The organism is Pseudomonas frederiksbergensis (assembly GCF_000802155.2).
GTDB classification, from domain to species: Bacteria; Pseudomonadota; Gammaproteobacteria; order Pseudomonadales; family Pseudomonadaceae; genus Aquipseudomonas; species Aquipseudomonas frederiksbergensis_A.
The window spans coordinates 170,927-284,342 of sequence record NZ_JQGJ02000007.1; the positions used below are offsets into that span (position 1 = coordinate 170,927).

Below are 113,416 nucleotides of genomic sequence, written 5' to 3' on the forward strand. Positions count from 1 at the left end.
CACCATCCCCTTTGCGCGCAAATACGGCGTGCTGCAGTCGCCGTTGGAGCTGTGGATCGAAGACTCCACGATCCAGAAGATCGCCACCGATGTCCCGGGTCTTGAACACGATTTCAACCGGTACCTGGATGCCAATCCATCAAACCGACGCATCGAGGAACTGGGGATCGGCACCAACGAAGGGGTCAAGAGCCTGTACGCGCGCAATGCCGGTTTTGAAGAACGCCATTGCGGCCTGCACCTGGGGCTCGGTGGCGGGGCCAAGGGCAGCCATCACCTGGATCTGATTTTCGAAAGCGGTGTGCTGGCGCTGGACAAAGAGCCGATGTTCGATGGGCGGTTTGTGCTTTAGGCTGGGATTGGTTGTAGGACGGCTGCGTCATCGCGAGCAAGCTCGCGAAGGCAGACTCAAAGGCACAGCATCGCTAAAGCCAGACAAAAAAAACGCCAACCCCAACGGTTGGCGTTTTTTCTTGCAGCTAAACGCTGGAAGCTCGCAGCTGTTTACTCCGGCTTACGACGCCCAAACCCCGGACGCTGACCCGAACCTGCCGGTGCGCCACGGCGTTTACCCGATGGCGCGTCGCGGTCGGCCAGGATGATACCCGGGCGCTTTTTCGGCGCAGGTTTGGCCGGACGCTTGGTGTCAGCCGGGCGATCGGCCACTGGCGTACCGCGACCGGCCGGGGCGCGGCCTTCGCCCCGCTCGGTACGACCATTGGCCGGACGTGGCGCACGCGGGCCGCGTTCGCCGTCCTGACGCGGTGCAGGCTTGCGGGCCGGGCGCTCGCCTTCGATCTGCGGCTCACGGGAAGGACGTGGGCCAGTCGCTACGCCCTCGGCCGCCGGGCGCAGTGTACGCACGCGCTCGGTCTTGCCCATCGGACGCGAGGACTTGCGCTGCATCCGCTCCAGCTTGTCCTTGCTCTTGGCGGTCATCTGCGGCATTGCCACAGGCTTGAGGCCCACTTCAGCCGCGAGGATGTCGACTTCCTGCTGGGTCATTTCGCGCCAGCGGCCCATCGGCAGGTCGGAGTTGAGGAACACCGGGCCGAAACGCACGCGCTTCAGGCGACTGACCACCAGCCCCTGGGATTCCCACAGGCGCCGCACTTCACGGTTGCGACCTTCCATCACCACGCAGTGGTACCAGTGGTTGAAACCTTCGCCGCCGGGTGCCTGCTTGATGTCGGTGAAGCGCGCCGGGCCGTCTTCCAGCACGACGCCGGCCTTGAGGCGCTCGATCATCTCGTCATCGACTTCGCCACGCACACGTACCGCGTATTCGCGGTCCATCTCGTAGGACGGATGCATCAGGCGGTTGGCCAGCTCACCATCGGTGGTGAACATCAGCAAACCGGTGGTGTTGATGTCCAGGCGACCGATGTTGATCCAGCGGCCTTCTTTCGGGCGCGGCATCTTGTCGAACACGGTCGGGCGGCCTTCCGGATCGTCACGGGTGCAGATCTCGCCGTCGGGCTTGTTGTACATGATCACGCGGCGCACCGTTTCGGCGGCCTCTTCACGCTTGATCACCTTGCCATCGATAGTGATGGCGTCATGCATGTCGACACGCAGGCCCAAGGTGGCGTCTTTGCCGTTGACCTTGATCCGGCCCTGGGTGATCCAGGCTTCCACGTCACGGCGCGAGCCGACGCCGATGCGGGCAAGGACCTTTTGCAGTTTTTCGCCTGCGGGGCCGATTTCCTGGTTGTCGTTCTGGTCTTGGTCGTTCATTTCTGGGCACCTCCCGGTGTGGTCGAGCCAGGCTTGGCCTGACACTTTGAAAACAGGTCTTTCGGCGAAGGGATCGCCAAAGGGTCGCGAATCATACGCTCGTTGATGTGATTGCGCATCAGAGACTAGCTGATAGGAACGCGCTTAGCGTTTTTTCCGCCGACCGGTGGCGCCAAGCTTGATCAGGCGCAGCGCCGCCTCGGCCAGCACGACGCGCTTGTCGTCTTTATCGAGTTTTTTCCAGGTTTTGATCTCACGCTTGCTGCGCCCGCAGCCAATGCAAATATCTGCGTCGAACTTGCAGAGACTGATGCAAGGGTCGTTTGTGGAGTTCATGGTTCACTCGCCCTCGCAGAGGCGGAGGTTAGGCAGTATCAGTCCTCGAACTGGCGCCGTTCGTTTTCGATCGCTTCAGCCAAGGCGCGGGCCTCGGCCTCTTCGTCGCTCAGTTCGGGTTCCGGCGGCTCAAGGGCGGCAACCGCGGCGAGCAATTTTTCCCGGGCCTCGGCGACACCGAGAATGTCCTCTTCCGGCTCAGGCTCCGGTGCGTGCTCGATTTCATTCAGAGGCGGCGTTGGTTCATCCGCCTCGCCTTCCAGGCCAGGCTCCTTACGCAGCAAGTCATCGAAATCGGTCTTCAAGCCCTCCTCCATGCTGTCCAGTTCCAGCAACAACGAATGGAAACTGGTCTCCTCCTTCGGCTCCTCGGGCTCGGCACTGGCGTCGGCCAATTCTTGCAGGCCCTGGGGCACCGGAGCGTCCTCGAACTCCAGCGTCGGCGCAGGCTCCAGCTCGCGCAGTTCGGCCAGCGGCGGCAAGTCGTCGAGGTTCTTCAGGTTGAAGTGATCGAGAAAACCCTTGGTGGTGGCGAACATGGCCGGTTTGCCCGGCACATCGCGATAGCCGACGACGCGGATCCACTCGCGCTCCAGCAAGGTCTTGACGATGTTGCTGTTGACCGCCACGCCCCGCACGTCCTCGATCTCGCCGCGAGTGATCGGCTGGCGATAGGCGATCAGCGCCATGGTTTCGAGCAATGCGCGGGAATAACGCTGCGGCCGTTCTTCCCACAGGCGCCCTACCCAAGGCGCGAATTTTTCGCGAATCTGCAGGCGATAGCCGGACGCAACTTCCTTGAGCTCGAAAGCCCGACCCTCGCAGGATTTGCCCAGCAGCGTCAGCGCTTTCTTGAACACGGCTGGCTCGGGTCGCTCGCCTTCTTCGAAGAGTTCGAACAGGCGCTCCATCGATTGCGGCTTTCCCGAGGCCAACAGGAAAGCTTCAAGCAAGGGGGCCAGCTCGCGGGGTTCAGTCAGGTTCATTGATTTGCTCGTTATTCGGCTCGGGCTCGCACGTGGATCGCTGCGAACGGCTCATTTTGCACCAGCTCGACCAAGGATTCCTTGACCAATTCCAGGATCGCCATAAACGTCACCACTACGCCCAGACGCCCTTCCTCGGCGGTGAACAGCTCGACGAAAGGCACGAAGCCGCCGCCCTTGAGCCGTTCCAGCACATCGCTCATGCGCTCTCGGGTGGACAGCGCCTCGCGGCTGACCTGGTGACTTTCAAACATATCGCCACGGCGCAGCACCTCGGCCATGGACATCAGCAACTCCTCCAGGCTGACGTCGGGCAACAACTTGCGCGCCCGCGCCTCGGGAGCGTCGAGCTTGGGCACCACGACATCACGTCCGACCCGACTCAGGCCATCGATGCCTTCGGCGGCGGCCTTGAAGCGCTCGTACTCCTGCAGGCGGCGGATCAGCTCCGCACGTGGGTCATCCTCTTCAGTCTCGACCTCGGCCGAGCGCGGCAGCAGCATTCGCGACTTGATCTCGGCCAGCATGGCCGCCATCACCAGGTATTCCGCCGCGAGTTCCAGGCGCACCGACTGCATCAACTCGACGTAGCCCATGTACTGGCGGGTGATTTCCGCCACGGGAATGTCGAGGATGTTGATGTTCTGCTTGCGAATCAGGTACAGCAAGAGGTCGAGCGGGCCTTCGAAGGCTTCGAGGAAAACCTCCAGCGCGTCCGGTGGAATGTACAGGTCCAGGGGCATTTCCATGACCGCCTGGCCATAGACCATGGCGAATGGCAGCTCCTGTTGCGCGCCGGCCTGGCTGTCTACGCTGTCGACGGCAGTTTCCACAACGGACATTCAGGCCTCGACCATGAACGGGGTCGGGTCGCCGCAGCCAACGCGCACCACCTGCGGCTCGCCGTCGGCCAGGTTGATCACCGTGGACGCCTTCATGCCACCGGAACCGCCGTCGATGATCAGGTCGACCTGGTGTTCCAGTAGTTGGCGAATTTCATAGGGGTCGGTCAGCGGATCGGTCTCGCCGGGCATGATCAGCGTCACGCTCATCAGCGGTTCACCCAGTTCCGCCAGCAGCGCCAGGGCAATGGGATGGCTCGGAACCCGCAAGCCGATGGTCCGTTTCTTTGGATGCAGCAGCAGCCGCGGGACTTCCCGGGTCGCATTGAGAATGAACGTGTACGGCCCTGGCAAGTGAGCCTTGAGCAGACGGAAAGTACCGGTGTCGATCTTGGCGAACAGCCCCAACTGCGAAAGGTCGCTGCAGATGAGCGCAAAGTTGTGCTTGTCATCCAACTGACGCAGGCGTCGCACCCGCTCGACGGCATTCTTGTCGCCGATCTGGCAACCAATGGCGTAGGACGAGTCCGTGGGGTAAACCACTACGCCACCGCTACGGATGATTTCCACTGCCTGTTTGATCAGGCGCGCTTGCGGGTTTTCCGGATGAATCTGGAAAAATTGACTCACGTGTTCTACCTGTTCAGACGTCGGCGATAACGGGATCATGTTTGAATCTACACCATAGTGGTGGCAGATCTTCCGGCAACGGGCGGTATTCGCCAATTTCGGACCAGCCTCCCGGGCCATGGAAATCGCTGCCGGCGCTCACCAGCAATCCAAACTCCCGGGCGAGGATCGCCAGGCTGCCGACCTGCTCGGCCGGCTGATGGCCATTGACCACTTCGATGGCATGGCCCCCTGCTTGAATATAGTCGGCTATCAGGCGGCGGCGTTTGCTGCGGGTGAAATCGTAGTGCCAGGGATGTGCCAGGCTGATCCAGGCGCCGGCGGCCCGCAGCGTCCCGACCGTCTCCTCGAGCGTCGGCCAGTGCTGCTTGACGTCCCCCAGCTTGCCGGCACCCAGCCATTTGCGGAAGGCTTCGGCGCGGTCCTTGACGAAACCTTCGCGCACCATCCAGTCGGCAAAATGCGGACGGGCCGGCGCGTTGCCGCTGTCGCCCAGCTCCTGCTGGATCTGCCGGGCCCCTTCCAGCGCACCGGGCATGCCCTTGAGGGCGAGCTTGCGGCTGATCTCCTCGGAGCGCAGCCAACGGCCATCGCGCAACTCGGCGATGGCCTGGACCAGGGACGGTGCCGTCACATCAAAACCGTAGCCCAGCACATGGATGGTCGCCCCGCCCCAGGTACAGGACAACTCGACCCCGTTGACCAGTTGCATGCCCAGCGCGGTCGCGGCAGTGCGCGCCTCATCGAGGCCTTCAAGCGTGTCGTGATCGGTCAGGGCCAGGACTCGCACGCCGTGCTCGAACGCCCGCGCCACCAGAACCGCAGGCGCAAGGGCGCCATCGGAGGCCGTGCTGTGGCAGTGCAAATCAACATTCACGAGACTTTGTTACCTCAAATCAGCTGGCCCTATCGCGGCCAAGGATGTTTGTTATTATGCCGCCACATCCTGCTCCTGGCTGCCACTGTGAAACAATTCATCGATTTCATCCCGCTCCTGCTGTTTTTCATCGTCTACAAGCTTGATCCCCGAACCGTCGACTTCGCCGGTCATTCCCTGACTGTAGGGGGTATCTACAGCGCCACCGCGGTATTGATCATCAGCTCCCTGGTGGTCTACGGCGCGCTGTTCATTTCCCAGCGCAAGCTGGAGAAAAGCCAGTGGCTGACCCTGATCGCCTGCCTTGTATTCGGCAGCCTGACCCTGGCCTTCCACAGCGAAACCTTCCTCAAATGGAAAGCCCCGGTGGTCAACTGGCTGTTCGCCCTGGCCTTCATCGGCAGCCACTTCATCGGTGATCGCCTGTTGATCAAGCGCATCATGGGCCACGCCATCAACCTGCCCGAGGTGATCTGGACCCGCTTGAACATCGCCTGGATCGCGTTTTTCCTGTTCTGCGGCGCCGCCAACCTGTTCGTTGCGTTCACGTTCCAGGAGTACTGGGTCGACTTCAAGGTCTTCGGCAGCCTGGGCATGACGTTGCTGTTCCTGATAGGCCAGGGTATCTACCTGTCCCGACACCTGCACGATGCCGACCCCACCACGCCAAAAACCGAGGACTGACATGCTCTACGCGATCATTGCCACCGATGTTGCCAACTCCCTGGAAAAACGCCTGGCCGCCCGCCCCGAACATCTGGAGCGCCTGCAACAGCTCAAGGCCGAAGGCCGCATCGTGCTGGCCGGCCCCCATCCGGCGGTGGACAACAACGACCCGGGCGCTGCCGGCTTCACTGGCAGCCTGATCGTGGCCGAGTTCGACTCCCTGGCCGCCGCGCAAGCCTGGGCCAAGGCCGACCCATTCGTGGCAGCCGGCGTCTATGCCGATGTCGTGGTCAAGCCGTTCAAGCAAGTCCTGCCGTAACGCCCCCCGATGCGATGGGCCTTCCTGGCTCATCGCGTTCAATTGCTCATTGTTCTCGCCGGCCTGCCGACAACCTGTCTAATCTGCTTAATCTCGATTGGAATTCAGGAGTTGCAATGCGCAAAGGTCCGTTGTGCCTGTTGTTGGTCACGTTGGCGATCGGGGCGCCCGCCCATGGCGAGGAAAGCACCGAGGCCGCTCATTCAGCGCCGTTGTCCCTGAGCGCAGGCGGCCAGATCGCCGAATTGCAGCAACGCTTGAAAGACAGCGAGCGCATGCGCGAAGAACTGACCCAACAATTACAGAACGCCAATGGCGAACGCGAGACTGCGCTGGTGGGGCGGTTGCGCCAGGAAAACCAGCGCCTGAAGCTGCAACTCAAGGAAGCCCAGTCCAGCCCCCTGCCCCGCCTGCTGACCGAACAGCAACAGTGGTTCGTCGTCGGCGCAGGGGTAGCGCTATTGGCCCTGCTCTGCGGTATCTTTGCCAGCGGTGGACGTAGACAACGTCGGCAATGGCTAAATTGAGTGAGTCATGAGCGAGCTGTTACTGATAGATGATGACCAGGAGCTGTGTGAGCTCCTCGGCAGTTGGCTGGGCCAGGAAGGTTTCCAGGTCCGCGCTTGCCACGATGGCCTGAGCGCCCGCAAGGCCCTGGCCGAAACCGCCCCGGCGGCAGTGGTGCTGGATGTGATGCTGCCCGACGGCAGCGGCCTGGAACTGCTCAAGCAATTGCGCAACGAACATCCGGAGCTGCCGGTGCTGATGCTCTCGGCACGTGGCGAACCGCTGGACCGCATCCTCGGCCTCGAACTGGGCGCCGACGATTACCTGGCCAAGCCCTGCGACCCCCGAGAACTGACCGCCCGCCTGCGCGCCGTGCTGCGGCGCAGCCATCCTGCGGCCGTGTCCAGCCAGATCGAACTGGGAGACCTGACCTTCAGCCCGGTCCGGGGCGTGGTCAGTATCGATGAACAGGAACAAACCCTCACCGTGTCCGAAAGCCGCCTGCTCGAAGCGCTGCTCAAGCAGCCGGGCGAGCCGCTGGACAAACAGGAGCTGGCGCAGCTCGCCCTGGGCCGCAAGCTGACCCTGTACGACCGCAGCCTGGATATGCACGTGAGCAACCTGCGCAAGAAAATCGGCCCCCACCCCGACGGCCGTCCACGGATCGTGGCGCTGCGTAGCCGGGGTTATTACTACAGCCTTTAAGGCACTGCGCCGATCTTTTGTGGCGCGGGGATTCATCCCCTCGCCACAGTAATCCTATCGCCACAACTTTTGTGTTTGGCTCATGCTGTTTTGTCAGGCCTGCACCAAACCGTCTTTACCCAAGCTTTACCCACCGCTGACCGCCGCTGACCTTGATCTCAGTAATCTGCACACATCCGGAACTGACCGGGAATGAGACAAGGAGAGACACCATGCGCAAGACCCTTACCGCCCTGCTGTTCGCCGCCGCCCTGCCGACCGTCGCCATGGCCATGCCCGAAGGTCCAGGTCCGATGGGGCCGATGGACGGCCCGCGTCACGGCGGCCAGATGCACGATAAAGGCCCGTACAGCCAACTGGACCTGAGCCGCGAACAACGCCAGCAGATTCGCCAGATCATGGGCGAGCAGCGCCACGAACAACGGGAACTGGTGGACAAATACCTGGCCAAGCTGTCGCCAGCCGACCAGAAAGCCATGAAGGACGAAATGGAGGCTCGGCATCAGAAAGTCGATGCACAGATCCGCGGCCTGTTGAAACCTGAGCAGCAGAAGGAATTCGACGCGATTCAGAAAAAACAGGCCGAGCGTCGGGCCGAGTGGGCCGAATTCAAGGCCTGGAAAGCGCAACAACCGCAAAAAGCGCAATAATGCAGTGAAATGCCCCAGCCCAACGGCACACCGCCGTTGGGCTTTCTTTGTTTTTTGAGGATAACTCCGTGCGCTCATTGTTCTGGCGCGTCCTGGCCAGCTTCTGGCTGGCCATCGCTCTGGTGGCGGGACTTTCGATTCTCCTGGGCCACATGTTGAACCAGGACGCCTGGATCCTCAGCCGCCATCCAGGTCTCAACACCCTGGCCGAGGAGTGGACGCAGACTTACGAAAGCCAGGGCGAAGATGCCGCCCAGGACATCCTCAAACAGCGCAAGCGCCAGTACCACATTGACGTCCAGGTACTCAATGAAAGCGGCGATCCGGTGGTGCGTGGCACGTTCCCGCATCGTGCCGCCGCCTTCGAAGCGCGACAGAACAACGATGATCGACGCCTGCCCTGGCGGCGCCTGACCGACGAATTCACCAGTGCCAAGACCGGCGACACGTACCTGTTCATCTACCGCATACCCCACCCCGAATTGGACGCCTGGCACCGCGGCAGCTTGCTTTGGCCCCTCAGCGCCCTGGCGATTGCCCTGGTGGTACTGACCTTGTTCAGCCTGTTGGTGACCCTCTCCATCACCCGGCCGCTGAGCCGCCTGCGCGGCGCGGTGCATGATCTGGGACAGGCAACCTATCAGCAGAACAGCCTCGCCAAACTGGCCAACCGCCGGGACGAGTTCGGCGTGCTGGCCACTGATTTCAACCGCATGGGCGCGCGCCTGCAAAGCCTGATTGCCAGCCAGCGCCAATTGCTGCGCGACGTCTCCCACGAATTGCGCTCGCCCCTGGCCCGACTGCGCATCGCCCTGGCGCTGGCAGAGCGGGCCAGCCCCGAAGAGCGCGAGAAACTCTGGCCGCGCCTGACCCGCGAGTGCGATCGCCTGGAGGCGCTGATCAGTGAAATCCTGGTCCTGGCACGGGTCGATGCCGACAACGCCAGCGCCGAGGAGGTCGATCTCAATGGCCTGCTGGTCACCCTGCAAAAAGACGCCCAGATGGCTTCGCCAGATCAGATCGTGCAACTGGAAGCGGAGCCGAACCTGATCCTCAAGGGCTGGCCGACCATGATCGAGCGGGCCGTGGATAACCTGTTGCGCAATGCCCAGCGCTTCAGTCCGGACGGGCAGCCCATCGAAATGCGCGCGGTGCGCCAGGGGGAGCGAATCCTGCTCAGCGTGCGCGATCACGGGCCAGGCGTTGAGGCCGAGCATCTGGGCCAATTGGGTGAACCTTTCTACCGCGCCCCCGGCCAGACCGCCGCCGGCCACGGCCTGGGCCTGGCCATCGCGCGCCGCGCCGCCGAACGCCATGGCGGTGCATTGGGACTGGCCAATCATCCTGAGGGCGGGTTCATTGCGACGCTGGAGCTGCCCTTGGTGCCGGGGGCTGTCGTCCAGCCGTAACTCAAGACGAACTATTCAACCTGTGGCGAGGGTCAGTCCATCCTTGAGTGAGCCCTCCCATCAAAGCGGCTCTCACCAACCAAACGATAATTCCTCTTATTCAAACTGCCCCGCCCTGTTAGACTTTGCGCCCTCGTTTTCACTCATCCCCCGGGACGCCCGATGCCGCCGTTGCCTCTTCGTTTATGTGCACTGTTCATGGCCCTGGGCCTGAGTGCCTGCGACGATGCCCCGCGTTTTACCCAGGCCGAACCGGGTGAAGCCCGTTCCGGTGGCGCCGCGACGGTCCGCAAGAGTGATCAGAACGCCTTTTCCCTGCCCTCGGCCAACCTGCCGCCCTCGCGGCGCGTGGACTTCAGCGTTGGCAACAGTTTCTTCCGCAGCCCATGGGTGATTGCGCCGTCGACCACCACCGCCCGCGATGGCCTCGGACCGCTGTTCAATACCAACGCCTGCCAGAATTGCCATATCAAGGACGGACGCGGCCACCCGCCAGCGCCAGGTGCGAGTAGCGCGGTATCGATGCTGGTGCGCCTGTCGATCCCCGATGCAGCGCCGTACGCCAAGGTCATCGAACGACTCGGCGTCGTGCCGGAGCCGGTCTATGGCGGGCAGCTGCAAGACATGTCGGTACCGGGCGTCACGCCGGAAGGCAAGGTGCGCGTCGATTACACCCCGGTGCCGGTACGTTTTGCGGACGGCACCGTGGTGGAATTGCGCAAGCCGACCTTGAAGATTACTCAACTGGGTTATGGCCCGATGCACCCCGACACACGCTTTTCGGCCCGCGTCGCACCGCCGATGATCGGCCTGGGTCTGCTCGAGGCCATCCCCGATGACGCCATCCTGGCGAATGCGCAGGCGCAAGTGCGGGAAAAAAACGGCATCGCCGGCCGTCCGAACATGGTCTGGGACGATGTCCAACAAAAGACCGTGCCGGGGCGTTTCGGCTGGAAGGCCGGCCAGCCGAACCTCAATCAACAGAATGTCCACGCTTTTTCCGGCGACATGGGCCTGACCACCAGCCTGCGGCCGTTCGACGACTGCACCGAGGCCCAGGTCGACTGCAAACGCGCACCCAACGGCAACGGCCCGGAGGGCGAACCGGAAGTCAGCGATAACATTCTGCGCCTGGTGTTGTTCTACAGCCGCAACCTCGCGGTGCCGGCCCGCCGCGACGTGGATTCGCCCCAGGTGCTGGCGGGCAAGAATCTGTTTTTCCAGGCGGGCTGCCAGTCCTGCCACACCCCTGAATACACCACGTCCGCCAAGGCTGCCGAACCGGAGCTGGCAAACCAGGTCATCCGTCCCTACACCGACCTGCTGTTGCATGACATGGGCGAAGGCCTGGCTGATAACCGCAGCGAGTTCAAGGCCAGCGGTCGTGACTGGCGGACCCCGCCGCTGTGGGGCATCGGCCTGACCGAAACCGTTAACGGCCATACCCAGTTCCTGCATGACGGTCGCGCCCGAAACCTCCTCGAAGCCGTGCTCTGGCATGGTGGCGAAGCCCAGGCGGCGCAGCGACAGGTCCTAGCATTCAACGCCGAACAGCGCGCTGCGCTATTGGCTTTCCTGAATTCCCTTTAAACGTAATTTCCGAAACGGGAGCCCGACATGTTCCGTCCCAAGCTGTTGTTCACCAGCCTCGCCGCCATCGTCCTCGGTGCCTGCTCGCCCCAGGATCCGCAAGCGGTTACGTCGGCCGCCATTGCCAAGCAAGTGATCCTGCCGACCTACAGCCGCTGGGTCGAGGCCGACCGGCAACTGGCGACCAGCGCCCTGGCGTTCTGCCAAGGCCAGGAAAACCTGGAAACCGCGCGCGCCGATTTCCTCAAGGCGCAAAAAGCCTGGGCCGAGCTGCAACCACTGCTGATCGGGCCGCTGGCCGAGGGCAACCGCGCCTGGCAGGTGCAGTTCTGGCCCGACAAGAAAAACCTCGTCGGCCGCCAGGTCGAGCAATTGGTCAACAGCCAGCCGCAGATCGACGCCGCCGGCCTGGCCAAGTCCAGCGTGGTCGTGCAAGGGCTTTCGGCCTACGAATATCTGTTGTTCGACGCGAAAATCGACATGGCTGACAGCGCCCAGAAAGCCAAGTATTGCCCGCTGCTCATCGCCATCGGCGAACGCCAGAAGCAACTGGCCGAGGAGATTCTGTCGGGCTGGAACAGCAACGACGGCATGCTCGCCCAGATGAGCAAGTTTCCTAACCAGCGCTACGCCGATTCCCACGAAGCGATCGCCGATCTGCTGCGGGTCCAGGTCACCGCCCTGGACACCCTGAAGAAAAAGCTCGGCACGCCGATGGGCCGCCAGAGCAAGGGCGTGCCGCAACCGTTCCAGGCCGATGCCTGGCGCAGCCAGTCGTCACTGCAAGGGCTGGAAGCGAGCCTGAGCGCCGCCAGGACCGTGTGGGTCGGCGTCGACAACAAGGGCCTGCGAGGCTTGCTGCCCAGCGACCAGAAACCGTTGGCCGACAAGATCGACGCTGCCTACGACGCCTCGCTCAAACTGTTCGCCAGCAGCCAGCGCTCGCTGACCGAAATGCTCGGTGACGACGCTGGGCGCCAACAACTCAACGATTTGTACGACAGCCTCAACGTCGTCCATCGCCTGCATGAAGGCGAACTGGCCAAGGCGCTGGGCATTCAACTGGGCTTCAACGCCAACGACGGTGACTGATCATGTTTCGACGTCAGGTCCTGGCACTCGGCAGCTTGCTGCTGGGCGCCGTCACCCTGGGCGGCTGGACGCTGTTCAAGCAAAAGGACAAGAGTCCGCTACTGCTTTCGGCACGGGACGATAGCGACGGCAATCACTTTGCCGTCGGCTATCGACTGGACGGCACCCGGGCGTTCGCTACCTGGGTCAGTCAGCGCTGCCATGACATCATCAATCACCCGACGCTGCCGATCGCACTGTTCGTCGCCCGCCGTCCGGGCACCGAAAGCTATTTGATCGACCTGCGCGACGGGACGCTGCTGCAGACCCTCGCTTCGCTGCCGAACCGGCATTTCTACGGCCATGCGGTGATCCATAAGAGTGGCGAGTGGCTGTATGCCACGGAGAATGACACTCGCGATCCGGGCCGTGGCCTGCTGGGCGTGTACCGTTTCGAAGGCGAGCGGCTGGTGCACAACGGCGAGATTTCAACCCACGGTATTGGTCCCCATCAAGTGTCGTGGATGCCCGACGGTGAAACGCTCGTGGTGGCCAACGGCGGGATCCGCACCGAGGCCGAGAGCCGGGTCGAGATGAATCTCGACGCCATGGAACCGAGCCTGGTACTGATGCAGCGCGATGGCACTTTGCTGAGCAAGGAAACCCTCGCCCAGCAAATGAACAGCGTGCGCCATTTGGGTATTGCCAGCGACGGGACCATCGTTTCCGGCCAGCAATTCATGGGCGCGGCGCACGAGCCGTCGCAACTGCTGGCGATCAAGCGTCCGGGCCAACCGTTCCAGGCGTTCCCCGTGCCCGAACATCAGTTACAAGCCATGGGGCACTACACCGCCAGCGTCGCCGTGCACAGCGAACTGCGCCTGGTGGCCCTGACGGCACCACGGGGCAACCGCTTTTTCATCTGGGACCTGGACAGCGGCGAGGTTCGCCTGGATGCGCCTTTGCCGGACTGCGCAGGGGTCGGCGCGGTGGCCGACGGTTTTGTCGTGACGTCGGGCCAAGGGCGTTGCCGCTATTACGATTGCCGGCAATCACAATTGGTTGCCAAACCGCTGGACCTGCCGGCGGGGCTCTGGGACAACCATTTGCATCTGATCTGAGCAGGAAAGCGAAACCCAACGGTGCAGGGGGGCTTTGAAATTTCGGAAAAATCCCACGCACCACGGACCCGACAGCATCTGGAATACCCTGCGTACTCAGGGTAATGTGCCCGCCTATCTTTAGTTTCTCTCAGCTCTTTTCCAAAGGAAGTGGAACATGCTGCGACGCCGCATGCTGATCATGTTGGGTGTTGTCCTGCTGGTGGTGCTGTTGCTGGCAGGCTACAAGGCCTTCTCCATCTACCAGCAGATCCAGATGTTTTCTGCCCCGAAACCGCCGGTCAGTGTTGCCGTGGCCAAGGCCACCGAGCAGCCCTGGCAGTCTCGCCTGCCCACCGTTGGCAGCCTCAAGGCCTCGCAAGGCGTTGACCTGAGCCTGGAAATAGCCGGGACGGTACAAAAGCTGCAGTTCGAATCGGGACAAAAGGTCAAGGCCGGCCAACCGCTCCTGCAACTGGACAGCGAAGTCGAAAGCGCCCTGCTGGAAACCGCCCAGGCCGACCTCGGCCTGTCACAGCTGGATTTCGGCCGAGGCCGACAACTGGTGGGCAGCCAGGCGATCTCCAAAGGTGAATTCGATCGGCTTGCAGCCCAACTGAAGAAAAACCAGGCCACCGTCAACCAGCTCAAGGCATCGCTGGCGAAGAAACACATCGTCGCGCCTTTCAGCGGCACCATAGGCATTCGCCAGGTGGACGTTGGCGACTACCTGGCCAGCGGCACGGTAATCGCCATCCTGCAAGACCTCAGCAGCCTGTACGTGGATTTCTATGTCCCGGAACAGACGGTGCCTCGGCTCGCCGTTGCCCAGCCAGTCAATGTCAGTGTCTCGGCCTACCCAGGCCAGACATTCGTCGGCACCATCAGCGCCATCAACCCCAAGGTCGAGGACACCACCCGCAACGTGCTGGTGCGCGCCACCCTCGCCAACCCCGACGGCAAGCTGTTGCCGGGCATGTTCGCCAACCTGCAGGTGATCCTGCCAGATATGGCTGCCGGCATCGTCGTCCCGGAAAGCGCCGTGACCTACACGCTTTATGGCAATTCCATGTATGTGGTCACCCAGAAGAAAACCGCCGACGGTAACGTCGAGAAAGATGACAAGGGCCAGCCGATCCTGATCGCCGAGCGGCGCTTCGTTGAAACCGGCGAGCGTCGCGACGGGCAGGTCCTGGTCACCAAGGGCGTGCACAGCGGTGAAGAAGTGGTGATTGCCGGCCAGCTCAAACTCGACAACGGAATGCCCATCGCCATCAGCGACGACAAGACGCTGACCGAACAGAACAGCACGCCACGCGCGGACTGATCAAGGAATCCCCATGGCTTTTACCGATCCGTTCATCCGCCGCCCGGTGCTCGCCACCGTGGTCAGCCTGTTGATCGTGCTGCTGGGCTTCCAGGCCTGGAGCAAGCTTCCCCTGCGTCAGTATCCGCAAATGGAAAACGCCCTGATCACGGTGACCACGGCCTACCCTGGGGCCAACGCCGAGACCATCCAGGGCTATATCACCCAGCCGATGCAACAGAGCCTGGCCAGTGCCGAGGGCATCGACTACATGACCTCGGTCAGCCGGCAGAATTTCTCGGTGATCTCGGTCTATGCCCGCATCGGCTCCAACAGTGACCGGCTCTTCACCGAACTGCTGGCCAAGGCCAACGAAGTCAAGAACCAGCTGCCACAGGACGCCGAAGACCCGGTACTCAGTCGTGAGGCAGCCGATGCCTCGGCGCTGATGTACATCAGCTTCTTCAGCAAGGAACTGAACAATCCGCAGATCACCGACTACCTGTCGCGGGTGATCCAACCCAAGCTGGCGACCCTGCCCGGCATGGCTGAAGCGGAGATCCTGGGCAACCAGGTCTTTGCCATGCGCCTGTGGCTGGACCCGGTCAAGCTTGCGGGCTTCGGGCTGACGGCTGCCGACGTGACCAATGCCGTGCGCCAGCAGAACTTCCTTTCCGCTGCCGGCGAAGTGAAAGGCGAGTACGTCGTTACCAGTATCAACGCCAACACCGAACTCAAGTCCGCCGAAGCGTTCGCCGCGATCCCCCTCAAGACCGACGGTGACAGCCGCGTGTTGCTGCGGGACGTGGCGCGAGTGGAAATGGGCGCCGAAAACTACGACACCATCAGCTCCTTTGGTGGCACGCCCTCGGTGTACATCGGCATCAAGGCCACGCCCGGCGCCAACCCGCTGGACGTGATCAAGGAAGTGCGCAAGATCATGCCGGAAATGGAAGCCCAGCTCCCGACCAACCTCAAGGCCGAGATCGCCTACGACGCCACCCTTTTCATCCAGGCCTCCATCGATGAGGTCGTGAAGACCCTGTTCGAGGCGGTGCTGATTGTCATCGTCGTGGTGTTCCTCTTCCTCGGCGCCTTGCGCTCGGTGCTCATCCCGGTGGTGACCATTCCACTGTCGATGATCGGCGTCATGTTCTTCATGCAGTTGATGGGCTATTCCATGAACCTGCTTACCTTGCTGGCCATGGTGTTGGCGATCGGCTTGGTGGTGGACGATGCGATCGTGGTGGTGGAAAACATCCATCGGCATATCGAGGAAGGCAAGACCCCGTTCGACGCCGCGATAGAAGGCGCCCGGGAAATCGCCATGCCGGTGGTCTCGATGACCATCACACTGGCGGCGGTGTATGCGCCTATCGGTCTGCTCGAAGGCCTGACGGGGGCATTGTTCAAGGAATTCGCCCTGACCCTGGCCGGGGCGGTGGTGATATCCGGCATCGTCGCCCTGACCCTGTCGCCGATGATGTGCGCAATGCTGCTGCGCCATGACCAGAATCCCTCGGGGCTGGCCCATCGGCTGGACGTGATCTTCGAACGCCTGAAGAGCCGTTACCAGCGCATGCTCCATGGCACGCTCGAAACCCGGCCAGTGGTGCTGGTGTTCGCCGTCATCGTCCTGCTGCTGATTCCTGTGCTGGTCATGTTCACCAAATCCGAACTGGCGCCAGACGAGGACCAGGGCATCATCTTCATGATGGCCAACGCGCCGAAGACAACCAACCTCGATTACCTGAACGCCTACACGGATCACTTCATCACGATCTTCAAGGAGTTCCCCGAGTATTACTCGTCCTTCCAGATCAATGGCTACAACGGCGTGCAATCGGGCATCGGCGGCTTCCTGCTCAAGCCGTGGAACGAACGAAGCCGCACCCAGATGGAAATCCTGCCCGAAGTCCAGGCCAAGCTGGAAAGCATCCCTGGGCTGCAGATTTTCGGCTTCAACCTGCCCTCGCTGCCTGGCACCGGCGAAGGCTTGCCCTTTGAGTTCGTCATCAACTCGCCGAAGGACTACACGACGCTGCTGCAAATTGCCGAACGGGTCAAGAAACGCGCGCTGGAGTCGGGCAAGTTTGCCTTCATGGACATTGACCTCGCCTTCGACAAACCCGAGGTGGTCGTGGACATCGATCGCGCCAAGGCTGCCCAGATGGGTGTCTCCATGCAGGACCTGGGCGGAACCCTGGCGACGTTGCTGGGCGAATCGGAGATCAACCGCTTCACCCTTGAAGGGCGCAGCTACAAGGTCATCGCCCAGGTGGAGCGACCGTTCCGGGACAATCCGGACTGGCTGAATAATTACTACGTCAAGAATGCCCAGGGCGAGTCGCTCCCGCTTTCGACGTTGATCAAGGTCAGCGACCAGGCACGACCGCGGCAACTGAACCAGTTCCAGCAGCTCAACGCCGTGACCATTTCGGGGTTTCCCACCGTGAGCATGGGCGAAGCCATCGAGACCGTTCGACAGATTGCCCGCGAGGAAGCACCGGTGGGGTTCGCCTTCGATTACGCAGGGGCTTCGCGCCAGTTCGTACAGGAAGGCAGCGCCTTGTGGGCGACCTTTGCCTTGGCCCTGGCGATTATCTTCCTAGTGCTGGCGGCGCAGTTCGAGAGTTTCCGGGATCCGCTGGTGATCCTGGTAACGGTGCCTTTATCGATTTGTGGCGCATTGATTCCGCTGTTCCTTGGTTGGTCGAGCATGAACATCTATACCCAGGTGGGGCTGGTGACGTTGATCGGCCTGATCAGCAAACACGGCATCTTGATCGTTGAGTTCGCCAACCAATTGCGCAAGGAACAAGGCCTGAGCCCACGCGAAGCCGTGGAGCAAGCCGCGTCGATTCGCCTTCGGCCCGTACTGATGACTACAGCGGCAATGGTGTTTGGCATGGTGCCGTTGATCCTGGCCACCGGTGCCGGGGCCGTGAGCCGCTTCGACATCGGGACGGTGATCGCAACGGGTATGTCGATTGGCACCTTGTTCACCTTGTTCGTATTGCCTTGCGTCTACACATTGCTGGCAAAACCGGACAAGCGTTAAGACACGTTGCCGGTGCGATGCTGGCTGGCGTGCAAAAACAAAGGCCTCGCAATTGCGAGGCCTTTGTTTCAATCGAAGCTCAACTCTGAGGTTTCATGCCCTGGGATAGGCCAAACATGAACAACAACAGATCGCTGTCCGGTCGGATCGCCTCGCTGGCCTTGGCAATCCGAGGCACAGGACAATGAACGCCAACCGTGGAGGCGCTGAGAATCTGCGAGCGCGGCTGTTCCCATACCGCTACCGCCATTGATGCAACTGCCAGGGCTCCGACCAAAAACAAACCTCTAGCAATTTCTACTTTCATCGCTACAAACCTTTGATAGCGCTGCCAAACGCCGCTGTATAAAAATAGACGAGCTTTTCCCAATCACCATCATGGAACGACGAATGGCGCCGTAGCTGCTTCATGTCATGGGAGGCGGCGCTTCGGGCAGTCAAGCGTTGACGGCTTTTTTCCAGGTCCAGCAATGCCACCTCGGCCTTGGTCGACTCGCCATCCCCTGTCACTCGAACGAATACATGCTTGATATAGAGACAACCATGCTGCCAACGCGCCTTGTGCATGCGGGCCAGGTCTTCTGCCAACGCCTGGAGCACACAGTCATGCACGGCCTCGCCATGACGTTCGCGGCCGCCTGCGGCGTACCAATGCTCGATTTGCTCGAAGCCATCCAGTGCATGGGTAATTAGCAGTGCGCGCCACTTATGTACCGGATCCCTCTGCGCTCCGCAGAAAACGATTCGCGGTACGGTGATGTTGAGCTCCGTCAGCGCCGCCAGCGCTTGTTCTTCACGCAACACAGTGGGACGGCCGAAGGGGTATAGCAGGCTACGGTAGATGTGGCCGGTCTGGCGTTTGGAATAGAGCAGTCCGCCGTCACTATGGATCCGCTGCACACCGCTTTCACCGCCTCGCCGCGTATTGGCTGGCTCCACCCATTCACCGCTCAGACCCCAGAAATGCTCAAAGCAACCACGGGAAACCGTCGGGGCTTCCGTTGCCAGTACAACCATACCCGTTACCCCTTGCGTAAGACATAAACTCGCCACATGGCATACAACGGTAGGAAATCCAGGCGTTCCTGGATGCGAAAGCCAGCCTGTCGGAATTCACCCTCGACTGTAGCGACAGGTAACACAAATCGGTTCTGGTAGTCTTTCTGCCCACGAGTGCGCTCGAGACGCTTGCGTTTCCAAGCCTTGAAATTCCCATCAACCCACAATGAAACGATCACACTGTCGCGGCTGACACGCCCGAATTCACGCAGCATGGCCAGTCGGTGCGCGGGCTCACCAATGTGGTGCAACAAGCGCATGCAAAAAATACTGTCGACGGCGTTATCAGGCAAGGCAATGTCGAACGCAGACGTGTGCAAAAGCTGTACCCGATTTACAAAATCGGCGGGTTGGAGGTTCCTCGCCGTTTGCAACATGGCTTCGGAATTATCCGCGCCGATGATGACCCGATTCGTTTTTTCGGCCAGCAACGACCAGAACCGCCCGGCGCCGCAGGGAAGGTCCAACACCAAGCCAGGATCACCGGCCAACGCCAGGGCGCGGCGGGCCAGTTGGTGGTCGCGACGGTTTGAGAGGCGGCGGCTCAAGCCGCTGCGGTGTTTATGGCAATACTGCCTGGCGTGCTGTTCGTCATACTTTACGGAAAAATCCAGCTCGATGGTCTTGGGCATGGGGGGCTCTGCGTTATAGAAAGGAGCCCACCCTATGAACAGCTGCGTCATCGCTTCGTGAAAAAACCGTTACGGAACTGAACAAGTCGTTTCAAGATTTTCCGAAGCACCTCTCACCTCTTTGGATCCAGCTCCACCTCGAAACGGCAACCGTTCGGCTCCATTGTGCTGAGGCTCACTGTCCAACCCTGGTCCTCACAGATTCGTTGCACCAGCGAAAGACCCAGCCCCAAGCCCTCGCCTCGCTTTTCATTGCCGCGCACGAACGGCTCGAACATCGCCTCGCGCTTCTCTTCGGGAATGCCCACGCCGCTGTCCTCGACCACAAATCCAGTGGCCGTCAGGGAGACGCGAATAAACCCCTGGTCGGTGTAATGCAAGGCATTGCGCAACAGGTTGCCCATGACGGCCGTCAGGAAGGTGGCGTTGTATTGCGTATCAGCGGTTTGCCCCGGTTCGAAGACCAAACTCAGGCCTTTGGACTCGATCGGCGCGCGCCAGACACCCAGCAGGTTTTCCGCAACCTGTCCAAGGGTCGACCGAGGGGAGATTGCATTGTCTTCGCGCTGGGCCCGGGCAAGCATGAGGAACGTCTGCACCAATTCGCGCATTTCTTCACTGGCGCGGTTGATGCGCTCGACCTGGGTACGACCCCGCGGGTCGAGCGCCGGGTTCTCCAGCAGCAATTCACAGGAAGTGGCCAGCACCATCAACGGAGTACGCAGCTCATGGCTGACGTCACTGGTGAACAATCGTTCACGGGTCAAGGCCTGGCGCAGTCGCCCCAACGTCGCATCGAACGCCACGGCGAGCTCGCCCACTTCGTCGGCGGCATAGTCCGGAGCGAGCGGCGGAGCAAGTCCGAGGAGCTGGTCGCGATGCCGAACCTGGCGAGCCAGGCGCACGACCGGCGCCATCACCCGGCGTGCCAGCACCCAACCGAGGAATACCGCCAGCGCCAGACTGAGCACGAAGCCCACCAGCACCACGGCGAACAGTACCCGCTCGCGCTCTTCGAAATCGCTCTGGTCCTGGAGCAACACGTAATGCCGACCGTCGACGATTTCCACCATGGCGTGATAGGACAGTTGTTCGCGAAACACTTCGTGAAAACCACGATCCAGATGGCGCAGGTCCTTGGGCAATTCGAAATCACCTGGGCCGCCGCTGAAATAGAACAACTGGTCGGGTTCGGGCCGATGGCTCCAGTCGGAAACGTTGTCCATCAGCAACAGGCGTTGCAGGTCTCCGCCAAGCCCGGCGGAAATCAGTTTTTCTTCAACCAGGTGAACGGTTGCCACGATGCCCATGGCAAACGCGCCTGCCACCAACGCGCTCATTAACGCGAACGCAATGATGATCCGCTGGGCAAGGCTCTGCTTAAACTCCATCCCGGCCCTCGGCCAAGCGGTAACCGACGCCGTGCACCGTGTGCAGCAACGGTTTCTCGAACGGTTTGTCGATCACTTGGCGCAGTTGGTGGACGTGGCTGCGCAAGCTGTCGCTGTCCGGGCAGTCATCGCCCCACAAGGCCTCTTCGAGAATTTCGCGTCGCAATACATGGGGGCTTTTCTGCATCAGTACCGCCAGTAACTTGAGGCCTACGGGGTTGAGCTTGAGTAGCCGACCTTCGCGGGTCACTTCCAGCGTGTCGAGGTCGTAGCTCAGGTCGCCGACCTGCAACGCCCGCCGCCCTCCGCCCTGGGCGCGACGCATGACCGCTTCGATCCGCGCCGCCAGCTCGGACAACGCAAAAGGCTTGACCAGGTAATCGTCGGCCCCGGACTTGAAGCCCTGCAGGCGATCGTCCAGTTGGTCACGCGCGGTGAGCATGATCACCGGCGTATCGCGCCGCGCGTCTTCACGCAAGCGCTTGCACAAGGTGTAGCCATCGATGCCCGGCAACATGATATCGAGCACGATCAGGTCGTAGTGCTCGGTGGCGGCCAGGTGCAATCCCGACAAACCGTCCTGGGCACAATCGACGGTATAGCCCTTTAGCCCCAGGTAATCGGCCAGGTTGGCCAGAATGTCGCGGTTGTCTTCGACCAATAGAATTCGCATGGACATCTCTCCTGCACACGTAGGCAATCGTCGTGGCCCGCGCAGCTTAAGGCCAAGCGTGTTTCACGGCTAGGGTTGTCTCGACCCGGGAAGGGGCATTGACGAGTTTTTCACCCGGCATTCACGCCTGCCCAACGCGACGCGGACCAGACTGCGCGCAACCTGCTGCTCAAGAACATTTCATCGAAGGTATCGACCATGGTTTGCGCCACCAATCGCCCTGCTTCCAGCCCCTTGAATTTCAGGATCGCCCTGGGGCTTCCCGCTGTTGTCGCGCTAGCGCTGGTGCTGCTGGAGCTGACGACGCTGGACATGGACCTGGCCCGGCTTTTCTACAGTGCTGACGGTGGATTCATCGGTCGGCACAGCTTTTTTCTCGAAGACCTCCTGCATGACCGGGCCAAGCAGATGGTCATCGGGTTCTCCGTCCTGGCAGTCGCAGGGTTTATCGCTTCGTTTTTTATCGATCGGCTCAAACCGATCAAGCGTGAACTGGGCTGCCTGGTCTTGTCGCTGGCGCTGGCAACGGCCTTTGTCACGCCGCTGAAAGCGGTGACGGCGGTGCAATGCCCTTGGAGCCTGAAGGAGTTTGGCGGCAAGGAAACCTACAGCGAATTGCTGAGCCCGCGCCCGGCCACCGACAAACCTGGCCGTTGCTGGCCCGGCGGTCACGCCGCCACCGGTTTCACACTGTTCGCGTTGTTCTTCGTGCTGCGGGATCGCCGCCCGCGCCTGGCCCGTCGTTCCCTGGTCTTCGCCTTCACCCTGGGCACGGTGTTCTCCATCGGTCGGATGATGCAAGGGGCGCACTTCTTTTCCCACAACGTCTGGACAGCGGTGTTCTGTTGGCTGATTTGCCTGGGGTGCTATTACTTCGTGCTGTACCGACCGGCTCCTACGCCAGAGCGCATGGCCCTCAACCATCCCGCGAATGCCTGAGCATAAATCCCAATGCGGGATTGGTGCGGCTTCAAGACCGGGACAAATCCAAAATCAATAAAAAACCCCGCTGGCTTTCGCCGGCGGGGTTTTTCGCTACAGGGGTAAGGCTGGCTGTCGGGTAAGAGACGGCCATTGCTGACCGTCCCTCCCCTAAGAACTGTACGTGCGAGTTTCCCCGCATACAGCTCAAGCCTTTGTAAGCCCACAGACGTGAGCCGACAGCCTGAGCGACCTATCGGAACTCACTTGACCCGAGACAGCTTGGGTCTACGTTGTTCCTTGAGGTGTTCGCTCATAGTCTGCTCGATCACTTTTTGAGCGAATTTAGCCATGTGCGCATCGTACCCACCGTCGCGACTCGTCGCATGGAGGATCGCCGCAGTACCTGACAAAACCCGTCCATCTTTTACCACTTTCAGACTGCACTTGTTCTGGCTCATCGAAGGCCCTCCCCAGTCATTGACTGGGTAGAGGATGGCTGTAAATCCATACGATGGCAAGAGGCCGTACTGTCACGAGAGTGTAGCTGTCGATGGCAGTTGGGATGCAACAACACAAGATTGTCCAGCTCGTCGCCTCCGCCCATGTGCCGCTCGATAACATGGTGGATGTTCCACCCGCTTTCGAACGTAATTAACTGCTTGCACATCGGGCAGCGCTTGCTCTGGCCAAGCCACAACGTCAGCGTCTTCCGCTTCCCTTCATCCGAACTCCGCCACGCATATTCCAGCCGTTGCTCGAAGTACATCTCGTCCTCTGGGGCGTACGGGTTAGCCTCCGCCTTGATCTTGGTGTGCCGCTTGATCGGCGTATCGCTGGCGTACAACAGGTGGAGCAGTTTGCCGCTGGGGTGTAGCCCGGTGAATACCCAACTGCGTGTTCCCACACGCTTGAAGTATTTTGCCTTGATCCAACGTTTGCAGCGATTCAGATGTCGCCGTCTGCACCATCGCCATAGCAATTTCCAGATCCTGTAATCCACGTAGTTGAAGGTCTGCTTGGCGACAATCGGCCGATGATAATTGGCCCAACCCCGAATGACTGGATTGAGTTGCTTGATCAACAGACTGGCCGGTGCCGCTTTGTTTGCTTCAACCAACGCCTTAACCTTGGCCAGAAATGCTTTCACGTTCTTGTGGGCTGGCTTTATCAGCAGCTTGTCACCGTACTTGCGAATATTCTGACCGAGGAAATCGAACCCATCCGCTACGTGCGTGAACAGCGTTTTCTCCACCGCAAGGCTCAACCCCCGCTCGTCCATGAAGGCTTCGACGAGTGGCTTCACCTCGTTTTCCAGCAGCTCTTTCGAGATGCCGGTGATGACGAAATCGTCTGCGTACCGCACATAGTTGACCTTGGTCTTGTAGCTGGCTTTGGTATTACGCTGCCCGAACCGAGATTCGAGCTCCTTTTCCAGTCCATCAAGGGCCAAGTTGGCCAATACTGGCGAGATGATGCCTCCTTGCGGAGTTCCCGCCCCGATTGGGTTCAATTGACCGGATTCCATATATCCCGCCTTCAGCCACCTCCTTAGAACCACCTTGTCCATCGGGACGTTGGTGATCAGCCAGTCGTGACTGATATTGTCGAAGCACCCCTTTATATCCCCCTCCATGACCCACTGCGCAGAGTGCTTGCGACCGAGATTGACGAACAATTGCTCGATTGCATCTGCCGTGGAGCGATGAGGACGAAAGCCATAGGAGTTTCGGTCGGCTGTGGTCTCGGACACCGGTTCGAGGGCAAGCAGGTATAACGCCTGCATTGCTCGATCCAACATCGTAGGAATCCCCAGCGGTCTGCGCTGGCCATTTGCCTTGGGAATGTAAACCCGCCGCAGTGGTCGGGGCTTGTAGCCCCTGCGCTCTAACCGAAAAACTGCCTTCCATTTGCTTTCAGGCGTACTCCAGGTTTCCCCATCGACGCCGGGAGTCCTGCGACCCCGGTTTTCAGTGACCCGTTTGACTGCCAATGTCTTGGCTGCAAACGAGCGAACCAGCATCCGCTGCAAGGTTTTCACCTGCCGCCATTGCCGATTCTTGGCTGCCTTCGCGATCCGTACCTGTAGCCCTCGCACCTGTCGATGACCTGTTTCCCAGTCTATCGAATGCCAACTGGTGGCCAGATGGGAGGACGCAGGTACTTCTATTTCAGACGCACTCATCTTGCTGTTCCTCCAGAGAAGATTTCCCCAGTGGGCAGCAGACGCACGTCTCCCCTGTGGGGGAGTGAGTGCACTGCCCCGCAAGGGATTTCTATGAATTGGACGCAGCCGGTCAGACCGACCAACGTCTGTTCTTGATGGCTTTACAAGCCTTTTCGCGATCAAAGACCAGTCGGAAGTCAGCACCGTTTCCGGTTGGGGCAACAGCCCCTATCCAACCCCATTACAGGGTGGCATTCGCTTTTTCCGACATCCTCTACCCGCACTTTCAACAGTCTTCCTCACGGTCGACCTGCCTTGCCATACAGGCCAATGGCAAAAATACGGGCTTACCGAGTTCCATAACCGTCACAAGGATGGGTTAGGCCCTGCCTATTCACCGATGACTCAATGTCAGCGTGCCCCCAGATGTAAAAGGGACAACCAGTCATGCACCATTTTGGTCAAAGCCTATCAGCAACTTTGGCTCCATGCGGTTGACGGTGTTTATCAGCAGTTCACTTACGTTGGCCATACCAACCAGCCTAGCGTCTCGCCCGCGTGTTGCTCGCAGGGTCTGCATGGTGCCTCGCGGCGATCACACACCACAAACATCATGGGACTACATTGTCAGGAAGCTTCGCACCCCGCCGTTACCAGCGACGCACTATCCCTAGGCTACTTTTGGCTGAACAAAAGGTCTCGTGCCTTTCTACCTTGCGGTTTCCAGGTGAGACAATGACAGCTATGGCTTGCGCCCTATAGATAGGAGCAGGCCAGCTCTTTGGACACGATTTCCCATACCTCCCTCGCAGTATTTCAAAATCTGCAAGATCAGTACGCATATCGTTCTGATGATTTCCTGAGAGAAAATCACGATATATAGGCGACATTGCGCCGAATTCTAAGCACCTTGGGGGTGCCGGAAATCCGGGCTTTACCGCCCGGATTTCGGGTTTTTTAAGCTGTTTCTGCGGGAAAGTGGCCACCGGTTCAACCGGTGACCACCTAGGATGTAGCCCGCTAGGTGCTTCTACCTATAGCGACTCTCGTCGCACTACATCATGCCGCCCATGCCACCCATGCCGCCCATGTCTGGCATGCCGCCGCCAGCTGGAGCGTCTTCCTTGATTTCAGCGATCATCGCCTCGGTGGTGATCATCAGGCTGGCAATCGACGAAGCCGCTTGCAGAGCCGAACGAGTCACTTTGGCTGGGTCCAGGATACCCATTTCGATCATGTCGCCGTATTCGCCGGTAGCAGCGTTGTAACCGTAGTTACCCGAACCCTGCTTGACCTTGTCGACCACTACGCTTGGCTCGTCGCCGGAGTTGGCAACGATCTGGCGCAGTGGAGCTTCAACAGCGCGACGCAGCAACTGGATACCAACGTTCTGGTCGTCGTTGTCGCCTTTCAGCTCGCTGATGGCTTGCAAGGCACGAACCAGTGCCACGCCGCCGCCAGGTACCACGCCTTCTTCGACGGCTGCGCGGGTGGCGTGCAGGGCGTCTTCAACGCGGGCTTTCTTCTCTTTCATTTCAACTTCGGAGCCGGCGCCAACCTTGATCACAGCAACGCCGCCGGACAGCTTGGCCAGGCGCTCTTGCAGTTTTTCACGGTCGTAGTCGGACGAAGTCTCGGCCACTTGTGCGCGGATCTGGGTCACACGAGCCTGGATATCGGCGTCGTTGCCAGCACCGTCGATCACGGTGGTGTTTTCCTTGGACAGGATCACGCGCTTGGCGTTACCCAGGTGCTCCAGGGTGGTGCTTTCCAGGCTCAGGCCGATCTCTTCGGAGATAACGGTACCGCCGGTCAGTACGGCGATGTCCTGCAGCATGGCCTTGCGACGGTCGCCGAAGCCTGGCGCCTTGACGGCTGCGACTTTGACGATGCCACGCATGTTGTTCACGACCAGGGTCGCCAGGGCTTCGCCTTCGACGTCTTCAGCCACGATCAGCAATGGGCGACCGGCCTTGGCAACGGCTTCCAGCACTGGCAGCATTTCGCGGATGTTCGAGATCTTCTTGTCGACCAGCAGGATCAGCGGGCTGTCCAGCTCGGCAACCATGGTGTCTGGCTTGTTGACGAAGTATGGCGACAGGTAGCCACGGTCGAACTGCATGCCTTCTACGACCGACAGTTCGTTTTCCAGGCCCGAGCCTTCTTCAACAGTGATCACGCCTTCCTTGCCGACTTTTTCCATGGCTTCGGCAATGATGTCGCCGATGGAATTGTCGGAGTTGGCCGAGATGGTACCCACCTGGGCGATCGCCTTGGAGTCAGCGCATGGCTTGGCCAGGCCCTTGAGTTCCTTGACGATGGCGATGGTCGCCTTGTCGATGCCGCGCTTGAGGTCCATCGGGTTCATGCCGGCAGCGACGGCTTTCAGGCCTTCGTTGACGATCGACTGAGCCAGTACGGTCGCGGTGGTGGTACCGTCGCCGGCGTCATCGTTGGCACGGGAGGCAACGTCCTTGACCAGCTGCGCGCCCATGTTTTCGAAGCGATCTTTCAGCTCGATTTCCTTGGCTACGGAAACGCCGTCCTTGGTGATGGTCGGAGCGCCGAAGCTTTTCTCGATGATCACGTTACGGCCTTTCGGGCCCAGGGTCGCTTTTACTGCGTCAGCCAGGACGTTGACACCGGCGAGCATTTTCTTGCGGGCGGAATCGCCGAATTTAACTTCTTTAGCAGCCATGATCGATATTCCTTAAATACTTTGTAGTAGCGGGAAAATGAGCGGAAAAATCAGCCTTCGAGAACGGCGAGGATTTCGTTCTCGCTCATTACCAACAGGTCTTCGCCGTCGACTTTCACGGTGTTGCTGCCGGAGTAAGGGCCGAACACAACCTTGTCACCCACTTTCACGGCCGGCGCACGTACTTCACCGTTTTCCAGGGCCTTGCCTGGACCTACAGCGAGAACTTCACCGTGGTTGGCTTTTTCGGCAGCCGAACCTGGCAGGACGATACCGCCAGCGGTTTTCTTCTCTTCTTCGCTGCGACGGATGACGACGCGGTCATGCAGAGGACGAAGCTTCATTGTCGATCTCTCCTAATTTTGGTTTTCATCGGCCGGTGTAGTCCCGGCGGGTTTAACAAAAGCCGGCTGAGCCGGGGTGCGGTTCGTCAAGCGAACCGCGGAAGTCTGTCCAGTGTCGCCACCGGAAACCTTGCGGTGACCCATACATATGGGCGTGCAAGGGGATTACAAGGGCCAGGGGTAGAAATTTTTTGCTTGTGGTCGCGAAAACGAACACGGCGCCCGAAGGCGCCGTGGCGGGGTTTACTTGGAATCCCGGTGTTCGAACTCGCCTTCGATCACGTTAGGCTCGCGGCCCACAGGCTCACGCGGAGCCGGTCCGCCACGGGGTTGAAGATCATCGGCGAACGCTCGCTGGCGCATCGCCTGCTCTTCGGCGCGCTGGCGCATCTTATTGGCGAGCAACCGACGGGTAAACGGCAACAGCATGACCAAGCCCAGCACGTCGCTGATGAAACCTGGCAGGATCAACAGGCCACCACCCAAGGCCAGCATCAGGCCTTCGAGCATGGTCTGGGCAGGCAACTCGCCACGGCTCAGGCTTTCACGGGCACGCAGCGCCGTGGCGAGACCGGCGATACGCAGCACGAAGACACCGAGCATCGAGCCGAGAATGACCAGCAATAGCGCCGGGAAGAACCCGATCGCACCGCTGACCTTGACGAATACGAACAGCTCCAACACCGGGAACAGCAGAAAGAGCAACAAAAAAGGGCGCATCAAAGGGTTCCTCTACGCAAGAATGCCTTGCTATGAAACCTTAAATGACGTCGCCCTTTCGTGAATTCAAGCATCGACCTCGGCATTTTTTGGCCATTGCTGGGCGTGAGCCAGATAAACCAAGGCTTCGCGCACTTGTGTCGGCGTGTTGCAAGGGTTTGGAAACGCCAACCAATGCAGGCCGTGCCCGATGCGCAAGTGCATGCCTTCGCTGTCGATGCCGACCAGTTGCGCCGGTTCATTGTCCGGCAGGCCGCTCAATTCCACGTAATGGGCGATGGCATTGGCGTGATCGGCATTCATGTGTTCGATCATGCTGGCTTCGGCCCTGCCGGCGAAAGGGTTGGCCAGGGTGAGCTGGTCAATCCAGTGAATCGCGCCAAACCCACCAATGTAGCGATGGCGCACCGGGTCGAGTGCCCAGAAATCGAAGTCATGGGCCTTATGGTAGTTCTGCGACTCAGGAAAATAGCGGTAATAACGCTCGGCGGCGGCGTCGATGGCGACGCTGTCCTCGAGTTTGCGCGCCTCTGCCAGATAGGTCAGGCGCCCCACCGCCTGCACATCCTCGGCGCCGCGTTCGCCGACCAGCATCGAGCATTTGGGATCTTTTTGCAGATTATGAGTGTGCTGGGCGATACGGCTGATCAGGATCAGCGGCCGGCCTTGTTCGTCCAGGCAATAGGGCACCACGGAGCCGAACGGAAAGCCGGGCATGGATTTGGAATGGGTCGAGAGCATTCCGCGGTATTCCTTGAGCAGCAGTTCACGGGCATGCTTGGCAGCTTCAACGCTCAATTTATGACTCCTTTAATAAAATCCGTCTAGAAAACGGTCAAGCGAGTGGAGTAATGTTCCGCCACACCTGCGGGACTGTTTTCGCGTGCAGCCGGGCTACATCGCCGCGAATCGAGAGTCTCTCTGGAACAGTCCCCCTCCACCGCTGCGCCCTCTGGACATGAGAATGCAACTCACTGACAAAGTAATCATTATCACCGGCGGTTGCCAGGGCCTGGGTCGCTCCATGGCCGAGTATTTCGCCGACAAGGGCGCCAAGCTAGCGCTGGTCGACCTCAATCAGGAAAAACTCGACCAGGCGGTTGCCGCCTGCGCAGCCAAGGGCGTCGAGGCCCGCGCCTATTTGTGCAACGTTGCCAATGAAGACCAGGTGGTCGACATGGTCGCCCGGGTCGCTGAGGACTTCGGCGCGATCCACGGGCTGATCAACAACGCCGGCATCCTGCGTGACGGTCTGTTGCTCAAGGTCAAGGACGGCGAGATGACCAAAATGAGCCTCGCCCAGTGGCAGGCCGTGATCGACGTCAATCTAACCGGTGTGTTCCTGTGCACCCGCGAAGTGGCGGCGAAAATGGTCGAGCTGAAGAACAGCGGTGCGATCATCAATATCTCGTCGATCTCGCGCGCCGGCAACATCGGCCAGACCAACTACTCGGCCGCCAAGGCCGGCGTGGCCGCTGCGACCGTGACCTGGGCCAAGGAACTGGCGCGCTACGGTATCCGCGTGGCGGGCATCGCACCAGGCTTCATCGAAACCGAAATGACCCTGGGCATGAAACCGGAAGCCTTGGAAAGAATGACCTCCGTGATCCCGCTCAAGCGCATGGGCAAGCCCGAGGAGATCGCGCATTCGGCCGCCTATATCTTCGAGAACGACTACTACACCGGACGGATCCTGGAGATGGATGGAGGGATGCGGATCTAAACGCGCCACATATCCTCGGTGGGGCGAGCTTGCTGGCTCCACCGAGGATTGTGTTTCAAGGCATCAATCGTCGCTGACAGTGATGTTCGGCATCACCGGCGATGCGGCTTCCTGCAGCACGATCCGCGCGCCAACGTGGCGCGCGAGCTCTTGGTAGACCATGGCGATCTGGCTGTCCGGTTCGGCGATGACGGTTGGCTTGCCGCCGTCGGCCTGCTCGCGGATCACCATCGACAGCGGTAGCGAAGCCAGCAACTCGACCCCGTACTGGGTAGCCAGTTTCTCCCCTCCGCCTTCACCGAACAGATGCTCGGCATGCCCGCAGTTGGAGCAGATGTGCACGGCCATGTTCTCCACTACGCCCAGCACCGGGATGTTGACCTTGCGGAACATCTCCACGCCCTTGCGCGCATCCAGCAAGGCCAGGTCCTGAGGCGTGGTGACGATCACCGCGCCGGCCACCGGGACTTTCTGCGCCAGGGTCAGCTGGATGTCGCCGGTGCCCGGCGGCATGTCGATCACCAGGTAATCCAGGTCACCCCAGGCGGTTTGCGTGACCAGTTGCAGCAACGCCCCGGACACCATCGGCCCACGCCAGACCATGGGTGTGTTGTCGTCGGTCAGGAACGCCATGGACATCACCTCCACGCCGTGCGACTGGATCGGCACGAACCACTTCTGGTCCTTGATCTGCGGTCGGGTGCCCTCGGCGATGCCAAACATGATGCCCTGGCTCGGACCGTAGATGTCCGCGTCGAGAATGCCTACCTTGGCCCCTTCCCGAGCCAGGGCCAGGGCCAGGTTGGCGGCGGTGGTGGACTTGCCCACGCCGCCCTTGCCCGAGGCCACCGCGATCACGTTCTTGACGTTCGCCAACCCGGGAACCTGGGCCTGGGCCTTGTGGCTGGCAATCACGCGGGTGACGTCGACCTTTGCAGTTGTCACGCCATCCAGGCCCTCGATGGCCATCTGCAGCATCTGCGCCCAACCGTTCTTGAACAGGTCGGCGGCGTAGCCGATTTCCAGCTGGACGTTGACACGATCTCCGTGGATGTCGATGGCGCGCACGCATCCGGCGCTGACCGGGTCTTGGTTCAGGTAGGGGTCGGTGTACTGGCGAAGGATGGCTTCCACCGCTGCGCGATTGACGGCGCTCATGGGCAACTCCGATAGCAAGACTTGAAAAACAGGCGGCTATCCTACGCCGCGCGTGCTTTTGTGGCGACCCGATTACTGTCGCGCGGATATCTTTGTGGCGAGGGAATTTATCCCCTCGCCACAGTTGTGCTCTGCTGCTCCCGGCAATGCATCGCGAAACAGCCCTGAAGGGTGAAAAAAAGCCGCCAGCGCTTTATAGTGGCCGACCTCCGTTTCATCAAGTAGCCGAGCCCCATGTCCGAGCCACGCAAGATCCTCGTCACCAGCGCCCTGCCCTATGCCAATGGTTCGATTCACCTCGGCCATATGCTGGAATACATCCAGACCGATATGTGGACGCGCTTCCAGAAGCATCGCGGCAACCAATGTATTTATGTCTGCGCCGACGACGCCCACGGTTCGGCCATCATGCTGCGCGCGGAAAAAGAAGGCATCACCCCGGAACAACTGATCGCCAATGTCCAGGCTGAACACAGCGCCGACTTTGCCGAGTTCCTGGTGGACTTCGACAACTTCCACTCCACTCACGCCGAAGAAAACCGTGAGCTGTCGAGCCAGATCTACCTGAAGCTGCGTCATGCCGGGCATATTTCCACCCGTTCGGTTACCCAGTATTTCGACCCGGAAAAGAAAATGTTCCTGGCCGACCGCTTCATCAAGGGCACCTGTCCGAAGTGTGGTACCGAGGACCAGTACGGCGACAACTGCGAGAAATGCGGCGCAACCTACGCACCGACCGACCTGAAAGACCCGAAGTCGGCGATTTCCGGCGCAACCCCGGTGCTCAGGGACTCCCAGCACTTCTTCTTCAAGCTGCCGGACTTCCAGCAGATGCTGCAGGCCTGGACCCGCAGTGGCACGCTGCAGGACGCGGTCGCCAACAAGCTCGCCGAGTGGCTCGATTCGGGCTTGCAGGAATGGGACATTTCCCGCGATGCGCCATACTTCGGCTTCGAGATTCCCGGCGAACCCGGCAAGTATTTCTACGTGTGGCTGGACGCGCCGATCGGCTACATGGCGAGTTTCAAGAACCTTTGCGACCGCACGCCGGACCTGGACTTCGATGCGTTCTGGGGCAAGGATTCCACCGCCGAGGTGTACCACTTCATCGGCAAGGACATCGTCAACTTCCACGCACTGTTCTGGCCGGCCATGCTCGAAGGTGCCGGCTTCCGTAAACCGACCGGCATCAACGTCCACGGCTACCTGACCGTCAACGGCCAGAAAATGTCCAAGTCCCGCGGCACCTTCATCAAGGCGCGGACCTACCTGGACCACCTGTCGCCGGAATACCTGCGCTACTACTACGCGGCCAAGCTCGGCCGTGGCGTCGACGACCTGGACCTGAACCTCGAAGACTTCGTGCAGAAGGTCAACTCCGACCTGGTGGGCAAGGTCGTCAACATTGCCAGCCGTTGCGCCGGGTTCATCCACAAGGGCAACGCGGGTGTGCTGGTGGCCGGTAACGCCGCGCCGGAACTGACCGACGCCTTCCTCGCCGCCGCGCCAAGCATCGCCGATGCCTACGAGAACCGCGACTTCGCCCGTGCCATGCGCGAAATCATGGCCCTGGCCGACCGCGCCAATGCCTGGATTGCCGACAAGGCGCCGTGGTCGCTGGCCAAACAGGAAGGCAAGCAGGACGAAGTCCAGGCCATCTGCGCCCTGGGTATCAACCTGTTCCGCCAGCTGGTGATCTTTCTCAAGCCGGTGCTGCCGCTGCTGGCGGCCGATGCCGAAGCGTTCCTGAACGTTGCACCGCTGACCTGGAACGACCACCAGACCCTGCTGAGCAACCATCAGCTGAACGAGTTCAAGCCGCTGATGACCCGCATCGATTCCGCAAAGGTCCAAGCCATGATCGACGCATCCAAGGAAGACCTGGCCGCCAGCCAGACCGACACCGGCGCCCCTGCCGGCAACGGCGAACTGGCCAAGGACCCGCTGTCGCCGGAAATCGACTTCGACGCCTTCGCCGCCGTTGACCTGCGCGTGGCGCTGATCGTCAAGGCAGAGGCCGTGGAAGGCGCCGACAAGCTGTTGCGCCTGACCTTGGACATCGGCGATGAACAACGCAACGTGTTCTCCGGCATCAAGAGCGCCTATCCGGACCCGGCCAAGCTTGAAGGCAGGCTGACGATGATGATCGCCAACCTCAAGCCACGCAAAATGCGTTTCGGTATTTCCGAGGGCATGGTGATGGCGGCGGGCCCTGGTGGTGAAGAAATCTACCTGTTGAGCCCTGACAGCGGCGCCAAGCCGGGCCAGCGGATCAAGTAACGCGACTGCACGCGACACCGATCCCACAGTCGCTATCGAGCGACTGTGGGATTTTTCATATCTGGCCCACCCTCACGGTGTGCCGGATAATGCCTAATTTTGTCACAGGCCCTGTCGCCCCATACCCATGACCGAAATCCTCTTATCCCTGTTGAGCGCGGCCCTGATCAACAATCTGATGTTGCATTGGCCGCTGGGCGTCGATCCGCTGCTGGCAGCCAAGGGTAGAAGCCAGGTACACGCCCTGGGCCTGGCGACGGCAGGCCTGATGCTCTGTGTCGGTACCCTGGGCTATCTGGTCGATCAATGGTTGCTGGTCCCGGCTGACCTGGCATCACTGCAATTATTGGTTTGGCTGCCCCTGAGCGTCTTGCTGATCGGGCCAGTGCTACGGCTGCTGGGGCGCTGGCTGCCCATGCTGCCGTTCGCCGGCTTGTGGCCGTTGCTCCTCGGCAATGCCGCCATACTGGGCGTCACGCTACTCGTCAGCCGGGAGGCCACGAGCCTTGGCCAGGCCATGGCGACCAGCCTGGGTGCCGGCCTGGGTTTCTGGCTGGTGCTGAGTCTGTTTGACGACTTGCAACAGCGCATCCTCGACAACGATATTCCGTTGCCTTTCCGGGGGCTGCCGATCCAGCTGATCTGTGCCGGCCTGATGGCAGTGGCTTTTCTCGGGTTGCACGGGCTGGTCAAAACATGAACCTGATCCAACACATCGACGCCTTGCTTCCGCAGACTCAATGCGGCAAATGCGGCCACCCCGGCTGCAAGCCATACGCCGAAGGCATCGCCCAAGGCGAACCGATCAACAAATGCCCACCCGGCGGACGGGAAACCATCGCAGCCCTGGCCGAGCTGATGCAGGTACCGGTGCTGGAGCTGGACACCAGTCGCGGCTCGGCGCCGGCACAGATCGCGTTTATCCGCGAAGCCGAATGCATCGGCTGCACCAAGTGCATCCAGGCCTGCCCGGTGGACGCGATCGTCGGCGCGGCGAAACTGATGCACACGGTTCTCATCGACGAATGCACCGGCTGTGACTTGTGCGTGGCGCCTTGCCCGGTGGATTGCATCGAGATGCGGCCACTGCCGATGACAACCGTAACGCCGGTCGTTGGCGGGTTGGCCGCCAGCGACGAAGAACGGCAAGCACGAACCATCAAGCGCAACCATGCTCGCCGACGTTTCGAACAACGCACCGCCCGTCTGCGTCGTGAGGAAGAGCAGCGTCAAGCCGAGCGCCTGGCCAGAATCCAGCGAAACGCCCAACAAGCCCAGGTACAGCCACTCGATCCGGTCCAGGCCGCATTGGAGCGAGTACGCGCGCAAAAAGCCGCCACTGCGGATGCCGCACTGAAGAAAGCCAAGGTCGATCTCGCCATGAGCCGGGCGCAGCTGCATAAATCCTTGAGGGCGTTCGGCCACCCGCCAACCTTCGAGCAACAGTCACAGTTGATCATGCTGCAACGCCAGTTCGAAGCGGCCGAACAGGCGTTGGCCCGACTGGTTAGCACTGCGTCGCCTGCCACGCCCGCACCGGCACCGCCCCCGCCACCGGCAAATGACGTCGAACTGAAGCGGGCCAAGATCCAATTGGCGATGCGGCGCGCCGAACTCAGCAAAGCCCGGGCTGCCGCGGCCTCCCAAGACCAACTGCAAGCCTTGGAGCAAGCCGTCAGAGACGCCGAACAGCAGGTGGATGCCCATGCCACTCGCTGATCCGCTGGACGAGCGTCTACGCCATGCAATGCGTCGAGTCCTTCTCGCCACGCTGCCCGGCGCGCTGGCCTCGATGTGGGTCTTTGGTTGGGGTGTGTTGCTGAACCTGATGTTGTCCGGTCTCACAGCGCTGGCGATCGAGGCGCTGGTATTGCGTTTGCGGCGAAGGTCTCTCGAACCTGACCTGCGCGACGGCAGCGCATTGGTCAGCGCCACGTTGCTCGCCCTGGCCTTGCCGGCGTACTGCCCTTGGTGGCTGACCGTCACCGCGGTCGCCTGCGCCTTGTTGTTGGGCAAGCACGTTTGGGGTGGGGTCGGCAGCAATCCGTTCAATCCGGCAATGCTCGGGTATGCCTTGGTGCTGGTGGCATTCCCCCAGCACATGAGCCAATGGCCAGCGGCCCATGGCCTGGGCCTTGCCGACGGTCTGCGTCTGGTCGCCGACATTGGCCAGGCCCCCGATGGATGGGCCGGCGCCACCGCGCTGGATAGCCTGCGGATCAACACGAGCCTGACGATCGACGAGCTGTTTGCCAGCGACCCGGCGTTCGGCCGCTGGGGTGGGCACGGTGTCGAGTGGGTCAGCCTGGCGTTCCTTTTGGGCGGCCTGTTCCTGCTGCAACAACGGGTATTTACGTGGCACGCCCCGGTGGGCATGCTGGCCAGCCTGTTCACGATCAGCCTGTTGTTCTGGAACGGTTCGGGCTCGGACTCCCACGGTTCGCCACTGTTTCATCTGCTGACCGGCGCAACCATGCTCGGCGCGTTTTTTATCGTGACCGAACCCGTGTCGGGTGCCAGGGCTCCGCTGGCGCGTTTGTTGTTTGGCGCAGGCGTGGGATTGCTGGTCTACCTGATTCGCACCTGGGGTGGCTTTCCGGATGGAGTGGCGTTTGCGGTGCTGCTGATGAACCTCGCCGTGCCGGCCCTGGAGCGTTTCGTCGACGCACGACAAAGGCGCCCGCTGACATGAAGAATACCGCAGGCGTTGTGATCCTGGTGTTGCTGGGCGGCCTCGCCGTAGGCGCCACGTACCTGACGCAAATCAGCACCGCCGGGCGCATCGAGGCGCAGCGCCGAGCTATCGCCACCCGGACCTTGCTCGACGTACTGCCGAGCGACCGCTATGACAATCAGCCTTTGGCGCAACCTGTCATTGCAACCCCGGTAACGCTGCCCCGCAGCACATTGCTGGGCGCTTACCGGGCAACTCGCGAAGGGGCGCCCAGCGCCGTGTTGCTACGCAGCCAGGTACTGGGCTACGAGGGCACCATCGAATTATTGATCGCTGTGGATCCGGCAGGACGAGTGTTGGGCGTAAAGACCCTGCGCCAGTCGGAAACTCCCGGCCTGGGCGCGGGGATAGCGGGCTGGCCGAATGCCTGGCTGCAAACGTTCCATGGCAAGTCGCTCCAGGCGCCTGCCGACGAGGGGTGGGCATTGAAAAAGGACCTCGGCCAGTTCGATCAGTTGGCTGGTGCGACGGTGACATCCAGGGCGGTGCTCCAGGCCGTGCACGATACGTTGCGTTACTTCGACGAGCACAAGGCTCAGTTGACCGGAGCGACCAGCCATGAATGACTCCCCCTCCTGGCCGCGCGCCCTGGTCCTCGTGCCCGTGGTCGGCGCCAGTGACTCGCTGGTCAATGCGCTGATCCTTTGGCTCGCCTGGGTTGTGATCAGTTTCGCCCACGGCTCGACAATGGCGCTGCTGAGACCACGCCTTACAGCCTGCCAGCAACTCATTGCATCCATCGCCGTGGCCGCCGCCATGACCGCCTGCGCGGACCTCCTCGCACAAGCCTGGATATTGGAGCGGCATGGCGCGTTGGCCGTGTATATCGGATGGATCGCATTGAGCTGCGTGGCGCTGGAACATACCGCTACCGAGCGACGCATGACGGTTCATCTCAGGTTGGCGGGACAATTCGGCCTGCTGGTTATCATCCTGGGCGCTTTGCGCGAGCTGATCGGCAGAGGCGTGCCATTGGCCTTGCTCGTCCCCGGCGGATTCATTTTGCTCGGCCTGTTGCTCGCTGCCTATCAAGCCTGGATCGGCACCAAAACCCGTTCAACCCTAGAGGAAACGCCGCCCCCATGAACGCCGCAAAACGTCTGGAAATCTTTCGTCGCTTTCATGAAGACAACCCGGAGCCAAAGACCGAACTGGCCTACTCCTCCCCTTTCGAACTGCTGATCGCGGTAATTCTCTCGGCCCAATCCACCGACGTCGGGGTCAACAAGGCAACGGCCAGACTCTTCCCGGTGGCCAATACGCCGCAGGCGATCCTTGCCCTGGGCGTCGAAGGGCTGTCCGAGTACATCAAGACCATCGGACTGTTTAACAGCAAGGCGAAAAACGTGATCGAAACCTGTCGCCTGCTGATCGAGCGACACGGCGGTGAGATCCCCCAGACCCGCGAAGAGCTGGAAGCCCTGCCGGGCGTCGGCCGCAAGACTGCCAACGTGGTCCTCAACACCGCGTTCCGGCAGTTGACGATGGCGGTCGACACCCACATTTTCCGCGTCAGTAACCGGACTGGGCTCGCCCCGGGCAAGAACGTAGTGGAAGTGGAAAACAAGTTGATGAAATTCGTTCCCAAGGAATACCTCCTGGATTCCCATCACTGGCTGATCCTTCACGGACGTTACGTCTGCCTGGCCCGCAAGCCCCGCTGCGGGAGCTGCCGGATCGAAGATCTATGCGAGTACAAGCACAAGACATCTGACGATTGATGCGCTATTGCTTTTGTTTATCCTTCGATTGAAAAAATCTTTTTTACCCGCCGATGGTTTATCGATATAAGGGGCGCCAATGGCAGTCTTAGCCTGGAGTCGAACCCATGAGCACTGGCAAAGAACAACTGGATGTAGAAGACGATTTCGTCGCCGTCGAGGCTGACGAAGTGGAACCTGTGGTGGAGGTTGCAAAAACCAACCTGAGCAAACGCCGCACCATCGACAACCTGCTGGAAGAGCGCCGCTTGCAAAAGCAACTCGCCGACTACGACTTCGATCTCTGACACGTAAAGCCTCCCGCATGGAGGCTTTTTATCGTGTGAGAGGCCTGGCGTTCACACCAATCCATTTCGCTGTGCCAGTTCGATCAGGTCGACCAGCGAACGGGCGTTCAGTTTCAACAACAGGCGAGTTTTGTAGGTACTGACGGTCTTGTTGCTCAGGAACATCGCGTCTGCTATTTCCTTATTGGTCTTTCCACGAGCCAGTTGCTGCAAGACCATCATTTCCCGCCCAGACAGACGATTCACCATCTCGGACTCGCTGGCATTTCCGAGTGTTGAACGTACCGTATGCAGTGCCTGGTTGGGAAAGTAACTATAGCCTGACAACACGGCCTTAATCGCACTTAACAATTCCGTCAGATCCTGCTGTTTGCAAACATAGCCCGCCGCCCCTGTCTGCATGCAGCGCATCGAAAAATGCCCGGGTGCCTGGGAGGTCAATACCAGCACTTTCACGGGCGAAGGATTGACGGTCAAGCGTGCGATGACTTCCAGCCCATCCAACTTCGGAATTCCAATATCCAAGATAACGATATCGGGCATTTGTTCTCGGGCGATCTGTAAGGCATCAACGCCATTATCCGTTTCGGCGATAACTTCATATCCATGTCGCTCCATTAGCAAACGTACAGCAAGACGAATGACGGGGTGATCGTCCACGATCAGCACTTTATTCATGGGCACATCCAATTTCGCTGTTCGAATTTTTAGAGCACGCACAATAGCCTAGTCATTTCTTCCTTGGCATGCCGTTGCTCGTGAGCGCTCGCAGCGGAAGACGCAACCTACAAGCAATACAGATTTTTCCTACAAATTATCTGCAAAATAATGTGCCGTGAAATTTTCCACGAGGCTAACGCCATAAATCCGACATGCCGACCTCGCATGAATGAGGGGATCCTTCTCGGAAAAACAGAAGGTGTTTCAACGCATGCCGCCCTTGTATTTTTATAAATAGTAACGGATTTAATTTCATACAAACGGTAAAAATTTCACTCAATGGAATGAGTTTCTGTATAAAAAAGACAGCGCCCGGAGGAATTGGACAAGACCGACCTGATTGTCTTTTTTGACTGATCACCCTTTCGGGCGGCCGCTAATAAAACCAAAACTTTAATCAATGAGCATGTAATTACCCATGAGCATCCATCATGAACAAATTAAAAAAGACCGTCATCAACCCAATGACGCTTATTGCCATACTTGCAAGTTTGTCGGAAACATCCGCAGCGATATCCTTGCCGTTCCTGGACAGCGACGATCGTGACTGTTACGTCTGGTTCCTGATCGGTTTTCCCTTTTTCCTATCGTTGTTGTTTTTTCTGACGCTCAATTTCAACCACCGCGCTCTGTATTCACCTTCAGAATTCCCCAAAAGCAAACAGGTCAAGAAAGGCAGGCATGGCTCCGCCGGCAGGCGCCGCTATGCGTTACGAAGGGGAAGGGAAAAACGCAGTCACTTGGTCCGTCTGCGTCGAAGGAGGAAGCCGTGAGCATTGCTCTGGAAGGGGAGATAAAAAACGGCCTGCTCATGCAGGCCGTTTCCATTGGAGCGGATCAGAACAGCTTGCGACCCTTGTTCGCCGCGATGCGCATGCGCAGGGCGTTGAGCTTGATGAAGCCGGCCGCGTCTGCCTGGTTGTAGGCACCGCCGTCTTCTTCGAAAGTCGCGATATTGGCATCGAACAGCGAGTCGTCGGACTTGCGGCCGGTCACGATCACGTTGCCCTTGTACAGCTTCAGGCGCACGACACCGTTCACGTTGACCTGGGAGGCATCGATCATCTGTTGCAGCATCAGGCGCTCCGGACTCCACCAGTAGCCGGTGTAGATCAGGCTGGCGTACTTGGGCATCAACTCATCCTTCAAGTGAGCCACTTCGCGGTCCAGGGTGATCGATTCGATCGCCCGGTGGGCACGCAGCATGATGGTGCCACCCGGAGTTTCGTAGCAGCCACGGGACTTCATGCCGACATAGCGGTTCTCGACGATGTCCAAGCGACCGATGCCGTGTTCGCCACCGATGCGGTTCAAGGTCGCGAGCACGGTGGCCGGGCTCATCTCCACACCGTCCAGCGCGACGATATCGCCGTTGCGATAGGTCAGTTCGAGGTATTGCGGAGTGTCGGGAGCCTTCTCCGGGGAGACGGTCCAGCGCCACATGTCTTCTTCGTGCTCGGTCCAGGTGTCTTCCAGCACGCCGCCTTCATAGGAAATGTGCAGCAGGTTGGCATCCATCGAATACGGGGATTTCTTCTTACCGTGGCGCTCGATCGGGATCGCGTGCTTCTCGGCGTAATCCATCAGTTTTTCACGGGACAGCAAGTCCCATTCACGCCACGGTGCGATGACTTTCACGCCCGGTTTGAGGGCATAGGCGCCCAGCTCGAAACGCACCTGGTCGTTGCCTTTGCCGGTGGCGCCATGGGAAATGGCGTCGGCGCCGGTTTCGTTGGCGATTTCGATCAGGCGCTTGGCGATCAACGGACGGGCGATGGACGTACCCAGCAGGTACTCGCCTTCGTAAACGGTGTTGGCGCGGAACATCGGGAACACGAAGTCGCGGACGAACTCTTCGCGCAGGTCATCGATGTAGATCTCTTTGACGCCCATGGCCTGGGCCTTGGCGCGTGCAGGCTCGACTTCCTCGCCCTGTCCCAGGTCAGCGGTGAAGGTCACCACTTCGCAGTTATAAGTGTCCTGCAGCCACTTGAGGATCACCGAAGTGTCCAGGCCGCCGGAATACGCCAGAACGACCTTGTTTACGTCCGCCATGCCATCACTCCACGGGTTGTACGGAAAGCCGGGAAGTCTAACGTCCAGCGCGGATAATTTACAGAGGCGCGACAGCTTATGACGACGAAGCGACAGATTATGTCGAGTGCGCGACGATCAGGCCGGCTCAGGAAGTACGTGCAGTCGCTCCGGCAGGCGCAGCCGCCTTGGTCGGGGCAACCGGCGTCGGCGTCTTGCCCGGCGCAGCAGCGGGCGCCACGGCAGGTGCCGCCGGCGTTGCCGCAGGAGCTGGCGCCTGTGGGGCCGGCGCCTGGGTGGGGGCTACCCGCTCCAGTTTTACCAGCACGCGCCGGTTCTTGGCCCGGTTGGCTGCGTTGGTATTGGCAACCAGCGGATAACGCTCGCCGTGGAAGCGCACGGTGAATTGGGACTCCTGGAAACCGTTGGCCTTGAAGAAATCCTGGACAGCCAGGGCTCGGCGACGCGACAACTCGCGGTTGGTCAGGCGATTGCCACTGTTGTCGGAGTGGCCATCGAGCTCGACATGATTGACGCTCGGGTCCGCCTTGATGAAGTCGAGCATGACCTGCAACTGGGCCTTGGCCTGGGCGTCAAGCTCGGTACCCTCGCCAGGGAAGCCGATCTGGGTTTGCTTGATCTGCTCGAAGTTCTTCGGCAAGAGTTTCGCTACGCAGCCCTGGTAATCATTGAACGCCTTGTTGAAGCGCACGGGCAGCAACCGAACCTCCGACACCCGCCCGTCCTCGGTGTTGCGTCGCACTACGGGACTGCGACCTTCCATCAGCCCGCTGATCAAGCGGCCGGCCTGTACCTGGGAGCTGTTGAAAAGCACATCGCCGCTGCCGATCCTGACCGAGCCCAGGTTGATATCGCCCCGCCCGGGCTGCCAAGGCGCCGCGGCCGCCAGCAACGTCGCAGAGCCGCCGCCGAGCATCGGATTATAGGCCTTGAGCCGGAACGTGGCCTGCTCGCCCGCCTTGCGCACGAACTCGCCACTGCCGAAATCGCTGATCGGCTGGCTCAGCCGACACTCGAACTTGTCGCCTTCGACCGTCCACTCGATGCTCTCCAGACGGGTCTGGAAAGTGAGCGCCATCGCAGGAAGGCTGGCAAACACACTGAGCAAGGCTAGATAACGCTGGCGCACGGGAGGCTCCACTGGCTTTTATACGGAAATCGAGAAACGCTGGGCATGCTGCTTGGCCGGGACACGGCACGAAATGCTGGCACGCCTGAAGGGGCTATCGGTAACTTGCGGCAAAACTTGATAGCGGGTGCCCGGATCGGTCTTTTCCGGTAGCATTCCCCCGAGATTTACCCGCCTGGAAGCCCCCCATGTCCGACCGCCTGACCCTGCTGCGTCCCGACGACTGGCATATTCATCTTCGCGATGGTGCTGTGTTGACCCATACCGTCGCCGATGTCGCGCGCACTTTTGGCCGCGCTATCATCATGCCAAACCTGGTTCCGCCCGTGCGCAACGCCGCCGAGGCCGATGGCTATCGCCAGCGCATCCTGTCGGCACGCCCGAAAGGCAGCCGCTTCGAACCGCTGATGGTGCTTTACCTCACCGACCGCACCCAGCCCGAGGAAATACGCGAGGCCAAGGCCAGCGGTTTCGTGCACGCGGCCAAGTTGTACCCCGCTGGCGCCACTACCAATTCGGACTCTGGCGTCACCAGCATCGACAAGATTTTCCCGGCGCTCGAGGCGATGGCCGAAGTCGGCATGCCGTTGTTGATCCACGGTGAAGTGACCCGGGGCGACGTCGATGTGTTCGACCGCGAGAAGATTTTCATCGACGAACATATGCGTCGCGTCGTCGAACGCTTCCCGACGCTGAAGGTGGTCTTCGAGCACATCACCACGGGTGATGCCGTGCAGTTCGTCAACGAGGCTTCGGCCAATGTCGGTGCGACCATCACCGCGCATCACCTGCTGTACAACCGCAACCACATGCTGGTGGGCGGGATCCGTCCGCACTTCTATTGCTTGCCGATCCTCAAGCGCAACACCCATCAGGAAGCCTTGCTGGATGCGGCCACCAGCGGCAGCGCCAAGTTTTTCCTCGGCACCGACTCGGCGCCCCACGCCCGTCATGCCAAGGAAGCCGCTTGCGGTTGTGCTGGTTGCTATACCGCCTACGCGGCCATCGAGATGTACGCCGAGGCGTTCGAGCAGCGCAACGCCCTGGACAAGCTCGAAGGCTTCGCCAGCCTGCACGGCCCACGTTTCTATGGCCTGCCGGTGAACACCGATCGTATTACCCTGGTTCGCGACGAGTGGACCGCCCCCGCCAGCCTGCCGTTTGGCGAGCAGACTGTCATCCCGCTGCGCGCCGGTGAAAAACTGCGCTGGCGCCTGCTGGAGGAAAACGCGTGAGTGAAGATCATTTCGACGACGAACTGGACGGCAACGGCGGCTCGGGCGGCGCGCGCCACCCGATGGCTGCTCGCTTCCGGGGTTATCTGCCGGTCGTGGTCGACGTAGAAACCGGCGGTTTCAACTCGGCCACCGATGCGCTGCTGGAAATCGCCGCGACCACCATTGGCATGGACGAGAAAGGCTTTGTCTTCCCCGACCACACTTACTTCTTCCGGGTCGAACCGTTCGAAGGCGCCAACATCGAAGCGGCAGCCCTGGAGTTCACCGGGATCAAGCTCGATCACCCGCTGCGCATGGCGGTCAGCGAAGAAACCGCGCTGACCGACATCTTCCGTGGCGTGCGCAAGGCACTGAAAGCCAACGGTTGCAAGCGAGCGATCCTGGTGGGTCATAACAGCAGTTTCGACCTGGGCTTCCTCAACGCGGCCGTTGCGCGCCTGGACATGAAGCGCAACCCGTTCCATCCCTTCTCCAGCTTCGACACGGCGACTCTCGCGGGCTTGGCCTACGGCCAGACGGTATTGGCCAAGGCCTGCCAGGCGGCGGATATCGACTTCGATGGCCGTGAGGCTCACTCGGCCCGCTATGACACCGAGAAGACTGCCGAGCTGTTCTGCGGCATCGTCAACCGGTGGAAAGAGATGGGTGGCTGGCAGGATTTCGACGACTGACATACGGCTGGATCCAGCTCTTTGTGGCTAGGTGATTCAGCCACTCATAAAAAAACCGGCCCATCGAGGGCCGGTTTTTTTATGCCAGGTGCGCTTACAGCTTGTCGCTGTGCTCGCCCAGGTAAGCGGCAACGCCTTCAGGCGATGCGGTCATGCCCTTGTCGCCTTTTTTCCAGTTGGCCGGGCAGACTTCGCCGTGCTCTTCGTGGAACTGCAGGGCGTCAACCAGACGGATCAGCTCTTCCATGTTACGACCCAGCGGCAGGTCGTTGATGATCTGCGAACGAACCACGCCTTTGTCGTCGATCAGGAACGCACCACGGAAGGCCACGCCACCTTCGGACTCCACGTCGTAGGCCTTGGCGATTTCGTGCTTCATGTCGGCAGCCATGGTGTATTTCACCGGGCCGATGCCACCGGCATTGATGGCGGTGTTGCGCCAGGCGTTGTGGGTGAAGTGCGAGTCGATCGAAACAGCGACCACTTCAACGTTGCGTGCCTTGAAGTCGTCCATGCGGTGATCCAGCGCGATCAGCTCGGATGGGCAAACGAAAGTGAAGTCCAGCGGGTAGAAGAACACCAGGCCGTATTTGCCTTTGATGGCCGAGGACAGGGTGAAGCTGTCAACGATTTCGCCGTTGCCGAGGACGGCAGGAACGGTGAAGTCAGGGGCTTGTTTGCCTACGAGTACGCTCATTGGATATCTCCTGGTGTAGTAACGTGAAAACAAGGTCCGCGCCAGCCTGCCACCCTCAGGCGACAGCCCTGTGACACGAACCCGCTTTGCAAGGACCGACCATCATACACCGCAGGTTTGGCCTGTCCTCAACGGTTTTTTGGCGGCCCCTGAAAATCCGTTGCCCTACCCAATGGCAGCCGCTCGACACCGTTCGTCAAGGAGCCCTGGAAACCACTTTGACAATCATTCTCGTTAACATTAAGATCCGTCCCAATTGAGTCACAACCAGCGACGGTTATCACTTATGTATGTATGCCTCTGCACTGGCGTCACCGACGGACAAATCCGCGAAGCGATCTATGAAGGTTGCTGCAGCTACCGGGAAGTCCGCCAGGCCACCGGCGTAGCCAGCCAATGCGGCAAATGCGCCTGCCTGGCCAAGGAAGTGGTGCGTGAAACCCTCGCCAAAGTTCAGACCGCCCAAGCCTCGATCCCTTATCCGGCGGAATTTACTGCCGCATAAAACCAGTTGTTCAAAGAACCGGACTCAATGTCCGGTTTTTTTATGCCTGTAAATCAAGTGCTTAGCTTCCAGACGCGGAACACAAACATTCTTATTCCGATTAATTTTCATTTATTATTCAATAACTTAGGTTTGACACTCGTAATTGCTCGGCTCAAACTCCGCCTTATACACAGCTATCAGGGCAGGCCCTCACCATGAAAGGCGACATTACAGTCATCCAGCATCTCAACAAGATCCTCGCCAATGAGCTGGTCGCGATCAATCAATACTTCCTGCATGCTCGCATGTACGAGGATTGGGGCCTGAACAAGCTGGGCAAGCACGAGTACCACGAATCCATCGACGAAATGAAACACGCGGACAAGCTGATCAAGCGCATCCTGTTTCTCGAAGGCCTGCCGAACGTCCAGGACCTGGGCAAGCTGCACATCGGCGAACATACCCGCGAAATGCTCGAGTGCGACCTGCGCATCGAACGCACCGGCCACGCCGACCTGAAAGCCGCCATCGCCCATTGCGAAACCGTTGGCGACTTCGGGAGCCGTGAACTGCTGGAAGATATTCTCGAATCCGAGGAAGAACACATCGACTGGCTGGAAACCCAATTGGGCCTGATCGACAAAGTCGGTCTCGAGAATTACCTGCAATCGCAGATGGGCGAAGAATAAGCGTCCCGACAGCAAGCCACTAAAAAGCCCCACCCTCTTTCGAGGCGCGGGGCTTTTTGTTGCCTGATGGCCAGGCCCGCACAAACCGATGTGGAAGAGCTTGCTCCCACACGGGCCTGGGGTAGATCAGGCTTCGGACTTGTTCGCCGCTGCTGCTTCTACAGCTGCCTTGATCGTGGTCTGCAGAGAACCATCAACCGCCATCTCGGTCATGATGTCGCTACCGCCGATCAGCTCGCCACCCACCCACAGCTGTGGGAAGGTTGGCCAGTTGGCGTACTTGGGCAGGTTGGCGCGGATTTCCGGGTTCTGCAGGATGTCCACGTAGGCGAACTTCTCGCCACACGCCATCACCGCCTGAGCAGCCTTGGCCGAGAAGCCACATTGAGGGGCATTCGGCGAGCCTTTCATGTAGAGCAGGATAGTGTTGTTGGCAATCTGGTCTTTGATCGTTTCGATGATATCCACGGAGCACCTCGGCTTGAACTTTTGCGACTTCAGTTGTCGACACGGTGGCGCATTGTAACGGAAAGCCGAGCACCCTGCTCGGTCCGCCCCAAGGACAATTTTACGCAGCCGCCACCTTCACCGGAACCCCGTTCAGCGCCGCATTGCCGGACAATTCGTCGAGCTGGCGGTCATCGGTCAGGTCGTTGGCGCTTGACCCAGGCTGCCCGCTGGCGATGGTCATCTGCACGCCCGGACGAGCATGGCCCCAACCGTGGGGAAGACTGACCACGCCTTTCATCATGTCCGCACTGCCCTGCACGTCCACCTCGATTACGCCGACCCGGGAACTGACCTTCACGCGCTGTCCATCGATAAGGCCCCGGCTGGCAAGATCTTCGGGATGCATCAGCAACTGGTGACGCGGCTTGCCCTTCACCAACCGATGAAAGTTATGCATCCAGGAATTGTTGCTGCGCACATGGCGACGGCCAATCATCAGCAGCTCGTCTGCTGCCGGCGCACGCAACGCGGCAAAGCGCGCCAAGTCGGCGAGGATGACAGCGGGCGCGGCCTGCACCCGGCCGTTTTCAGTTTTCAGCCGGGGTGCCAGATTGGGCTTGAGCGCACCGAGATCGATGCCGTGGGGATGGTCGAACAGCGTCGCCAAGGACAACTTGTACGGCGACGCATCGCCATACATCCCGGCCCGCAGGCCCAAATCAATCATCTGTGCCGGCGGCATGGTCGGCTTGAGCTCCTTGCCGGTCCGGGCGGCAAAGGCTTTGGCCAGGCCGACAAAAATCTCCCAATCGTGCAGCGCCCCCTCGGGCTTGGGCAGGATGGCCCGGTTGAAACGACTGACGTTACGCACCGCGAACAGATTGAAGGTGGTGTCGTAGTGATCATTCTCCAGGGCCGAGGTGGACGGCAGGATCAAGTCGGCATAGCGCGTGGTTTCGTTGATGTACAGGTCGATGCTGACCATGAACTCAAGCCCGTCCAGCGCTTGCTCCAGTTGCCGGCCATTGGGCGTGGACAGCACCGGGTTGCCGGCCACGGTGACCAGCGCTCGGATCTGCCCATCGCCCTCGGTGAGCATTTCTTCGGCGAGGGTCGATACGGGCAGCTCGCCTGCGTATTCAGGGCGCCCGGATACTCGGCTTTGCCAGCGATTGAAGTGCCCGCCCGAAGTCGTTTTCACCAAATCCACCGCCGGCTCGGTACACAGCGCCCCGCCTACTCGATCAAGATTGCCGGTCACCAGGTTGATCACTTGGATCAGCCAGTGGCACAGCGTACCGAAAGCCTGGGTCGACACCCCCATCCGGCCGTAGCACACTGCCGACGGGGCGGCCGCGAAATCTCGGGCCAATTGGCGGATCTGCTCGGCAGGAACCCCACAGAGCGGGCTCATGGCGTCCGCCGAGAAGGGCGCAACGGCGTGGCGCACCTCGTCGAGACCGTCCACCGGCAGGTGACTGTCCCGCGTCAGTCCTTCGCGGAACAAGGTGCCGAGCAGGCCAAACAACAACGCGGCATCGCCGCCAGGGCGTACGAAGACATGCTGGTCGGCAATCGCCGCCGTCTCGCTGCGGCGGGGATCGACCACCACTACCCGGCCGCCCCGCGACTGGATTGCCTTCAGCCGCTTCTCCACGTCCGGCACGGTCATGATGCTGCCGTTGGAGGCCAATGGATTGCCGCCCAGGATCAGCATGAAATCGGTGTGATCGATGTCCGGTATCGGCAGCAGCAAGCCGTGACCGTACATCAGGTGACTGGTCAGGTGATGGGGCAATTGGTCCACCGAAGTCGCCGAGAATCGGCTACGGGTTTTCAGCAGGCCGAGGAAATAGTTGCTGTGGGTCATCAGCCCATAGTTGTGCACACTCGGGTTGCCCTGATACACCCCCACCGCATTTTGGCCGTGGCGTTCCTGGATGGCCGCCAGACGCTCGGCCACCAAGGCAAAGGCGTCGTCCCAGGCAATGGGCTGCCACTCGCCACCCACTCGTTGCATGGGCTGGCGCAGGCGGTCCGGATCGTTCTGGATATCCTGCAACGCCACTGCCTTGGGGCAAATGTGTCCACGACTGAAACTGTCCAGCGGATCCCCCTTGATCGAGGTGATCGCCAAGCCTTGGCCTTCGGTTTCGGTGGTTTCGAGGGTCAGGCCACAGATGGCCTCGCACAGGTGGCACGCACGGTGGTGGAGGGTCTTGGTCATGGCCAGCCTCTGTTTTATTCGTAGCGGGCACTTTCGGCCGCGGGAATAAAACTATGGCGCCTGAACTTGCACAGCGCCAGCGACGTTCGTCCTGTGAATCGCCGGGCATCAGGCCCGCCGATGAACCGCTATCAGGGATGCTCGGGAGGAGGCGCCAGCAATTGGATTTCCTCGATGGTTTCCACTTGCTCCTGGGCAATGGGCACCCCGGTCAATTCGCCGATCAACCGCCAGTGCTCGTCGAGCCCACTGCTGATCGTAGCCATCCGGTCGATCATCCGGCGACCCGCGGCCTTGGTCACTTCGTCATCGCTGCGCAGCAACTCGAATGACATGGACGTCACCGAAGCGGTCAGGTGCGTCAGGGAACGCGCCGTCAGCCCCAACAGTTCCATCAGTTGTTGCTCTTTCAAATCCATTTCGGGGCTCCTGCGGCTCGGGGTTCATTTATAACCCAGGCCCCTGCATTAGGAAATATTTCACTTTGCACACCAGACCGGCGACCCGGACAGCGGTCAAAAACCAACCGCCAGCTATCCCGTGCCCGCCCTGCTCGATTGCCAAGCGGCGCGACGCCAGTGTACAAATGAACCCGCTGCTGTCAGGAAACCGGCCTCAACCGCGTCAGTGCAACTCTGCATTGGCCTCGCTGAAATCCCTTATAACCGTAGCCCTATTGGTAAGACGCGACATTTAATGTCAATATCGCGCCTTCCCCTATTTCGTCGCCCCGTGCGGCTTTTGCCGCAGGTCTCGCCCGTTTTTCCATTAAACAAGGCTTTGAGTATCTGCGGTCTGTTACAAAAAGGTAGTCAATCATGAGCGCAAGGCACTTTCTCTCCCTGATGGATTTCACGCCCGATGAGTTGCTCGGCGTGATCCGTCGAGGCGTGGAGCTCAAGGACCTGCGTAAGCGCGGCGTACTGTTCGAGCCCTTGAAAAACCGTGTGCTGGGGATGATTTTCGAGAAGTCATCGACCCGCACGCGCATCTCTTTCGAAGCCGGCATGATCCAACTGGGCGGCCAGGCGATTTTCCTGTCGCCTCGCGACACCCAGCTGGGCCGTGGCGAGCCGATCAGCGATTGCGCCATCGTCATGTCGAGCATGCTCGACGCCGTGATGATCCGTACCTTTGCCCACAGCACCTTGACCGAGTTCGCGGCTCATTCCCGCGTGCCGGTGATCAACGGCTTGTCCGATGACCTGCACCCCTGCCAGCTGTTGGCCGACATGCAGACATTCCTCGAGCACCGCGGCTCGATCCAGGGCAAGACCGCCGCCTGGATCGGTGATGGCAACAACATGTGCAACAGCTATATAGAAGCGGCGATGCAATTCGATTTCCAGTTGCGCATTGCATGCCCTGAAGGCTATGAGCCGGATGCAGGACTGATCGCCAAGGCCGGGGATCGAGTGTCGCTCGTCCGGGATCCGAAGCTGGCCGTGGCTGGCGCGCACCTGGTGAGCACCGACGTCTGGACCTCCATGGGCCAGGAAGAGGAAACCGCCAAGCGCCTCAAGCTGTTCGCGCCGCTGCAGGTCAACCGCGCCCTGCTCGACCTGGCGGACCCGGAGGTGCTCTTCATGCACTGCCTGCCCGCCCATCGCGGTGAGGAAATCAGCGCCGACCTGCTGGATGACCCGCGCTCCGTGGCCTGGGACCAGGCAGAAAATCGTCTGCATGCACAAAAGGCCCTGCTCGAATTCCTCGTCGAGCCGGCGTATCACCACGCATGAGTCATTCCTTGTTATTGAATCTGCACAACCTGGCCTGCGGGTACCAAGGCCAGCGAGTCGTCCAGAATCTGAATCTGCACCTCAATGCCGGTGACATCGGCTGCCTGCTAGGCTCCTCCGGGTGCGGCAAGACCACGACCTTGCGGGCCATTGCCGGCTTCGAGCCGGTACACGAAGGCGAGATCCAGCTGGCCGGGGAAACCATCTCCCGCGCGGGTTTTACCCTCGCTCCGGAAAAACGTCGCATCGGCATGGTGTTCCAGGACTACGCGCTGTTCCCACACCTCAGCGTCGCCGAGAACATGGCCTTTGGCATTCGCAAACATCCTGACAAGAACCGTGTGGTCGAAGAACTGCTGGAACTGGTCAACCTGAAGAACCTGGGAAAACGTTTCCCCCATGAGCTCTCCGGAGGCCAGCAACAACGCGTGGCCCTCGCCCGGGCCTTGGCGCCGGAACCGCAATTGCTGCTGCTCGACGAACCCTTCTCCAACCTTGATGGCGAGCTGCGGCGCAAGCTCAGCCATGAGGTGCGGGACATCCTGAAGGCGCGCGGCACCAGCGCGATCCTGGTGACCCATGACCAGGAAGAAGCCTTCGCGGTGAGTGATCACGTCGGGGTATTCCGAGAGGGTCGGCTGGAACAATGGGATACGCCCTACAATCTTTATCACGAACCCCTGACGCCCTATGTCGCCAGTTTCATCGGCCAGGGTTACTTCATTCGCGGCCAACTCGATAGCCCGGAATCGGTGCAGACCGAATTGGGGACGCTGCGGGGTAACCGGGCCTATACCTGGCCCATCGGCGGCGCCGTGGATGTACTGCTGCGCCCGGACGACATCGTCTATGCTCCGGACAGCTCGCTCAAGGCAACCATCGTCGGCAAGACCTTCCTTGGTGCTTCAACCTTGTATCGCCTGCAATTGCCGACCGGCGCGCAACTGGAATCGATTTTCCCGAGCCACGCCGACCATCAGCTCGGAGCGACCGTGGGTATTCGCGTGGCGGCCGAACACCTGGTGCTTTTCCAGGCCTCGGGTAGCACGGCAGCTCATCTGCCGCCGATGGAAAGCGGCGTGCGGCGGCACGGCACCACCAGTTAAGGGTGGAAGAAACAATCTGTGGGAGCGAGCGCGCTCCCACGGGATCTCATTGGCCTTAGCCGAGCGATAACGTCCCGCTGGCCACCAACGTCGCATTCCCACCGATCTTCACCCGATCACCTTCCAGCCGGCAAAACAGCGCCCCTCCCCTGGCCGAGCATTGATAGGCCGTCAGCCCAAGCTTGCTCAGGCGTTTGGACCAATAGGGGATCAGGCTGCAATGGGTCGAGCCGGTGACCGGGTCCTCGTTGATTCCAATCGCAGGGGCAAAATAGCGCGAGACGAAATCGTGCTTGCTTCCCGGCGCGGTGACGATCGCACCCGGCCACGGCAACTTCGCCAGGGCCGCCATGTCCGGCTTGCACTCGAGCACGGCCTGCTCCGACTCAAGTACCACGAACAACTCATTGGAACTCAGCACGTCCACCGCCTCGACCCCCAAGGCAGTCTGGACCGCCAGGGACGCGCCCAATTCGGCCGGCACGATGGCGGGGAAATCCAGCCACAGCCGGTCGCCTTCGCGAGCAACGCTCAATGCCCCGGATTTGCAGATGAAATCCAGTCGCTCCACGGTTTCGTGATAGATCTCGAACAATACGTAGGCGCTGGCCAGGGTGGCATGGCCACACAAGGGTACTTCGGTGGTGGGCGTGAACCACCGGATATGCCAGTGCTGATTTTCGCGCACCAGGAACGCCGTTTCCGCCAGGTTATGTTCGGCGGCGATCTTCTGCATCAAGTCGTCGGCAAGCCAGGCATCGAGCCGATAGACCATCGCCGGGTTACCGCCAAAGGGGCGGTCACTGAATGCATCGACCTGATGAAACGCAAGCTGCATGGCACCTCTCCTTTTTTATTGATGCGTGAGCATGAGCTGCGCAGGCACCGTTTATCCAGTGACAGATCGGCACTATTTTCACCTTACACACTGGACGTTCGACGCCTGGTCAGTTGCAAAGATTCACCGTGGCGAGGGCGCTTGCTCCCGCCAGGCGGCGCAATCAGGTTCAGGCACGGCCAATATCCGCGAACGCCGCCCCGGTGTGCTCCGCCAGCACCGCAGGCGCCAACTCCACTTCCAGGCCACGCCGCCCCGCACTGACAAACATAGTGGCCAGCGGTTGCGCGGATTTATCGATAAATGTGCGCAGGCGTTTCTTCTGCCCCAGGGGACTGATGCCCCCGAGCAAATAGCCCGTCGAGCGCTGCGCGGCGGCCGGATCGGCCATCTCGACTTTCTTCACTCCGGCCGCATGGGCCAGCGCCTTGAGATCCAGGCTCCCAGCGACCGGCACCACCGCAACCAACAACTCGCCTTTCTCGCTAGCCGCCAGCAGTGTCTTGAACACTCGCGCCGGCTCCAGGCCCAATTTTTCAGCAGCCTCCAGGCCGTAGGACGCGGCCTTCGGATCGTGTTCGTAGCTGTGGATATGATGTTCGGCGCGCACTTTTTTCAGCAGATCCAACGCGGGGGTCATGACCGCTCCTGGCAGGAAAGAACAAAAGAGTGACAAGAATTCTAAGCGATCGGCAGCTAAAAGGCTTTGCAGACCATTGGCTATGGCGCCCCCCCACTAAAAAGTCATTCATGCGACGAATAATCTGAATATGACCGACGGTTCACTTTCGACCTTTGACAGCGGCGTTTCTTGTCTATATTTTTTCGAAACTGAAAGCAGAAACACGTGTCTCAAGCAACACTACGAGTGCCGGATGGGGATCCGCCACTCGACGAAAAGGCGCAGACGGGGTTGTTTACTCGATGCGCAGGGCAACAAAAAGAACCGAGGTTTGAATGACGACTGCTTTACAACAACCCTCCCTGTCCAGCCAATGCCTGGCGGAATTCCTGGGTACGGCCCTGTTGATTTTCTTTGGTACCGGTTGCGTTGCAGCGCTCAAGGTCGCGGGTGCCAGTTTCGGCTTGTGGGAAATCAGCATCATCTGGGGTGTCGGTGTCAGCATGGCGATTTATCTCAGCGCGGGCATTTCCGGCGCGCACCTGAATCCCGCCGTCAGCATCGCCTTGTGCATTTTCACTGACTTCGAAAAACGCAAATTGCCCTTCTATATTGTTTGCCAAGTGGCCGGCGCGTTCTGCGGCGCGTTGCTGGTCTATACGCTGTACAGCAATTTGTTCTTCGATTTCGAACAGTCCCGCCATATGGTTCGTGGCACCGAAGCCAGCCTTGAACTGGCGGCGGTGTTTTCTACCTACCCTCACCCCGCACTGTCCACCGGCCAGGCGTTTCTGGTGGAGATGATCATCACCGCCATCCTGATGGGCGTGATCATGTCCTTGACCGATGATAACAACGGACTGCCGCGAGGCCCGCTGGCGCCGCTGCTGATCGGCTTGTTGATCGCGGTGATCGGTAGCTCGATGGGGCCGCTGACAGGCTTTGCGATGAACCCGGCACGTGACTTCGGTCCTAAACTGATGACTTTCTTTGCAGGCTGGGGTGAAATTTCCCTCACCGGGGCGCGTGAGATTCCATACTTCCTGGTACCGATTTTCGCGCCGATCATTGGCGCATGCCTGGGTGCTGCCGCGTATCGCGGGCTGATTGCCCGTCATCTGCCCAGCGCCATGGTTGCTACAAAGGAGGCAGAGCCGGCCATTGACGGCAAGCCCAGAACGTCCTGAAACGGTCGGCGCGGGCTGCTGCCATCGGAGTACGCGCTGACTTCTTCCTTTATTTACGTTACCTAAGTCCCAAGGCAATCGACATGACCGACATTGAGAATAAGAACTACATCATTGCCCTCGACCAGGGCACGACCAGCTCACGCGCCATTATTTTCGACCGTGACGCCAACGTGGTCTGCACCGCCCAACGCGAATTCGTCCAGCATTACCCGCAACCTGGCTGGGTCGAACACGACCCGATGGAGATCTTCGCCACCCAGAGCGCGGTCATGGTCGAAGCATTGGCCCAGGCCGGCCTGCATCACGACCAGGTCGCTGCGATCGGCATCACCAACCAGCGCGAAACCACGGTAGTCTGGGACAAATCCACAGGACGCCCGATCTACAACGCGGTCGTCTGGCAATGCCGGCGCAGTACCGAAATCTGCCAGCAGCTCAAGCGTGACGGCCACGAGCAATACATCAGTGAAGCCACTGGCCTGGTCACCGATCCCTACTTCTCCGGCACCAAGCTCAAGTGGATCCTGGATAACGTCGAAGGCAGCCGTGAGCGCGCCCGTAACGGCGAGCTGCTATTCGGCACCGTGGATAGCTGGCTGATCTGGAAGTTTACCGGCGGCAAGGTCCATGTCACCGACTACACCAATGCCTCGCGCACCATGCTCTTCAATATCCACACGTTGGAGTGGGACGCGAAGATGCTCGACATCCTCAACATCCCTCGGGAGATGCTGCCGGAGGTCAAACCCTCCTCGCAAATCTACGGCCGAACCAAAAGCGGCATCGCCATCGGCGGTATCGCCGGCGACCAGCAAGCCGCCCTCTTCGGCCAGATGTGCGTGGAGCCGGGCCAGGCGAAAAACACTTACGGCACCGGCTGTTTCCTGCTGATGAATACCGGCGACAAAGCCGTCAAATCCAACCACGGCATGCTTACCACCATCGCCTGCGGCCCGCGCGGCGAAGTTGCCTACGCCCTCGAAGGCGCCGTGTTCAATGGCGGATCCACTGTCCAGTGGCTGCGCGATGAACTGAAGATCATCAACGACGCCCTCGATACCGAATACTTCGCCAACAAGGTCAAGGACAGCAATGGCGTCTACCTGGTACCAGCCTTCACAGGCCTGGGCGCGCCGTACTGGGACCCTTATGCCCGTGGCGCGCTGTTCGGCCTGACTCGCGGCGTGCGGGTCGATCACATCATCCGGGCCACGCTGGAATCCATTGCCTACCAGACCCGCGACGTGCTCGACGCCATGCAGCAGGACGCTGGCGAACGCCTCAAGTCCTTGCGTGTGGACGGCGGCGCGGTGGCCAACAATTTCCTCATGCAGTTCCAGGCCGACATCCTCGGCACCCAGGTCGAACGCCCGAAAATGCGCGAGACAACCGCATTGGGCGCGGCGTACCTGGCCGGTTTGGCATGTGGTTTCTGGGGCAGCCTGGAAGAACTGCGCGGCAAAGCGGTGATCGAGCGTCAGTTCGAACCGCAACTGGAAGAGCAAGCCAAGGAAAAGCTCTACGCCGGATGGAAAAAAGCTGTCAGCCGCACTCGCGATTGGGAGCCTCACGAAGACGCGGAATAAAAGCCGATAAAATTCTGAAACTGGTCGGGAGGGGATTCCTGCGGCATCATGGGCAAATTTTGTATGGCAGCCCAAAGGAAGCCCCATGAATCTGCCTCCCCGCCAGCAACAAATCCTCGAACTGGTCCGCGAACGCGGTTATGTCAGCATCGAGGAGATGGCGCAGCTATTTGTCGTTACCCCACAGACCATCCGCCGCGACATCAATCAATTGGCGGAAGCGAACCTGCTGCGCCGCTACCACGGCGGCGCGGCTTATGACTCAAGCGTGGAAAATACCGCCTACGCCATGCGCGCGGACCAGATGCGCGACGAGAAGCAACGCATCGCCGAAGCCATCGCCGCCCAGATCCCCGACCACGCATCACTGTTCATCAACATCGGCACCACCACCGAATCCATCGCGCGAGCGCTGCTCAATCACAACCACCTGAAGGTGATCACCAACAACCTGCACGTGGCGTCGATCCTCAGCGCCAAGGATGATTTCGAGGTCCTGATCGCCGGTGGCAACGTACGTCGCGACGGCGGCGTGGTGGGTCAGGCCTCCGTCGATTTCATCAACCAGTTCAAAGTCGACTTCGCCCTGGTGGGCATCAGCGGGATCGATGAAGACGGCAGCCTCCTGGACTTCGATTACCAGGAGGTGCGGGTGTCCCAGGCCATCATCGCCAACGCCCGGCAAGTGCTGCTGGCGGCGGACTCCAGCAAATTCGGGCGCAACGCCATGGTCCGCCTGGGCCCGATCAGCCTGATCGATTGCTTGGTGACCGACCAGCAACCGGTGCCAGCCCTGGCGCAGTTGCTGAGCCAACACAAGATTCGATTGGAAGTGGTCTGACTTCACTTCCCCCCCTGTGGTGAAGGGTTGGCCCTTCACTGCAGAAGCACACCTTGAACACTCCTTTTTGTTCGATAATTTTCCTTTCAGTGTCATTCGATCAGTATTTTCAATCGAATGCGACTGGCTGTTGCCACGCTTATGGGCTAGTATTTTTCGCAAATGAACATTAATGTTCGAATTCAAATATTTCGAAAAGAGCCCGAGGCCAGCCGATGCCCACTACAACCTTGCCTACGCCCCCTCTCGCAGAAATCTACGATGTCGCCGTCATTGGTGGCGGTATCAATGGCGTAGGGATTGCTGCGGACGCTGCCGGTCGCGGTCTTTCGGTGTTCCTTTGCGAAAAGGACGACCTTGCCAGCCATACTTCTTCGGCCAGCAGCAAGCTGATCCATGGCGGCCTGCGCTATCTCGAACATTATGAGTTCCGCCTGGTGCGCGAGGCACTGGCCGAGCGCGAAGTCCTCCTGGCCAAGGCCCCGCACATCGTCAAGCAGATGCGCTTCGTGCTTCCCCATCGGCCGCACCTGCGCCCCGCCTGGATGATCCGCGCCGGCCTGTTCCTTTATGACCACCTGGGCAAACGCGAACAGCTCGCGGGCTCCAGAAGCTTGAAATTTGGTGCCGACAGCGTCCTCAAAAGCGAAATCACCAAAGGCTTCGAATACTCGGACTGCTGGGTTGACGACGCCCGATTGGTGGTACTCAACGCCATGGCGGCACGAGAGAAAGGCGCCCACATCCACACCCGCACCCGCTGCGTCAGTGCTCGTCGCAGCAAAGGCCTGTGGAACCTGCATCTGGAGCGAGCCGACGGCAGCCTGTTTTCGATCCAGGCCAAGGCCCTGGTGAACGCCGCCGGCCCGTGGGTGGCCAAGTTCATTCGTGACGACCTGAAAATGGAATCGCCGTACGGCATTCGCCTGATCCAGGGCAGCCATTTGATCGTGCCGAAACTCTATGAAGGCGAACATGCGCATATTCTCCAGAACGAAGACCAGCGCATCGTCTTCACCATCCCATACCTGAACCAGTTCACGCTGATCGGTACGACGGATCGCGAATACACTGGCGATCCGGCCAAGGTGGCAATTACCGAGGGCGAAACCGATTACCTGCTGAAAGTGGTCAGCGCCCACTTCAAAAAGCAGGTCAGCCGCGACGATATCCTGCACAGTTACTCCGGTGTCCGACCGTTGTGCAACGACGAATCCGACAACCCTTCCGCCGTGACTCGCGACTACACCCTCGCGCTTTCGGCAGCTGGCGAAGAGGCGCCGCTGCTGTCGGTATTCGGTGGCAAATTGACCACTTACCGCAAGCTGGCCGAATCGGCGATGGCGCAACTGGCCCCCTACTTCACGCAAATGCGACCTGGCTGGACCGCTCAGGCAACCTTGCCGGGGGGGGAAAACATGACCACCCCGCAGGCGCTGTGCTCGGCGATTCGCGACAAGTTCGACTGGTTGCCAACCGATATCGCCCGTCGCTGGGCCACCACGTATGGCAGCCGCACCTGGCGCATGCTCGAAGGCGTGCACGGCCTCGGTGACTTGGGCGAGCACATCGGCGCAGGCCTTTATACTCGCGAAGTCGATTACTTGTGCAGCGACGAATGGGCCGTCGACGCCCAGGACATCCTCTGGCGCCGCAGCAAGCTGGGACTGTTCACCAGCGCGACCGAGCAGGACAAGCTCCAGCAATATCTGCAAAAGGTCGAGCACAATCGACGCAAGATCGAAGCGGCCTGAACGATCGCCGGCTAGACCAAAAGCCCCTGAATCCAGGGGCTTTTTACTGTCCGGAATCCACCACCAGGCCCCTGTGCGCGAGCTTGCTCGCGATGAGGCCATCAGCCGCAACACGGATGCAAGCCGGTAGACCGCTATCGCGAGCAAGCTCGCTGCCACAACGATCAAAAGCACTCTCAGGTCATTCGGTTTTCCGAACACGACCCGGCAGTCAGTTCGGCAAACCGGATAGATAACGGCCAAAAAAGCTGAAACAAAACATTAATTTCCTTTAAAAACATATAGATAGTGCCAAGTGACTGGCCTGGCACGAGTCATGCTCTACACTCCTCGAGACGAACGCCTGTTACGCCAACACAACAGGAGCTGCCAGGCATTCGAAGCACTCAGGGCCGGTGGACCGGCCGAATACAAAAAAAACAATGTCGAGGAAACATCGATGCGCATCGTTCCCCATCTCCTGGGCGCAGCCGTTGCTGCCGCTCTGATCAGCACTCCGGTTTTCGCAGCCGAACTGACCGGCACACTGAAAAAGATCAAAGAATCCGGCGTCATCACGCTCGGCCACCGCGACGCCTCCATTCCGTTTTCCTACATTGCGGACGCTTCCGGCAAGCCGGTCGGCTACTCCCATGACATCCAGCTGAAAGTCGTCGAAGCCCTGAAGAAAGAGCTCGACGTACCGAACCTGCAGGTCAAGTACAACCTGGTCACCTCGCAAACCCGTATCCCGCTGGTGCAGAACGGCACCGTGGACCTGGAGTGCGGCTCCACCACCAACAACGTCGAGCGCCAGCAGCAAGTCGCCTTCTCCGTTGGCATCTTCGAGATCGGCACCAGGCTGCTGTCCAAGAAAGACTCCAAGTACAAGGATTTCGGCGACCTCAAGGGCAAGAACGTCGTGACCACCGCTGGCACCACGTCCGAGCGCTTGCTCAAGGCGATGAACGCCGACAAGCAAATGGGCATGAACGTCATCTCGGCCAAAGACCACGGCGAGTCCTTCCAGATGCTGGAATCGGGCCGGGCCGTCGCGTTCATGATGGACGACGCCCTGCTGGCTGGCGAAGCCGCCAAGGCCAAGAAAGCGTCTGACTGGGAAGTAACCGGCACCCCACAGTCCTACGAAATCTACGGCTGCATGATGCGCAAGGGCGACGAGCCGTTCAAAAAGGCTGTCGATGACGCCATCAAGGCCACCTACGCTTCGGGCGAGATCAACAAGATCTACGAAAAATGGTTCATGCAACCTATCCCGCCAAAAGGCCTGAACCTCAACTTCCCGATGAGCGAAGAACTCAAGAAATTGATCGCAGAACCGACCGACAAAGCGGCTGACGAAAAGAAATCCTGATTTCTGACTAACCTTATCTCCTGAAGGGGCCCGGCCCTTTCAGGGGATGGTCATTCCCTGCTGGCAAATCTGGAAACACTCGAACCGGTGGCTGTCGAGCCGATCGCGTGTGCCTGGCCTCCAAGCCGGGCGGGAACGGAGTTTCCCCAGGCGGGCATTTGTATATCGAACGATCTGAGGGGAGACCCTAATGAATTACAACTGGGACTGGGGCGTGTTCTTCAAGTCCACCGGCGTGGGCAGCGAGATTTATCTCGACTGGTACGTGGCCGGCCTGGGCTGGACCATTGCCATCGCCATCGTCGCCTGGATCATTGCCCTGCTGCTGGGTTCGATCCTGGGTGTGATGCGTACCGTGCCGAACCGGCTGGTATCGGGCATCGCCACCTGCTATGTGGAGCTTTTCCGTAACGTGCCGCTGCTGGTTCAGCTGTTCATCTGGTACTTCCTGGTACCGGACCTGCTGCCCGCCGATATGCAGGAGTGGTACAAGCAGGACCTGAACCCGACCACCTCAGCCTACCTGAGCGTCGTCGTGTGCCTGGGCCTGTTCACCGCCGCCCGGGTCTGCGAACAAGTGCGCACCGGCATCCAGGCGCTGCCGCGCGGCCAGGAATCCGCCGCCCGTGCCATGGGCTTCAAGCTGCCGCAGATCTACTGGAACGTGCTGCTGCCCCAGGCCTACCGGATCATCATTCCGCCGCTTACCTCGGAATTCCTCAACGTCTTCAAGAACTCCTCCGTGGCCTCGCTGATCGGCCTGATGGAGCTGCTCGCGCAGACCAAGCAGACCGCCGAGTTCTCGGCCAACCTGTTCGAAGCCTTTACCCTGGCGACGCTGATCTACTTCACCCTGAACATGAGCCTGATGCTGCTCATGCGCATGGTCGAGAAGAAAGTTGCGGTGCCCGGCCTGATCTCCGTGGGGGGTAAATAATGGAATTCGACTTCACAGGCATCATCCCGGCCATTCCCGGCTTGTGGAACGGCATGGTGATGACGCTCAAGCTGATGGCCCTGGGCGTCGTCGGCGGGATCATCCTGGGGACGATCCTGGCGCTGATGCGCCTGTCCCACAACAAGCTGATCTCCAACATCGCTGGCGCCTACGTCAACTACTTCCGCTCGATCCCGTTGCTGCTGGTCATCACCTGGTTCTACCTGGCGGTGCCGTTCGTACTGCGCTGGATCACCGGCGAGGACACGCCGATCGGCGCGTTCGGCTCCTGCGTCGTGGCGTTCATGATGTTCGAGGCGGCGTACTTCTGCGAAATCGTCCGGGCCGGCGTGCAGTCGATCCCCAAGGGCCAGATGGGCGCGGCACAGGCACTGGGCATGAATTATGGCCAGGTCATGCGCCTGATCATCCTGCCCCAGGCGTTTCGCAAGATGACCCCGCTGTTGCTGCAACAGAGCATCATCCTGTTTCAGGACACCTCGCTGGTCTACACGGTCGGCCTGGTGGACTTCCTCAATGCTTCGCGGGCCAATGGCGACATCATCGGCCGCTCCAATGAGTTCCTGATCATCGCAGGTCTCGTGTACTTCACAATCAGCTTTGCCGCCTCGCTGCTGGTCAAGCGTCTGCAAAAAAGGTTCGCCGTATGATCTCTATCAAGAACATCAACAAGTGGTATGGGGACTTCCAGGTACTGACCAATTGCAGCACCGAGGTCAGCAAGGGTGAGGTTGTGGTGGTGTGCGGGCCGTCGGGCTCGGGCAAGTCCACGCTGATCAAGTGCGTAAACGCCCTGGAGCCGTTCCAGAAGGGTGACATCGTGGTCGATGGCACGTCCATCGCCGACCCGAAGACCAACTTGCCGAAACTGCGTTCGCGCGTAGGCATGGTGTTCCAGCATTTCGAACTGTTCCCGCACCTGACCATCACCGAGAACCTGACCATCGCGCAGATCAAGGTGCTGGGCCGCAGCAAGGAAGAAGCCACCAAGAAAGGCCTGCAACTGCTGGAGCGCGTTGGCCTGTCGGCCCACGCCCACAAGCACCCGGGCCAGCTCTCCGGCGGCCAGCAGCAGCGCGTGGCGATTGCCCGTGCGCTGGCGATGGACCCGGTGGTCATGCTCTTCGACGAACCAACCTCGGCCCTTGACCCGGAAATGGTCAACGAAGTGCTCGACGTGATGGTGCAACTGGCCCACGAAGGCATGACCATGATGTGCGTGACCCACGAAATGGGCTTCGCCCGCAAAGTCGCGAACCGGGTGATCTTCATGGACCAGGGCCAGATCATCGAGGACTGCCCCAAAGAAGAGTTCTTCGGCGACATCAGCGCCCGCTCCGAACGCGCGCAGCATTTCCTCGAGAAGATCCTGCAGCACTAAAAACACCGCTTCCTGCGGTGGGAGCGGACTTGCTCGCGAAGAGGGCAGCACATCCAACATCGATGTGTCTGATACACCGCCTTCGCGAGCAAGCCCGCTCCCACAGTGGATCGGAGTTGGCTTGTCGATTTGTGTTGTGGTTGACCCAAGGCTTCTGTGATGAAATGCGACCCCACCCTTTATCGCGCCGCGCCGCCATCACTCGCCGTGAAACCCCGCCTGATCCGCCACCTGTTCCTGCCGCCGCTGGTCATTGCCCTGATGATCGGCCTGGGTTACCTCGGCTTCTGGATCAGCGAGCACTATGGCATTCGCGGCCTGGCCGAAAATGGCGAGCGCCAGTTGGAGCTGCATGCCCGCGCGGTAGAAAGCGAAATCAGCAAATACACCTATTTGCCCAGCCTGCTGGAACTTGAATCCAGCGTCTCGAAACTGCTCGATGACCCGACGCCCGAGCACCGCAAGACCGTCAACGAATACCTCGAAGGCCTCAACCGACGCAGTCGCAGCCGGGCCATCTATGTAATGGACACCACCGGCCGAGTCATGGCCACCAGCAATTGGCGCGACGTCGACAGTTACCTGGGCGAAGACCTGTCCTTTCGCGCGTATTTCCAGAACGCCGTGCGCGGCCAGCCGGGACGTTTCTACGGCATCGGCAGCACCAGTGGCGAACCCGGTTATTACCTGGCCCATGGCCTGGAGCAACAGGGCAAGATCATCGGCGTAGCCGTGGTCAAGGTCCGCCTCGAAGCCATGGAGGAACGCTGGCAGCGCGCCCGCCTGGAAGCGTTCGTCAGCGATGAGAACGGCATCATTATCTTGTCCAGCGACCCGGCACGGCGGCTCAAGTCGGTGCGGCCGCTGAGTGACGAAACCAAGGAGCGCCTGGCCCGCAGCCTTCAGTACTACTGGTTCCCGCTGAACGAGCTGATCCCCTTGGCGCGGGAACGGCTTGCCGAAGGCATGGAGAAACTGACCTTCCCCGCCAACACCGAAATCGCGGCCGACGAGCGTGCCACCAGTTACCTTTCCCAGACCCGACCGCTGAGCGACACGCCGTGGAATTTCACACTATTGACCCCGCTTGAAGACCTTCGTCGCCAAGCCATCAACCAAGGCATCCTGGTGGCCGTGGCGTTTGCGCTGGTGGCTTTCCTGCTGATCGCCTGGAACGAGCGCCGCAAAGTCATCGCCACCCGCCTCGCCGCTCGCGAAGCATTGCAGGAGGCCAATAATCAGCTGGAGCGTCGGATTACCGAACGCACCGCCGATCTGCGGGCCAGCAACGAACGGCTCAAGGGTCAGATCCGCGAACGACGGCAGGCCGAAGAGACGTTGCGCCGGGCCCAGGACGAGTTGGTACAGGCCGGGAAACTGGCGGCCATCGGCCAGATGTCCACCAGCATCGCCCATGAACTCAACCAGCCGCTGGCCGCCCTGCGTACCCTGTCGGGCAATACCGTGCGCTTCCTGGAGCGTGGCCAGCTGGACATCGCCAGCGGCAACCTGCGGACCATCAACGACCTGATCGACCGCATGGGCCGGATCACCGCCAGCCTGCGCGCCTTCGCCCGGCGCGGCGATGACAAAGGCCGGGCAAGCCTGGGCAAGGCCGTCGAGGCCGCGCTGCAATTGCTGGGCGCGCGCCTTGAAAAACTCCCTGTCCAGATCCACACGGCCTTCGAAGACGTACAGGTTCAGATCGACCAGACTCGCCTGGAGCAGGTCCTGGTGAACCTGATCGGCAATGCCCTGGACGCCATGCAGCTCCAACCGGCGCCGACGCTGTGGCTCGAAGGCCAGGGCAGCGACGGCAAATATCGCCTGCGGGTGCGGGACAATGGCCACGGCATCGACCCGCAAGCACGTAAACATCTGTTCGAACCGTTCTTCACCACCAAACCTGGCGAACAAGGCCTGGGCCTCGGCCTGACACTTTCGGCAAGCCTGTGCGCCGCCGCCGGAGGGCATTTGGGCGTCGAGCACCCGGACGACGGTGGTACTACGTTTATCCTCAGTTTACCGTTGGTAAGCCTTTCACCTGCCGAGCCGCTATGAACCACGACCTGAGCGTACTGATCGTCGAAGACGACCCCCACGTCCTGCTGGGCTGCCAGCAGGCCTTGAGCCTGGAAGACATTCCCTGCATCGGCGTGGGCAGTGCCGAAGAGGCCCTGGAGCGGGTCGACGATAACTTTGCCGGCATCGTCATCAGCGACATTCGCCTGCCGGGCATCGACGGCCTGGAACTGCTGACCCGCCTAAAGGCGCGGGACCGCAGCCTGCCAGTAGTGCTGATCACCGGTCACGGCGACATTTCCATGGCCGTCGATGCCATGCAGAAAGGCGCCTACGACTTCATGGAGAAACCGTTCTCCCCTGAGCGCCTGGTCGACGTGGCACGCCGCGCCCTGGAGCAGCGCAGCCTGGCTCGGGAAGTGTCTTCGCTGCGTCGGCAACTGGCCGAGCGTGACTCCCTGGAAGGCCGGATCATCGGCCGCTCGCCGGCCATGCAGCACCTGCGCGAGCTGATTGCCAACGTTGCCGACACCTCGGCCAATGTCTTGATCGAAGGCGAAACCGGCACCGGCAAGGAATTGGTCGCCCGCTGCCTGCACGATTTCAGCCGGCGCCATGACAAGCAATTCGTCGCACTGAACTGCGGCGGCCTGCCGGAGAACCTGTTCGAAAGCGAGATTTTCGGCCATGAGGCCAATGCCTTCACCGGTGCCGGCAAACGCCGGATCGGCAAGATCGAGCACGCCGATGGCGGCACGTTGTTTCTCGATGAAGTGGAGAGCATGCCCCTGCCCTTGCAGATCAAGCTGCTGCGCGTGTTGCAGGAACGCACCCTTGAACGCCTGGGATCGAACCAGAGCGTGGCCGTGGATTGCCGGGTGATCGCCGCCACCAAGTCCGACCTGGACGAAATGGGCCGGTCCGGGCAGTTCCGCAGCGACCTGTATTACCGCCTCAACGTGGTGACCCTGGAGCTGCCGCCCCTGCGCGAGCGGCGCGAAGACATCCTGCAACTGTTCGAACATTTTCTCCAGCAGTCGTCCCTGCGCTTTGACCGCACGGTGCCGGAGCTGGACAACCAGACCCTGTCGAACCTGATGAGCCACGACTGGCCAGGCAACGTACGCGAACTGCGCAACGTCGCCGAGCGCTACGCCTTGGGCCTGCCGGCGTTCAAGCGCTCCGGCGCCGGCGGTGCCAGCCAGGGCCTGGCCTTCGCCGAAGCGGTGGAAGCCTTCGAGCGCAACCTGCTGATGGATGCGTTGCAACGCAGCGGCGGCAACCTGACCCAGGCCAGCCAGGAACTGGGCATGGCCAAGACCACGCTGTTCGACAAAGTCAAAAAATATGGCCTGAGCCACTGACCTGGGACGTGAACCTGTGGATCTGATTTTCAAAGCGGCGCTGGGTGCAGCCGTGGTGGTCATCCTGGCGATGCTGGCCAAGACCAGGAATTACTACATCGCCGGGCTGGTGCCCTTGTTCCCGACCTTCGCCCTGATCGCCCACTACATCGTCGGCAAGGGGCGCTCGGTGGACGACCTGAAGACCACCATCGTCTTTGGGATGTGGTCGATCATTCCGTATTTCGTCTATCTCGCGACGCTCTACGTGATGGTCGACCGGATGCGCCTGGAAGCTTCATTGGCCGTAGCAGCCGTCGCCTGGCTGATGGCGGCGACGGTGCTGGTCAGCGTCTGGGTGCGGCTTCACGGCTGACTCCCCACCCAAACCGGTGACTCAATAGCCGACGGTAAACCGCGTCCGCGAAAACTGCGGCGTTTCCACTTCATCGATCATTGCAATGGCGTAGTCGGCAAAGCTGATCCAACTGCGCCCGGCGTCATCGAACAGCAGGTGGTCCTTGCCCACTCGGAACTGCCCGGTACGCTCGGTTTCGACGAATTCAGCCGAAGGCGAGAGGAAGGTCCAGTCCAGGCCCTGTTCCTGGCGCAGCACATCCAGGAACAAGGCTCCGGCGCTGGCTTCGGCCAGGTACTCCTCCGGGAAGCCGTCGCTGTCGATTACCCGGCTGTTATCCGGCAGCAGCAACGAACCGGCTCCGCCGACCACCAGCAAGCGCTTGACCCCGGCGGCCTTCACCGGCGCGATGATTTTGTCAGCCGCCACCGTGGCGAAGTGCGTGGCACTGATCACCACGTCGTGGCCTTCAACAGCAGCGGTCAATGCCTCGCTGCCCCGTACATCCAACTGCTTACTGACCACACCGTCCCGTGCGCGGACTTTTGCGGTGTTGCGGGCAATGGCCGTCACGCTGTGGCCGCGACGCAGGGCTTCTTCCAACAGCTGGCTGCCGGCGCGGCCGGTGGCGCCGATGATTGCGATTTTGCTCATGCGATTCTCCAATGAATTAGCGATGTCAGAAATACATGCTCTTGTGGCGAGTTACAGATCGTTTTTCACCACTTCATCTCGCCCTTCGCCACCTTGGCGCTCAGCTCCAGGGAACTGTCTTCCCCCAGGTCCGGATAGCGTAGTTTCATGGCGGCGACCAGCGCGGCGGAATCCTTGGCCTTGGCGGTTTCTTCATCGAAGGCCTTGATGTAACCGGCAGTAAAGCGCACTGGCGCCAGGGAACGAGCGCTTTTGCCCAGGTAATGGCCGGGGATCACGGTGGCCGGTTGCAGCTTCTCGATGTTATCCAGGGTCGCCAGCCAATCCTTGTGGGATTGCGGCGTCTGGGTGTCGGCCATCCACACATGGATGTTCTGCGCCACTACCACGCCACCAACCACGGCCTTGATCGATGGAATCCACACAAAACTGCGGTCGGGCTGTGGACCATCAAGGCCGACGATCTGCAAGCGCTGGCCTTCCAGCGTCAGGCTGTCGCCCTTGAGCACCTGGGGCACGATGGCCTTGGCCGGTGCATCGGTCTTCAGGATCGGCCCCCAGTATTTCAGCTTGCCGTCCATGGTGTGCTTGATGTGCTCGACGGTCGGCGCGGAGGCCAGCACCTGGGCGTCCGGGAACGCAGCGGTAAGGGTCTCCAGGCCGAAATAATAGTCGGGGTCGCCGTGGCTGATGTAGATCGTGGTCAATCGCTTGCCACTGGCGCGGATTTTTTCCACGACCTGCTCGGCCTGGGATTTGCCAAATTGGGCGTCCACCAGAATCGCCTCTTTTTCGCCACTGACCAGTACCGAAGTCACCGGGAAGATCGCCGCCGCGCCGGGGTTATAGACGTCCAGGGTCAAATCGGCGGCCCAGGCCTGGGCCGTGAAGGCCAGCGCCACGGTCGCCAGCAGCAAGCGTTTGATGGGGGTAAAACCAGTCATGAAGTGCTCCGTTAGTACAAAGGCCCGCAAGGGAATGAACGGAGCTTAATTGCCCAACTCATTACAAAAAATGCGATGCTGGGACATAGTTTGTTTCTGAAATCGGGCAAATCATGGATCGTCTACAAGCAATGCGGGTGTTCGTCACCGTGGTGGACCTGGGCAGCCAATCGGCTACGGCCGAGCATCTGGACTTGTCCCGGCCCGTGGTGTCGCGCTATTTGGCGGAATTGGAGGACTGGGTCGGCGCCCGATTGATGCACCGCACCACCCGCAAGCTGAGCCTGACAGCCGCGGGCACGGAGATCCTGCCACGCTGCCGACAGATGCTGGAGCTGTGCGGCGACATGCAAGCGGCAGTCAGCACCCCGCAAGACGCCCCACGAGGCATGCTGCGCGTCAGCGCCAGCCCCTCGTTCGGCCAATCGCAACTGGCGAGCGCGATGGCCGAGTACGTCCAACGATATCCTGGGGTGAGCGTCGACCTGCAGATGCTCGATCGCACCGTCAATCTGGTGGACGAACGCATCGACTTGGCGATCCGCATGAGCAACGACCTCGATCCCAACCTCATCGCCCGGCGCCTCACGGTCTGCCGCTCGGTCATCTGCGCCGCCCCCCGTTATCTGCGCGAACACCCGATACCGCAGCGGGTAGAAGACCTGAGCCGGCACAACTGCCTGACCCACTCCTACGTCGGCAAAAGCCTGTGGCATTTCGAGCAGGACGGCGATCAGGTTTCGGTGCCGGTGCAGGGCAACATCAGCGCCAACGAAGCCAGCACCTTGCTCCAGGCAACCATAGCCGGCGCCGGTGTGGCGATGCTGCCCAGCTACCAGGCCGGCCCTCATATCCAGAACGGCGAACTGGTGCGGCTGCTGGCCCACGCCGAACCGCGCCGGATGAACATGTACGCGGTGTACGCGTCGCGCAAGCACATGCCGTCGGCATTGCGCAGCCTGCTGGATTTCCTGGTGCTCAAGTTTCCCGAGACGCCGGAGTGGGATGTGGGGCTATAACCCCGTCCCTGAGGCATCTCTGTAAAGCTTCAAGCCTGCGCCGGGATTTCACCAACAGCCCGCCCCAAGGCATACTTGCCACCCTCCGCCTCCCAGAATCCAAAACCGCCCCATGCGTATCCACGTCAGCTTCATCGACCGCGTCGGCATCACCCAGGAAGTCCTGGCGTTGCTCGGTGGGCGCAATCTCAACCTGGATGCGGTGGAGATGGTGCCGCCCAACGTGTACATCGACGCCCCGACCCTCAGCCCGCAAGTGCTGGATGAGTTGCGCGAGGCGCTGTTCAGCGTGCGCGGCGTGCAGGCGGTCACGGTGGTGGACATCCTGCCGGGCCAGCGTCGGCACTTGCAGCTCGATGCCTTGCTCGCCGCCATGACCGACCCGGTGTTGGCCCTGGACAGCGCCGGCAAAGTGTTGCTGGCCAACCCGGCGCTGATCGCCCTGTACGGCCGTGAACCGGCCGGGGAAAGCGTGGCCGAGCTGTTCAGTGACGAGGCACTGCTCGGCGCCTTGCTGGAGAATGGCTTCCGCTTGCCGCTGCGGGAAATCACCCTCAACGGCCAGACCTTACTGTTGGACGCCACGCCCATCACCGACGCTGGCGCGTTGTTGACGCTTTACCAGCCCAACCGTATCGGCGAACGCCTTTCGGCCCTGCATCACGACCACGCCGAAGGTTTCGATGCATTGCTGGGCGAATCCCCGGCGATCCGTACGCTCAAGGCTCGTGCCCAGCGCGTTGCGGCACTGGACGCACCGTTGCTGATCCAGGGCGAAACCGGCACCGGCAAGGAACTGGTGGCCCGCGCCTGCCACGCCATCAGTGCCCGTCACGGCGCGCCGTTTCTGGCACTGAACTGCGCCGCGCTGCCGGAGAACCTGGCCGAAAGCGAGCTCTTCGGCTATGCCCCCGGCGCCTTCACGGGCGCGCAACGGGGTGGCAAGCCGGGGTTGATGGAGCTGGCGAACCAGGGCACGGTATTTCTCGATGAAATCGGCGAGATGTCGCCGTACCTGCAAGCCAAGCTGCTGCGCTTCTTGAACGATGGCAGCTTTCGCCGGGTCGGCGGTGACCGGGAGATCAAGGTCAACGTACGGATCCTCAGCGCCACTCACCGCAACCTGGAGAAAATGGTCAGCGAAGGCTCGTTCCGCGAAGACCTGTTCTATCGCCTGAATGTGCTCAACATTGAAGTTCCGCCGCTGCGTGAGCGTGGCCAGGACATCCTGCTGTTGGCGCGGTATTTCATGCAGCAAGCCTGTGCGCAGATCCAGCGCCCGGTTTGCCGCCTGGCCCCCGGCACCTACCCCGCGCTGCTGGGCAACCGCTGGCCGGGCAACGTGCGGCAATTGCAGAACGTGATCTTTCGCGCCGCCGCCATCTGCGAAAGCAGCCTGGTGGACATCGGCGACCTGGACATCGCCGGCACTTCGGTCGCGCGCCAGGGCGATGTGGAAGTCGAGAGCCTGGAGCAGGCTGTGGAAGGCTTCGAGAAGCAGTTGCTCGAAAGCTTGTATGCCAATTACCCCTCCACCCGCCAATTGGCCAGCCGCCTGCAAACCTCCCATACCGCGATTGCCCATCGGTTGCGCAAGTATGGGATTTCGGGGAAGCCATAGACCCAGCTCCCATAGGGCCTGCGGCATACTTGAAAGCTAGCCAGAAACGACCTTCACTGTACTGAAAGCGCTACAGCGGAACGATATCGCTACACTCCGCGCTAACCTGCACGGCGCAAGGCTTTGATCCCACAACGATTTTTTACAGGCGTCCAGCTGTAGCGATTTCGCTACAGCCAAGACAATTCGAGCGCCGACAGAACCTGTTAAGCCCTTGATAAACAAGCCATTAATGACATTGGCCGCATTCTTGCTATGGGTATTGCATTCGGCCGGGCCAAGCCCCGCGCCTTTCTTCGCGTCCACCAGACGAATCTGGCCCCAGGAGTTTCCATGAGCGAGTTGCGTTTCACTGAAGATCACGAATGGCTGCGCGCCGAAACCGACGGCAGCGTTACCGTAGGCATCACCGCTTTCGCGCAGAATGCGTTGGGCGACGTGGTTTTTGTGCAACTGCCTGAATTGCAGTCCTATGAAAAAGGCGCCGAAGCCTCTACCGTGGAATCGGTCAAGGCAGCCAGCGGTGTGTACATGCCACTGGACGGTGAAGTGCTCGAAGTGAATGGCAACCTCGACAGCAGCCCGGAACTGGTCAATGAAGACCCGATGGGCGAAGGCTGGTTCTTCCGTTTCAGACCGACCGACGCCGACGCAGTGGCTAAGCTGTTGGATCGAGACGCCTACGACCGCCTGATCAAAGCCAACGCCGAAGCCTGAGGAGCGCACCATGACCGTTAATCTCGGCACCGCCAACGAATTCATCGCCCGCCACATCGGCCCGCGTGCAGGCGACGAGCAAGCCATGCTCGAACGCCTGGGCTTCGACTCCCTGGAAGCCCTGAGCGCCAGCGTCATCCCGGAAAGCATCAAGGGCACCAGCGTGCTGGACATGGGCGACGGCCAGAGCGAAGCCGATGCACTGGCCTCGATCAAAGCCATCGCCGGCAAGAACCAGCTGTTCAAGACCTACATCGGCCAGGGCTACTACAACTGTCACACGCCGGCGCCGATCCTGCGCAACCTGCTGGAAAACCCCGCCTGGTACACCGCCTACACCCCATACCAGCCAGAAATCTCCCAGGGCCGTCTCGAAGCGCTGCTGAATTTCCAGACGCTGATCAGCGACCTCACCGGCCTGCCGATCGCCAACGCCTCCCTGCTGGATGAAGCCACCGCCGCCGCCGAAGCCATGACCTTCTGCAAGCGCCTGAGCAAGAACAAGGGCAGCAACGCCTTCTTCGCCTCCGTGCACAGCCACCCGCAAACACTCGACGTGCTGCGCACCCGTGCCGAGCCCCTGGGCATCGACGTGGTCGTGGGCGACGAGCGCGAACTGAGCGACGTCAGCGGTTTCTTTGGTGCGCTGCTGCAATACCCGGCCAGCAACGGTGACCTGTTCGACTACCGCGAACTGACCGAACGCTTCCACGCGGCCAACGCCTTGGTCGCTGTTGCTGCTGACCTGCTGGCCCTGACCCTGCTGACACCACCGGGCGAATTCGGCGCCGACGTTGCCATCGGCAGCGCCCAGCGCTTCGGCGTGCCGCTGGGCTTCGGCGGCCCACACGCGGCTTATTTCTCCACCAAGGATGCGTTCAAGCGCGACATGCCTGGCCGTCTGGTCGGCGTTTCCGTGGACCGTTTCGGCAAGCCTGCCCTGCGCCTGGCGATGCAGACCCGCGAGCAACACATCCGCCGCGAGAAAGCCACCAGCAACATCTGCACCGCCCAAGTGCTATTGGCCAACATTGCCAGCATGTACGCCGTGTACCACGGCCCCAAGGGCCTGGTGCAAATCGCCAATCGCATCCATCACCTGACCGCGATTCTCGCCAAGGGCCTGGGCGCGCTGGGCCTGAACGTCGAGCAAGAGAGCTTCTTCGACACCCTGACCCTGCACACCGGCGCGCAAACCGCCGCCCTGCACGACAAGGCCCGTGCCCAGCGCATCAACCTGCGTGTGGTCGATGCTGAACGCCTGGGCCTGTCCTTGGACGAGACCACCAGCCAGGCGGATATCGAAACCCTCTGGGGTCTGTTGGCCGAAGGCAAGGCCCTGCCAGATTTCGCTGCACTGGCCGCCAGCGTGCAAAGCCGCATCCCGGCCGAACTGGTGCGCCAATCGGCGATCCTCAGCCACCCGGTGTTCAACCGCTACCATTCCGAAACCGAGCTGATGCGCTACCTGCGCAAGCTCGCCGACAAGGACCTGGCCCTGGATCGCACCATGATCCCCCTGGGTTCCTGCACCATGAAACTCAACGCCGCCAGCGAAATGATCCCGGTGACCTGGGCCGAGTTCGGCGCCCTGCACCCGTTCGCCCCGGCCGAGCAAAGCGTGGGTTACCAGCAACTGACCGACGAACTGGAAGCCATGCTCTGCGCCGCCACCGGCTATGACGCGGTGTCGCTGCAACCCAACGCCGGTTCCCAGGGTGAATACGCCGGCCTGCTGGCGATCCGTGCCTATCACCAGAGCCGTGGCGAAGACCGTCGCGACATCTGCCTGATCCCGTCTTCGGCCCACGGCACCAACCCGGCCACCGCCAACATGGCCGGCATGCGCGTGGTCGTGACCGCCTGCGATGCCCGCGGCAACGTTGACATCGAAGACCTGCGCGCCAAGGCCATCGAGCACCGCGAACACCTCGCCGCGCTGATGATCACCTACCCGTCCACCCACGGTGTGTTCGAAGAAGGCATCCGCGAAATCTGCGGCATCATTCATGACAATGGTGGCCAGGTGTACATCGACGGCGCCAACATGAACGCCATGGTCGGCCTCTGCGCCCCAGGCAAGTTCGGCGGCGACGTGTCGCACCTGAACCTGCACAAGACCTTCTGCATCCCTCACGGCGGTGGCGGCCCGGGCGTCGGCCCGATTGGCGTCAAATCGCACCTGGCGCCGTTCCTGCCGGGCCACGCCAACATGGAACGCAAGGAAGGCGCAGTCTGCGCGGCGCCGTTCGGCAGCGCGAGCATCCTGCCGATCACCTGGATGTACATCCGCATGATGGGCGGCGCGGGCCTCAAGCGCGCCTCGCAACTGGCGATCCTCAACGCCAACTACATCGCCCGTCGCCTGGAAGAGCACTACCCGGTGCTCTACTCCGGCAGCAACGGCCTGGTGGCCCACGAGTGCATCCTCGACCTGCGTCCGCTCAAGGATAGCAGCGGCATCAGCGTCGATGACGTCGCCAAGCGCCTGATCGACTTCGGCTTCCATGCCCCGACCATGTCGTTCCCAGTGGCCGGCACGTTGATGATCGAGCCGACCGAAAGCGAATCCAAGGAAGAACTGGACCGCTTCTGCGACGCCATGATCTGCATCCGCGAAGAAATCCGCGCAGTTGAAAATGGCAGCCTCGACAAAGACGACAATCCGCTGAAGAACGCCCCGCACACCGCCGCGGAACTCGTCGGCGACTGGACCCACCCTTACAGCCGCGAACAGGCGGTGTATCCGGTGGCGTCGTTGATCGAAGGCAAATACTGGCCGCCCGTGGGCCGGGTCGACAACGTGTTCGGCGACCGCAACTTGGTCTGCGCCTGCCCGTCGATCGAAAGCTACGCTTGACCTGAAGGGGGGTGGGTTTGCTCGCCCCTTTCAACCACAGCGCATACTCCCTTGTGGGAGCGGGCTTGCTCGCTCCCACATTGGATCTACGCCAATCTCCTAAAACCGTCGATCCCATAAAAAGAAACCGGAGAAACACCATGTCGTTAAGCGTGTTCGACCTGTTCAAGATCGGCATCGGCCCTTCCAGCTCCCACACGGTCGGCCCGATGCGTGCCGCGGCCCGTTTCGTCGAAGGGTTGCGTCGTGATGAGCTGCTCCATGCCACTGCCAGCGTCAAAGTCGAGCTATACGGTTCCCTCGGCGCCACCGGCAAAGGCCACGGCAGCGACAAGGCCGTGCTGCTGGGCCTGGAAGGCGAGCATCCGGACACCGTGGACACCGAAACAGTCACCGCCCGGCTCCAGGAGATCCGCACCAGCGGTCGCCTGAACCTGCTCGGCGAGCACATCATCGAATTCAACGAAAAACTGCACCTGGCGATGATCCGCAAACCGTTGGCCTACCACCCCAACGGCATGATCTTCCGCGCCTTCGATGCCGCCGGGCTGCAAGTGCGCAGCCGCGAGTACTACTCGGTGGGCGGAGGCTTTGTCGTGGACGAAGACGCGGCCGGCGCCGACCGTATCGTCGAAGATGCCACACCGCTGACCTTCCCGTTCAAGAGCGCGAAGGATCTGCTGGCCCATTGCAGCACCTATGGCCTGTCCATCAGCCAAGTGATGCTGACCAACGAAAGTGCCTGGCGCCCAGAAGCCGAAACGCGCGCCGGCCTCCTGAAGATCTGGCAAGTGATGCAGGATTGCGTGGCGGCGGGCTGTCGCAACGAAGGGATCCTGCCGGGCGGGCTGAAGGTCAAGCGGCGAGCCGCCGCGCTGCATCGCCAGCTGTGCAAGAATCCCGAAGCCGCACTGCGCGACCCACTGTCGGTGCTGGACTGGGTCAACCTGTATGCCTTGGCCGTCAACGAAGAAAACGCCTATGGCGGACGCGTCGTCACCGCCCCAACCAATGGTGCGGCGGGCATCATCCCGGCCGTGCTGCATTACTACATGCGCTTCATTCCCGGGGCCAATGAAGATGGCGTAGTGCGCTTCCTGCTGACCGCTGCCGCCATCGGCATCCTGTACAAGGAAAACGCCTCCATTTCCGGCGCTGAAGTCGGTTGCCAGGGCGAGGTCGGCGTGGCCTGTTCCATGGCCGCCGGCGCACTGTGCGAAGTGCTGGGCGGCAGCGTGCAACAAGTGGAAAACGCCGCTGAAATCGGCATGGAACACAACCTCGGCCTGACCTGCGACCCGATTGGCGGCCTGGTCCAGGTGCCGTGCATCGAACGCAACGCCATGGGCTCGGTGAAGGCCATCAACGCGGTGCGCATGGCCATGCGCGGCGACGGGCATCACTTCGTCTCGCTCGACAAAGTCATCCGCACCATGCGCCAGACCGGCGCCGACATGAAAAGCAAATACAAGGAGACCGCCCGCGGCGGTCTGGCGGTCAACATCATCGAATGCTGACGCACGCCATTCTCATTTTCCAGGAGTTGATATGTCCACCGAACAACTGTTGAAAACCCCGCTGCACGCGCTGCACCTTGAACTCGGCGCCCGCATGGTGCCGTTCGCCGGCTACGACATGCCCGTGCAATACCCGTTGGGCGTGATGAAGGAACACCAGCACACCCGTGATCAGGCTGGGCTGTTCGATGTGTCCCACATGGGCCAGATACGCCTGACCGGCGCAGGTGCCGCCAAGGCCCTGGAAACCTTGGTGCCGGTGGACATCATCGACCTGCCGGTGGGCATGCAGCGCTATGCCATGTTCACCAATGAGAACGGCGGCATCCTGGATGACCTGATGGTCGCCAACCTGGGCAATGACGAACTGTTCCTGGTGGTCAACGCGGCGTGCAAGGACCAGGATCTGGCCCACCTGCAAGCGAACATCGGCGGCCAGTGCAACATCGAGCCGCTGTTCGAAGCCCGCGCCCTGCTCGCCCTGCAAGGCCCGGCCGCCGTCACCGTCCTCGCACGCCTGGCCCCGGAAGTGGCGAAGATGACTTTCATGCAATTCCAGCGCGTCACCCTGCTGGGCGTGGATTGCTTTGTCAGCCGTTCGGGCTACACCGGTGAAGACGGTTTCGAGATTTCCGTGCCGGCGGCCGACGCGGAGAAACTCGCCCGCGCGCTGCTGGCTGAGCCAGAGGTAGCCGCCATCGGCCTTGGCGCCCGTGACTCCCTGCGCCTGGAAGCCGGCCTGTGCCTCTACGGCCATGACATGAACACCGAGAGCACGCCGATCGAAGCCAGCTTGCTCTGGGCAATCTCCAAGGTGCGCCGCGCCGACGGCGCTCGTGCCGGGGGCTTCCCTGGGGCGGAAACCGTTTTTGCCCAGCAACAGCAAGGCGTGAAGCGCAAACGTGTCGGCCTGTTGCCCCAGGAACGCACACCGGTTCGCGAAGGTGCGCAGATCGTCAACGAGGCCGGCGAGACCATCGGCACGGTTTGCAGCGGCGGCTTCGGGCCGACACTGGGCGGTCCGTTGGCGATGGGTTACCTGGACAGCGCCTACGTCGCCTTGGACACGCCAGTCTGGGCCATCGTGCGTGGGAAAAAAGTGCCTCTGCTTGTAAGCAAAATGCCATTCGTTCCACAGCGCTACTACCGTGGTTGATTGGTTGTTTCTATAAGTAACGCGGTTGCGCTAAACGTGCACTAATGTGTAACGCAACCGCCATAAAAAGGTGCATCTAGTGTTAATCATCCGGGCTTATAACGCTACGGAACTACTGGACTTGCCTTTTGATTAAGCCGACCTTGAGGAAACATCTAAAACGCCAGCAAAGCTGAGTAAATACGGGCCCTTGAGGGGGGTTGTTTTTTCGTTGGAAGTTGGCGTAGAGTTTCGTCACTGTGTTTGCATGGGTCGCTTGGATCGTGACCTGGGCAGTAGCCTACGAAGTTAGCTACAACCCGTTCGACGTCATCTTACTTTCCTGCAACCCAGCCCCAGTACTCTTTCGTGTGGAAAGAGGCTGTCATTAATTTAGCGTCAAGGAAATAAGAAAATGGCTGAACGTCAGAGCGGTACCGTCAAGTGGTTCAACGACGAAAAAGGTTTTGGTTTCATCACCCCTGAAAGCGGTCCGGATCTGTTCGTACACTTCCGCGCCATCCAGGGCAACGGCTTCAAGAGCCTGAAAGAAGGCCAGAAAGTCACTTTCGTTGCCGTACAAGGCCAGAAAGGCATGCAGGCTGACGAGGTTATTGCCGAAGCCTAAGGCTTTCGCACACTAAAAAGCCCCTGATTGATATCAGGGGCTTTTTTATGGGCGTAAATCCGTAAAATGGGTTCTTTTTGGCTCGAGGCCGTCATGTCGAAACACCTGCTCACCCCCCAGGGTGACTTCCCTCCCGCCCGCCTGGGTCGTCGCCTGGCCGCGATGTTTTATGACTTCCTGCTGTGCACGGCGCTGCTGATCGTCACTGGCGGTGTCTACAAGATGATCCAGATGGCGATCATTGGCGAAGAAAAGATGCGCGCCCTCACCGACGCCGGCGCGCTGGACGGCGATCCGCTGCTATCAACGGTGCTGCTCTTCGTGCTGTTCGGCTTCTTCGCAAAGTTCTGGACCCACAACGGCCAGACCCTGGGCATGCAGGTCTGGTGCATCCGCGTGCAGAACGCCGACGGCACGGCCATCAGCCTGTGGCAGGCGCTGTTGCGGTTCGTGGTATCGATTGCGTCATTGCTGCTGTTGGGCGCGGGCTTTATCTGGGTGCTGTTCGACAAGCGCAAGCGCAGTTGGCATGACATCTACTCGGATACGCAGTTGGTGCGGATTCCAAAGAAAACCAAATAAGAACACCACAGGACCCGTGGCGAGGGAACTTGCTCCCTCGCCAAGAAATCCTCGCAGCCCCGCTATCGTCTTCAGCTTCAGGCATTCCCCGCCAACTTCATCCGCGCTGCCTGAGTGAAATCCAGCATGCGCTTGAGGGGGCGAATCGCCTGGGGAATCAACGCCGGGTCGACGAAAATCTCGTTGGTGCCTTCCTGCAAGCTTTTGAGCGTGCGTTCCAGGGTGTTCATCGCCATCCATGGGCAATGCGCGCAACTGCGGCACGCCGCGCCGTTGCCGGCGGTGGGGGCTTCGATGAAGACCTTGTCCGGGCACAGCTGCTGCATCTTGTAGAAAATGCCCCGGTCAGTGGCGACGATCAGCGTCTTGTTCGGCAAGCTCTGGGCAGCGGCGATCAACTGACTGGTGGAACCCACGGCATCCGCCAGCTCGATGACCGAGGTCGGCGACTCCGGGTGCACCAGGATCGCGGCGTCCGGGTACAGCGCCTTCATGTCTTCCAATTGCTTGGACTTGAACTCTTCATGCACGATGCAGGCGCCGTCCCAGAGCAGCATGTCGGCACCCGTCTTGCGCTGGATGTAGGTGCCCAGGTGCTTGTCCGGGCCCCAGATGATCGTCTCGCCGTTGTCCATCAGGCTTTCGACGATTTCCAGTGCACAGCTGGACGTCACGACCCAGTCCGCCCGCGCCTTGACCGCCGCCGAGGTGTTGGCATACACCACCACCGTGCGCTCCGGATGCTGGTCGCAAAACGCCGAGAATTCATCCACCGGGCAGCCCAGGTCGAGGGAGCAGGTAGCTTCCAGCGTTGGCATCAGCACGCGTTTTTCAGGGTTGAGGATCTTGGCGGTCTCACCCATGAACTTGACCCCGGCCACCACCACGGTCTTGGCCGGATGGGCGTTGCCGAAGCGGGCCATCTCCAGGGAATCGGAGACACAGCCCCCGGTCTCTTCGGCCAGGGCCTGGATGATCGGGTCACAATAGAAATGCGCGACCAGCACCGCGTCCTGAGCCTTGAGCTCGGCGGCGATGGCAGCGCGGTACCAGGCCTCTTGCTCGGCCGACAGCGGCTTGGGCTGCTTGGCATCGAGGTGAGCCTGGACCAGAAGGCGTTCGGAAATCTGCGTCATGTTCGCAAGACCTATAGGCGCATTTGCGCGAAAGTCGAGTATACACCCGGCTCCGGACCACTCGGGTACCGCCGGGAAAGTGAATGTCATCAGGCACGGGACAGCGTGAAGCCGGCAAGGCTACAGAATATCCCGCCGTTGCAAAAGATCATTCTGACCTGTGCCCGGGCAGGCGACTTGCGCCTGTGCCAAGCTGACTGAAATGTAATCACTCGCCCCGCCCGGCTGTGTCATCGTTCGCTCTACCCTGCATGGGACCACTTCCCTTGCACGCAGCGAATCGACTGACGGACTTTCATCGCATGCAAACAAAAACTTCCCGGCGAACCTTTGTAAAGGGCCTGTCTGCCGGCGGCATCCTCGCTGGCCTGGGCTTGTGGCGCGCCCCTGTCTGGGCCGTCACTGGCCCTGGCCAACCCAACGTACTGAGCGGCACCGAGTTCGACCTGTTCATCGGCGAAAGCCCGGTCAACTTCACCGGCAGCCCACGCACCGCCCAGACCATCAACGGTGGCATCCCCGGCCCGCTGCTGCGCTGGCGCGAAGGCGACACCGTGACCCTGCGGGTGCGCAATCGCTTGAAGGACACCACCTCGATCCATTGGCACGGCATCCTGCTACCGGCGAACATGGATGGCGTGCCGGGGCTGAGCTTCAAGGGCATCGAGCCCGACGGCATGTACGTCTACCAATTCAAGGTCCGGCAGAACGGCACCTACTGGTACCACAGTCATTCCGGCTTCCAGGAGCAGGCCGGGGTCTATGGGCCGTTGGTCATCGACGCCAAGGAGCCCGAGCCCTTCCGGTACGAACGGGACTACGTGGTGATGCTCACCGACTGGACTGACGAAGATCCCACCGACGTGCTTCGTAAGCTCAAGAAACAGTCGGACTACTACAACTACAACAAACGCACCGTCGGCGATTTCATTGACGATGTGGGCAAGAACGGCTGGGGCACCACCGTGGCTGATCGCAAGATGTGGGCTGAGATGAAAATGAATCCCACGGACCTTGCTGACGTCAGTGGCGCCACGTACACCCACCTCATGAATGGCCAGGCGCCAGACATGAACTGGACCGGCCTGTTCAAACCTGGCGAGCGCATCCGCCTGCGCTTCATCAACGGCTCGTCCATGACGTATTTCGACGTGCGTATTCCCGGCCTGAAAATGACCGTCGTCGCCTCCGATGGCCAGTACGTCAAGCCAGTGAGCGTCGATGAGTTCCGAATCGCCGTGGCGGAAACCTACGACGTCATCGTCGAACCCACGCAGCAAGCCTATACGCTGTTCGCCCAATCGATGGACCGCACCGGCTATGCCTGTGGCACCCTCGCCACCAAGGCCGGGCTGTCGGCGCCGGTTCCGCCCCTCGACCCCAGGCCATTGGTGACCATGGATGACATGGGCATGGGCGGTATGGATCACGGCAATATGGGTGAAGTGAAAGGCATGGACCACGGCTCGATGCAGAGCATGGACCACGGCCAGGTACAAGGCATGGACGCAGGCATGCAGGGCATGGATGACATGTCCGGCATGGATCACAGTGCCATGCCAGGCATGGGCGGCATGCAGGCCCACCCCGATTCGGAGAAAGACAATCCGTTGGTGGACATGCAGGCCATGAGCGTCAAGCCCAAGCTCGACGACCCGGGCATGGGCCTGCGTGACAACGGCCGCAAAGTGCTGACCTATGCGGACCTGCGCAGCACCTTCCCCGACCCCGACGGCCGCGAACCGGGCCGTACCATCGAGCTGCACCTGACCGGGCACATGGAGAAATTCGCCTGGTCGTTCGACGGCGTGAAATTCTCCGACGCCGCGCCGCTGCTGCTCAAGTACGGCGAGCGACTGCGCATCGTGTTGATCAACGACACCATGATGACCCACCCCATCCACCTGCACGGCATGTGGAGCGACCTGGAGGACGAGAACGGCCAATTCATGGTCCGCAAGCACACCATCGACGTGCCACCGGGCTCCAGGCGCAGCTACCGGGTCACCGCCGATGCCCTCGGGCGCTGGGCGTATCACTGCCATCTGCTGTATCACATGGAGATGGGCATGTTCCGTGAAGTTCGGGTGCAGGAATGAGGAAGCGACCGTGACCACTATCATCAAATACCCCGCCCTGCCCGTGGCCATTCTTGCCCTCGGCACCAGCGTCTCGGCCTGGGCCGCAAGCAATGGCATGCCTGGCATGGATCAGAGCCAGATGCAGGGAATGGACCACAGCCAGATGCAAGGCATGGACTCGATGCAGGGCATGGAGCCCATGCAGACGGCCCCCACCCGCAGCCGCACGCCCATCCCGGAACTGACCGCCGCCGACCGCGCCGCCGTCTACGAGGATCACGGTGGACACGCGGTGCATGACAGCGCCATCAACTCGTTTTTCCTGATCGACCAACTGGAATGGCAAGACGCCGACGACGGCAGCGCCCTGAGCTGGGATGCCTCCGGGTGGGTCGGCGGCGATATCGATCGCTTGTGGCTGCGCTCCGAAGGCGAACGCACCAACGGCAAGACCGAAGAAGCCGAAGTCCAGGCCCTGTGGGGTCATGCCGTCAGCCCTTGGTGGGACGTGGTGGCCGGCGTTCGCCAGGATTTCAAGCCTGGCGATTCACAGACTTGGGCGGCCTTCGGCGTACAAGGCATGGCGCTGTATAACTTCGAGGCCGAAGCCACCGCTTTTATCGGCGAGGGTGGCCAGAGCGCGGCGCGCCTTGAGGGTGACTACGACATCCTGCTGACCAATCGCCTGATCCTGCAGCCCACCGCCGAAGCCAACTTCTATGGCAAGAACGATCCGGCCCGTGGCGTCGGCTCGGGGTTGTCGGACACCGAACTCGGCGTGCGCCTGCGCTACGAAGTACGCCGCGAATTCGCGCCCTATATTGGCGTCACCTGGAATCGGGTCTACGGCAACACCGCCGACTACGCCCGGGAAGAAGGCGAGGACCGCAGCGAAGCGCGCCTGGTGCTGGGCGTGCGCATGTGGTTCTGAGCCGCTGATCTGCTTCACTAAAAACTAAAACCGAGCTGTAGGAGTCCTTGCATGTCATTCATCAAAACCGCTGTTATCACCGTCGCCTTGTCCGCCGGCCTGTTGGCCAGTGGCTTGGCCCAGGCCCACCCGAAACTGCTGTCGTCCACGCCGGCCGAAGGGGCCGAGGGCGCGGCACCGGCGAAGATCGAGCTGCACTTTTCAGAAAACCTGATCACCAAGTTTTCCGGCGCCAAGCTGATGATGACGGGTATGCCCGGCATGGCGGACCATGCGCCGATGCCGGTGTTGGCCAAGGTGTCCGGGAGCGATGATCCGAAAACCATGGTCATCACCCCGAAAGCGCCACTCGCCACCGGCACTTACCAGGTGCAATGGCGCGCGGTGTCGTCCGACACTCACCCGATCACCGGCAGCGTTAAGTTCAAGGTGAAGTGAGTTGATGAGCGACTCGATCAACGTTGCGCTGCGCTTTGCCCTGTACCTGGATCTGATGCTGCTGTTCGGCCTGGCTGCCTTCGGTCTCTACAGCCTGCGGGGCAAGGAACGCATGTCGGGCGCGGTATTGCCTTTCGCACCGCTGTTGGTGAGCACGGCGGTGCTGGGCGGGTTGCTCTCCCTGGCGGCGATGGCCTGCATGGCCTGGGCGATGAGTGGTGTTTCCGAGTGGACCGAACTGCGGCCACACGTTGAAATGATGGTGGCGGAGACCGATGTCGGCCTGACTTGGACGGTGCGCATGGCGGCGTTGCTGCTGGCGGGTGTTGCCGCGACACTCAGCCACCGCTGGCCGACCGCCAGCCTGGGCCTGGTCGCGCTGGGCGGGGCCGTGGCCCTGGCGACGCTGGCCTGGGCAGGCCACGGTGCCATGGACGAAGGCGCCCGTCGTAACTGGCACTTCATCACCGACTTCCTGCACCTGTGGGCCGCGGGTGGCTGGGTCGGTGCCTTGGCGGCGTTTGCCCTGCTGCTGCGCCAGGCCGAACATCGGCTGGTGGTACTGGCCCGGACGTTGACCGGTTTCGAGAGCGCCGGGACGGTATTCGTGGTGGTCATCAGCGTGACGGGGGTGATCAACTATCTGTTCATTGTCGGACCAAGCGTCGACGGAATGCTCCAGAGTACCTACGGCCAATTGCTGGCGCTCAAGCTCATCCTGTTCATGGCCATGCTGGTGTTCGCCGCGCTGAATCGTTTTCAACTGAGCCCCCTGCTGGAGCAGGCCCGGCGGACCGGCGAGCATCACGTTGCGGTGAATGCGTTGAGGCGCAGCATGGTCCTGGAGTTTTGCGTGGTGGTCATCATCCTGGGGTTGGTGGCTTGGCTGGGGACGTTGAGCCCAGGGATGGACTGACCGGCTGGCGTCCCACTGGGCCCGTGGCGAGGGAGCAAGCTCCCTCGCCACAAATGCCGGGTGGGCGGTATCGAATTATTCAATAAGCCCCGCCAGTTTTCAGTTTGCCGAAATCGGGCTGCTCCCGCCTAAATGGTGCTTTGCTTTAGCCAAGGCTCTGTTATGGAAAACGTTCGAACCTCAAGTACCCATGCCGTCTGGCTAATGGTCAGCATCGTGTTGATAGCGCTGAACCTGCGACCATCGATGGCGGCGGTAGGCCCGTTGTTGTCAGCGATTCGCGGCGAAGTGCCCCTGAATTTCACCACGGCATCGCTGCTGACCATGTTACCGGTCATGGCGATGGGCCTGGCGATGTTCCTGGGCATCCGCGTGGCGCTGCGCATCGGCGAGCACCGCACCATTCTCCTGTCGCTGGTGATCATCGGCCTCGCCACGGCCTCGCGCCTTTATCTGGACAGTGCCGCAGCGCTGATCATCAGCGCCATTTTGGCCGGAATCGGCATCGCCCTGATCCAGGCCGTGCTGCCGGCGCTGATCAAATCGCGCTTCAGCGACAACGTCTCGTTGTTCATGGGGCTGTACGTCACTTCGATCATGGGTGGGGCGGCCATTGCCGCGTCGCTCTCGCCCTTCGTCCTGGCTGAGACTGGCAGTTGGCGCATAGGCCTGGCAATCTGGGCGCTGCTGGCGCTGGTCGCGCTAGGTTGCTGGCAGGCCCAGCGCTCGGCCGTCGGCCCGTTGCCCGAAGCACCGGGACAGCAGCAAGCCTCATTTTTCAACAACCGCCGGGCCTGGTTGCTGGCACTCTTTTTTGGCCTGGGCACCGCGTCCTACACGTGTGTGCTGGCCTGGTTGGCGCCGTATTACCTGGAAAAAGGCTGGAGCGAACAGCAGGCTGGCCTGGTGCTGGGATTCCTCACGGCGATGGAAGTGATTTCCGGCCTGGTCACCCCCGCGCTCGCCAACCGCAGCCGGGACAAACGCTGGGTACTGATCGCGCTGCTGGCGCTGATCATGGCTGGCTTCTGTGGCTTGATCCTCAGCCCAGGTCGCTTCGGTCTGCTGTGGCCCTGCCTGCTGGGATTGGGCATCGGTGGCCTGTTCCCGATGAGCCTGATCGTATCCCTCGATCACTTGGACAACCCGCGCAGGGCCGGTGCGTTGACCGCCTTCGTGCAAGGTATCGGCTACCTGATCGCCGGCCTTTCGCCGCTGATCGCCGGAGTGATACGTGACCAATTGGGCAGTTTCGAATGGGCCTGGTGGTCGCTGACTGCGGCGATGGGACTGATGATGCTGATGGCGTTGCGCTTTAACCCCAGGCAATACGCTCGGCATCTTGGCCAGGCACCACTGTCGTAGGCTAAAACGCCAATGCTCCTGTATAAAGGAGGCCTTCGTGGGAACGGGATCTTACGCAAGGATGGCGACGAGACTGGCTGATGCTCATTAGTAACCTGCTCCGAAAGCTGGATATGCAAGACCTGACGGTATTCGTCGCGGTGTATGAACAGCGCAGCGTCACCCAGGTTTCCGAAGCGTTGTGTGTCAGCCAGTCGACCGTTAGCTACTGCCTGAAAAAACTGCGCACGAGCTTCGAAGACGAACTGTTCATCAACACCCGCAGCGGCATGAGTCCGACTCACAAAGCCATTGTCATGTACGGCCAGATACTCGGGATAATCAAGACCATCAACCATTGCCATTCCGGCACCCTGAGATTCGATCCGAATCAGGAAGAGATTACGTTCAATCTTTGCGCGCCGGAGTACTTCGAACTCCTGATCCTTCCGAAACTGGTCAAGCGCTTCATCGGCAACCGTTTTCCCGTGGTCATCAACACCACGAAGTTCCACCGAGATATCCCGTTTGATGCGCTGAGGGATGAGCGCTTCGATCTTGTCGTGGGTTTCGGCCCGCATTTCCATGGCGATGCCAACGGATTGCAATCACAGGTACTGCTGGCGGATGAGCTGGTGTGCGTAGTCGACAGGAAATTTCCGGGTGCCGGGCAGGACTTCAGCCTCGAAGCGTTCGCTGCGGGCCAGCATGTCTTTCCGACTCCCTGGACGTCCGATACCAACATGATCGATGGCTGGCTCGCTCGACAGGGCTATAAGCGGCAGATCGTCGCGCGAGCCAACAGTTACGTGGCCGCGTTGGCCCTGGTCACTGGAACCGACTACATCCTGACCCTGCCCAAGCGCATCCAGGCGTTGATTTGCGACGAGCGATTCGGCGAACGCCAACCGCCCCCGGCGTTACCGGACTTTACGCTGGAAATGATGTGGAGCGAAAAAGCGAGCCAGGACAGCAGCAATACCTGGCTACGCCAGCAGATCATGGACGTTTGCGACGAGATCCGCCTGTCCTGATCCCGGCATCGAACAACAACTTTTTCGCGGGCAAAAAAAATCTGGAAATCCTCACTTGCGTGGGCCTTCCAGACTTTTAAAACTACAGAAAATGGTGGGTCGTGTGGGATTCGAACCTACGACCAATTGGTTAAAAGCCAACTGCTCTACCAACTGAGCTAACGACCCTCTGTGTGGTGGCGCGTATAATACTGATTTTTAAGGACTATTCAACACCTAATTTGAAATAAATCAAAAATAAGGTGTTGGATCGCTCACACCCGCCGCAGCGAAGCCTTCGGCTCGCAGGCGGCAGCTGTCACACTTGCCGCAAGCGCGCCCCTGATCGTCGGCTTGGTAGCACGAAACGGTCAGGCCGTAATTGACGCCAAGCTTCACGCCCGCCTTGACGATTTCGGCCTTGCTGAGGTTTTGCAGCGGCGCCAGGATGCGGAAGCCCTGCCCCTCTACACCGGCCTTGGTCGCCAGGTTGGCCATGCGCTCGAACGCCTCGACGAACTCCGGACGGCAATCCGGATAACCTGAATAATCCACCGCGTTGACGCCAATGAAAATGTCCCGCGCCTCCAGCACCTCGGCCCAGCCCAGCGCGAGGGACAAGAACACGGTGTTGCGCGCCGGCACGTACGTCACCGGAATGCCTTCGCTCGGCACTTCGGGGACGTCGATGGAACTGTCGGTCAGGGCCGAACCGCCGATGCCGTTGAGGTTCAGGCCAATGACCTTGTGCTCGACCACGCCCAAGTCCCGGGCGACCCGTTCAGCGGCGTGCAATTCGGCACGGTGGCGCTGGCCGTAATCGAAGCTCATGGTGTAGCAGCGATAACCCTCGGCCCGCGCCATGGCCACGACGGTCGCCGAGTCCAGGCCGCCCGACAGCAGGATAACCGCGCGTTTTTCAGCAGTAGTTGATAGTTCAGTCATGTCAGCGCCCCGGCTCGTCGTTCCAAAGATACTTATGCAGTTGCAGTTGCAAGCGCACCGGCAAATTGTCCGCCACCACCCAATCCGCCAGATCCCGAGCATTCAAGTCGTGATGACTTGGTGAAAACAACACCTCGCCGGCCCGCTGGTCGAGTCCATACTGGATCAGCTTGGACACCGCCCAGTCATAGTCTTCCCGCGAGCAGATGACAAACTTGACCTGGTCGTTGGGGGTCAGCAGCTCGATATTTTCGTAGCGGTTGCGATGGGCCTCCTTCGAACCTGGGGTCTTCAGGTCCACGACGCGACTGACACGCGGATCGACCGCGGAAATATCCAGCGCACCACTCGTTTCGATAGAGACCTCATAGCCGGCGTCGCACAATTGCTTGAGCAACGGGATGGCATTGGGCTGCGCCAATGGCTCGCCCCCCGTGACGCAAACATAGCGCGGACGGAAGCCAGCCACCTGTTCGAGAAGATCGTCGAGGGTTCGCAAGGTGCCGCCGTTGAAGGCATAGGCGCTGTCGCAGTATTGGCAACGCAACGGACAACCTGTGAGGCGCACAAAAACAGTGGGCAGCCCGGCCGTTCGCGTTTCACCCTGCAACGAGTAAAAAACTTCGGTAATTCTCAATGTGTCTTGCATAGTCGCCACGGGCGTAACAGCTAAACAGGCTGTCCGCCTCCGTCAGGCACTTCAAGGAACCCCGCCAACGCGTAGATCCCAAAAAGCGTGTTTCATAAAAAGGGCGTGAATTCTAACGAAAAAACCCGCGACAGGCGCGGGTTTCTTCAGAACAGGTCAAACAGCCTTACATGCGCTGCAGATCACGCTGGGCCAATTGGGCGGCGGAGGTACCCGGATACTGGGCCACCACCTGTTGCAGAATGCCCTTGACCTTGTCGGTGTGACCGAGGCGGCGCTCTACGTCAGCAAGCTTGTACAGCGAATCCGGCACCTTGGCATGCTTGGGGTACAGCTGCGAGACCTTGGCGAATGCCTGGCCGGCGCCTTGCAGGTCACCCTTGGCCAGGTTCACCTCACCCAGCCAGTACTGGGCGTTACCCGAGTATTGGCTGTTAGGGTATTTGCGCAGGAAAGCGGTAAAGGCCTGGCTGGCCTTGTCGAAATCCTTGGCTTTGATCAGGTCGAAGGCAGCATCGTAATAGAGCTTCTCCTTCGCCGGATCTGCCGGCTCGCCACCGGCGGCAGGCGCTGCTGGAGCGCTTGCCCCGGCGCCTGCGGCTGCACCGGGGGCGTTCAAGTCGCCACCGGCTGGGGAATTCTCAGGAGTCGCGGCAGGTGCAACGCCGGTTCCTATGCGCCGATCAAGATCCTGGTATCGCTCCAGGCTTTCCTGCTTCATGCGCGAAATATCATTTTGCAGTTCTTCGATCACACCCTGTTGGCGCGAGATCTGATCCTGCATTTGCTGCAGTTGGTTGAACAGCTGGCCCTGTGCCGAGACAGGGGTCGAAACCCCTCCCCCGGCATAGGCGCCGTTCGTACCGTAACCTGCAGGCGGATAGCTGGTCCCGCTATTGTTATAGCCGGAGTCGTTATCGACCACAGGAACCGCAGCCCACGCCGCAAGCGGCGCGAGGCTGAGAGCCAGGACAGTTACAGCACGACGGCACGTTCGCATGACGAATTACTTACGCAGTTCGACGCGACGGTTCTGAGCCCAGGACTGCTCGTCGTTGCCGGTAGCAACTGGACGCTCTTCGCCGTAGGAAACCAGTTCCAGCTGAGCTGGGGAAACACCTTGCAGTACCAGGTAGCGTTGAACGGCTTTCGCACGACGCTCGCCCAGTGCCATGTTGTACTCACGAGTACCACGTTCGTCGGTGTTGCCTTCCAGAACAACGCGAGCGCCGTTTGCTTTCAGGTCTTTGGCGTGAACGTCCAGAGCGCGCATGGCTTCTGGCTTCAGGTCCGAGCTGTCGTATTCGAAGTAGAAGGTGGTGATTGCGCGCAGAGCAGCTTCTTCGCTCAGGGAGCCGTCAACTGCACCAGTGTTAGCGCCGTAACCAGCGTTTGGATCAACAGCGCCTTCACCGGCGTTGTCGCCGCCTTTGGACGAGCAACCTACAGCTACAGCCATGGCCAGAGCCAGCGCAGCAAATTTACCAAACTTCAGCATTTCCATCGTGAAACTCCTAATGAACCCCAGTGTGTTAAGTAAAACGTATTGCGCCGCGTCAGTTCAGGTAAGGGGACCAGGACGGTTCTCTGACTTCGCCTTGAGCGGTAGGAAGCGGGAGCCTCACGCGTCCATTAATGGACACGAGCATCAAGACTCCCCGGCCCTGCTGGCGGGTGGCGTAGATTACCATGGTGCCGTTGGGCGCAACAGTAGGTGACTCGTCCAGAGTGCTATCAGTGAGGATTTTTACGCTACCGCGCTGCAAATCCTGGGCCGCCACCTTGAAATTGGTGAAACCGTCCTGGCGATGGATCATCACCAAGGTCTTTTCGTCCGCCGACAGCTTGGGGTTGGCGTTGTAGTTACCGACGAAAGTCACGCGCTCGGCACCGCCGCCGCCAGCGCTGGTCTTGTAGATCTGTGGCTTGCCACCGCGATCGGAGGTGAAGTAGATGGTCGAGCCATCCTTGCCCCAGAACGGTTCGGTATTGATGCCCGGGCCGTTGGTCACGCGCGAGATCGAGCGCGAGGCCAGGTTCATCACGTAGACATCCGGGTTACCGTCCTTGGACAGTACGAACGCCAGGCGCGAACCGTCCGGCGACCAGGCTGGCGCGCCGTTCAGCCCTTCGAAGTTGGTGATCTGCTCACGGCGACCGGTGTCGATGTGCTGCACGAAGATACGTGGACGCTTCTGCTCGAACGAGACGTAAGCGATGCGCTTGCCATCCGGTGCAAAGCGCGGCGACAGGATCGGTTCACGCGATTGCAGCAAGGTCACCGCACGCGCGCCGTCGTAGTCGGAGCGCTGCAGGGTGTAGCGGGTGTTGTTCTCGGAAAAGCGTTCGGCGGTCACGTAAAGCATGCGGGTAGAGAACGCGCCCTTGATGCCGGTGAGCTTCTCGAACGACTGGTCGGAGATGTAGTGGGCCATGTCGCGCAGTTGGTCGACACTGCCCGATACGCTGCCGGTCAGCACTTGCTGTTCGGTAGCGACGTTGAACAGGGCATATTGCACCTGCAGGCGACCGCCGGCCGGAACGATGCTGCCGACCATGATGTACTGGGCACCCAGGGCCTTCCAGTCACGGTAGATGACTTCGCTGGCCTGGGTCGGCAGGCTGATCATGTTCTGCTTCGGAATCGGCGCGTAGTAACCGGAGTTACGCAGGTCGTTGCCGATGATTTCAGCCATGTCGTCCGGCAGGACGCTGCCGCCCTGCCAACCGAACGGAACGACGGCGATTGGCGTCGCCCGGTCGCTGCCGCTGGTGACCAGGATGTTCTTTTCCTCTGCTACCGCTATCCCTGCCAAGCAGCAGATAACGACAAGCATTGATCGAAGAAGGTTTCTCACAAGGCTAGATCCTCAGGTGTGAATGTCATCTTGAACGAACGATAGGGAGCAAAATCGCTCGGCTTCATTCCTTGCATTTCCGTCAACCGCCCAATGTTCTTGACCGCCGCGACCGCCGAAGCGTCGAACGGACCATCGCCACTGGACTTGGCCACGCTGACCGAGGTAACCGTACCGTCGGGCAACATGCCGATTTGCAATACAACTGTCATGCCTTTGCGCGCCGAAGGTGGACGAGCCCAGCCTTCCGCCGCCCGGGCGCGAATCAGATCGTCGAAGCTGCCGGCGACTTCATCGCCCTGCTCGTCGGCCAATGCCTGCTGACGCTCCGGCGTGTCGGAAAGCAAATCTGCCAAGGCCTGGGCCTTTTTCTCTTCGGCGGATTTACGCGCTGCGTCCTGGGCCTTCTTCTTGGCGGCGTCGGCGGCGGCTTTCTTCTTCGCGTCTTCGGCGACTTTTTTCTTCGCCTCTTCAGCTTCAGCTTTCTTCTTGGCGTCCTCGGCCGCTTTTTTCTTCGCGTCCTCGACAATCTTTTTCTTCGCTTCTTCAGCGGCCGCTTTCTTGGCCTCTTCTTCAGCGGCTTTCTTGGCTTCTTCCTCGGCTTTCTTCTTGGCTATATCAGCCAATTGTTTCTCTTCTGCCTTCTTGGCCTCGGCGGCTTTCTTCGCATCGTCGGCCTTCTTGGCTTCGTCTGCCTTTTTAGCCTCGTCCGCTTTTTTCGCCTCGTCGGCCTTCTTCGCTTCTTCGGCCTTTTGAGCAGCTTCCTCTTTCTTTTGTTCCGCTGCCCTCACGGCTTCCTGCTCGACCTTCTTCTGCTCCATCTGCTCGACTTCGGTCTGGCGCGCAGCGGATTTCTTCGCCTCGCCGGCAAGCTTCTGGTTGGTCTGCGTCGTGGCCTGGCTTTTCGACTTGAGCTGGTAAAGGGTCGCCTGGACGATCGGCTTGGCTGGCGGCAACTCAGGGGTCATGGCAAAGCTGACGAACAGCATGCCGAACACCAGCACATGCAGGCCGATGGCCAGAACACTGGGCCAGAAGTAGCTTTCCGAGGCGGACGGCTCTCGCTGTTGCTGCATCAGGGCGCCTCAGTGATCAAGCCAACGTTACCGACCCCGGCTTTCTGCAGGCCGCCCATGGCGCCCATCACGGCACCATAGTCGACGGTCTTGTCGCCACGAATGAAGACCTGGGTGCGCTTGCCGTTACCGTTGCCGGCGTTGATGATCTTGGTCACCGCGTCGGTCATCTGCGGCAAGGTCATGGCCCGGTCCTGCTGTTTCTCGGTATCGACTTCGCTGCCAAGGTTCCAGTAGTAAGTCTTGTCGGCCTTGATGGAAATGGTCAGTACCTGGGTGTTGTTGTCCTGCGGCAAGGCTTCGCTGGAAACCTTGGGCAGATCGACCTTCACGCCCTGATTGAGCATCGGCGCGGTCACCATGAAGATGACCAGCAGCACCAGCATCACGTCGATGTAGGGCACCACGTTCATCTCGGCGACCGGCTTGCGCTTGTTTCGGGCTCGAGCGATTAAAGCCATCGGGAAATACCTGCTTATTCTTCGCTGGTGTGCACTTTGCGGTGCAGGATCGCCTGGAATTCATCGGCGAAGGTGTAGTAGCGGCTGGTCAGCGTTTCGCTGCGGGCAGCGAAACGGTTGTAGGCGATAACGGCCGGGATTGCCGCGAACAGGCCGATGGCGGTGGCGATCAGTGCCTCGGCGATGCCCGGGGCCACTGTGGCCAGGGTCGCTTGCTGGGCGGATGCCAGGCCTCGGAAGGAGTTCATGATCCCCCAGACGGTACCGAACAGGCCGATGTACGGGCTGACCGAACCGACGGTAGCGAGGAACGGCAAGCCTTGTTCGAGCTTTTCCTCTTCCCGCGAGATGGCAACGCGCATGGCACGGGCCACGCCCTCCATTACCGCTTCAGGGTCGACACCCGGTTGCTGGCGCAGACGGGAAAATTCCTTGAAACCAGCGCGAAAGATTTGCTCGACGCCCGAATCCGGGTCCGGGTTGCTGCCGGCCTGGCGGTACAGCTTGGACAGGTCGATGCCGGACCAGAAGCGCTCTTCGAAGCTCTCCAGGGCACGGCGACCGGCGCGCAGCATGTTGCTGCGCTGAAAAATCATGATCCATGAGGTCACCGATGCGGCTACCAGGATCAGCATTACCAGTTGCACCACGACGCTGGCATTGCTGACCAGGCTCCACATGGAGGAATGGTCGACGACGTTAGCTTCCACGCTTTATCTCCTGCTCTGAGTGTGTACCCGCGCCGCTCACGCCGGCAAAGGCCGCGCGTAGAGCTTCGGGAATGGCCCGGGGTTTCAAACTATGGGTGCGCACACAGGCCACCAAAAACTGCCCTTCGCAGAGCAGCACATTATCCGCAGCGCGCCTGACCTGCTGCTTGAAGCGCAGGCTGACGCGGTTCAACTCGATGACATCGGCAGTCACCACAAGCTCGTCGTCCAGTCGCGCCGGCGCGTGGTAGCGCGCTTCGCTGGAATGCACGACGAATAACAGGTCCTCCCCAGCCAGCGCGGATTGGGCAAAACCCAGTTCCCGCAGCCGTTCGGTTCGAGCCCGTTCCATAAACTTGAGGTAATTGACGTAGTAAACGATGCCGCCGGCATCGGTGTCCTCGTAATAAACGCGACAGCGATGTGCGAACGACTCCAGCCCGTTTTGCGCGCGCATACTCTAGTGCTTACTCCTCAGGTTGCCAATCCGGCCAGGCAACTGTTTTTTCATTCTTGAACGCATTGACGCTCCAGGCGTGGTCTGGGACAGCACGAACCGAAAAAAAGTCGTTGTACAGAGCGCGTTCAATCGTCTACCGCATCGAGGAACTCGTCTACCACCGGCATCTCCCCCATTCGTGTCGGGATGTTTAAGCCGAAGTGCAGATAAGCATGCCGCGTCACCACCCGTCCGCGCGGGGTACGCATGATATAGCCCTGCTGGATCAGGTAGGGCTCCAGCACATCCTCGATGGTGTGGCGTTCTTCGCTGATAGCGGCAGCCAGGCTGTCCACGCCCACCGGGCCACCGTCGAATTTCTCGATCATGGTCAACAGCAGCCGCCGGTCCTGGTGGTCGAAGCCGCGCTCGTCGATGTCCAGCAGGTTCAGGGCCAGGTCGGCAATCGGCTTGGTGATGTGACCCTTGGCCCGGACTTCGGCAAAATCCCGGACCCGGCGCAGCAGGCGGTTGGCGATCCTCGGTGTACCGCGGGCCCGGCGGGCGACTTCATAGGCGCCGTCCGGGTCCAGCGGCAAACCGAGGATGCCGGCCGAGCGGCTGACGATCGTCGCCAGGTCGGCATTGTTGTAGAACTCAAGGCGCTGGACGATGCCGAAACGGTCGCGCAGCGGGTTGGTCAGCATGCCGGCGCGGGTGGTCGCCCCAACCAGGGTAAAGGGCGGCAGGTCGAGCTTGATGGAGCGCGCCGCCGGCCCTTCGCCGATCATGATATCGAGCTGGAAATCCTCCATGGCCGGGTACAGCACTTCCTCGACAATCGGCGACAGCCGGTGGATTTCGTCGATGAACAGCACGTCGTGGGGCTCAAGGTTGGTCAGCAGTGCCGCCAGGTCGCCCGGCCGTTCAAGCACCGGCCCGGATGTGCTTTTGATCGACACGCCCATTTCCTGGGCAATGATGTTGGCCAGGGTGGTCTTGCCCAGGCCTGGCGGGCCGAAGATCAAGGTATGGTCCAGCGACTCGCTGCGCCCACGGGCGGCCTGGATGAACAGCTCCATCTGTTCGCGCACGGTCGGCTGGCCGATGTAGTCGGCCAGGCTGACAGGACGAATCGCGCGATCCTGGATTTCCTCGCGGTCACGGGGCGCGCCCGTGGCGGCGATCAGACGGTCAGCTTCAATCACTTAAATCATTCCCTTCAGGGCACGGCGAATCATGTCTTCGGTACTCAAGCCTTTTTCCTTGATGGCAGAGATCGCCTTACTGGCTTCCTGCGGTTTATAACCCAGGGAAATCAGCGCGGTGACCGCATCGTTTTCAGCGCTGGCCGCAGGCGCTGGAGCATCCGGCTGGTTCGGAACGAGCGCGAACATCGCCGGCACCGCTTCCCAGGCCTTGAAGCGGTCCTTGAGTTCCACCAGCAGGCGCTCGGCGGTTTTCTTGCCTACCCCCGGCACCTTGGTCAGGGCCGAGGTGTCCTGGGACTGCACGCAACGGATCAACTCGTCGACTTCCAGGCTGGACATCAAGGCCAGGGCCAGTTTCGGGCCGACACCGTTGAGGCGGATCAACTCGCGGAAGAAATCCCGCTCCCGCTTGCCGACGAAGCCATAGAGTAACTGCGCATCCTCGCGCACGACCAAATGAGTGTGCAGGGTCAGCGGCTCACCGACCGACGGCAGGCGATACAGCGTGGTCATCGGCACTTCGAGCTCATAGCCCAGGCCGTTTACATCCAGAATCAGGTGCGGCGGCTGTTTTTCAGCCAGGGTGCCGCGCAAGCGTCCAATCACGTTTCAGATCCTTGGGCGTTGGCCAGCCGCTGGCTGGCGAATTACAACACGAGCTTCAAGGCCGACGACACAGGCGCAATTGACTCGGGCTCATGAATGAAGCGCTGATGCTATCAGAGACGCAGGCGCCCGCCACGACTGCGTGCCGTTCCCAGGCCATGGGGCAACAGGCTGGAGCGGGTATGGGCATGGCAAATGGCGATGGCCAGGGCGTCGGACGCGTCGATCTGCGGCTTGCTGACCAATTTCAACAAGTGCATCACCATCATCTGCACCTGCTCCTTGTTCGCCGCGCCGGTGCCGACGACCGCCTGCTTGACCTGGGTCGCGGTGTACTCGGCGATCTCCAGGTTCTCCTCGGCGCCCGCCACGATCGCCGCGCCCCGGGCCTGCCCCAGCTTCAGGGCCGAATCGGCATTACGGGCCATGAAAACCTTTTCAATGCCCATAGTCACCGGGCCGTAGGTCTGGATGACTTCGCGCACGCCGCGATAAACGATCTGCAAGCGCTCATGCAGCTCACCCCCGCCGGTGCGGATGCAGCCAGACGCGACGTACACGCAGCCGCGCCCGGTATCGCGAACCACGCCGTAGCCGGTGATGCGCGAACCGGGGTCGATACCAAGGATTAAAGTCATAACGCCTGCGAAAGGTAATGCGGGTTACAAGAGGATACAGCTCATCAAAGGCTTGCAGTGAATCCGTGGCGAGGGAGCAAGCTCCTCGCCACAATGATTACAAACCAAACCTTGGGTGAGCAGCATTAGGCCTGTCAGCCGAGCTGTTCAGCCACCGACTCCGGAATATCAGCGTTGGAATAGACGTTCTGCACGTCGTCCAGGTCTTCCAGCATGTCGATCAGCTTGAGCACCTTCTCGGCCCCTTCAAGGTCGAGTTCGGCACTGGTGGTCGGCTGCATGACGATTTCCGCGTCGGCCGGCTTGAATCCCGCGGCCTCCAGGGCGTTGCGCACGGCGTAGAAGCTGGCGAACGACGTGAACACGTCAAATGAACCGTCCTCGTGACCGACCACATCATCGGCGTCGGCTTCCAGCGCCGCCTCTGTCAGGGCATCTTCGTCGAGGCCCGGCGCGAAGCTGATCTGGCCCTTGCGCTCGAACAGGTAAGCCACCGAACCGTCGGTGCCCAGGTTGCCGCCGCACTTGCTGAACGCATGGCGCACGGCCGCGGCGGTCCGGTTGCGGTTGTCGGTCATGCACTCGACCATCACCGCCACGCCGCCCGGGCCGTAACCTTCATAGGTCAGCTCTTCGACGTTGTCGGCCTCGGTGGCACCAGCGCCACGGGCGATTGCCCGGTCAATGATGTCGCGGCTCATGTTCGCGCCCAAGGCCTTGTCCAGGGCCAGGCGCAGGCGCGGGTTGGAGCCCGGGTCACCGCCACCCTGGCGGGCCGCGACTGTCAGCTCACGGATCCACTTGGTGAATATCTTGCCTCTCTTGGCATCCTGACGTTCTTTGCGGTGCTTGATGTTCGCCCACTTGGAATGACCTGCCATAACTCGCTCCGTTTCGCTTTGGAACATTGCCCGCCCTGCTCTTGAGCAGCGGCCGGCAATCAGAAATATCGACCCCAATGAAAAGGCGCATCCGAAGATGCGCCCTCTCAGGTGCCAGCCTTACTCAGCCTTTGGCTGTTCACGCAGACGAATGTGCAACTCGCGCAACGCCTTGGCGTCCACCACGCCCGGGGCCTGGGTCATGACATCGGCCGCGCTCTGGGTTTTCGGGAACGCGATCACTTCACGGATCGACTGGGCGCCGGTCATCAGCATCACCAGGCGATCCAGGCCGAAGGCCAGGCCACCGTGGGGCGGCGCACCGAACTTCAGGGCGTCCAGCAGGAAGCCGAACTTCTCTTCCTGTTCAGCCTCATCGATACCCAACAGGCGGAACACCGCCTGCTGCATTTCCTTGCGGTGGATACGGATCGAGCCGCCACCCAGCTCGGTGCCGTTCAGGACCATGTCGTAGGCACGGGAAAGCGCGCCGGCCGGGTTGGCCTCCAACTCTTCAGGCGAGCACTTGGGCGCGGTGAACGGGTGGTGCAGCGCGGAGAAGCTGCCGTCGTCGTTTTCTTCGAACATCGGGAAGTCGACGACCCACATCGGGGCCCACTCGCAGGTCAGCAGCTTCAGGTCGTGGCCCAGCTTGATGCGCAGCGCACCCAGGGCTTCGCTGACGATCTTGGCCTTGTCGGCGCCGAAGAACACGATGTCGCCATCGACTGCGCCGACGCGATCGAGGATCACGTTGAGGTTGGCTTCCGGGATGTTCTTCACGATCGGCGATTGCAGGCCATCAACGCCTGCGGCACGCTCGTTGACCTTGATGTAGGCCAGGCCCTTGGCGCCGTAGATGCCGACGAACTTGGTGTAATCGTCGATCTGCTTGCGCGGCATGCTCGCGCCGCCTGGTACGCGCAGGGCAGCGATACGGCATTTCGGGTCGTTGGCCGGCCCGCTGAACACCTTGAACTCGACTTCCTTGAGCTGGTCGGCCACGTCCACCAGCTCCAGCGGGTTACGCAGGTCCGGCTTGTCGGAACCGTAGCGGCGCATGGCCTCTTCGAAGGTCATGTGCGGGAACTCGCCGAATTCCAGGTCCAGCACTTCCTTGAACAGGTTGCGGATCATGCCTTCGGTCAGGCCCATGATGTCTTTTTCGTCGAGGAAGCTGGTCTCGATGTCGATCTGAGTGAACTCAGGCTGACGGTCGGCACGCAGGTCTTCGTCGCGGAAGCACTTGGCGATCTGGTAGTAGCGATCGAACCCGGCCACCATCAGCAGTTGCTTGAACAGCTGTGGCGATTGCGGCAAGGCAAAGAAGCTGCCGGGATGGGTACGGCTCGGCACCAGGTAATCGCGGGCGCCTTCCGGCGTGGCGCGGGTCAGGATCGGTGTCTCGACGTCAAGGAAGCCGTTTTCATCCAGGTAGCGACGGATGCTGGTGGTCATGCGCGAACGCAGGCGCAGCTTCTCGGCCATTTCCGGACGACGCAGGTCGATGAAGCGGTAGCGCAGGCGGGTTTCTTCACCGACGTCGGAGTATTCATTGAGTGGGAACGGCGGGGTTTCCGCTTCGTTGAGCACTTCCAGCTCGTAGCCCAGCACTTCGATCATGCCGGACGCCATGTTGGCGTTGCCGGCGCCGGCCGGACGCAGGCGCACCTTGCCGGTGATCTTGACGACGTATTCGCTGCGCACGCGGTCGGCGGTGGCGAAGGTTTCAGCGCGGTCAGGATCGAACACTACCTGGGCCAGGCCTTCACGATCACGGATATCGAGGAAAATCACCCCGCCATGGTCACGGCGACGATGAACCCATCCGCAAAGAGTAACTTCCTGGCCTTCCAGGCTTTCGTTCAGTTGGCCGCAATAATGGCTGCGCATCATGGTAGTGGTTTCACTTCTCGTAATTCGACATTCGGTTGGAGGCCCTGCCCGTGCAAGAACTCGCGCGTGTTCAACTTAGTCAGCTTTGTCGCCACCGGCCAGGTTCTTCTTGGCGCCGGTCTTGAAGTCGGTTTCATACCAGCCGGTGCCGCCGAGGCGGAATCCTGGCATGGACAGCATCTTTTTCAGCTCTGGCGCCTGGCAGGCGGGGCAATCGACCAGCGGTGCCGCGCTGATTTTTTGAATGGCTTCCATCTGATGACCACAGGAAGCACATTGATAGTCGTACATCGGCATGGGGTTGTCTCGGCAATCAGGTTATTCACGCAAAGCCCGGCTTTGCGGCAAAGAGCGGGATTATATCCATTAAATGCGGCCTGTGCAGCCGTAAGACCGCACAGTCATTGCCGATAACAGGTCAATCGAGACTTGCATGACCCGTGTTCATTTCCTTCAGGCTGTGGACCACGCAGACAACGCGCACCAGGCCACTGAAATTGCGCACGCCGCCATGACGCAAGTGCACCTCCCGATCCACATGGGACAGCAAGGCGCTGACGGAACAACAGTTGAGCTGGGCCATGTCACCGAGGATATCCCAATAGACCTGCTCCAGCCGCAGGCAGGTGGCGAACCCATTGAGTCGGATGGAGCGCGCCAGCGGGCGGGCCAGTTGCATGTCGAAACCACTGACGAACGGGTCGATCTTCACGGACTGCGGACATCCGCGCATATTTTCCCTGGGGTCTTTTCCTTGAATCATACCGTTGACACTCCTTTGCCATACGAACCTCAGTCGGAACAACCGATCTGTGGCTCTATGGAAGCTCAACTGGATCGCCAGTTCCAGATGACTTTTTGACCATCAACGTAGGACAAGCCAACAGGGAGCTGGCGACGAATCATGCGTTCCTACACGCAACGACAGGCGATGATGCCAACGGCAGCACCATCGCCTGTCCAGGGCTTAGCGATCTTCCAGCAATGAACGCAACATCCAGGCGGTTTTTTCGTGAACCTGCATGCGCTGGGTCAGGAGGTCGGCGGTGGGCTCGTCACTGACTTTGTCCAACAAAGGAAAGATACCGCGGGCGGTACGCGTCACCGCCTCCTGGCCCTCGACCAATTGCCGGATCATGTCCTCGGCGGCAGGCACCCCCTCTTCTTCCTTTATAGAGGACAGGCGTGCATACACCGAATAAGCCCCCGGCGCCGGGAAGCCGAGCGCGCGGATACGTTCGGCGATCGAATCCACGGCGAGCGCCAGCTCGTTGTACTGCTCCTCGAACATCAGGTGCAGGGTTCGGAACATCGGCCCGGTAACGTTCCAATGGAAGTTGTGGGTCTTGAGGTACAACACGTAGGTATCCGACAGTAGCCGCGAAAGCCCGTCGACGATGGATTTGCGATCTTCTTCGCTGATACCGATATCAATTGCCATGGGTTGATCTCCTGACGGTGGTGAATTCACTCTAGCGGGTGTCGCCCTCGAGGGCCTGCGACAAATCGCCAGCCATCCTGAACCGACAAGCCGGAACGTTGGACGGTTCCGGCCAGACAATGAAACTCAACATCCATCGCCCCCCGTCCGGCAAGCACCCTACCTATGCTTCGGGCCGACGAACAGCGTGCTGCGCGCCTGTAACGAGTTTGAGAAGGCCCGGGCTTTGCTGTTAAATAGGCAGTGTGTCGCTACGCCTATTTTCCGGTGCGTCGCGCATAGGCTGATTCGGGTACGTGTTCCTACGCCTCTCATTTCTGGAGCGAACCGCCCCCGACCAGCTCTTCCTTGTGATCTGTCTTAACCGTGAGCCAATCAAAATGTTGAAAATCGTCCACTTGCTAATGGGCGCAGCTGCCCTGCTGCTGTCCTTCATCCCTAGCCTGGGTTCCGAAGCCACACCTTACCTGCAACATCCCGATGCGCTGTACCTGGCGTTTTTCGGCCTGCTCAACCTGACCCTGGCACCCGTTATCCCTTACTGGAACAAAGGTCCACGTCATCAACTGCAAAACCTTGTCAGCGCCTTGCTCGTGCTGGCTGTTGCCTTGCAAACCCTGACCCTGCTGGCACCCATGCCGGAAATTGGCGGCCAACCCGCTATCCTCTCCAGCCTGGCCGCAGCCTTGCTCGCTGTATTGCTGCACCTGGCCGTCAGCTTCTACAAGAAGTCGTCGCCGAGCGCCGCGCCGCAGAACTACGACATGTCCAACCGTGATACCGGCACCGTGAAGTGGTTCAACACTTCCAAGGGGTTCGGTTTCATCTCCCGCGACTCCGGCGATGACATTTTTGTGCATTTCCGGGCCATTCGTGGCGAAGGCCACCGCGTCCTGGTCGAAGGCCAGCGCGTGGAGTTCTCGGTGATGCATCGCGACAAAGGCCTGCAAGCCGAAGACGTCATCGCCGCGCTGCCGCGCCGCTGATCCGGGCGTAAAAAAAACCGCGATGCAGCCTCGCTGCTCGCGGTTTTTTATTACCTGCCGTTCGGGCCGGTCAGTAATGCGGGGGTGGCGCCTCTTCCTCGAAGGATTCGAACTGCCCGGCCATTTCTTCCTGGCGCTTGAGAAGCGCCGCCATCTGCAGCTGCAGACGCTCGACGATTCGTTGCTGTTCCACCAGCACGTCGTTCAACGCCTGGATGGTGTCGTCCTGGAATGCCAGGCGGCTTTCCAGATCGGTTACACGGTCTTCAAGGTTCATGGTTCAGCCCTCCAGAAACTTGAAATCATCGGTAAGCACCGCTCGCAACCGTTCGCGAATGGCGGCTACCTGCTCGGCATTATAAGGCCGGGCCGGATGTTTCCCCCAGACCGGCGCCGGCCAGGCGGCATCCTCTCGCTTGCGCACGATCACATGCATGTGCAATTGACTGACAACGTTACCCAAGGTTGCAACGTTCAGCTTGTCGGCGTCGAACGAGTCCTTGAGCGTTTCGGCCAGCGCCGTGGTTTCTTTCCACAACTGCAATTGATCAGCGTCATCCAACTGAAACAATTCACTGATATTTTCCCGTCGCGGCACGAGGATGAACCACGGGTAATTCGAGTCATTGGAGAGCAGCAAGCGGCACAGCGGGAAATCGCCAATGGGCAATGTGTCTTGTTGCAGTCGTGGATCCAAGGCAAACACCGTGCTTACTCCTTAACATGATCGATTGAGCCCGGCTCGACCCACAGGCCTGCGCTCGGGCACAGGCGTCCAGCATACCTTTGAACGGCGAAGGGTACACCGCGAATAACGAACCGACCCAGGGCCGGCTTTGGACGCTGCGCACCAATTCAGCGCAAGGGGTTTGCAACGGTGCCTGACACGCACCAGAGACGCAGCGTGCTGATCTTGAGCTGTAAATTTTTCGTACAGCCAACAGTTTTTTTGCACCAAAATCGCACAACGCGTCTACGCTCAGTGCACGAAGCATCCGTGATCTACTCACTTGTGGGGTGAACCGGTAACGTTTTTGGTTGTCCCGCGGCCTTTCAAAGCGTCAATCACGAGACTGCATCGACAGTCAACCTTAATTAAAACAAGGCCTTTGGAGGCCGGTTTCATGAGGTTTCACCGTTGAAAAATGAAAAATGTGAAAAAAACGTGAACAAAAATCGGATTTGAGCATACTTGTTGCATTCATCCCCACATCGCCTGCAGGGGATCGCCGGACGCGAAAACCTACGGGCCTATAAATAAAAGTGGCAAGGTTGCCCTCAGGGAGCTTCAAGCGCAGTAACCAAGGACTCTTTACACCGACGCCGGAGAAAAAAAGCAACATTCAAGTTGCAGGTCCGATTGCGCCGGAGCGGCAGAAATACGACATGGATCGAGCCATTGGCGACATGGTCGTAAAGAAGCTGAAAGGTTGGATGGGCAAGTATCGCCAAAGAATGTCGTCGTGATATAAGTTTGCGCCGACACAAAAAGAAAGAGCCGCCCAGAAAAAAAACAGGTGGGACGGCAGTACTCTTCTAAAAACCAAAGGAGCAAATCACGATGCGCGTGATGAAGTGGAGCATGATCGCACTGGCTGTATCGGCCAGCGTTTCGCAGTTCGCAGTGGCGTCCTCCCAAGAGGAGTCCAAGGGCTTTTTTGAAGATCAGAGCCTGACCGTTAAAAATCGTATGCTGTACATGAACCGCGATTTCAAAAAAGGTGCCTCCAACAACCAGAACATTGGCAAAGCACGTAGCACTGGCTACCGCGAAGAAACCGGTCTTGGCGTACAGGCTGTTTACGAGTCTGGCTTCACTCAAGGCACCGTTGGTGTAGGCGTGGACGCCCTGTTCAATGGCCAGGTCAAGCTGGATAGCGGCCCAGGTCGCACCGGTAACGGCATCTTCGGCACAGGCGACGACGGTAGCCCAGAAGACACCCAGTCTGAAGTTGGCGGCGCTATCAAATTCCGCTTGTCCGACACCGTTCTGAAGTACGGTAACCAATACACCGCCAGTCCTGTGTTCTCCACGGATGATAGCCGTCTGAATCCGGAAGTCGCTACTGGTACGCTCATCACCAGCAAGGAAATCAAGGGTCTGGAACTGACCGCTGGCCGCTTCACCGCGATGAACGCCCAGAACTACACGGGCCGTGACAGCATCAATGGTCGGCACAGCCCAGGTCTTCCATCCGCCAACATTGCTGGCGCAACCTATCAGTTCACTGACAATTTAGTAGCAGGCGTAGCGGCTTCGGATATTGAAGACTACTTCAAGAAGAAGTACCTCAACGTGAACTACACCCTGCCGATCAACGAAGATCAGTCCTTGAACTTCGATTTCAACGGCTATGACAGCAAAAGTCAGGGTCAAGAGCTGAGCGGTGACATTGATAACCGCATCTGGTCGCTGGCAGCAGCCTACAGCCTCGGTGCGCACAAATTCACCTTGGCTCACCAGCGCTCGTCCGGTGATAGCGGCTACGCCTACGGCGTTGACGGCGGCGGTACTGTCTACGTTGCCAACTCCGTCCAATATTCCGACTTCAACAGCGAAGATGAAGTTTCCTGGCAGGCTCGCTACGACCTGAACATGAAGAGCTACGGTATCCCTGGGCTGAGCTTCATGACCCGCTATATCACCAGCGATAATATCGCTACCGCTACAGGCGACGCCAAAGCCCACGAATGGGACTTTGAAAGCAAATACGTTCTGCAAAGCGGTCCCGCGAAGGACCTGTCTTTCCGTCTGCGTAGCGCGATCTATCGGACTGACAGATCCAACACGGATTACACCAGCAACAACGACTTCCGCGTAATCGTCGAATACCCACTGAGCATCTTGTAATTCAGTGCTAGTTCGATAGCTTCACCCGCAACAAACAAAAAACCGCTCACCTGATCCAGGTGAGCGGTTTTTTTATACCCATTGCAACGCCAGATTTAACACAACTTGTTAAATAGCAAGCTAACTAAACATAACCTGACTCAAGCGCCAGGTTACAGTCCAATCGTTATTGCGCTGGCCCTTCCTGAACAACCCGAATCACACGTTGCGGAAACGGAATATCAATCCCGGCATCCTTCAAGCGATCCCGTGCCTGTTCATTAAGCATGAACATCACGCTCCAATAATCCGCCGTCTTCACCCAAATACGCAACGACACGGTGATCGAGCTGTCACCGAGCATGGAAATCACCGCTTCAGGGGCAGGATCGGCCAATACGCGCTCGTCCTTGGCCAATTCCAGCAGCACTTCCCGAGCCTTTTGCAGGTCAGCCTGGTAATCCACGCCCACGTCGAACACGACTTTGCGGGTCGGCTGGCGGTTGGTGTTGGTGATGATGCCGTTCGACAGATTGCCGTTGGGCACGATCACGGTCTTGTTGTCACCGGTACGAATGACAGTGTGGAAAATCTGGATGCTGTCGACTGTCCCCGCGACTCCCTGGGCTTCGATCCAGTCGCCGATGCGAAACGGACGGAACAGCAGGATCAGCACGCCGCCGGCGAAGTTCGCCAGGCTGCCTTGCAAGGCCAAACCAATCGCCAAGCCTGCGGCACCGATGGCCGCGACGAACGAGGTGGTTTCCACGCCGATCATCGATGCGACGCTGACGATCAGCAATATCTTCAGGATGATGTTTGCCAGGGTGCTGATAAACCCTTGCAACGCCAGGTCGGCGTTGCGCAAGGCCAGCAGCGCACCGACCTTTTTCGTGACCTTGTTGATCAGCCACCAACCGATGGCGAGGGTGACGATCGCCAACAGCACACGGCTGCCATACTCCATGATCATCGGTATCCAGGCCTGGGAAGCCTTGACCAAGTGGTCCACTTCAGCGTTCAAGTCCATCGTGTTCTCCTTGTTTCCATTGCACGCAATTGTGGCGAGGGAGCTTGCTCCCGCATGGCCGGGCTAGCGCTCCAGGGCGCAGCGTCCACCGGAGGAGCTGCTACGCAGCCAGCGGGAGCAAGCTCCCTCGCCACAGTATCTGAGGCTGAGATATCAATCGCGGAAGTTATTGAACTGCAGCGGCATGCCGAATTCCTTGCCGCGCAGTGCCGCAATGGCTTCCTGCAAGTCGTCACGCTTCTTGCCGGTCACGCGCACCTGCTCGCCCTGGATGGCGGCCTGGACCTTGAGCTTGGCATCCTTGATGTGGGCAACGATCTTCTTCGCCAGTTCCTTGTCGATGCCTTCCTTGAGCACGGCTTCCTGCTTCATCACCTTGCCCGAGGCATAGGCATCCTTCACTTCAAGGCACTGCACGTCGATCTTGCGCTTGACCAGCGCCAGCTTGAGGATCTCGATCATCGCCTCGAGCTGGAAGTCGGCCTCGGCGGTCAGGTTGACGGTCAGGTCCTTTTCCTTGAACTCGAAACTGCCCTTGCCCTTGAGGTCATACCGACGGTCGAGTTCCTTGACGGCGTTTTCAACGGCGTTGGTGACTTCGTGCTTGTCCAGTTCGGATACCACGTCGAATGACGGCATGTAGTGTTCTCCAAATAAAAAGGCGCGCTCATGACAACGGCGCGCACTTGGCTTGTGGTTAAAATCGGGCTCATTATAACGGGTCTTTTCCCGCCGTTACCGCGAGCCCTTCAGATGCCTGCGCCAAACCGAGTAAAAAACTGATGTCCACCACCTGGCATGTCCTGGGAGCCGGCAGCCTCGGCACGTTATGGGCGACGCGCCTGGCCCGGGCCGGGCTGCCGGTGCGGCTGGTGCTGCGCAATGAGCAGCGCCTGCAGGCTTATCGCGAGGCCGGCGGCCTGACGCTGGTGGAACAAGGCCAGGCGCAGTGTTATCCGGTGCCCGGCGAAACCGCCCAGGGCCCCGAGCCCATCAAACGGTTGTTGCTGGCGTGCAAGGCCTACGACGCGGAAGCGGCCGTGGCCTCGGTGGCCCATCGCCTGGATGCCGAATCGGAGCTGATCCTGCTACAGAATGGCCTCGGCAGCCAGGACGCCGTGGCGAACCGCGTGCCCCAGGCGCGTTGCATCAGCGCCTCCAGCACTGAAGGCGCATTTCGTGATGGCGATTGGCGCGTGGTATTCGCCGGCCACGGCTTCACTTGGCTGGGCGACCCGGCCCAGCCGGTGGCGCCGGTCTGGCTGGATGACTTGAGCGCGGCGGGCATTCCCCACGAATGGAGCGCCGACATCCTCACTCGCCTGTGGCGCAAGCTGGCCCTCAATTGTGCGATCAACCCACTCACCGTGCTGCACCATTGCAAGAACGGTGGCCTGCAGGAACACCGCTGCGAAGTGGCAACCCTCTGCGCCGAACTCACTGACCTGCTCGAACGCTGCGGCCAGCCGGCGGCAGCCGAAGACTTGCAGATGGAAGTCGAACGGGTGATCCAGGCCACGGCCGCCAATTACTCCTCAATGTACCAGGACGTCGCCAACCTGCGGCGCACCGAAATCAGCTACCTGCTTGGCCATGCCTGCGCGGTTGCCCAGCGGCATGGCGTGGCGGTGCCGCATCTCGGACAAATGCGCCAGCGACTGATTGCCCACCTGGACAACCTTGGATTGCCCAGCGACTGAGCAGCGGCTACGCTGGCCCTCGTGTTCCTTGTTAGCGACGAGTCCGATGCCATTGCGCCAGCGCCTTGAAAATCTCCCGGTCGGCCAGAAACTGCTGGCGGCCCTGTTGGTGTTGTTGACCACGGTTTTGCTGGTGGCCAACCTGACCTTCATCAGCGCGGCCTATTATATTTCCCAGGAAAGCATGGCCCCCCAGGCCTTGCAGACCATTGGCCGACTGGTGGCCAACCCGAGCCTGATCGCCGACGCGCTGCAATCGCCGCAAAGCGCCCAACGCCTGCTCGATGAGCTCAACAGCTATGCCCCACTGCGGGCAGCGGCACTCTATGATGGACAAGGCGAGCGCCTGGCCCAACTGCAACAAGGCGAGAAGCTCAAGTTGCCGGAGCATTTTCGCCATATGCAAACCTGGCAGGCCGGCGAGTTCCGCAGCAATCAGGTCATCACCCTGCCCCGCCCCGGCACGACACCGGGCCACCTGTTGCTGGTCGCCAGCAGTGAGTTGCCCACCGCGTTCTACACCGGCACCCTCACCGCCAGCCTCGGCATCCTGATCTTCAGTGTGCTGCTGTGGCTGGTCATTGCCCAGCAGATCAAACGACTGATCACCCAACCGATCCACCAGCTCGAAGAGCTGTCGCGCCAGGTGACCCGCGAGGAAAACTATTCCCTGCGCGCCGCCCGGGGCAACCACGACGAAATCGGCAGCCTGGCCGAAGCGTTCAATACCATGCTGTCGCGGATCGAAGCCCGCGAGCAGCAACTCAAGCGCGCCCGCGACGACTCCCAGGCCGCCTATGACCAGGCCCAGGGCCTGGCCGAAGAAACCCGTCACACCAACCGCAAGCTGGAATTGGAAGTCCAGGTGCGCAGCAAGATCGAGAAAAAACTCACGGGCTTTCAGAACTACCTCAACAGCATCATCGACTCCATGCCGTCGGCCCTGATCGCCCTCGATGAACAGCTCTACGTCACTCAATGGAACCAGGAAGCCAGCGCACTCTCCGGCACACGATTGGACGAAGCGCTGAACCAGCCGATCTTCCTCGCCTTCGAGCCGCTGAAGCCGTACCTGCCGCAGCTCAAGCAGACCGTCGAGCAGCACACGGTGGCGAAGATCGAACGCGTGACCTGGACCAAGGACGACGAAGCGCGGCATTACGCCCTCACCTTCTACCCACTGATGGGCGGCGCCGGGCGTGGCGTGGTGATCCGCATCGACGACATTACCCAGCGCCTGTCGCTGGAAGAAATGATGGTGCAATCGGAAAAGATGCTCTCGGTTGGCGGTCTCGCGGCGGGCATGGCCCATGAAATCAACAACCCGCTGGGGGCGATCCTGCACAACGTGCAGAACATACGCCGGCGCCTGTCCGCCGAGCTGCCCAAGAACCTCGAGCAGGCCGAGCAGTTGGGCATCGAGTTGCCGTTGGTCAACCGTTACCTGCAAAGCCGGGAGATCCCGCAGCTGCTGGACGGCATCCAGCAGGCCGGCGCGCGAGCCGCAAAAATCGTCACACACATGCTCAGCTTCAGCCGACGCAGCACCCGGCAAATGGCCCCCTGCGATTTGCCTGCCTTGATCGACCAAGCCGTGGAAATCGCCGGCAACGACTTCGACCTGGCGATCGGTTTTGACTTCAAGGGCCAGGCAATCATCCGCCAGTTCGACCCGAACCTGGGCCCGGTGCCGGGCACCGCCAACGAACTGGAACAGGTCTTGTTGAACCTGCTGAAGAACGCCGCCCAGGCGATCCACCAACGGCAGGACGACAGCGAACCCGGGCGCATTATCCTGCGCACGCGGTTGAATCCACCGTGGGCAGAGATCCAGGTCGAGGACAACGGCATCGGCATGAGCGAGAACGTGCGCAAACGCACCTTCGAGCCGTTTTTCACCACCAAGGAAATCGGCCAGGGCACGGGCCTCGGGCTGTCGGTGTCGTATTTCATTATCACCAACAACCACAAGGGCCAGATGGAAGTGCAATCAGCGCCAGGCCAGGGCACTTGCTTCACCCTGCGTCTGCCCCTGGCGGGCACTTCGATCGTGGCCCAGGAACACAAGCAAGTGGAGCGCTGAACAATGGGTTTTCGCCTGTCGAAGATTTACACCCGCACCGGTGACAAAGGTGAAACCGGGCTGGGGGATGGTCGCCGCGTGGCGAAGGATCATCCACGGGTCGAGGCGATTGGCGAGGTGGATACCTTGAACAGCCAACTGGGGCTGCTGTTGGCCGGCCTGGCCGAAGAAACAGCTCGGCATCCGGCGCTGGGGGAAGTCATTGCAGTGTTGGCGCCTTGTCAGCACCGGTTGTTCGACTTGGGTGGTGAACTGGCGATGCCGGCCTACCAAGCCTTGAACGTGACGGAGATCGAGCGGCTGGAAGCGGCGATCGACCTGTGGAACGAGGAGCTGGGCCCTTTGGAGAACTTCATCCTGCCCGGTGGTTCTTCCTTGATCGCGCAAGCTCACGTCTGCCGAGCCCTGGCCCGTGGTGCCGAGCGTCGCTGCCAACAGTTGAACGCGGTGGAGCCGTTGGCCGGGCCGGGGCTGGCCTATATCAATCGGCTGTCGGACCTGCTGTTCGTGACCGCGCGGATCATCGCCCGGCGGCAGGGGGTGGCAGAGGTGCTTTGGGAGGCGGCGGCCAAGCCTGGGGAGTGAGGACGGCGATCCAACGAAGAGGCCAGCAGTCACACCGAGGCATCAAGCCTCTGGCCAAAACGCCCGAATCCCCGCCACACCCTGCGCCCCGGTCTCCCAGGCTTTTTGCCGCTCGCCAGGCCCTACCCCACCCAACAGGTAAACCGGCCTGTCGAAGCCGTCGATCAACCGCGCCGCCTCTGCCCAGCCCAACGGTTGGGCATCGGGATGAGTCTGGGTCGGTTGCACCGGCGAGAGCGTCACGAAGTCCACATCCATCTGCTGCGCCAGGGCCAATTCCTCGGCGTCATGGCACGAGGCCGCAAGCCAGCGATCCTTGCCGAACGGTCGACCGGCCGCCGCGTGCTTGCGCAGTTGCGCGGCAGTGATGTGCCAGCCGGCGGAAGGAAAATCCCCCAGCCATTCGAACGGCCCCTTGAGCATCAGCTGGGCCTTGCCGGCACACAACCCCACCGCATCCACCGCCAGGTCGCGGTATTGCGGGTCGTAGCCGTTGGGCGCACGCAGCTGGACCAATTTGATCCCGCCCGCAATTGCCTTTTGCAAACCGCGCAGCAAGGCCGGGGTTTCCAGGCCATCAGGTGTGATCAGGTATTCACCCGGCAAACGTGCCGCCGCGACGATCGGCTGGTTGGCCGCCGGAAACTCGTAGTTCGTCAACTCACGGGCCGTCACCCAGGCCAACGGCTGACCTTCGGCACCGTGGGGCTCGCCACTGAACGCCGAGACTTCCCAGACATCCAGCAAGACCTGTTTGTCGGGGTAGTCATGGCGCACCTTGATCAACGGCCGTGCAACGTCGACGACAATGCCCAGTTCCTCGTGAAGTTCACGGGCCAGGGCCGTTTCGACGGATTCATCAGCCTCGACCTTGCCGCCGGGAAATTCCCACAGGCCTCCCTGGTGTTGGGTGTCGGCCCGACGGGCAATCAGGATTTTGCCAGCGGCGTCACGAATGACCGCCGCCGCCACATGAATTCGTTTCACCGCGCTATTCCTCAGCATTCATGGAGTCGGTACCGGCACCCTCGCGAGCAGGCCCGCTCCCACAGCGATTTGTTGAGCGACATCAAACGTGTTCACAACGCAGTTCCACTGGGGGAGCGAGCTTGCTCGCGATAGGAGCGACTCGGTCTCAAGTCCGATATTCAGCGTTGATCTTGACGTACTCGTGGGACAGGTCGGTCGTCCAGATGGTTTCGCTGCAATCACCCCGTCCCAGCTCGATACGGATGGTGATTTCTTCCTGTTGCATCACCGCCGCGCCTTGGGCTTCGGTGTAGGTTGCGGCGCGGGCGCCTTGGCTGGCGATGCAGACTTCGCCGAGGAACACGTCGATCTTGCTCACGTCCAGCTCAGGCACGCCGGCACGGCCCACGGCGGCGAGGATCCGGCCCCAGTTCGGGTCGGAGGCGAACAACGCGGTCTTGATCAGCGGCGAGTGCGCCACGGTGTAGCCGACGTCCAGGCATTCCTGGTGATTGCCACCGCCGTTGACCTGCACGGTGACGAACTTGGTCGCGCCCTCGCCGTCACGGACGATGGCCTGGGCCACTTCCATGCACACTTCGAATACGGCCTGCTTCAGGGCCGCGAACAGCGGGCCGCTGGCTTCGGTGATTTCCGGCAGGTTGGCCTTGCCAGTGGCGATCAGCATGCAGCAGTCATTGGTGGAAGTGTCGCCGTCGATGGTGATGCGGTTGAACGACTTGTTGGCGCCGTCGAGCATCAGGTCTTGCAGCACTTGGCGCGAAACCTTGGCGTCGGTGGCGATGTAGCCGAGCATGGTCGCCATGTTCGGGCGGATCATGCCGGCGCCTTTGCTGATACCGGTGACGGTGATGGTCACGCCGTCGTGCTGGAATTGGCGGCTCGCGCCCTTGGGCAGCGTGTCTGTGGTCATGATGCCGGTGGCGGCGGCGGCCCAGTTGTTTTCCGAAAGGTCATCGAGCGCGGCTTGCAGCGCGCCTTCGATCTTCTCGACCGGCAGCGGTTCGCCGATGACGCCGGTGGAGTAAGGCAGCACCTGGCTGGCATCGACGCCCGTCAGTTCGGCCAGCTTGGCGCACGTACGCTCGGCGGCAGCCAGGCCTGGCGCGCCGGTGCCGGCGTTGGCGTTACCGGTGTTGGTCAGCAGGTAACGCACCGGCCCTTGCACGCGTTGCTTGGCCAGGATCACGGGCGCGGCACAAAACGCGTTGAGGGTGAACACGCCAGCCACCGTCGAGCCTTCGGCGCAACGCATGACCACGACATCCTTGCGCCCGGGGCGCTTGATGCCCGCCGAGGCAATACCGAGTTCAAAACCGGCAACCGGGTGCAACGTTGGCAACGGACCAAGACCAACAGCCATGAATGCGCTCCTTATAAAATTATTTCAACACCGCCTTCATCAAGACGGCGGATCAAATGGCAAAACGCCGCGACAGGGGTAACCTGCCGCGGCGCGGGTCGTTCAGCGTTGAAACGGGGTTATTGGATCTGCCCGTGGCAATGCTTGTATTTCTTGCCCGAACCGCAGTAGCACAGTTCGTTACGGCCCAGCTTCTGCTCGTTGCGCACCGGCGCGGTGGCCAGGGCCACATCCACATCGACGCCCTCTTCCATCGCCTGGGCCACTTCCAAGCCTGGGGCTTCGGCATGTTCGAATTGCATGCGGGCGGCCAACGCTTCGGCTTCCTGACGCAGGCGAGCCTCTTCTTCGGCCGGATCTTCGCGGCGCACCTGGACGTGGGACAGGACACGAATCGAGTCGCGCTTGATCGAATCCAGCAGCTCGGAGAACAGCGTGAAGGACTCGCGCTTGTATTCCTGCTTCGGGTTCTTCTGGGCGTAACCGCGCAAGTGGATACCGTGGCGCAGGTGATCCATGGTCGACAGGTGGTCTTTCCACAAGTCGTCCAGCACGCGCAGCACGATCTGCTTCTCGAAGGAGCGCAGCGCCTCGGCGCCGGCCTGGTCTTCTTTCTCGTTGTACGCGGCGATCAGTTCGGCCAGCAACTTCTCGCGCAGGGTTTCCTCATAAAGATGATCGTCTTCGTCGAGCCACTGCTGGATCGGCAACGACACGCCAAAATCGCTGCGCAGGGCAGCTTCCAACCCTGCGACGTCCCACTGTTCCGGCAGCGACTGCGGAGGGATGTGGGCGCTGACAGTCGCGTCGAGCACTTCGCGGCGGAAATCGGCGATGGTTTCGCCAATGTCGTCGGCGGCCAACAGGCTGTTGCGCATGTGATAGATCACTTTACGCTGCTCGTTGTTGACGTCGTCGAACTCCAGCAGTTGCTTGCGAATATCGAAGTTGCGGCCTTCGACCTTGCGCTGGGCCTTTTCGATGGCGTTGGTCACCATGCGGTGTTCGATCGCCTCGCCCGGCTGCATGCCCAGGGCCTTCATGAAATTCTTCACCCGGTCGGAGGCAAAGATGCGCATCAGGCTGTCTTCGAGCGACAGGTAGAAGCGGCTGGAGCCGGCGTCACCCTGGCGACCGGCGCGGCCACGCAACTGGTTGTCGATACGACGGGATTCGTGACGCTCGGACGCGATCACCTGCAAGCCGCCGGATTCGAGCACCTGCTGGTGACGCTTCTGCCAGTCAGCCTTGATCTGCGCGATCTGCTCGGGGGTCGGGTTTTCCAGGGAAGCGACTTCAACTTCCCAGTTGCCGCCCAGCAGGATGTCGGTACCACGACCGGCCATGTTGGTGGCGATGGTCAGCGCACCCGGGCGACCGGCCTGGGCGATGATCTCGGCTTCCTTCTCGTGGAACTTGGCGTTGAGGACCTTGTGCTCGATGCCTTCCTTGTTGAGCAGGTTGGACATGTGCTCGGAGGTCTCGATGGTGGCGGTACCCACCAGGATCGGACGGCCCTGGGCCATGCCTTCCTTGATGTCGTTGATGATCGCCGCGTATTTCTCTTCGGCGGTCAGGAACACCAGGTCGTTGTAGTCTTTGCGCGCCAGCGGCTTGTTCGGCGGGATCACCACCACTTGCAGGCCGTAGATCTGGTGGAATTCGAACGCTTCGGTGTCAGCGGTACCGGTCATGCCGGACAGCTTGTTATACAGGCGGAAGTAGTTCTGGAAGGTGGTCGAAGCCAGGGTTTGGCTCTCGGCCTGGATGTTCAGGCCTTCCTTGGCTTCGATGGCCTGGTGCAGGCCTTCGGACAGGCGACGGCCCGGCATGGTGCGGCCGGTGTGTTCGTCCACCAGCACGACCTGGCCGTCCTGCACGATGTATTCGACGTTGCGATGGAACAGCTTGTGGGCGCGCAGGCCGGCATAGACGTGGGTCAGCAGGCCCAGGTTATGGGCCGAGTACAGGCTTTCGCCTTCAGCCAACAGGCCGACGCGGGTCAGCATCTCTTCGATGAACTGGTGGCCGGATTCGTTGAGTTCGACCTGGCGGGTCTTCTCGTCGACGGTGTAGTGGCCGGGCTGGGTGACTTCGCCTTCCACTTCTTCGACGTGCAACGTGAGCTGCGGGATCAGCTTGTTGATCTCGATGTACAGCTTGGAGCTGTCCTCGGCCTGGCCGGAAATGATCAGCGGCGTACGGGCTTCGTCGATGAGGATGGAGTCGACTTCGTCGATCACGGCAAAGTTGAGTTCACGCTGGAATTTTTCTTCCATGCTGAACGCCATGTTGTCGCGCAGGTAGTCGAAACCGAATTCGTTGTTGGTGCCGTAGGTGATGTCCGAGGCGTAGGCGGCGCGCTTCTCTTCCGGCGGCTGGAACGGCGTGACGACGCCGACGGTCAGGCCGAGGAATTCGTAGAGCGGGCGCATCCAGTTGGCGTCGCGACGGGCCAGGTAGTCGTTGACCGTCACCACGTGCACGCCCTTGCCGGACAATGCATTGAGATATACCGCCAGCGTAGCCACGAGGGTCTTGCCCTCACCGGTGCGCATTTCGGCGATCTTGCCTTCGTGCAAGGTCATGCCGCCGATCAACTGGACGTCGAAGTGGCGCATACCCATGACCCGCTTGCCGGCTTCGCGGCAGACCGCAAAGGCTTCGGGCAGCATCTGGTCAAGGGTTTCGCCCTTGGCGATGCGGTCCTTGAATTCGGCAGTCTTGGCGCGTAACTGATCGTCCGA

Annotated in this window: 112 protein-coding genes, 1 tRNA gene and 1 pseudogene (2 of these 114 cut by a window edge); 59 read left to right on the forward strand and 55 right to left on the reverse strand. The window is 60.6% G+C overall.

The window, feature by feature from the left end:
- A protein-coding gene (locus JZ00_RS15490; protein WP_039591796.1) for a M29 family metallopeptidase crosses the window boundary here: on the forward strand, positions 1-352 show its 3' portion. Its footprint begins 614 nt before the window's first position; only the last 352 of its 966 coding nucleotides appear in the window; the start codon falls outside the window, past its left edge; the stop codon is at positions 350-352.
- A gap of 152 nt (positions 353-504) precedes the next feature.
- Here JZ00_RS15490 and rluB read toward each other — a convergent pair whose 3' ends face one another.
- The 6 genes from rluB to JZ00_RS15520 all read right to left on the reverse strand — a co-directional run bounded on the left by rluB (position 505) and on the right by JZ00_RS15520 (position 5,408).
- Positions 505-1,737 (reverse strand): 23S rRNA pseudouridine(2605) synthase RluB, encoded by a 1,233-nt coding sequence (rluB, locus tag JZ00_RS15495; RefSeq protein ID WP_039591795.1) that lies wholly within the window; start codon positions 1,735-1,737, stop codon positions 505-507.
- A 144-nt stretch (positions 1,738-1,881) separates the two neighbouring features.
- Positions 1,882-2,073 (reverse strand): DUF1289 domain-containing protein, encoded by a 192-nt coding sequence (locus JZ00_RS15500; protein ID WP_039591794.1) that lies wholly within the window; start codon positions 2,071-2,073, stop codon positions 1,882-1,884.
- Positions 2,074-2,111: 38 nt separating this feature from the next.
- Positions 2,112-3,059: an SMC-Scp complex subunit ScpB gene (scpB, locus tag JZ00_RS15505; RefSeq protein WP_039591793.1), complete on the reverse strand. Its 948-nt coding sequence runs from the start codon at positions 3,057-3,059 to the stop codon at positions 2,112-2,114.
- An 11-nt stretch (positions 3,060-3,070) separates the two neighbouring features.
- On the reverse strand, positions 3,071-3,769 hold the full coding sequence (locus JZ00_RS15510; RefSeq protein ID WP_196304798.1) for a segregation and condensation protein A: 699 nt from the start codon (positions 3,767-3,769) through the stop codon (positions 3,071-3,073).
- Positions 3,770-3,901: 132 nt separating this feature from the next.
- A complete protein-coding gene (locus JZ00_RS15515) occupies positions 3,902-4,531 on the reverse strand; it encodes an L-threonylcarbamoyladenylate synthase (protein WP_039591791.1) in 630 nt (209 codons plus the stop codon).
- 13 nt (positions 4,532-4,544) lie between these two features.
- On the reverse strand, positions 4,545-5,408 hold the full coding sequence (locus JZ00_RS15520) for a PHP domain-containing protein (protein ID WP_039591790.1): 864 nt from the start codon (positions 5,406-5,408) through the stop codon (positions 4,545-4,547).
- 87 nt (positions 5,409-5,495) lie between these two features.
- Between JZ00_RS15520 and JZ00_RS15525 the strand changes: the two genes are divergently transcribed.
- The 11 genes from JZ00_RS15525 to JZ00_RS15575 all read left to right on the forward strand — a co-directional run bounded on the left by JZ00_RS15525 (position 5,496) and on the right by JZ00_RS15575 (position 17,792).
- Positions 5,496-6,092, forward strand: a complete 597-nt coding sequence (locus tag JZ00_RS15525) for a septation protein A (RefSeq protein WP_039591934.1) — start codon at positions 5,496-5,498, stop codon at positions 6,090-6,092.
- A gap of 1 nt (position 6,093) precedes the next feature.
- Complete coding sequence (locus JZ00_RS15530; protein ID WP_039591789.1) at positions 6,094-6,393, forward strand: YciI family protein; 300 nt, start codon at positions 6,094-6,096, stop codon at positions 6,391-6,393.
- Between the two features lie 116 nt (positions 6,394-6,509).
- Positions 6,510-6,920, forward strand: a complete 411-nt coding sequence (locus JZ00_RS15535; protein ID WP_039591788.1) for a translation initiation factor 2 — start codon at positions 6,510-6,512, stop codon at positions 6,918-6,920.
- A gap of 7 nt (positions 6,921-6,927) precedes the next feature.
- Complete coding sequence (locus JZ00_RS15540) at positions 6,928-7,605, forward strand: response regulator transcription factor (protein WP_039591787.1); 678 nt, start codon at positions 6,928-6,930, stop codon at positions 7,603-7,605.
- 212 nt (positions 7,606-7,817) lie between these two features.
- Entirely contained in the window at positions 7,818-8,255 is a 438-nt protein-coding gene (locus JZ00_RS15545) for a Spy/CpxP family protein refolding chaperone (protein ID WP_039591786.1), read from the forward strand.
- A 68-nt stretch (positions 8,256-8,323) separates the two neighbouring features.
- Positions 8,324-9,664: a sensor histidine kinase gene (locus tag JZ00_RS15550; protein ID WP_039591785.1), complete on the forward strand. Its 1,341-nt coding sequence runs from the start codon at positions 8,324-8,326 to the stop codon at positions 9,662-9,664.
- Positions 9,665-9,826: 162 nt separating this feature from the next.
- Positions 9,827-11,254 (forward strand): di-heme oxidoreductase family protein, encoded by a 1,428-nt coding sequence (locus tag JZ00_RS15555; RefSeq protein WP_039591784.1) that lies wholly within the window; start codon positions 9,827-9,829, stop codon positions 11,252-11,254.
- 27 nt (positions 11,255-11,281) lie between these two features.
- The gene (locus JZ00_RS15560; RefSeq protein ID WP_039591783.1) at positions 11,282-12,346 is read left to right on the forward strand and encodes an imelysin family protein; all 1,065 of its coding nucleotides are present in this window, start codon (positions 11,282-11,284) and stop codon (positions 12,344-12,346) included.
- Between the two features lie 2 nt (positions 12,347-12,348).
- Positions 12,349-13,446, forward strand: a complete 1,098-nt coding sequence (locus tag JZ00_RS15565) for a DUF1513 domain-containing protein (protein ID WP_039591782.1) — start codon at positions 12,349-12,351, stop codon at positions 13,444-13,446.
- 157 nt (positions 13,447-13,603) lie between these two features.
- Positions 13,604-14,752, forward strand: a complete 1,149-nt coding sequence (locus JZ00_RS15570) for an efflux RND transporter periplasmic adaptor subunit (RefSeq protein ID WP_039591781.1) — start codon at positions 13,604-13,606, stop codon at positions 14,750-14,752.
- Between the two features lie 13 nt (positions 14,753-14,765).
- On the forward strand, positions 14,766-17,792 hold the full coding sequence (locus JZ00_RS15575) for a multidrug efflux RND transporter permease subunit (RefSeq protein ID WP_039591780.1): 3,027 nt from the start codon (positions 14,766-14,768) through the stop codon (positions 17,790-17,792).
- Between the two features lie 79 nt (positions 17,793-17,871).
- On the opposite strand, the gene JZ00_RS15580 is transcribed toward JZ00_RS15575, so the two are convergent.
- The 5 genes from JZ00_RS15580 to colR all read right to left on the reverse strand — a co-directional run bounded on the left by JZ00_RS15580 (position 17,872) and on the right by colR (position 21,547).
- Entirely contained in the window at positions 17,872-18,099 is a 228-nt protein-coding gene (locus JZ00_RS15580; RefSeq protein ID WP_039591779.1) for a hypothetical protein, read from the reverse strand.
- A gap of 2 nt (positions 18,100-18,101) precedes the next feature.
- Positions 18,102-18,809, reverse strand: coding sequence for a lipopolysaccharide kinase InaA family protein (locus JZ00_RS15585; protein ID WP_039591778.1), 708 nt, complete (start codon positions 18,807-18,809; stop codon positions 18,102-18,104).
- A gap of 5 nt (positions 18,810-18,814) precedes the next feature.
- Positions 18,815-19,483, reverse strand: a complete 669-nt coding sequence (locus JZ00_RS15590; protein WP_039591777.1) for a class I SAM-dependent methyltransferase — start codon at positions 19,481-19,483, stop codon at positions 18,815-18,817.
- Between the two features lie 113 nt (positions 19,484-19,596).
- On the reverse strand, positions 19,597-20,874 hold the full coding sequence (locus tag JZ00_RS15595) for a sensor histidine kinase (protein ID WP_039591776.1): 1,278 nt from the start codon (positions 20,872-20,874) through the stop codon (positions 19,597-19,599).
- Entirely contained in the window at positions 20,864-21,547 is a 684-nt protein-coding gene (colR, locus tag JZ00_RS15600; RefSeq protein WP_039591775.1) for a two-component system response regulator ColR, read from the reverse strand. The genes JZ00_RS15595 and colR overlap by 11 nt, the downstream gene beginning before the upstream one ends.
- 198 nt (positions 21,548-21,745) lie before the next feature.
- Between colR and JZ00_RS15605 the strand changes: the two genes are divergently transcribed.
- Complete coding sequence (locus JZ00_RS15605) at positions 21,746-22,486, forward strand: phosphatase PAP2 family protein (RefSeq protein ID WP_039591774.1); 741 nt, start codon at positions 21,746-21,748, stop codon at positions 22,484-22,486.
- A gap of 245 nt (positions 22,487-22,731) precedes the next feature.
- Here the strand turns inward: JZ00_RS15605 and JZ00_RS15610 are convergent, their stop codons facing one another.
- From JZ00_RS15610 to JZ00_RS15635, 6 genes are all read right to left on the reverse strand, one after another.
- Positions 22,732-22,929, reverse strand: coding sequence for a hypothetical protein (locus tag JZ00_RS15610; RefSeq protein ID WP_039591773.1), 198 nt, complete (start codon positions 22,927-22,929; stop codon positions 22,732-22,734).
- A complete protein-coding gene (ltrA, locus tag JZ00_RS15615; protein WP_082112096.1) occupies positions 22,926-24,653 on the reverse strand; it encodes a group II intron reverse transcriptase/maturase in 1,728 nt (575 codons plus the stop codon). Before ltrA ends, JZ00_RS15610 begins: the two co-directional genes overlap by 4 nt.
- Before the next feature lie 1,036 nt (positions 24,654-25,689).
- Positions 25,690-27,333 carry a chaperonin GroEL gene (gene groL / locus JZ00_RS15620; RefSeq protein WP_030142514.1) on the reverse strand — a complete coding sequence of 548 codons (1,644 nt, stop codon included), beginning with the start codon at positions 27,331-27,333 and terminating at the stop codon, positions 25,690-25,692.
- A 50-nt stretch (positions 27,334-27,383) separates the two neighbouring features.
- A complete protein-coding gene (locus JZ00_RS15625) occupies positions 27,384-27,677 on the reverse strand; it encodes a co-chaperone GroES (RefSeq protein ID WP_039591772.1) in 294 nt (97 codons plus the stop codon).
- A gap of 243 nt (positions 27,678-27,920) precedes the next feature.
- The gene (locus tag JZ00_RS15630; protein ID WP_039591771.1) at positions 27,921-28,397 is read right to left on the reverse strand and encodes an FxsA family protein; all 477 of its coding nucleotides are present in this window, start codon (positions 28,395-28,397) and stop codon (positions 27,921-27,923) included.
- 66 nt (positions 28,398-28,463) lie between these two features.
- Positions 28,464-29,195, reverse strand: a complete 732-nt coding sequence (locus JZ00_RS15635) for a HugZ family pyridoxamine 5'-phosphate oxidase (protein ID WP_039591770.1) — start codon at positions 29,193-29,195, stop codon at positions 28,464-28,466.
- 166 nt (positions 29,196-29,361) lie between these two features.
- Here JZ00_RS15635 and JZ00_RS15640 point away from each other — a divergent pair, with 166 nt between their 5' ends.
- The gene (locus JZ00_RS15640; protein WP_039591769.1) at positions 29,362-30,120 is read left to right on the forward strand and encodes an SDR family oxidoreductase; all 759 of its coding nucleotides are present in this window, start codon (positions 29,362-29,364) and stop codon (positions 30,118-30,120) included.
- 63 nt (positions 30,121-30,183) lie between these two features.
- Here JZ00_RS15640 and apbC read toward each other — a convergent pair whose 3' ends face one another.
- Positions 30,184-31,278: an iron-sulfur cluster carrier protein ApbC gene (apbC, locus tag JZ00_RS15645; RefSeq protein ID WP_039591768.1), complete on the reverse strand. Its 1,095-nt coding sequence runs from the start codon at positions 31,276-31,278 to the stop codon at positions 30,184-30,186.
- A 234-nt stretch (positions 31,279-31,512) separates the two neighbouring features.
- On the opposite strand from apbC, the gene metG reads away from it, so the two are divergent.
- The 8 genes from metG (at position 31,513) to JZ00_RS15685 (ending at position 38,300) form a co-directional block, all read left to right on the forward strand.
- Positions 31,513-33,558, forward strand: coding sequence for a methionine--tRNA ligase (gene metG / locus JZ00_RS15650; RefSeq protein WP_039591767.1), 2,046 nt, complete (start codon positions 31,513-31,515; stop codon positions 33,556-33,558).
- 127 nt (positions 33,559-33,685) lie between these two features.
- Positions 33,686-34,258 carry an Rnf-Nqr domain containing protein gene (locus JZ00_RS15655; RefSeq protein ID WP_039591766.1) on the forward strand — a complete coding sequence of 191 codons (573 nt, stop codon included), beginning with the start codon at positions 33,686-33,688 and terminating at the stop codon, positions 34,256-34,258.
- On the forward strand, positions 34,255-35,277 hold the full coding sequence (gene rsxB / locus JZ00_RS15660; RefSeq protein ID WP_039591765.1) for an electron transport complex subunit RsxB: 1,023 nt from the start codon (positions 34,255-34,257) through the stop codon (positions 35,275-35,277). Before JZ00_RS15655 ends, rsxB begins: the two co-directional genes overlap by 4 nt.
- Positions 35,264-36,250 (forward strand): RnfABCDGE type electron transport complex subunit D, encoded by a 987-nt coding sequence (locus JZ00_RS15665; protein ID WP_039591764.1) that lies wholly within the window; start codon positions 35,264-35,266, stop codon positions 36,248-36,250. The genes rsxB and JZ00_RS15665 overlap by 14 nt, the downstream gene beginning before the upstream one ends.
- The gene (locus JZ00_RS15670; protein ID WP_039591763.1) at positions 36,247-36,858 is read left to right on the forward strand and encodes an RnfABCDGE type electron transport complex subunit G; all 612 of its coding nucleotides are present in this window, start codon (positions 36,247-36,249) and stop codon (positions 36,856-36,858) included. Before JZ00_RS15665 ends, JZ00_RS15670 begins: the two co-directional genes overlap by 4 nt.
- Positions 36,851-37,378 carry an Rnf-Nqr domain containing protein gene (locus tag JZ00_RS15675; protein ID WP_039591762.1) on the forward strand — a complete coding sequence of 176 codons (528 nt, stop codon included), beginning with the start codon at positions 36,851-36,853 and terminating at the stop codon, positions 37,376-37,378. The genes JZ00_RS15670 and JZ00_RS15675 overlap by 8 nt, the downstream gene beginning before the upstream one ends.
- A complete protein-coding gene (nth, locus tag JZ00_RS15680) occupies positions 37,375-38,013 on the forward strand; it encodes an endonuclease III (protein ID WP_039591761.1) in 639 nt (212 codons plus the stop codon). The genes JZ00_RS15675 and nth overlap by 4 nt, the downstream gene beginning before the upstream one ends.
- Positions 38,014-38,120: 107 nt before the next feature.
- A complete protein-coding gene (locus JZ00_RS15685; protein WP_039591759.1) occupies positions 38,121-38,300 on the forward strand; it encodes a PA3496 family putative envelope integrity protein in 180 nt (59 codons plus the stop codon).
- Positions 38,301-38,351: 51 nt separating this feature from the next.
- Here JZ00_RS15685 and JZ00_RS15690 read toward each other — a convergent pair whose 3' ends face one another.
- A complete protein-coding gene (locus JZ00_RS15690; protein ID WP_039591757.1) occupies positions 38,352-38,978 on the reverse strand; it encodes a response regulator transcription factor in 627 nt (208 codons plus the stop codon).
- A gap of 473 nt (positions 38,979-39,451) precedes the next feature.
- Here JZ00_RS15690 and JZ00_RS15695 point away from each other — a divergent pair.
- Positions 39,452-39,694: pseudogene (locus JZ00_RS15695) on the forward strand (hypothetical protein); the annotation flags it as partial.
- A gap of 163 nt (positions 39,695-39,857) precedes the next feature.
- Here the strand turns inward: JZ00_RS15695 and JZ00_RS15700 are convergent.
- Both JZ00_RS15700 and JZ00_RS15705 read right to left on the reverse strand, forming a co-directional pair.
- Entirely contained in the window at positions 39,858-41,075 is a 1,218-nt protein-coding gene (locus tag JZ00_RS15700; protein WP_024779511.1) for an argininosuccinate synthase, read from the reverse strand.
- Positions 41,076-41,202: 127 nt separating this feature from the next.
- Positions 41,203-42,204 carry a flagellar protein MotY gene (locus JZ00_RS15705; protein ID WP_039591756.1) on the reverse strand — a complete coding sequence of 334 codons (1,002 nt, stop codon included), beginning with the start codon at positions 42,202-42,204 and terminating at the stop codon, positions 41,203-41,205.
- Between the two features lie 188 nt (positions 42,205-42,392).
- Between JZ00_RS15705 and pyrC the strand changes: the two genes are divergently transcribed.
- On the forward strand, positions 42,393-43,439 hold the full coding sequence (gene pyrC, locus JZ00_RS15710) for a dihydroorotase (protein WP_039591755.1): 1,047 nt from the start codon (positions 42,393-42,395) through the stop codon (positions 43,437-43,439).
- On the forward strand, positions 43,436-44,113 hold the full coding sequence (rnt, locus tag JZ00_RS15715) for a ribonuclease T (RefSeq protein ID WP_039591753.1): 678 nt from the start codon (positions 43,436-43,438) through the stop codon (positions 44,111-44,113). Before pyrC ends, rnt begins: the two co-directional genes overlap by 4 nt.
- A gap of 94 nt (positions 44,114-44,207) precedes the next feature.
- On the opposite strand, the gene JZ00_RS15720 is transcribed toward rnt, so the two are convergent.
- Positions 44,208-44,810: a peroxiredoxin gene (locus JZ00_RS15720; protein ID WP_039591751.1), complete on the reverse strand. Its 603-nt coding sequence runs from the start codon at positions 44,808-44,810 to the stop codon at positions 44,208-44,210.
- 286 nt (positions 44,811-45,096) lie between these two features.
- Here JZ00_RS15720 and JZ00_RS15725 point away from each other — a divergent pair, with 286 nt between their 5' ends.
- Positions 45,097-45,315 (forward strand): bacterioferritin-associated ferredoxin, encoded by a 219-nt coding sequence (locus JZ00_RS15725; RefSeq protein ID WP_039591750.1) that lies wholly within the window; start codon positions 45,097-45,099, stop codon positions 45,313-45,315.
- Between the two features lie 197 nt (positions 45,316-45,512).
- Positions 45,513-45,986 carry a bacterioferritin gene (bfr, locus tag JZ00_RS15730; protein WP_025215180.1) on the forward strand — a complete coding sequence of 158 codons (474 nt, stop codon included), beginning with the start codon at positions 45,513-45,515 and terminating at the stop codon, positions 45,984-45,986.
- A 126-nt stretch (positions 45,987-46,112) separates the two neighbouring features.
- Here the strand turns inward: bfr and grxD are convergent, their stop codons facing one another.
- The 3 genes from grxD to JZ00_RS15745 form a co-directional block, all read right to left on the reverse strand.
- Positions 46,113-46,454 (reverse strand): Grx4 family monothiol glutaredoxin, encoded by a 342-nt coding sequence (grxD, locus tag JZ00_RS15735; RefSeq protein WP_039591749.1) that lies wholly within the window; start codon positions 46,452-46,454, stop codon positions 46,113-46,115.
- 100 nt (positions 46,455-46,554) lie between these two features.
- On the reverse strand, positions 46,555-48,663 hold the full coding sequence (locus tag JZ00_RS15740) for a molybdopterin oxidoreductase family protein (RefSeq protein ID WP_039591747.1): 2,109 nt from the start codon (positions 48,661-48,663) through the stop codon (positions 46,555-46,557).
- Between the two features lie 131 nt (positions 48,664-48,794).
- Positions 48,795-49,082, reverse strand: a complete 288-nt coding sequence (locus JZ00_RS15745) for a hypothetical protein (protein WP_039591745.1) — start codon at positions 49,080-49,082, stop codon at positions 48,795-48,797.
- 399 nt (positions 49,083-49,481) lie between these two features.
- Here JZ00_RS15745 and argF point away from each other — a divergent pair, with 399 nt between their 5' ends.
- Positions 49,482-50,402 carry an ornithine carbamoyltransferase gene (gene argF, locus JZ00_RS15750; protein WP_039591744.1) on the forward strand — a complete coding sequence of 307 codons (921 nt, stop codon included), beginning with the start codon at positions 49,482-49,484 and terminating at the stop codon, positions 50,400-50,402.
- Positions 50,399-51,508: an ABC transporter ATP-binding protein gene (locus JZ00_RS15755; protein WP_039591743.1), complete on the forward strand. Its 1,110-nt coding sequence runs from the start codon at positions 50,399-50,401 to the stop codon at positions 51,506-51,508. Before argF ends, JZ00_RS15755 begins: the two co-directional genes overlap by 4 nt.
- Before the next feature lie 55 nt (positions 51,509-51,563).
- On the opposite strand, the gene JZ00_RS15760 is transcribed toward JZ00_RS15755, so the two are convergent.
- Positions 51,564-52,346, reverse strand: coding sequence for a PhzF family phenazine biosynthesis protein (locus tag JZ00_RS15760; RefSeq protein WP_039591742.1), 783 nt, complete (start codon positions 52,344-52,346; stop codon positions 51,564-51,566).
- A 169-nt stretch (positions 52,347-52,515) separates the two neighbouring features.
- A complete protein-coding gene (ybaK, locus tag JZ00_RS15765) occupies positions 52,516-52,986 on the reverse strand; it encodes a Cys-tRNA(Pro) deacylase (protein WP_039591741.1) in 471 nt (156 codons plus the stop codon).
- A 317-nt stretch (positions 52,987-53,303) separates the two neighbouring features.
- On the opposite strand from ybaK, the gene JZ00_RS15770 reads away from it, so the two are divergent.
- From JZ00_RS15770 to JZ00_RS15820, 11 genes are all read left to right on the forward strand, one after another.
- Positions 53,304-54,155 (forward strand): MIP/aquaporin family protein, encoded by an 852-nt coding sequence (locus JZ00_RS15770; RefSeq protein ID WP_039591740.1) that lies wholly within the window; start codon positions 53,304-53,306, stop codon positions 54,153-54,155.
- 83 nt (positions 54,156-54,238) lie between these two features.
- Complete coding sequence (gene glpK / locus JZ00_RS15775) at positions 54,239-55,744, forward strand: glycerol kinase GlpK (protein WP_039591739.1); 1,506 nt, start codon at positions 54,239-54,241, stop codon at positions 55,742-55,744.
- 85 nt (positions 55,745-55,829) lie between these two features.
- Positions 55,830-56,585, forward strand: a complete 756-nt coding sequence (locus tag JZ00_RS15780; protein WP_039591738.1) for a DeoR/GlpR family transcriptional regulator — start codon at positions 55,830-55,832, stop codon at positions 56,583-56,585.
- Positions 56,586-56,800: 215 nt separating this feature from the next.
- A complete protein-coding gene (gene glpD / locus JZ00_RS15785; protein ID WP_039591735.1) occupies positions 56,801-58,339 on the forward strand; it encodes a glycerol-3-phosphate dehydrogenase in 1,539 nt (512 codons plus the stop codon).
- A 439-nt stretch (positions 58,340-58,778) separates the two neighbouring features.
- Complete coding sequence (locus JZ00_RS15790; RefSeq protein WP_039591734.1) at positions 58,779-59,693, forward strand: glutamate/aspartate ABC transporter substrate-binding protein; 915 nt, start codon at positions 58,779-58,781, stop codon at positions 59,691-59,693.
- Between the two features lie 190 nt (positions 59,694-59,883).
- The gene (locus tag JZ00_RS15795; RefSeq protein WP_039591733.1) at positions 59,884-60,630 is read left to right on the forward strand and encodes an amino acid ABC transporter permease; all 747 of its coding nucleotides are present in this window, start codon (positions 59,884-59,886) and stop codon (positions 60,628-60,630) included.
- On the forward strand, positions 60,630-61,301 hold the full coding sequence (locus JZ00_RS15800) for an amino acid ABC transporter permease (protein WP_030140772.1): 672 nt from the start codon (positions 60,630-60,632) through the stop codon (positions 61,299-61,301). The genes JZ00_RS15795 and JZ00_RS15800 overlap by 1 nt, the downstream gene beginning before the upstream one ends.
- Positions 61,298-62,032, forward strand: a complete 735-nt coding sequence (locus JZ00_RS15805) for an amino acid ABC transporter ATP-binding protein (RefSeq protein ID WP_018614195.1) — start codon at positions 61,298-61,300, stop codon at positions 62,030-62,032. The genes JZ00_RS15800 and JZ00_RS15805 overlap by 4 nt, the downstream gene beginning before the upstream one ends.
- 159 nt (positions 62,033-62,191) lie before the next feature.
- Positions 62,192-64,093 carry a two-component sensor histidine kinase AauS gene (gene aauS, locus JZ00_RS15810; RefSeq protein ID WP_039591732.1) on the forward strand — a complete coding sequence of 634 codons (1,902 nt, stop codon included), beginning with the start codon at positions 62,192-62,194 and terminating at the stop codon, positions 64,091-64,093.
- Positions 64,090-65,418 carry a two-component response regulator AauR gene (gene aauR / locus JZ00_RS15815; protein ID WP_039591730.1) on the forward strand — a complete coding sequence of 443 codons (1,329 nt, stop codon included), beginning with the start codon at positions 64,090-64,092 and terminating at the stop codon, positions 65,416-65,418. The genes aauS and aauR overlap by 4 nt, the downstream gene beginning before the upstream one ends.
- A gap of 25 nt (positions 65,419-65,443) precedes the next feature.
- On the forward strand, positions 65,444-65,773 hold the full coding sequence (locus tag JZ00_RS15820; protein ID WP_187293334.1) for a GlpM family protein: 330 nt from the start codon (positions 65,444-65,446) through the stop codon (positions 65,771-65,773).
- Positions 65,774-65,794: 21 nt separating this feature from the next.
- Here JZ00_RS15820 and JZ00_RS15825 read toward each other — a convergent pair whose 3' ends face one another.
- A complete protein-coding gene (locus JZ00_RS15825; RefSeq protein WP_039591729.1) occupies positions 65,795-66,409 on the reverse strand; it encodes an NAD(P)-dependent oxidoreductase in 615 nt (204 codons plus the stop codon).
- Between the two features lie 65 nt (positions 66,410-66,474).
- Positions 66,475-67,353 carry an MBL fold metallo-hydrolase gene (locus JZ00_RS15830; protein WP_039591728.1) on the reverse strand — a complete coding sequence of 293 codons (879 nt, stop codon included), beginning with the start codon at positions 67,351-67,353 and terminating at the stop codon, positions 66,475-66,477.
- Between the two features lie 113 nt (positions 67,354-67,466).
- On the opposite strand from JZ00_RS15830, the gene JZ00_RS15835 reads away from it, so the two are divergent.
- The 8 genes from JZ00_RS15835 to JZ00_RS15870 all read left to right on the forward strand — a co-directional run bounded on the left by JZ00_RS15835 (position 67,467) and on the right by JZ00_RS15870 (position 77,432).
- A complete protein-coding gene (locus JZ00_RS15835) occupies positions 67,467-68,372 on the forward strand; it encodes a LysR family transcriptional regulator (RefSeq protein WP_080942572.1) in 906 nt (301 codons plus the stop codon).
- Between the two features lie 112 nt (positions 68,373-68,484).
- Positions 68,485-69,993: a sigma-54-dependent transcriptional regulator gene (locus tag JZ00_RS15840; RefSeq protein WP_039591724.1), complete on the forward strand. Its 1,509-nt coding sequence runs from the start codon at positions 68,485-68,487 to the stop codon at positions 69,991-69,993.
- A 333-nt stretch (positions 69,994-70,326) separates the two neighbouring features.
- Positions 70,327-70,710, forward strand: a complete 384-nt coding sequence (gene gcvH, locus JZ00_RS15845) for a glycine cleavage system protein GcvH (protein WP_039591723.1) — start codon at positions 70,327-70,329, stop codon at positions 70,708-70,710.
- 10 nt (positions 70,711-70,720) lie between these two features.
- A complete protein-coding gene (gene gcvP / locus JZ00_RS15850; RefSeq protein WP_039591722.1) occupies positions 70,721-73,570 on the forward strand; it encodes an aminomethyl-transferring glycine dehydrogenase in 2,850 nt (949 codons plus the stop codon).
- A 140-nt stretch (positions 73,571-73,710) separates the two neighbouring features.
- Positions 73,711-75,087 (forward strand): L-serine ammonia-lyase, encoded by a 1,377-nt coding sequence (locus tag JZ00_RS15855; RefSeq protein WP_039591721.1) that lies wholly within the window; start codon positions 73,711-73,713, stop codon positions 75,085-75,087.
- A gap of 31 nt (positions 75,088-75,118) precedes the next feature.
- Entirely contained in the window at positions 75,119-76,243 is a 1,125-nt protein-coding gene (gene gcvT, locus JZ00_RS15860) for a glycine cleavage system aminomethyltransferase GcvT (protein ID WP_039591720.1), read from the forward strand.
- 394 nt (positions 76,244-76,637) lie between these two features.
- A complete protein-coding gene (locus tag JZ00_RS15865; RefSeq protein ID WP_039591719.1) occupies positions 76,638-76,850 on the forward strand; it encodes a cold-shock protein in 213 nt (70 codons plus the stop codon).
- Between the two features lie 93 nt (positions 76,851-76,943).
- Complete coding sequence (locus JZ00_RS15870) at positions 76,944-77,432, forward strand: RDD family protein (RefSeq protein ID WP_039591718.1); 489 nt, start codon at positions 76,944-76,946, stop codon at positions 77,430-77,432.
- A gap of 77 nt (positions 77,433-77,509) precedes the next feature.
- Here the strand turns inward: JZ00_RS15870 and nadA are convergent, their stop codons facing one another.
- The gene (gene nadA, locus JZ00_RS15875) at positions 77,510-78,568 is read right to left on the reverse strand and encodes a quinolinate synthase NadA (protein WP_039591717.1); all 1,059 of its coding nucleotides are present in this window, start codon (positions 78,566-78,568) and stop codon (positions 77,510-77,512) included.
- A 302-nt stretch (positions 78,569-78,870) separates the two neighbouring features.
- Between nadA and JZ00_RS15880 the strand changes: the two genes are divergently transcribed.
- From JZ00_RS15880 to JZ00_RS15905, 6 genes are all read left to right on the forward strand, one after another.
- Positions 78,871-80,667, forward strand: a complete 1,797-nt coding sequence (locus tag JZ00_RS15880) for a copper resistance system multicopper oxidase (protein ID WP_039591715.1) — start codon at positions 78,871-78,873, stop codon at positions 80,665-80,667.
- Positions 80,668-80,704: 37 nt separating this feature from the next.
- Positions 80,705-81,580, forward strand: a complete 876-nt coding sequence (locus JZ00_RS15885; protein WP_412177677.1) for a copper resistance protein B — start codon at positions 80,705-80,707, stop codon at positions 81,578-81,580.
- A 51-nt stretch (positions 81,581-81,631) separates the two neighbouring features.
- Complete coding sequence (copC, locus tag JZ00_RS15890) at positions 81,632-82,018, forward strand: copper homeostasis periplasmic binding protein CopC (RefSeq protein WP_039591713.1); 387 nt, start codon at positions 81,632-81,634, stop codon at positions 82,016-82,018.
- Positions 82,019-82,022: 4 nt separating this feature from the next.
- Positions 82,023-82,934, forward strand: a complete 912-nt coding sequence (copD, locus tag JZ00_RS15895) for a copper homeostasis membrane protein CopD (protein ID WP_039591712.1) — start codon at positions 82,023-82,025, stop codon at positions 82,932-82,934.
- 162 nt (positions 82,935-83,096) lie between these two features.
- Complete coding sequence (locus tag JZ00_RS15900) at positions 83,097-84,299, forward strand: cyanate transporter (RefSeq protein ID WP_039591711.1); 1,203 nt, start codon at positions 83,097-83,099, stop codon at positions 84,297-84,299.
- An 80-nt stretch (positions 84,300-84,379) separates the two neighbouring features.
- Entirely contained in the window at positions 84,380-85,312 is a 933-nt protein-coding gene (locus JZ00_RS15905) for a LysR family transcriptional regulator (protein WP_039591710.1), read from the forward strand.
- Positions 85,313-85,404: 92 nt separating this feature from the next.
- On the opposite strand, the gene JZ00_RS15910 is transcribed toward JZ00_RS15905, so the two are convergent.
- The 18 genes from JZ00_RS15910 to JZ00_RS15995 all read right to left on the reverse strand — a co-directional run bounded on the left by JZ00_RS15910 (position 85,405) and on the right by JZ00_RS15995 (position 99,102).
- Positions 85,405-85,480: transfer RNA gene (locus JZ00_RS15910), tRNA-Lys, on the reverse strand.
- 63 nt (positions 85,481-85,543) lie between these two features.
- Positions 85,544-86,236 carry a 7-cyano-7-deazaguanine synthase QueC gene (gene queC / locus JZ00_RS15915; RefSeq protein WP_039591709.1) on the reverse strand — a complete coding sequence of 231 codons (693 nt, stop codon included), beginning with the start codon at positions 86,234-86,236 and terminating at the stop codon, positions 85,544-85,546.
- Position 86,237: 1 nt separating this feature from the next.
- The gene (gene queE / locus JZ00_RS15920; protein WP_039591708.1) at positions 86,238-86,885 is read right to left on the reverse strand and encodes a 7-carboxy-7-deazaguanine synthase QueE; all 648 of its coding nucleotides are present in this window, start codon (positions 86,883-86,885) and stop codon (positions 86,238-86,240) included.
- A gap of 166 nt (positions 86,886-87,051) precedes the next feature.
- Positions 87,052-87,885 carry a tol-pal system protein YbgF gene (ybgF, locus tag JZ00_RS15925; protein WP_039591707.1) on the reverse strand — a complete coding sequence of 278 codons (834 nt, stop codon included), beginning with the start codon at positions 87,883-87,885 and terminating at the stop codon, positions 87,052-87,054.
- Positions 87,886-87,891: 6 nt separating this feature from the next.
- Positions 87,892-88,389 carry a peptidoglycan-associated lipoprotein Pal gene (gene pal, locus JZ00_RS15930; RefSeq protein ID WP_003178634.1) on the reverse strand — a complete coding sequence of 166 codons (498 nt, stop codon included), beginning with the start codon at positions 88,387-88,389 and terminating at the stop codon, positions 87,892-87,894.
- A gap of 52 nt (positions 88,390-88,441) precedes the next feature.
- Positions 88,442-89,743, reverse strand: a complete 1,302-nt coding sequence (gene tolB, locus JZ00_RS15935) for a Tol-Pal system beta propeller repeat protein TolB (RefSeq protein WP_039591701.1) — start codon at positions 89,741-89,743, stop codon at positions 88,442-88,444.
- Positions 89,740-90,819, reverse strand: coding sequence for a cell envelope integrity protein TolA (tolA, locus tag JZ00_RS15940; RefSeq protein ID WP_030140797.1), 1,080 nt, complete (start codon positions 90,817-90,819; stop codon positions 89,740-89,742). Before tolA ends, tolB begins: the two co-directional genes overlap by 4 nt.
- The gene (gene tolR / locus JZ00_RS15945; RefSeq protein ID WP_162488970.1) at positions 90,819-91,271 is read right to left on the reverse strand and encodes a protein TolR; all 453 of its coding nucleotides are present in this window, start codon (positions 91,269-91,271) and stop codon (positions 90,819-90,821) included. Before tolR ends, tolA begins: the two co-directional genes overlap by 1 nt.
- Positions 91,272-91,294: 23 nt before the next feature.
- Positions 91,295-91,990 (reverse strand): protein TolQ, encoded by a 696-nt coding sequence (gene tolQ / locus JZ00_RS15950; protein ID WP_039591698.1) that lies wholly within the window; start codon positions 91,988-91,990, stop codon positions 91,295-91,297.
- Positions 91,980-92,447 carry a tol-pal system-associated acyl-CoA thioesterase gene (ybgC, locus tag JZ00_RS15955; protein ID WP_030140799.1) on the reverse strand — a complete coding sequence of 156 codons (468 nt, stop codon included), beginning with the start codon at positions 92,445-92,447 and terminating at the stop codon, positions 91,980-91,982. Before ybgC ends, tolQ begins: the two co-directional genes overlap by 11 nt.
- Positions 92,448-92,575: 128 nt before the next feature.
- Positions 92,576-93,637: a Holliday junction branch migration DNA helicase RuvB gene (gene ruvB, locus JZ00_RS15960; RefSeq protein WP_030140800.1), complete on the reverse strand. Its 1,062-nt coding sequence runs from the start codon at positions 93,635-93,637 to the stop codon at positions 92,576-92,578.
- Positions 93,638-94,246 (reverse strand): Holliday junction branch migration protein RuvA, encoded by a 609-nt coding sequence (gene ruvA / locus JZ00_RS15965; protein WP_039591695.1) that lies wholly within the window; start codon positions 94,244-94,246, stop codon positions 93,638-93,640.
- A gap of 113 nt (positions 94,247-94,359) precedes the next feature.
- Positions 94,360-94,884 carry a crossover junction endodeoxyribonuclease RuvC gene (ruvC, locus tag JZ00_RS15970; RefSeq protein WP_039591694.1) on the reverse strand — a complete coding sequence of 175 codons (525 nt, stop codon included), beginning with the start codon at positions 94,882-94,884 and terminating at the stop codon, positions 94,360-94,362.
- Positions 94,885-95,018: 134 nt separating this feature from the next.
- The gene (locus JZ00_RS15975) at positions 95,019-95,765 is read right to left on the reverse strand and encodes a YebC/PmpR family DNA-binding transcriptional regulator (protein ID WP_039591693.1); all 747 of its coding nucleotides are present in this window, start codon (positions 95,763-95,765) and stop codon (positions 95,019-95,021) included.
- A 120-nt stretch (positions 95,766-95,885) separates the two neighbouring features.
- Positions 95,886-97,661, reverse strand: a complete 1,776-nt coding sequence (gene aspS / locus JZ00_RS15980) for an aspartate--tRNA ligase (RefSeq protein WP_039591692.1) — start codon at positions 97,659-97,661, stop codon at positions 95,886-95,888.
- 75 nt (positions 97,662-97,736) lie between these two features.
- On the reverse strand, positions 97,737-97,958 hold the full coding sequence (locus JZ00_RS15985) for an FmdB family zinc ribbon protein (protein WP_003178589.1): 222 nt from the start codon (positions 97,956-97,958) through the stop codon (positions 97,737-97,739).
- A gap of 121 nt (positions 97,959-98,079) precedes the next feature.
- Positions 98,080-98,424: a ribbon-helix-helix domain-containing protein gene (locus tag JZ00_RS15990; protein ID WP_039591691.1), complete on the reverse strand. Its 345-nt coding sequence runs from the start codon at positions 98,422-98,424 to the stop codon at positions 98,080-98,082.
- A 204-nt stretch (positions 98,425-98,628) separates the two neighbouring features.
- Entirely contained in the window at positions 98,629-99,102 is a 474-nt protein-coding gene (locus tag JZ00_RS15995; protein WP_039591690.1) for a Dps family protein, read from the reverse strand.
- A 380-nt stretch (positions 99,103-99,482) separates the two neighbouring features.
- Between JZ00_RS15995 and JZ00_RS31790 the strand changes: the two genes are divergently transcribed.
- Positions 99,483-100,088 (forward strand): cold-shock protein, encoded by a 606-nt coding sequence (locus JZ00_RS31790; RefSeq protein ID WP_030140807.1) that lies wholly within the window; start codon positions 99,483-99,485, stop codon positions 100,086-100,088.
- Between the two features lie 70 nt (positions 100,089-100,158).
- On the opposite strand, the gene JZ00_RS16005 is transcribed toward JZ00_RS31790, so the two are convergent.
- Positions 100,159-100,365 carry a SlyX family protein gene (locus JZ00_RS16005; protein WP_003205050.1) on the reverse strand — a complete coding sequence of 69 codons (207 nt, stop codon included), beginning with the start codon at positions 100,363-100,365 and terminating at the stop codon, positions 100,159-100,161.
- 3 nt (positions 100,366-100,368) lie between these two features.
- Positions 100,369-100,794, reverse strand: coding sequence for an HIT domain-containing protein (locus JZ00_RS16010; protein WP_039591689.1), 426 nt, complete (start codon positions 100,792-100,794; stop codon positions 100,369-100,371).
- Between the two features lie 855 nt (positions 100,795-101,649).
- Here JZ00_RS16010 and JZ00_RS16015 point away from each other — a divergent pair.
- Positions 101,650-102,939, forward strand: a complete 1,290-nt coding sequence (locus tag JZ00_RS16015; RefSeq protein ID WP_039591688.1) for an OprD family porin — start codon at positions 101,650-101,652, stop codon at positions 102,937-102,939.
- Between the two features lie 166 nt (positions 102,940-103,105).
- Here the strand turns inward: JZ00_RS16015 and JZ00_RS16020 are convergent, their stop codons facing one another.
- Positions 103,106-103,948: a mechanosensitive ion channel family protein gene (locus JZ00_RS16020; protein ID WP_039591687.1), complete on the reverse strand. Its 843-nt coding sequence runs from the start codon at positions 103,946-103,948 to the stop codon at positions 103,106-103,108.
- A 153-nt stretch (positions 103,949-104,101) separates the two neighbouring features.
- Entirely contained in the window at positions 104,102-104,587 is a 486-nt protein-coding gene (locus JZ00_RS16025) for a YajQ family cyclic di-GMP-binding protein (RefSeq protein ID WP_030140812.1), read from the reverse strand.
- A gap of 143 nt (positions 104,588-104,730) precedes the next feature.
- Between JZ00_RS16025 and JZ00_RS16030 the strand changes: the two genes are divergently transcribed.
- Genes JZ00_RS16030 through JZ00_RS16040 form a run of 3 tightly spaced genes read left to right on the forward strand, consistent with a single transcriptional unit; the run spans position 104,731 to position 108,316 of the window.
- Positions 104,731-105,648 carry a putative 2-dehydropantoate 2-reductase gene (locus tag JZ00_RS16030; protein WP_039591685.1) on the forward strand — a complete coding sequence of 306 codons (918 nt, stop codon included), beginning with the start codon at positions 104,731-104,733 and terminating at the stop codon, positions 105,646-105,648.
- Positions 105,649-105,694: 46 nt separating this feature from the next.
- Positions 105,695-107,731: a sensor histidine kinase gene (locus JZ00_RS16035; protein ID WP_039591684.1), complete on the forward strand. Its 2,037-nt coding sequence runs from the start codon at positions 105,695-105,697 to the stop codon at positions 107,729-107,731.
- 3 nt (positions 107,732-107,734) lie between these two features.
- Positions 107,735-108,316 carry a cob(I)yrinic acid a,c-diamide adenosyltransferase gene (locus JZ00_RS16040; RefSeq protein ID WP_039591683.1) on the forward strand — a complete coding sequence of 194 codons (582 nt, stop codon included), beginning with the start codon at positions 107,735-107,737 and terminating at the stop codon, positions 108,314-108,316.
- 42 nt (positions 108,317-108,358) lie between these two features.
- Here JZ00_RS16040 and JZ00_RS16045 read toward each other — a convergent pair whose 3' ends face one another.
- The 3 genes from JZ00_RS16045 to secA all read right to left on the reverse strand — a co-directional run.
- Entirely contained in the window at positions 108,359-109,303 is a 945-nt protein-coding gene (locus JZ00_RS16045; RefSeq protein ID WP_039591682.1) for a Nudix family hydrolase, read from the reverse strand.
- A 148-nt stretch (positions 109,304-109,451) separates the two neighbouring features.
- Positions 109,452-110,669 (reverse strand): bifunctional glutamate N-acetyltransferase/amino-acid acetyltransferase ArgJ, encoded by a 1,218-nt coding sequence (gene argJ / locus JZ00_RS16050; protein ID WP_039591680.1) that lies wholly within the window; start codon positions 110,667-110,669, stop codon positions 109,452-109,454.
- 119 nt (positions 110,670-110,788) lie between these two features.
- Positions 110,789-113,416, reverse strand: the 3' portion of a protein-coding gene (secA, locus tag JZ00_RS16055) for a preprotein translocase subunit SecA (RefSeq protein ID WP_039591679.1). The gene runs 114 nt beyond the window's last position; the window shows 2,628 of its 2,742 coding nt (coding positions 115-2,742); its start codon lies beyond the right edge, outside the window — the gene reads right to left on this strand; its stop codon occupies positions 110,789-110,791.

What these genes read in the sequence shown, in the direction of transcription:
- rluB (WP_039591795.1), bottom strand. Translation starts at nt 1,737, where the DNA reads ATGAACGACCAAGACCAGAACGACAACCAGGAAATCGGCCCCGCAGGC.
- JZ00_RS15500 (WP_039591794.1), bottom strand. Translation starts at nt 2,073, where the DNA reads ATGAACTCCACAAACGACCCTTGCATCAGTCTCTGCAAGTTCGACGCA.
- scpB (WP_039591793.1), bottom strand. Translation starts at nt 3,059, where the DNA reads ATGAACCTGACTGAACCCCGCGAGCTGGCCCCCTTGCTTGAAGCTTTC.
- JZ00_RS15530 (WP_039591789.1), top strand. Translation starts at nt 6,094, where the DNA reads ATGCTCTACGCGATCATTGCCACCGATGTTGCCAACTCCCTGGAAAAA.
- JZ00_RS15535 (WP_039591788.1), top strand. Translation starts at nt 6,510, where the DNA reads ATGCGCAAAGGTCCGTTGTGCCTGTTGTTGGTCACGTTGGCGATCGGG.
- JZ00_RS15540 (WP_039591787.1), top strand. Translation starts at nt 6,928, where the DNA reads ATGAGCGAGCTGTTACTGATAGATGATGACCAGGAGCTGTGTGAGCTC.
- JZ00_RS15545 (WP_039591786.1), top strand. Translation starts at nt 7,818, where the DNA reads ATGCGCAAGACCCTTACCGCCCTGCTGTTCGCCGCCGCCCTGCCGACC.
- JZ00_RS15555 (WP_039591784.1), top strand. Translation starts at nt 9,827, where the DNA reads ATGCCGCCGTTGCCTCTTCGTTTATGTGCACTGTTCATGGCCCTGGGC.
- JZ00_RS15560 (WP_039591783.1), top strand. Translation starts at nt 11,282, where the DNA reads ATGTTCCGTCCCAAGCTGTTGTTCACCAGCCTCGCCGCCATCGTCCTC.
- JZ00_RS15565 (WP_039591782.1), top strand. Translation starts at nt 12,349, where the DNA reads ATGTTTCGACGTCAGGTCCTGGCACTCGGCAGCTTGCTGCTGGGCGCC.
- JZ00_RS15570 (WP_039591781.1), top strand. Translation starts at nt 13,604, where the DNA reads ATGCTGCGACGCCGCATGCTGATCATGTTGGGTGTTGTCCTGCTGGTG.
- JZ00_RS15575 (WP_039591780.1), top strand. Translation starts at nt 14,766, where the DNA reads ATGGCTTTTACCGATCCGTTCATCCGCCGCCCGGTGCTCGCCACCGTG.
- JZ00_RS15580 (WP_039591779.1), bottom strand. Translation starts at nt 18,099, where the DNA reads ATGAAAGTAGAAATTGCTAGAGGTTTGTTTTTGGTCGGAGCCCTGGCA.
- JZ00_RS15585 (WP_039591778.1), bottom strand. Translation starts at nt 18,809, where the DNA reads ATGGTTGTACTGGCAACGGAAGCCCCGACGGTTTCCCGTGGTTGCTTT.
- JZ00_RS15590 (WP_039591777.1), bottom strand. Translation starts at nt 19,483, where the DNA reads ATGCCCAAGACCATCGAGCTGGATTTTTCCGTAAAGTATGACGAACAG.
- JZ00_RS15595 (WP_039591776.1), bottom strand. Translation starts at nt 20,874, where the DNA reads ATGGAGTTTAAGCAGAGCCTTGCCCAGCGGATCATCATTGCGTTCGCG.
- colR (WP_039591775.1), bottom strand. Translation starts at nt 21,547, where the DNA reads ATGCGAATTCTATTGGTCGAAGACAACCGCGACATTCTGGCCAACCTG.
- JZ00_RS15605 (WP_039591774.1), top strand. Translation starts at nt 21,746, where the DNA reads ATGGTTTGCGCCACCAATCGCCCTGCTTCCAGCCCCTTGAATTTCAGG.
- JZ00_RS15610 (WP_039591773.1), bottom strand. Translation starts at nt 22,929, where the DNA reads ATGAGCCAGAACAAGTGCAGTCTGAAAGTGGTAAAAGATGGACGGGTT.
- ltrA (WP_082112096.1), bottom strand. Translation starts at nt 24,653, where the DNA reads ATGAGTGCGTCTGAAATAGAAGTACCTGCGTCCTCCCATCTGGCCACC.
- groL (WP_030142514.1), bottom strand. Translation starts at nt 27,333, where the DNA reads ATGGCTGCTAAAGAAGTTAAATTCGGCGATTCCGCCCGCAAGAAAATG.
- JZ00_RS15625 (WP_039591772.1), bottom strand. Translation starts at nt 27,677, where the DNA reads ATGAAGCTTCGTCCTCTGCATGACCGCGTCGTCATCCGTCGCAGCGAA.
- JZ00_RS15630 (WP_039591771.1), bottom strand. Translation starts at nt 28,397, where the DNA reads ATGCGCCCTTTTTTGTTGCTCTTTCTGCTGTTCCCGGTGTTGGAGCTG.
- JZ00_RS15640 (WP_039591769.1), top strand. Translation starts at nt 29,362, where the DNA reads ATGCAACTCACTGACAAAGTAATCATTATCACCGGCGGTTGCCAGGGC.
- apbC (WP_039591768.1), bottom strand. Translation starts at nt 31,278, where the DNA reads ATGAGCGCCGTCAATCGCGCAGCGGTGGAAGCCATCCTTCGCCAGTAC.
- metG (WP_039591767.1), top strand. Translation starts at nt 31,513, where the DNA reads ATGTCCGAGCCACGCAAGATCCTCGTCACCAGCGCCCTGCCCTATGCC.
- JZ00_RS15655 (WP_039591766.1), top strand. Translation starts at nt 33,686, where the DNA reads ATGACCGAAATCCTCTTATCCCTGTTGAGCGCGGCCCTGATCAACAAT.
- rsxB (WP_039591765.1), top strand. Translation starts at nt 34,255, where the DNA reads ATGAACCTGATCCAACACATCGACGCCTTGCTTCCGCAGACTCAATGC.
- JZ00_RS15665 (WP_039591764.1), top strand. Translation starts at nt 35,264, where the DNA reads ATGCCACTCGCTGATCCGCTGGACGAGCGTCTACGCCATGCAATGCGT.
- JZ00_RS15670 (WP_039591763.1), top strand. Translation starts at nt 36,247, where the DNA reads ATGAAGAATACCGCAGGCGTTGTGATCCTGGTGTTGCTGGGCGGCCTC.
- JZ00_RS15675 (WP_039591762.1), top strand. Translation starts at nt 36,851, where the DNA reads ATGAATGACTCCCCCTCCTGGCCGCGCGCCCTGGTCCTCGTGCCCGTG.
- nth (WP_039591761.1), top strand. Translation starts at nt 37,375, where the DNA reads ATGAACGCCGCAAAACGTCTGGAAATCTTTCGTCGCTTTCATGAAGAC.
- JZ00_RS15685 (WP_039591759.1), top strand. Translation starts at nt 38,121, where the DNA reads ATGAGCACTGGCAAAGAACAACTGGATGTAGAAGACGATTTCGTCGCC.
- JZ00_RS15690 (WP_039591757.1), bottom strand. Translation starts at nt 38,978, where the DNA reads ATGAATAAAGTGCTGATCGTGGACGATCACCCCGTCATTCGTCTTGCT.
- JZ00_RS15700 (WP_024779511.1), bottom strand. Translation starts at nt 41,075, where the DNA reads ATGGCGGACGTAAACAAGGTCGTTCTGGCGTATTCCGGCGGCCTGGAC.
- pyrC (WP_039591755.1), top strand. Translation starts at nt 42,393, where the DNA reads ATGTCCGACCGCCTGACCCTGCTGCGTCCCGACGACTGGCATATTCAT.
- JZ00_RS15720 (WP_039591751.1), bottom strand. Translation starts at nt 44,810, where the DNA reads ATGAGCGTACTCGTAGGCAAACAAGCCCCTGACTTCACCGTTCCTGCC.
- JZ00_RS15725 (WP_039591750.1), top strand. Translation starts at nt 45,097, where the DNA reads ATGTATGTATGCCTCTGCACTGGCGTCACCGACGGACAAATCCGCGAA.
- bfr (WP_025215180.1), top strand. Translation starts at nt 45,513, where the DNA reads ATGAAAGGCGACATTACAGTCATCCAGCATCTCAACAAGATCCTCGCC.
- JZ00_RS15740 (WP_039591747.1), bottom strand. Translation starts at nt 48,663, where the DNA reads ATGACCAAGACCCTCCACCACCGTGCGTGCCACCTGTGCGAGGCCATC.
- JZ00_RS15745 (WP_039591745.1), bottom strand. Translation starts at nt 49,082, where the DNA reads ATGGATTTGAAAGAGCAACAACTGATGGAACTGTTGGGGCTGACGGCG.
- argF (WP_039591744.1), top strand. Translation starts at nt 49,482, where the DNA reads ATGAGCGCAAGGCACTTTCTCTCCCTGATGGATTTCACGCCCGATGAG.
- JZ00_RS15755 (WP_039591743.1), top strand. Translation starts at nt 50,399, where the DNA reads ATGAGTCATTCCTTGTTATTGAATCTGCACAACCTGGCCTGCGGGTAC.
- JZ00_RS15760 (WP_039591742.1), bottom strand. Translation starts at nt 52,346, where the DNA reads ATGCAGCTTGCGTTTCATCAGGTCGATGCATTCAGTGACCGCCCCTTT.
- ybaK (WP_039591741.1), bottom strand. Translation starts at nt 52,986, where the DNA reads ATGACCCCCGCGTTGGATCTGCTGAAAAAAGTGCGCGCCGAACATCAT.
- JZ00_RS15770 (WP_039591740.1), top strand. Translation starts at nt 53,304, where the DNA reads ATGACGACTGCTTTACAACAACCCTCCCTGTCCAGCCAATGCCTGGCG.
- glpK (WP_039591739.1), top strand. Translation starts at nt 54,239, where the DNA reads ATGACCGACATTGAGAATAAGAACTACATCATTGCCCTCGACCAGGGC.
- JZ00_RS15780 (WP_039591738.1), top strand. Translation starts at nt 55,830, where the DNA reads ATGAATCTGCCTCCCCGCCAGCAACAAATCCTCGAACTGGTCCGCGAA.
- glpD (WP_039591735.1), top strand. Translation starts at nt 56,801, where the DNA reads ATGCCCACTACAACCTTGCCTACGCCCCCTCTCGCAGAAATCTACGAT.
- JZ00_RS15790 (WP_039591734.1), top strand. Translation starts at nt 58,779, where the DNA reads ATGCGCATCGTTCCCCATCTCCTGGGCGCAGCCGTTGCTGCCGCTCTG.
- JZ00_RS15795 (WP_039591733.1), top strand. Translation starts at nt 59,884, where the DNA reads ATGAATTACAACTGGGACTGGGGCGTGTTCTTCAAGTCCACCGGCGTG.
- JZ00_RS15800 (WP_030140772.1), top strand. Translation starts at nt 60,630, where the DNA reads ATGGAATTCGACTTCACAGGCATCATCCCGGCCATTCCCGGCTTGTGG.
- JZ00_RS15805 (WP_018614195.1), top strand. Translation starts at nt 61,298, where the DNA reads ATGATCTCTATCAAGAACATCAACAAGTGGTATGGGGACTTCCAGGTA.
- aauS (WP_039591732.1), top strand. Translation starts at nt 62,192, where the DNA reads ATGAAATGCGACCCCACCCTTTATCGCGCCGCGCCGCCATCACTCGCC.
- aauR (WP_039591730.1), top strand. Translation starts at nt 64,090, where the DNA reads ATGAACCACGACCTGAGCGTACTGATCGTCGAAGACGACCCCCACGTC.
- JZ00_RS15825 (WP_039591729.1), bottom strand. Translation starts at nt 66,409, where the DNA reads ATGAGCAAAATCGCAATCATCGGCGCCACCGGCCGCGCCGGCAGCCAG.
- JZ00_RS15830 (WP_039591728.1), bottom strand. Translation starts at nt 67,353, where the DNA reads ATGACTGGTTTTACCCCCATCAAACGCTTGCTGCTGGCGACCGTGGCG.
- JZ00_RS15835 (WP_080942572.1), top strand. Translation starts at nt 67,467, where the DNA reads ATGGATCGTCTACAAGCAATGCGGGTGTTCGTCACCGTGGTGGACCTG.
- JZ00_RS15840 (WP_039591724.1), top strand. Translation starts at nt 68,485, where the DNA reads ATGCGTATCCACGTCAGCTTCATCGACCGCGTCGGCATCACCCAGGAA.
- gcvH (WP_039591723.1), top strand. Translation starts at nt 70,327, where the DNA reads ATGAGCGAGTTGCGTTTCACTGAAGATCACGAATGGCTGCGCGCCGAA.
- gcvP (WP_039591722.1), top strand. Translation starts at nt 70,721, where the DNA reads ATGACCGTTAATCTCGGCACCGCCAACGAATTCATCGCCCGCCACATC.
- JZ00_RS15855 (WP_039591721.1), top strand. Translation starts at nt 73,711, where the DNA reads ATGTCGTTAAGCGTGTTCGACCTGTTCAAGATCGGCATCGGCCCTTCC.
- gcvT (WP_039591720.1), top strand. Translation starts at nt 75,119, where the DNA reads ATGTCCACCGAACAACTGTTGAAAACCCCGCTGCACGCGCTGCACCTT.
- JZ00_RS15865 (WP_039591719.1), top strand. Translation starts at nt 76,638, where the DNA reads ATGGCTGAACGTCAGAGCGGTACCGTCAAGTGGTTCAACGACGAAAAA.
- JZ00_RS15870 (WP_039591718.1), top strand. Translation starts at nt 76,944, where the DNA reads ATGTCGAAACACCTGCTCACCCCCCAGGGTGACTTCCCTCCCGCCCGC.
- nadA (WP_039591717.1), bottom strand. Translation starts at nt 78,568, where the DNA reads ATGACGCAGATTTCCGAACGCCTTCTGGTCCAGGCTCACCTCGATGCC.
- JZ00_RS15880 (WP_039591715.1), top strand. Translation starts at nt 78,871, where the DNA reads ATGCAAACAAAAACTTCCCGGCGAACCTTTGTAAAGGGCCTGTCTGCC.
- copC (WP_039591713.1), top strand. Translation starts at nt 81,632, where the DNA reads ATGTCATTCATCAAAACCGCTGTTATCACCGTCGCCTTGTCCGCCGGC.
- copD (WP_039591712.1), top strand. Translation starts at nt 82,023, where the DNA reads ATGAGCGACTCGATCAACGTTGCGCTGCGCTTTGCCCTGTACCTGGAT.
- JZ00_RS15900 (WP_039591711.1), top strand. Translation starts at nt 83,097, where the DNA reads ATGGAAAACGTTCGAACCTCAAGTACCCATGCCGTCTGGCTAATGGTC.
- JZ00_RS15905 (WP_039591710.1), top strand. Translation starts at nt 84,380, where the DNA reads ATGCTCATTAGTAACCTGCTCCGAAAGCTGGATATGCAAGACCTGACG.
- queC (WP_039591709.1), bottom strand. Translation starts at nt 86,236, where the DNA reads ATGACTGAACTATCAACTACTGCTGAAAAACGCGCGGTTATCCTGCTG.
- queE (WP_039591708.1), bottom strand. Translation starts at nt 86,885, where the DNA reads ATGCAAGACACATTGAGAATTACCGAAGTTTTTTACTCGTTGCAGGGT.
- ybgF (WP_039591707.1), bottom strand. Translation starts at nt 87,885, where the DNA reads ATGCGAACGTGCCGTCGTGCTGTAACTGTCCTGGCTCTCAGCCTCGCG.
- pal (WP_003178634.1), bottom strand. Translation starts at nt 88,389, where the DNA reads ATGGAAATGCTGAAGTTTGGTAAATTTGCTGCGCTGGCTCTGGCCATG.
- tolA (WP_030140797.1), bottom strand. Translation starts at nt 90,819, where the DNA reads ATGCAGCAACAGCGAGAGCCGTCCGCCTCGGAAAGCTACTTCTGGCCC.
- ybgC (WP_030140799.1), bottom strand. Translation starts at nt 92,447, where the DNA reads ATGCGCGCGCAAAACGGGCTGGAGTCGTTCGCACATCGCTGTCGCGTT.
- ruvC (WP_039591694.1), bottom strand. Translation starts at nt 94,884, where the DNA reads ATGACTTTAATCCTTGGTATCGACCCCGGTTCGCGCATCACCGGCTAC.
- JZ00_RS15975 (WP_039591693.1), bottom strand. Translation starts at nt 95,765, where the DNA reads ATGGCAGGTCATTCCAAGTGGGCGAACATCAAGCACCGCAAAGAACGT.
- aspS (WP_039591692.1), bottom strand. Translation starts at nt 97,661, where the DNA reads ATGATGCGCAGCCATTATTGCGGCCAACTGAACGAAAGCCTGGAAGGC.
- JZ00_RS15985 (WP_003178589.1), bottom strand. Translation starts at nt 97,958, where the DNA reads ATGCCGATGTACGACTATCAATGTGCTTCCTGTGGTCATCAGATGGAA.
- JZ00_RS15990 (WP_039591691.1), bottom strand. Translation starts at nt 98,424, where the DNA reads ATGATTCAAGGAAAAGACCCCAGGGAAAATATGCGCGGATGTCCGCAG.
- JZ00_RS15995 (WP_039591690.1), bottom strand. Translation starts at nt 99,102, where the DNA reads ATGGCAATTGATATCGGTATCAGCGAAGAAGATCGCAAATCCATCGTC.
- JZ00_RS31790 (WP_030140807.1), top strand. Translation starts at nt 99,483, where the DNA reads ATGTTGAAAATCGTCCACTTGCTAATGGGCGCAGCTGCCCTGCTGCTG.
- JZ00_RS16005 (WP_003205050.1), bottom strand. Translation starts at nt 100,365, where the DNA reads ATGAACCTTGAAGACCGTGTAACCGATCTGGAAAGCCGCCTGGCATTC.
- JZ00_RS16015 (WP_039591688.1), top strand. Translation starts at nt 101,650, where the DNA reads ATGCGCGTGATGAAGTGGAGCATGATCGCACTGGCTGTATCGGCCAGC.
- JZ00_RS16020 (WP_039591687.1), bottom strand. Translation starts at nt 103,948, where the DNA reads ATGGACTTGAACGCTGAAGTGGACCACTTGGTCAAGGCTTCCCAGGCC.
- JZ00_RS16025 (WP_030140812.1), bottom strand. Translation starts at nt 104,587, where the DNA reads ATGCCGTCATTCGACGTGGTATCCGAACTGGACAAGCACGAAGTCACC.
- JZ00_RS16030 (WP_039591685.1), top strand. Translation starts at nt 104,731, where the DNA reads ATGTCCACCACCTGGCATGTCCTGGGAGCCGGCAGCCTCGGCACGTTA.
- JZ00_RS16035 (WP_039591684.1), top strand. Translation starts at nt 105,695, where the DNA reads ATGCCATTGCGCCAGCGCCTTGAAAATCTCCCGGTCGGCCAGAAACTG.
- JZ00_RS16040 (WP_039591683.1), top strand. Translation starts at nt 107,735, where the DNA reads ATGGGTTTTCGCCTGTCGAAGATTTACACCCGCACCGGTGACAAAGGT.
- argJ (WP_039591680.1), bottom strand. Translation starts at nt 110,669, where the DNA reads ATGGCTGTTGGTCTTGGTCCGTTGCCAACGTTGCACCCGGTTGCCGGT.